This window comes from Azospirillum sp. B510 (assembly GCF_000010725.1).
GTDB classification, from domain to species: domain Bacteria; phylum Pseudomonadota; class Alphaproteobacteria; order Azospirillales; family Azospirillaceae; genus Azospirillum; species Azospirillum lipoferum_B.
Genome location: NC_013854.1, coordinates 1,199,731 through 1,315,073 on the forward strand (window position 1 = coordinate 1,199,731; position 115,343 = coordinate 1,315,073).

The 115,343-nt window shown below is 67.9% G+C and carries 95 protein-coding genes and 2 pseudogenes (2 of these 97 only partly in view); 58 read left to right on the forward strand and 39 right to left on the reverse strand.

All coding sequences use genetic code 11. From position 1 onward, the window contains the following. The 5 genes from AZL_RS05610 to AZL_RS05630 all read left to right on the forward strand — a co-directional run. Window positions 1–384, forward strand: partial view of an SRPBCC family protein gene (locus AZL_RS05610; RefSeq protein ID WP_247894289.1) — the end only. 393 nt of this gene lie to the left of the window's left edge; 384 of the gene's 777 nt are visible here — the last part of the coding sequence; the start codon falls outside the window, past its left edge; its stop codon occupies window positions 382–384. Continuing rightward, a complete protein-coding gene (locus tag AZL_RS05615; RefSeq protein ID WP_012973685.1) occupies window positions 381–1,496 on the forward strand; it encodes a zinc-dependent alcohol dehydrogenase in 1,116 nt (371 codons plus the stop codon). The genes AZL_RS05610 and AZL_RS05615 overlap by 4 nt, the downstream gene beginning before the upstream one ends. Before the next feature lie 186 nt (window positions 1,497–1,682). Beyond that, a complete protein-coding gene (locus AZL_RS05620) occupies window positions 1,683–2,402 on the forward strand; it encodes a DUF6683 family protein (protein ID WP_042442606.1) in 720 nt (239 codons plus the stop codon). Between the two features lie 795 nt (window positions 2,403–3,197). Continuing rightward, window positions 3,198–3,446 (forward strand): hypothetical protein, encoded by a 249-nt coding sequence (locus tag AZL_RS05625; RefSeq protein WP_148219215.1) that lies wholly within the window; start codon window positions 3,198–3,200, stop codon window positions 3,444–3,446. 126 nt (window positions 3,447–3,572) lie between these two features. Next, on the forward strand, window positions 3,573–3,917 hold the full coding sequence (locus AZL_RS05630; protein ID WP_247894290.1) for a hypothetical protein: 345 nt from the start codon (window positions 3,573–3,575) through the stop codon (window positions 3,915–3,917). Between the two features lie 55 nt (window positions 3,918–3,972). On the opposite strand, the gene AZL_RS05635 is transcribed toward AZL_RS05630, so the two are convergent. Then, window positions 3,973–5,664, reverse strand: coding sequence for a polysaccharide deacetylase family protein (locus AZL_RS05635; RefSeq protein ID WP_148219216.1), 1,692 nt, complete (start codon window positions 5,662–5,664; stop codon window positions 3,973–3,975). A 337-nt stretch (window positions 5,665–6,001) separates the two neighbouring features. Here AZL_RS05635 and AZL_RS05640 point away from each other — a divergent pair, with 337 nt between their 5' ends. After that, window positions 6,002–6,370, forward strand: coding sequence for a DUF2934 domain-containing protein (locus tag AZL_RS05640; RefSeq protein ID WP_042442610.1), 369 nt, complete (start codon window positions 6,002–6,004; stop codon window positions 6,368–6,370). A gap of 59 nt (window positions 6,371–6,429) precedes the next feature. Here the strand turns inward: AZL_RS05640 and AZL_RS05645 are convergent, their stop codons facing one another. Further along, window positions 6,430–7,698 (reverse strand): L,D-transpeptidase family protein, encoded by a 1,269-nt coding sequence (locus AZL_RS05645; RefSeq protein ID WP_042442611.1) that lies wholly within the window; start codon window positions 7,696–7,698, stop codon window positions 6,430–6,432. A 374-nt stretch (window positions 7,699–8,072) separates the two neighbouring features. Between AZL_RS05645 and AZL_RS05650 the strand changes: the two genes are divergently transcribed. Continuing rightward, window positions 8,073–8,702, forward strand: coding sequence for a DUF882 domain-containing protein (locus AZL_RS05650; RefSeq protein ID WP_012973691.1), 630 nt, complete (start codon window positions 8,073–8,075; stop codon window positions 8,700–8,702). A 188-nt stretch (window positions 8,703–8,890) separates the two neighbouring features. Here AZL_RS05650 and AZL_RS37600 read toward each other — a convergent pair whose 3' ends face one another. Beyond that, window positions 8,891–9,772, reverse strand: a complete 882-nt coding sequence (locus AZL_RS37600) for a helix-turn-helix domain-containing protein (protein WP_371304225.1) — start codon at window positions 9,770–9,772, stop codon at window positions 8,891–8,893. A 406-nt stretch (window positions 9,773–10,178) separates the two neighbouring features. Further along, on the reverse strand, window positions 10,179–10,889 hold the full coding sequence (locus AZL_RS05660; protein WP_012973693.1) for a hypothetical protein: 711 nt from the start codon (window positions 10,887–10,889) through the stop codon (window positions 10,179–10,181). Window positions 10,890–11,129: 240 nt separating this feature from the next. On the opposite strand from AZL_RS05660, the gene AZL_RS05665 reads away from it, so the two are divergent. The 7 genes from AZL_RS05665 (at window position 11,130) to AZL_RS05695 (ending at window position 18,958) form a co-directional block, all read left to right on the forward strand. Continuing rightward, window positions 11,130–12,599 carry a dynamin family protein gene (locus tag AZL_RS05665; protein ID WP_012973694.1) on the forward strand — a complete coding sequence of 490 codons (1,470 nt, stop codon included), beginning with the start codon at window positions 11,130–11,132 and terminating at the stop codon, window positions 12,597–12,599. A 143-nt stretch (window positions 12,600–12,742) separates the two neighbouring features. After that, window positions 12,743–13,192, forward strand: a complete 450-nt coding sequence (aroQ, locus tag AZL_RS05670; RefSeq protein WP_012973695.1) for a type II 3-dehydroquinate dehydratase — start codon at window positions 12,743–12,745, stop codon at window positions 13,190–13,192. A gap of 22 nt (window positions 13,193–13,214) precedes the next feature. After that, window positions 13,215–13,667 carry an acetyl-CoA carboxylase biotin carboxyl carrier protein gene (accB, locus tag AZL_RS05675; RefSeq protein WP_012973696.1) on the forward strand — a complete coding sequence of 151 codons (453 nt, stop codon included), beginning with the start codon at window positions 13,215–13,217 and terminating at the stop codon, window positions 13,665–13,667. A gap of 19 nt (window positions 13,668–13,686) precedes the next feature. After that, complete coding sequence (gene accC, locus AZL_RS05680; protein ID WP_012973697.1) at window positions 13,687–15,027, forward strand: acetyl-CoA carboxylase biotin carboxylase subunit; 1,341 nt, start codon at window positions 13,687–13,689, stop codon at window positions 15,025–15,027. Window positions 15,028–15,522: 495 nt separating this feature from the next. After that, window positions 15,523–18,012, forward strand: coding sequence for a methyl-accepting chemotaxis protein (locus tag AZL_RS37495; RefSeq protein ID WP_012973698.1), 2,490 nt, complete (start codon window positions 15,523–15,525; stop codon window positions 18,010–18,012). Window positions 18,013–18,176: 164 nt separating this feature from the next. Continuing rightward, a complete protein-coding gene (locus tag AZL_RS05690; RefSeq protein WP_042442612.1) occupies window positions 18,177–18,581 on the forward strand; it encodes a response regulator in 405 nt (134 codons plus the stop codon). Beyond that, window positions 18,578–18,958 (forward strand): hypothetical protein, encoded by a 381-nt coding sequence (locus tag AZL_RS05695; protein ID WP_042442613.1) that lies wholly within the window; start codon window positions 18,578–18,580, stop codon window positions 18,956–18,958. Before AZL_RS05690 ends, AZL_RS05695 begins: the two co-directional genes overlap by 4 nt. Before the next feature lie 70 nt (window positions 18,959–19,028). Here AZL_RS05695 and AZL_RS05700 read toward each other — a convergent pair whose 3' ends face one another. Together AZL_RS05700 and AZL_RS05705 are read right to left on the reverse strand one after the other, a co-directional pair. Next, window positions 19,029–19,676, reverse strand: coding sequence for a nitrogen fixation protein NifQ (locus AZL_RS05700; protein ID WP_042443578.1), 648 nt, complete (start codon window positions 19,674–19,676; stop codon window positions 19,029–19,031). Window positions 19,677–19,815: 139 nt separating this feature from the next. Further along, window positions 19,816–20,265, reverse strand: a complete 450-nt coding sequence (locus AZL_RS05705) for a CoxG family protein (RefSeq protein WP_012973701.1) — start codon at window positions 20,263–20,265, stop codon at window positions 19,816–19,818. A 91-nt stretch (window positions 20,266–20,356) separates the two neighbouring features. Between AZL_RS05705 and AZL_RS05710 the strand changes: the two genes are divergently transcribed. The 5 genes from AZL_RS05710 (at window position 20,357) to AZL_RS05730 (ending at window position 26,230) form a co-directional block, all read left to right on the forward strand. Next, window positions 20,357–20,776, forward strand: coding sequence for a secondary thiamine-phosphate synthase enzyme YjbQ (locus tag AZL_RS05710; RefSeq protein ID WP_012973702.1), 420 nt, complete (start codon window positions 20,357–20,359; stop codon window positions 20,774–20,776). Window positions 20,777–20,964: 188 nt separating this feature from the next. Beyond that, window positions 20,965–22,533, forward strand: coding sequence for a DegQ family serine endoprotease (locus AZL_RS05715; RefSeq protein ID WP_012973703.1), 1,569 nt, complete (start codon window positions 20,965–20,967; stop codon window positions 22,531–22,533). Window positions 22,534–22,763: 230 nt separating this feature from the next. Then, window positions 22,764–23,444, forward strand: coding sequence for a winged helix-turn-helix domain-containing protein (locus tag AZL_RS05720; RefSeq protein ID WP_012973704.1), 681 nt, complete (start codon window positions 22,764–22,766; stop codon window positions 23,442–23,444). A 29-nt stretch (window positions 23,445–23,473) separates the two neighbouring features. Beyond that, the gene (locus AZL_RS05725) at window positions 23,474–24,904 is read left to right on the forward strand and encodes a HAMP domain-containing sensor histidine kinase (RefSeq protein WP_012973705.1); all 1,431 of its coding nucleotides are present in this window, start codon (window positions 23,474–23,476) and stop codon (window positions 24,902–24,904) included. 231 nt (window positions 24,905–25,135) lie between these two features. Continuing rightward, window positions 25,136–26,230: an AI-2E family transporter gene (locus tag AZL_RS05730; protein WP_052293635.1), complete on the forward strand. Its 1,095-nt coding sequence runs from the start codon at window positions 25,136–25,138 to the stop codon at window positions 26,228–26,230. 25 nt (window positions 26,231–26,255) lie between these two features. Here AZL_RS05730 and AZL_RS05735 read toward each other — a convergent pair whose 3' ends face one another. From AZL_RS05735 to AZL_RS05745, 3 genes are all read right to left on the reverse strand, one after another. Then, complete coding sequence (locus AZL_RS05735) at window positions 26,256–27,812, reverse strand: MDR family MFS transporter (protein WP_012973707.1); 1,557 nt, start codon at window positions 27,810–27,812, stop codon at window positions 26,256–26,258. A 96-nt stretch (window positions 27,813–27,908) separates the two neighbouring features. After that, entirely contained in the window at window positions 27,909–29,666 is a 1,758-nt protein-coding gene (gene sppA / locus AZL_RS05740; protein ID WP_012973708.1) for a signal peptide peptidase SppA, read from the reverse strand. Between the two features lie 58 nt (window positions 29,667–29,724). Beyond that, entirely contained in the window at window positions 29,725–30,297 is a 573-nt protein-coding gene (locus AZL_RS05745; protein ID WP_012973709.1) for a peroxidase-related enzyme, read from the reverse strand. A 168-nt stretch (window positions 30,298–30,465) separates the two neighbouring features. Here AZL_RS05745 and AZL_RS05750 point away from each other — a divergent pair, with 168 nt between their 5' ends. Beyond that, complete coding sequence (locus AZL_RS05750) at window positions 30,466–31,533, forward strand: response regulator (RefSeq protein WP_012973710.1); 1,068 nt, start codon at window positions 30,466–30,468, stop codon at window positions 31,531–31,533. Between the two features lie 6 nt (window positions 31,534–31,539). Here AZL_RS05750 and AZL_RS05755 read toward each other — a convergent pair whose 3' ends face one another. From AZL_RS05755 to AZL_RS05765, 3 genes are all read right to left on the reverse strand, one after another. Beyond that, entirely contained in the window at window positions 31,540–31,836 is a 297-nt protein-coding gene (locus tag AZL_RS05755) for a type II toxin-antitoxin system RelE/ParE family toxin (RefSeq protein WP_012973711.1), read from the reverse strand. 9 nt (window positions 31,837–31,845) lie between these two features. Continuing rightward, window positions 31,846–31,989: a hypothetical protein gene (locus tag AZL_RS36875; RefSeq protein WP_247894291.1), complete on the reverse strand. Its 144-nt coding sequence runs from the start codon at window positions 31,987–31,989 to the stop codon at window positions 31,846–31,848. 237 nt (window positions 31,990–32,226) lie between these two features. Continuing rightward, entirely contained in the window at window positions 32,227–34,299 is a 2,073-nt protein-coding gene (locus AZL_RS05765) for a methyl-accepting chemotaxis protein (protein ID WP_012973713.1), read from the reverse strand. Window positions 34,300–34,615: 316 nt separating this feature from the next. Here AZL_RS05765 and AZL_RS05770 point away from each other — a divergent pair, with 316 nt between their 5' ends. From AZL_RS05770 to glpX, 3 genes are all read left to right on the forward strand, one after another. Continuing rightward, a complete protein-coding gene (locus AZL_RS05770; RefSeq protein WP_012973714.1) occupies window positions 34,616–35,890 on the forward strand; it encodes an LL-diaminopimelate aminotransferase in 1,275 nt (424 codons plus the stop codon). Beyond that, entirely contained in the window at window positions 35,890–37,194 is a 1,305-nt protein-coding gene (locus tag AZL_RS05775) for a homoserine dehydrogenase (protein WP_012973715.1), read from the forward strand. Before AZL_RS05770 ends, AZL_RS05775 begins: the two co-directional genes overlap by 1 nt. A 96-nt stretch (window positions 37,195–37,290) precedes the next feature. After that, on the forward strand, window positions 37,291–38,292 hold the full coding sequence (gene glpX / locus AZL_RS05780) for a class II fructose-bisphosphatase (RefSeq protein WP_012973716.1): 1,002 nt from the start codon (window positions 37,291–37,293) through the stop codon (window positions 38,290–38,292). Window positions 38,293–38,395: 103 nt separating this feature from the next. Here glpX and AZL_RS33290 read toward each other — a convergent pair whose 3' ends face one another. Then, window positions 38,396–40,399, reverse strand: a complete 2,004-nt coding sequence (locus AZL_RS33290) for a carboxylesterase family protein (protein WP_012973717.1) — start codon at window positions 40,397–40,399, stop codon at window positions 38,396–38,398. Between the two features lie 315 nt (window positions 40,400–40,714). Between AZL_RS33290 and AZL_RS34050 the strand changes: the two genes are divergently transcribed. Together AZL_RS34050 and AZL_RS05790 are read left to right on the forward strand one after the other, a co-directional pair. Further along, entirely contained in the window at window positions 40,715–40,927 is a 213-nt protein-coding gene (locus AZL_RS34050) for a DUF1127 domain-containing protein (RefSeq protein ID WP_158305964.1), read from the forward strand. Between the two features lie 297 nt (window positions 40,928–41,224). After that, window positions 41,225–42,436 carry an ATP-binding response regulator gene (locus tag AZL_RS05790; RefSeq protein WP_012973718.1) on the forward strand — a complete coding sequence of 404 codons (1,212 nt, stop codon included), beginning with the start codon at window positions 41,225–41,227 and terminating at the stop codon, window positions 42,434–42,436. 48 nt (window positions 42,437–42,484) lie between these two features. Here the strand turns inward: AZL_RS05790 and AZL_RS05795 are convergent, their stop codons facing one another. Continuing rightward, window positions 42,485–42,802 carry a hypothetical protein gene (locus AZL_RS05795; RefSeq protein ID WP_012973719.1) on the reverse strand — a complete coding sequence of 106 codons (318 nt, stop codon included), beginning with the start codon at window positions 42,800–42,802 and terminating at the stop codon, window positions 42,485–42,487. Between the two features lie 91 nt (window positions 42,803–42,893). Between AZL_RS05795 and AZL_RS36880 the strand changes: the two genes are divergently transcribed. From AZL_RS36880 to AZL_RS05805, 4 genes are all read left to right on the forward strand, one after another. Further along, window positions 42,894–43,013 carry a divalent-cation tolerance protein CutA gene (locus AZL_RS36880; protein ID WP_247894292.1) on the forward strand — a complete coding sequence of 40 codons (120 nt, stop codon included), beginning with the start codon at window positions 42,894–42,896 and terminating at the stop codon, window positions 43,011–43,013. Beyond that, on the forward strand, window positions 43,006–43,107 hold the full coding sequence (cutA, locus tag AZL_RS36885) for a divalent cation tolerance protein CutA (RefSeq protein ID WP_247894293.1): 102 nt from the start codon (window positions 43,006–43,008) through the stop codon (window positions 43,105–43,107). The genes AZL_RS36880 and cutA overlap by 8 nt, the downstream gene beginning before the upstream one ends. Before the next feature lie 150 nt (window positions 43,108–43,257). Beyond that, complete coding sequence (gene glp, locus AZL_RS05800) at window positions 43,258–44,514, forward strand: molybdopterin molybdotransferase MoeA (RefSeq protein WP_012973720.1); 1,257 nt, start codon at window positions 43,258–43,260, stop codon at window positions 44,512–44,514. Continuing rightward, window positions 44,511–45,416 (forward strand): LysR family transcriptional regulator, encoded by a 906-nt coding sequence (locus tag AZL_RS05805; protein WP_012973721.1) that lies wholly within the window; start codon window positions 44,511–44,513, stop codon window positions 45,414–45,416. The genes glp and AZL_RS05805 overlap by 4 nt, the downstream gene beginning before the upstream one ends. Window positions 45,417–45,426: 10 nt before the next feature. On the opposite strand, the gene AZL_RS05810 is transcribed toward AZL_RS05805, so the two are convergent. Together AZL_RS05810 and AZL_RS05815 are read right to left on the reverse strand one after the other, a co-directional pair. Continuing rightward, window positions 45,427–46,794, reverse strand: coding sequence for a PepSY-associated TM helix domain-containing protein (locus AZL_RS05810; RefSeq protein WP_012973722.1), 1,368 nt, complete (start codon window positions 46,792–46,794; stop codon window positions 45,427–45,429). Window positions 46,795–46,844: 50 nt separating this feature from the next. Continuing rightward, window positions 46,845–47,255 (reverse strand): hypothetical protein, encoded by a 411-nt coding sequence (locus AZL_RS05815; RefSeq protein ID WP_042442618.1) that lies wholly within the window; start codon window positions 47,253–47,255, stop codon window positions 46,845–46,847. 205 nt (window positions 47,256–47,460) lie between these two features. Between AZL_RS05815 and AZL_RS05820 the strand changes: the two genes are divergently transcribed. Then, window positions 47,461–52,674 carry an alpha-2-macroglobulin family protein gene (locus AZL_RS05820; RefSeq protein ID WP_012973723.1) on the forward strand — a complete coding sequence of 1,738 codons (5,214 nt, stop codon included), beginning with the start codon at window positions 47,461–47,463 and terminating at the stop codon, window positions 52,672–52,674. Window positions 52,675–52,743: 69 nt separating this feature from the next. Beyond that, window positions 52,744–54,780: a penicillin-binding protein 1C gene (gene pbpC, locus AZL_RS05825; protein ID WP_012973724.1), complete on the forward strand. Its 2,037-nt coding sequence runs from the start codon at window positions 52,744–52,746 to the stop codon at window positions 54,778–54,780. A 2-nt stretch (window positions 54,781–54,782) separates the two neighbouring features. Here pbpC and AZL_RS05830 read toward each other — a convergent pair whose 3' ends face one another. Then, window positions 54,783–54,992 (reverse strand): hypothetical protein, encoded by a 210-nt coding sequence (locus AZL_RS05830; protein ID WP_042442620.1) that lies wholly within the window; start codon window positions 54,990–54,992, stop codon window positions 54,783–54,785. Window positions 54,993–55,186: 194 nt separating this feature from the next. Between AZL_RS05830 and AZL_RS05835 the strand changes: the two genes are divergently transcribed. Together AZL_RS05835 and AZL_RS05840 are read left to right on the forward strand one after the other, a co-directional pair. Next, window positions 55,187–55,612, forward strand: a complete 426-nt coding sequence (locus AZL_RS05835) for a hypothetical protein (RefSeq protein ID WP_042442622.1) — start codon at window positions 55,187–55,189, stop codon at window positions 55,610–55,612. A gap of 71 nt (window positions 55,613–55,683) precedes the next feature. Further along, a complete protein-coding gene (locus tag AZL_RS05840) occupies window positions 55,684–57,192 on the forward strand; it encodes a multicopper oxidase family protein (RefSeq protein ID WP_012973726.1) in 1,509 nt (502 codons plus the stop codon). 28 nt (window positions 57,193–57,220) lie between these two features. Here the strand turns inward: AZL_RS05840 and AZL_RS05845 are convergent, their stop codons facing one another. The 4 genes from AZL_RS05845 to AZL_RS05860 form a co-directional block, all read right to left on the reverse strand. Continuing rightward, window positions 57,221–57,409 (reverse strand): SlyX family protein, encoded by a 189-nt coding sequence (locus AZL_RS05845; protein WP_371304226.1) that lies wholly within the window; start codon window positions 57,407–57,409, stop codon window positions 57,221–57,223. Between the two features lie 115 nt (window positions 57,410–57,524). Then, on the reverse strand, window positions 57,525–58,841 hold the full coding sequence (locus tag AZL_RS05850; protein ID WP_012973728.1) for an Nramp family divalent metal transporter: 1,317 nt from the start codon (window positions 58,839–58,841) through the stop codon (window positions 57,525–57,527). A gap of 126 nt (window positions 58,842–58,967) precedes the next feature. Continuing rightward, window positions 58,968–61,169, reverse strand: a complete 2,202-nt coding sequence (locus AZL_RS05855) for a helicase-related protein (RefSeq protein WP_012973729.1) — start codon at window positions 61,167–61,169, stop codon at window positions 58,968–58,970. Further along, window positions 61,166–61,981: a TrmH family RNA methyltransferase gene (locus tag AZL_RS05860; RefSeq protein WP_012973730.1), complete on the reverse strand. Its 816-nt coding sequence runs from the start codon at window positions 61,979–61,981 to the stop codon at window positions 61,166–61,168. The genes AZL_RS05855 and AZL_RS05860 overlap by 4 nt, the downstream gene beginning before the upstream one ends. A 305-nt stretch (window positions 61,982–62,286) precedes the next feature. Between AZL_RS05860 and AZL_RS05865 the strand changes: the two genes are divergently transcribed. Beyond that, the gene (locus AZL_RS05865; RefSeq protein WP_012973731.1) at window positions 62,287–63,291 is read left to right on the forward strand and encodes a patatin-like phospholipase family protein; all 1,005 of its coding nucleotides are present in this window, start codon (window positions 62,287–62,289) and stop codon (window positions 63,289–63,291) included. Window positions 63,292–63,295: 4 nt separating this feature from the next. On the opposite strand, the gene AZL_RS05870 is transcribed toward AZL_RS05865, so the two are convergent. Both AZL_RS05870 and AZL_RS05875 read right to left on the reverse strand, forming a co-directional pair. Continuing rightward, window positions 63,296–66,421 (reverse strand): efflux RND transporter permease subunit, encoded by a 3,126-nt coding sequence (locus AZL_RS05870; protein WP_012973732.1) that lies wholly within the window; start codon window positions 66,419–66,421, stop codon window positions 63,296–63,298. 15 nt (window positions 66,422–66,436) lie between these two features. Further along, window positions 66,437–67,675, reverse strand: coding sequence for an efflux RND transporter periplasmic adaptor subunit (locus AZL_RS05875; protein WP_012973733.1), 1,239 nt, complete (start codon window positions 67,673–67,675; stop codon window positions 66,437–66,439). A 346-nt stretch (window positions 67,676–68,021) separates the two neighbouring features. On the opposite strand from AZL_RS05875, the gene AZL_RS05880 reads away from it, so the two are divergent. After that, window positions 68,022–69,089: a lytic transglycosylase domain-containing protein gene (locus AZL_RS05880; protein WP_012973734.1), complete on the forward strand. Its 1,068-nt coding sequence runs from the start codon at window positions 68,022–68,024 to the stop codon at window positions 69,087–69,089. Between the two features lie 24 nt (window positions 69,090–69,113). Here the strand turns inward: AZL_RS05880 and AZL_RS05885 are convergent, their stop codons facing one another. Continuing rightward, window positions 69,114–69,737: a hypothetical protein gene (locus tag AZL_RS05885; protein ID WP_148219220.1), complete on the reverse strand. Its 624-nt coding sequence runs from the start codon at window positions 69,735–69,737 to the stop codon at window positions 69,114–69,116. Window positions 69,738–69,848: 111 nt separating this feature from the next. Between AZL_RS05885 and AZL_RS05890 the strand changes: the two genes are divergently transcribed. Then, the gene (locus tag AZL_RS05890) at window positions 69,849–70,754 is read left to right on the forward strand and encodes a LysR family transcriptional regulator (protein ID WP_148219221.1); all 906 of its coding nucleotides are present in this window, start codon (window positions 69,849–69,851) and stop codon (window positions 70,752–70,754) included. Between the two features lie 372 nt (window positions 70,755–71,126). Here the strand turns inward: AZL_RS05890 and AZL_RS05895 are convergent, their stop codons facing one another. From AZL_RS05895 to AZL_RS05905, 3 genes are all read right to left on the reverse strand, one after another. Beyond that, window positions 71,127–72,347 (reverse strand): glycosyltransferase family protein, encoded by a 1,221-nt coding sequence (locus tag AZL_RS05895; RefSeq protein WP_042442624.1) that lies wholly within the window; start codon window positions 72,345–72,347, stop codon window positions 71,127–71,129. Window positions 72,348–72,350: 3 nt separating this feature from the next. Then, the gene (locus AZL_RS05900; RefSeq protein ID WP_148219222.1) at window positions 72,351–73,910 is read right to left on the reverse strand and encodes a glycosyltransferase; all 1,560 of its coding nucleotides are present in this window, start codon (window positions 73,908–73,910) and stop codon (window positions 72,351–72,353) included. Window positions 73,911–74,167: 257 nt separating this feature from the next. After that, on the reverse strand, window positions 74,168–75,151 hold the full coding sequence (locus AZL_RS05905; RefSeq protein ID WP_042442626.1) for an MBL fold metallo-hydrolase: 984 nt from the start codon (window positions 75,149–75,151) through the stop codon (window positions 74,168–74,170). A gap of 154 nt (window positions 75,152–75,305) precedes the next feature. Between AZL_RS05905 and AZL_RS05910 the strand changes: the two genes are divergently transcribed. After that, the gene (locus tag AZL_RS05910; protein WP_042442628.1) at window positions 75,306–76,223 is read left to right on the forward strand and encodes a LysR family transcriptional regulator; all 918 of its coding nucleotides are present in this window, start codon (window positions 75,306–75,308) and stop codon (window positions 76,221–76,223) included. Window positions 76,224–76,583: 360 nt separating this feature from the next. Here the strand turns inward: AZL_RS05910 and AZL_RS35315 are convergent, their stop codons facing one another. Together AZL_RS35315 and AZL_RS05915 are read right to left on the reverse strand one after the other, a co-directional pair. After that, window positions 76,584–77,276, reverse strand: coding sequence for a hypothetical protein (locus AZL_RS35315; protein ID WP_012973741.1), 693 nt, complete (start codon window positions 77,274–77,276; stop codon window positions 76,584–76,586). A gap of 99 nt (window positions 77,277–77,375) precedes the next feature. After that, window positions 77,376–78,572 carry a LysR substrate-binding domain-containing protein gene (locus tag AZL_RS05915; RefSeq protein WP_247894294.1) on the reverse strand — a complete coding sequence of 399 codons (1,197 nt, stop codon included), beginning with the start codon at window positions 78,570–78,572 and terminating at the stop codon, window positions 77,376–77,378. Between AZL_RS05915 and AZL_RS05920 the strand changes: the two genes are divergently transcribed. After that, the gene (locus tag AZL_RS05920; RefSeq protein WP_012973743.1) at window positions 78,487–79,680 is read left to right on the forward strand and encodes an MFS transporter; all 1,194 of its coding nucleotides are present in this window, start codon (window positions 78,487–78,489) and stop codon (window positions 79,678–79,680) included. The genes AZL_RS05915 and AZL_RS05920 overlap by 86 nt on opposite strands. 17 nt (window positions 79,681–79,697) lie before the next feature. Next, window positions 79,698–80,870 carry a serine hydrolase domain-containing protein gene (locus tag AZL_RS05925; RefSeq protein WP_012973744.1) on the forward strand — a complete coding sequence of 391 codons (1,173 nt, stop codon included), beginning with the start codon at window positions 79,698–79,700 and terminating at the stop codon, window positions 80,868–80,870. 82 nt (window positions 80,871–80,952) lie between these two features. Here the strand turns inward: AZL_RS05925 and AZL_RS36890 are convergent. Beyond that, window positions 80,953–81,114 (reverse strand): annotated as a pseudogene (locus AZL_RS36890) (IS3 family transposase); the annotation flags it as partial. Between the two features lie 79 nt (window positions 81,115–81,193). After that, window positions 81,194–81,805 (reverse strand): TetR/AcrR family transcriptional regulator, encoded by a 612-nt coding sequence (locus AZL_RS05930; RefSeq protein WP_012973745.1) that lies wholly within the window; start codon window positions 81,803–81,805, stop codon window positions 81,194–81,196. 397 nt (window positions 81,806–82,202) lie between these two features. Between AZL_RS05930 and AZL_RS37605 the strand changes: the two genes are divergently transcribed. Together AZL_RS37605 and AZL_RS05935 are read left to right on the forward strand one after the other, a co-directional pair. After that, entirely contained in the window at window positions 82,203–82,562 is a 360-nt protein-coding gene (locus AZL_RS37605) for a DUF3313 family protein (RefSeq protein WP_086935339.1), read from the forward strand. A gap of 27 nt (window positions 82,563–82,589) precedes the next feature. Then, a complete protein-coding gene (locus tag AZL_RS05935) occupies window positions 82,590–83,882 on the forward strand; it encodes an IS701-like element ISAzs6 family transposase (RefSeq protein ID WP_012973655.1) in 1,293 nt (430 codons plus the stop codon). A 32-nt stretch (window positions 83,883–83,914) separates the two neighbouring features. Here the strand turns inward: AZL_RS05935 and AZL_RS34060 are convergent. After that, window positions 83,915–84,672, reverse strand: a protein-coding gene (locus AZL_RS34060; RefSeq protein WP_148219189.1) for an IS5-like element ISAzs9 family transposase whose coding sequence is annotated in 2 segments (ribosomal slippage) — window positions 83,915–84,345 and window positions 84,345–84,672 — 759 coding nt in all. Because the reading frame shifts where the segments join, the coding sequence is not laid out codon by codon here. Window positions 84,673–84,788: 116 nt separating this feature from the next. On the opposite strand from AZL_RS34060, the pseudogene AZL_RS36245 reads away from it, so the two are divergent. Next, window positions 84,789–85,112, forward strand: a pseudogene (locus tag AZL_RS36245) (DUF3313 domain-containing protein); the annotation flags it as partial. A 197-nt stretch (window positions 85,113–85,309) separates the two neighbouring features. Then, entirely contained in the window at window positions 85,310–85,837 is a 528-nt protein-coding gene (locus AZL_RS35320; protein ID WP_148219224.1) for a hypothetical protein, read from the forward strand. 659 nt (window positions 85,838–86,496) lie between these two features. Here the strand turns inward: AZL_RS35320 and AZL_RS05960 are convergent. Further along, a complete protein-coding gene (locus tag AZL_RS05960; protein ID WP_042442632.1) occupies window positions 86,497–86,772 on the reverse strand; it encodes a hypothetical protein in 276 nt (91 codons plus the stop codon). Continuing rightward, window positions 86,769–87,593: a hypothetical protein gene (locus tag AZL_RS05965; protein ID WP_162470991.1), complete on the reverse strand. Its 825-nt coding sequence runs from the start codon at window positions 87,591–87,593 to the stop codon at window positions 86,769–86,771. Before AZL_RS05965 ends, AZL_RS05960 begins: the two co-directional genes overlap by 4 nt. Here AZL_RS05965 and AZL_RS05970 point away from each other — a divergent pair. From AZL_RS05970 to AZL_RS33295, 6 genes are all read left to right on the forward strand, one after another. Next, a complete protein-coding gene (locus AZL_RS05970) occupies window positions 87,583–87,792 on the forward strand; it encodes a hypothetical protein (protein ID WP_247894296.1) in 210 nt (69 codons plus the stop codon). The genes AZL_RS05965 and AZL_RS05970 overlap by 11 nt on opposite strands. Beyond that, window positions 87,789–88,820 carry a fatty acid desaturase family protein gene (locus AZL_RS05975; RefSeq protein ID WP_012973751.1) on the forward strand — a complete coding sequence of 344 codons (1,032 nt, stop codon included), beginning with the start codon at window positions 87,789–87,791 and terminating at the stop codon, window positions 88,818–88,820. Before AZL_RS05970 ends, AZL_RS05975 begins: the two co-directional genes overlap by 4 nt. A 313-nt stretch (window positions 88,821–89,133) precedes the next feature. Continuing rightward, complete coding sequence (locus AZL_RS05980; RefSeq protein ID WP_012973752.1) at window positions 89,134–89,700, forward strand: hypothetical protein; 567 nt, start codon at window positions 89,134–89,136, stop codon at window positions 89,698–89,700. A gap of 79 nt (window positions 89,701–89,779) precedes the next feature. Beyond that, complete coding sequence (locus AZL_RS05985; protein ID WP_012973753.1) at window positions 89,780–90,208, forward strand: DUF2382 domain-containing protein; 429 nt, start codon at window positions 89,780–89,782, stop codon at window positions 90,206–90,208. Between the two features lie 34 nt (window positions 90,209–90,242). Next, window positions 90,243–90,983, forward strand: coding sequence for a YsnF/AvaK domain-containing protein (locus AZL_RS05990; RefSeq protein WP_012973754.1), 741 nt, complete (start codon window positions 90,243–90,245; stop codon window positions 90,981–90,983). Between the two features lie 648 nt (window positions 90,984–91,631). Beyond that, window positions 91,632–96,152 (forward strand): CheR family methyltransferase, encoded by a 4,521-nt coding sequence (locus AZL_RS33295; RefSeq protein ID WP_158305965.1) that lies wholly within the window; start codon window positions 91,632–91,634, stop codon window positions 96,150–96,152. 719 nt (window positions 96,153–96,871) lie between these two features. On the opposite strand, the gene AZL_RS06005 is transcribed toward AZL_RS33295, so the two are convergent. Together AZL_RS06005 and AZL_RS06010 are read right to left on the reverse strand one after the other, a co-directional pair. Then, window positions 96,872–97,168 carry a hypothetical protein gene (locus AZL_RS06005; protein ID WP_042442636.1) on the reverse strand — a complete coding sequence of 99 codons (297 nt, stop codon included), beginning with the start codon at window positions 97,166–97,168 and terminating at the stop codon, window positions 96,872–96,874. Between the two features lie 119 nt (window positions 97,169–97,287). Beyond that, window positions 97,288–97,470, reverse strand: a complete 183-nt coding sequence (locus AZL_RS06010; RefSeq protein ID WP_148219227.1) for a hypothetical protein — start codon at window positions 97,468–97,470, stop codon at window positions 97,288–97,290. A 162-nt stretch (window positions 97,471–97,632) separates the two neighbouring features. On the opposite strand from AZL_RS06010, the gene ybaL reads away from it, so the two are divergent. The 3 genes from ybaL (at window position 97,633) to AZL_RS06025 (ending at window position 100,856) form a co-directional block, all read left to right on the forward strand. Further along, window positions 97,633–99,468, forward strand: coding sequence for a YbaL family putative K(+) efflux transporter (gene ybaL / locus AZL_RS06015; RefSeq protein WP_012973756.1), 1,836 nt, complete (start codon window positions 97,633–97,635; stop codon window positions 99,466–99,468). Between the two features lie 200 nt (window positions 99,469–99,668). Continuing rightward, the gene (locus AZL_RS06020; RefSeq protein ID WP_148219228.1) at window positions 99,669–100,076 is read left to right on the forward strand and encodes a hypothetical protein; all 408 of its coding nucleotides are present in this window, start codon (window positions 99,669–99,671) and stop codon (window positions 100,074–100,076) included. Between the two features lie 258 nt (window positions 100,077–100,334). Continuing rightward, the gene (locus AZL_RS06025; RefSeq protein WP_247894297.1) at window positions 100,335–100,856 is read left to right on the forward strand and encodes an exopolysaccharide biosynthesis protein; all 522 of its coding nucleotides are present in this window, start codon (window positions 100,335–100,337) and stop codon (window positions 100,854–100,856) included. 126 nt (window positions 100,857–100,982) lie between these two features. On the opposite strand, the gene AZL_RS06030 is transcribed toward AZL_RS06025, so the two are convergent. Further along, window positions 100,983–102,623, reverse strand: a complete 1,641-nt coding sequence (locus AZL_RS06030) for an ISL3-like element ISAzs13 family transposase (protein ID WP_012973759.1) — start codon at window positions 102,621–102,623, stop codon at window positions 100,983–100,985. 74 nt (window positions 102,624–102,697) lie between these two features. Here AZL_RS06030 and AZL_RS06035 point away from each other — a divergent pair, with 74 nt between their 5' ends. The 6 genes from AZL_RS06035 (at window position 102,698) to AZL_RS34075 (ending at window position 113,216) form a co-directional block, all read left to right on the forward strand. Beyond that, window positions 102,698–102,958 (forward strand): hypothetical protein, encoded by a 261-nt coding sequence (locus AZL_RS06035; protein ID WP_197540151.1) that lies wholly within the window; start codon window positions 102,698–102,700, stop codon window positions 102,956–102,958. Window positions 102,959–103,066: 108 nt separating this feature from the next. Further along, window positions 103,067–105,235, forward strand: coding sequence for a ParB/RepB/Spo0J family partition protein (locus tag AZL_RS06040; RefSeq protein ID WP_012973761.1), 2,169 nt, complete (start codon window positions 103,067–103,069; stop codon window positions 105,233–105,235). 66 nt (window positions 105,236–105,301) lie between these two features. Further along, complete coding sequence (locus AZL_RS06045; protein WP_012973762.1) at window positions 105,302–109,675, forward strand: strawberry notch family protein; 4,374 nt, start codon at window positions 105,302–105,304, stop codon at window positions 109,673–109,675. Between the two features lie 12 nt (window positions 109,676–109,687). Continuing rightward, a complete protein-coding gene (locus AZL_RS06050) occupies window positions 109,688–110,716 on the forward strand; it encodes a DUF7146 domain-containing protein (protein ID WP_012973763.1) in 1,029 nt (342 codons plus the stop codon). A 312-nt stretch (window positions 110,717–111,028) separates the two neighbouring features. Then, a complete protein-coding gene (locus AZL_RS06055; RefSeq protein WP_012973764.1) occupies window positions 111,029–111,967 on the forward strand; it encodes a DUF2493 domain-containing protein in 939 nt (312 codons plus the stop codon). 307 nt (window positions 111,968–112,274) lie between these two features. Further along, entirely contained in the window at window positions 112,275–113,216 is a 942-nt protein-coding gene (locus AZL_RS34075) for a putative phage abortive infection protein (protein ID WP_148219229.1), read from the forward strand. Window positions 113,217–113,362: 146 nt separating this feature from the next. Here the strand turns inward: AZL_RS34075 and AZL_RS06060 are convergent, their stop codons facing one another. Both AZL_RS06060 and AZL_RS06065 read right to left on the reverse strand, forming a co-directional pair. Continuing rightward, the gene (locus tag AZL_RS06060) at window positions 113,363–114,184 is read right to left on the reverse strand and encodes an IS5-like element ISAli1 family transposase (RefSeq protein WP_012976163.1); all 822 of its coding nucleotides are present in this window, start codon (window positions 114,182–114,184) and stop codon (window positions 113,363–113,365) included. Window positions 114,185–114,537: 353 nt separating this feature from the next. Beyond that, window positions 114,538–115,343, reverse strand: the 3' portion of a protein-coding gene (locus AZL_RS06065) for an IS5-like element ISAzs10 family transposase (RefSeq protein WP_012973766.1). Its footprint extends 271 nt past the window's final position; only the last 806 of its 1,077 coding nucleotides appear in the window; the start codon falls outside the window, past its right edge; its stop codon occupies window positions 114,538–114,540.

The window sequence follows — 115,343 nt, forward strand, 5'->3', positions numbered from 1 at the left end:
GTTCTGTCCGCCAGCGAGAGCAGATGGATCGTCGGTTCCGGCGCGTTTGTGCGGTCCGAGCCTTTGAGCTGGCGTTGCGTGCTCGACCGCGTCGACCAGGACCGGCTGCTGACCTGGCACACGGCTGGTGAGACGGCGCTGCCGCACCGCGCCTCGCTGATGCTGGGCCCGGCGCCGGGCGACCGGGGGACGGAGGTGCGGCTGACGCTGGTCTACCGCGTGCCGGCCACCGAGGTGGCGGCGCGTCTGGGGGTCGCGCCGGACCGGCTGGCGGAGGAGGCGCTGCGCCGGTTGAAGCAGCGGGTGGAGACCGGTGAGTTGTCCACCACCGACCGGCAGCCGCGCGGAAACGGTTCCGGACCTTCCCGTGAGGTGACGGAATGAAGGCGCTTTGCTGGAACGGACCGAATGACCTGCGGGTGGAGCGCGTGCCCGATCCGGTGCTGGTCAATCCCCATGACGTGATCATCAAGGTGGCTCTGTCGTCGGTCTGCGGGTCGGACCTGGCTCTGATCGACGGCCATGTCCCGGCCATGCGGCCCGGTGACATCATCGGCCATGAATTCCTGGGCGTGATCGTGGAGAAAGGGCCGGAGGTCCGCCATCTGAACCGCGGCGACCGGGTCGTCACCATGTCCGTCATCGGCTGCGGCCGGTGCGGCCATTGCCGGCGGGGCGAAAGCGCGCTGTGCGACAACTCCAACCCGAACCCGGACCATGCCCGTGCCGCCCATGGTCATTGCGGCGCCGGCGTCTTCGGCTACAGCCATGCCTTCGGCGGCTATGCCGGCAGCCATGCCGACTATGTCCGCGTGCCCTATGCCGATTTCAATGCCGTCCGCGTGCCCGACGGGGTAAGCGACGAGCGGGCGGTCTTCCTCTCCGATGCCGTGCCGACCGGCTACATGGCCGCCGACATGGCCGGTATCCGTCCAGGCGACGTGGTGGCGGTGTGGGGCTGTGGCGGCGTCGGCCAGATGGCGATCCGCAGCGCCTATCTGCTGGGCGCCGAGCGGGTGATCGGCATCGACCGCTTTTCCGACCGGCTGCGCGCCGCCCAGATGAAGGCGGGGGCGGAGACGCTGGATCACAGCCGTGTCGATGTCTTCGACGCGCTCCAGGCGATGACCGGCGGACGCGGTCCCGATGTCTGCATCGACGCCGTCGGCATGGTGGCCGACAGGCCGGCGGTGCCGCGCCAGATGATCGAGAGCTGCCGCAAGGGCGGCACCCTGTCCATCGTCGGCATTCATGGCGGATCGATCGACAGCTTCCCGATGGGGGCGGCGATGCACAAGGGGCTGACCTTCCGCATGGGCCGGCAGAACGGCCAGCGCTACGCCGCGCGCCTGTTCGAGCATGTCCGCGACGGCGCGCTGGATCCCTCCTACCTGATGACGCACCGGCTGCCCCTGGACGACGGTCCGCGGGCCTATCGCATGTTCAAGGAGAAGGCCGACGGCTGCCTGCGTGTCGTCTTCGCCCCGACAGGCTGAGAGGAGGGGGAGCGCGATGGAGCTGGTCCATGCCCACCCCGCCGCCCGCGGCGTCGGCGAGCGGGTCGGAATGGGAGGTGGCCCGGTGGCGATACCCCCATTGCGGCTCTTTCCGGATGGAGCGGCATGTCGTCCGCTCTCCTTCGTCGCCAATTTGGACAGGAGTGCTGAATGAGGAGAGTGTCATTGGTCGTCGCCCTCGCGGTTTGCCTGGGTGCGGGCGGCGGCGGGAGCGGTGCGTCCGCCGAGCAGTTCATCAATGACGGCTGGTCGTGGAGCGTCCTCGTGCCGTCGATCGCCCAGACCGATATCCTCGGCACCCACCTTCGCGAACTCAGGAACCGCGACGAACAGCGCAACGCGCCGCCGCCCGATGTTTCACGGCTGGGCTACACGCCGTCGAAAGCGCGCCGCACCGCCAATCTCGCCGCATTCGTCGAAAAGACGCGGGCGGTCGATCCGGCCGGCGCGGCCGACCTCCAGAGGCTGTTCGCCCAGGGGGACGTGATCGAGAGGATCGCCGCGCTGATCGCGCCCTATGGCCTGCGGGTCGACAATCTCGCGGATGTCTACGCGCTGTGGTGGATCACCGCCTGGCAGGCGACGCGGGGCGACAATGACACGCTGGGCCGGGACATGTATGCCGCCGTTCGTGCCCAGGCCGCGCGTGCGCTGAACGCCGCCGGCGGTCCCGGCAAGGCGCCCGACGCCCAGAAGCAGGAGCTTGCCGAAGCGCTGCTGGTCCAGACGGCGCTGATCGAGGTCGCGGTCGAGCAGGCCAAGAGCGATCCCGCAAGGATGCGGCAGGTCCGTGCCGCGGTCCGCAAGGGGGCGCTGGGCATGGGGCTGGATATGGACCGGATGGAGATCACCGGTGGCGGCTTCGTTCCAGGCGGCGGCCCCTGACGGACGCGACGGGAATTCCCTCCGCGCGCCTGTCTCCCGCCCCGCCCCCACCGTCCGGCCGCTATGGGGGAGAGCGGAAAGCGAAGGGACGCCAGGGGGTTCGGCGTGGGGGCGCTCGAAGGTCATAGGGCGGCCGAGGGAGGCGCCCGCCACCCGCAACGATGGTGCAATGGCCATGGGAACAGTTGTCAACAGGGCATGTCAGGGTGTGAAATCAAGGAACCGCACCGAATGTGACAGATTTCGGTTGACACGCGGTCAGGGCTTCCAGAGCCGCTAAAGCGGCTTTCCCTTTTTAAATCAGGCGCTTGCTTCGAATGCCTGGTTTTTGGGCAAACACAGCGGGGTCCTTGAATCGCCTGGGGCGAATCGGGACTGCCCACGGCTTGCCCACACAGTTATCCACAGCCTCTGTGGAGACCGTGGGCTTGGCCCCCCGGTGATGCCTCCTGTCGTGCCCGCCGTCCGGCCCTGTGCTTTCGATGAGTGTGCTTTGGACGGAGGTGGTGAGACGGCTCTGCGCAAAGGGGTAATCGCTTTGGATTTTGGCCAGGCCGGAAAAAGCATCCTATAGTTCCTTCGATGGTTCTTCCGGCAATGGTCCTTCCGGTGGTTTGGCTGGGGATGACCCGACCGCCTGCAATCACGGACGACCGTACGGGTGCGGGGAAAGCAGTCAGAGCGGAGGCGCCAATGCGTAGCGTTGTGCGAAATGTCGCCGGCATGCCGCATCCGGCGGTCCGATCCGGGTGGCGGGATGCCGATACCGTTCCGGTCCCGGTTTCGGAGCGCCCGATGCGCGGAGCCCTGGCCCTGCTGCCGGCGGTTTTCGGCCCGCTTTTGGCGGCATCGGTGTTGGGGGCGCTGATCCTGCATCTCCTGGCCGGCCTGATGGCCCGCCTCCTCGCCGCCGATGCGTTGGGTGCCCTGTCGGTCATGGCCGGAATGGTCGTGGTCCTGGTCACCCTGCTGCCATTCGCCTTGCTGTCGCTCGGACGGGCGCGGCGGGCATGGGCCAGAGTGCGGGGCACCCTTCGGCGCTGAAGGGCGCTTGCGCAGGATTCCGTTGCTCCGCGATGAGTGCCCGCGTTTAATCGCGGGCGAGGGTGGCGTTCGCCCTTCCGCCCGGCGCTCCGTGGCGGTTTTCCGGGGCGCGGCCGGGGGCTTGGGATGGGGCTTTTCGATTTCCTGAAGGTTACGGTAACCGACAAGAAGGCGGCGGATCCGCCCGCCCGCCGTATGCCGATCAGCGTCATCCAGTGCGATGGAAAGAGCTTTCCCATCGTGTCGCTGACGGCCAAGGGTTTTGTCGCGCGCGGTTTCGACGGGTCCCTGGTCGTCGGTCAGAATGCCAAGGTGTCGGTTCGTGTCGACGATGCCGACGGCAAGTTCACCTTCAACGCGACCGTCTCGGTGGTGGAGATCAAGGGGGATACGGTTGGGGCGATCTGGTCGATCCTGCCGACCGATGTCGATGCGGTGATCCGCCAATACGCCCAGCGTCGGAAGAAGTAGGGCCCAGGGAGGCGGGGGCGCGGGAGGTCCGGCAGGCGGCGTTACCCAGGCGGCGTCACTGGCGCCCGGTCGCCGCCTCCGCCGCGTTGGCGGCGGGCATGCCGGCATTGACGATCTTCGGCAGAGCCAGCTGGCGCGCCCGCTCCAGCCATTCCGACAGGGTGATGAACTCGCAGCCCTTGGCCCGCAGCTCGGCGATCACGCGGGGCAGGGCCTGCGCCGTGCTGGCGTATGTGGAGTGCATCAGGAAGACGTTGCCCGGCATGCCGGCGATCTTGATCTGGTTGACGATCTTGTCGGCGTTGCGCACCTGCCAGTCGCGCGTGTCGATCGACCACAGGACGGAGCCCATATGCTCCTCCCGCGCGATGCTCAGCAACTCGTCGGAATAGCGGCCATAGGGCGGGCGGAACAGCACGGGGTTGGCGCCGAAGCTCCGGAGGATGCGGTTGGTCTCCGCGATCTCGTACCGGGCGCCGGCCGCATCCATCTTGCGCAGGTCGGAATGGGTCAGGCTGTGATTGCCGATCTCGTGACCGCTGGCGATGAAATCGTGAATCAGCTCGCCCTGGCGTTCGGCGATGCGGCCGACCGGGAAATAGGTCGCGCGCACACCCTCCTGATTGAGAATGTCCAGAATCTGCCGGGTGACCGTGCGATGCGGTCCGTCATCGAAGGTCAGGGCGCAGAGATTCCAGTTTTCCCGTTTGAGCGTCGCCGGCATCACGTCATAGCGGGAATCCGGCATCACCGAGCGCAGCCGGCCCTTGCGGCGGCTGTGCTGCTCGATGTCCGCCATGGTGCGGGCGTCCTCCTCGTTGTAGATCACCAGCCCATCGGCTGGCGGCACCGCGCCGGCCGCGGACGGCGGCGGCGGGACCAGCGGCGCGGCGAAGGCCGAGCCGATCGGCGCCAGGACGGAGGTGGTGGTCGTCGTCACCGTCTCCCGATCGCCGGCCGCCTGCTGCGCCGGCTTCGCGTCGGCCACGAACGGAGCGGGCGGCGGGGCCTTCGCATCGGTGGGCTTCGCCTCGGCAGTCTTCATCGCGGCCGGTTTGTCGGGAGCCGGCTTGTCGGAGGTCTGCTTTTCGGCGGATTGCTTGGGAGCGCTTTGCTTTTCCGGGGGCGTCTTTTCGGGAACCGCCTTCGCCTGGGCTGCCTGGGCCGTCTGGGCCGGCGCCGCGGTCGGAGCGGGGATGGGGAGGGGACGATCGACGACGAGGCAGCCGAAGCCCGAACCGACGATGTGGCGGCACAGCGCCCGCGCATCGGTATCCTTGGCGACCTGGGCGTAGAGGGCGACGCCCGCGGCCTCGTTCTTGCCATCCAGCGGCATGACCGACGGGGTCAGGCCGGTCGCCAGGTCGCGCCGCTGCTGTTGGAGGCTTTTCCAACTCCACCAGGCGTCGGCATCGCGGGAGAAGATGCCGAGCTGGAGGACCGGGCCGTCGGAAACGGGTGTCGGCGCCTGGGTGGGCGCCTGGGGAGGCGCCGGCGTGGACGCCTTGGTCTCCGTCTTCGCGGCGGGCGGCTTGGCGGCGGGCTGGCGTTTGGCGGCGGAGTCGGCCGCCTGGGAGGGCTGGGCGGAAGGCAGGGAGGACAGGCTGAGAACGCAGGCCAGCAGAGTGGCCTTCAGCACGCCGCCGCGCTTGCCCATCGCCGGAATGCGGCCGGGGTTCCGGGTATCATCGGCCGGCTTGGAGCGGAGGCTGTGGAAGGCGGCGTTCGGCCAGGAAATACGTAACATATCGGTCCCGTCGCTTGGCCCAGCCACTCTCTCGCGGACCGGCGGTTGATGGCGGTGCAATAACACCACGATAGGGCTAATTCAAACGACAAGCGGCGCATTTGTGACAGCTCCGACGCTTTTCGCGCCGGCGTTGCCATTGGGAAACGGTGGCCGAAATGGAGCGGCCCGACGGGTACGGAAAGGAAAAGCGGCGGTTGGCGTGAAAGCCGCCGGAACTCTCCGGGGAGTGGCGGGGTTGATTGGGCAGCCGCGACGCGGCCGGGCATGGCGTCAGCCGGCGCCAGCCGCCCCGTCATCCCCCTGGAAAGCGGCAGCCGCGAAGGAGACGACCTGTATGGCCGAGGATTTGGAAAGCCGCATCCGTCGGCGCGCGCATGAGATCTGGGAACGTGAAGGCCGGCCCGAGGGCCGGGCCGACGCCAATTGGGAGTTGGCCAGCGAAGAGATCGCGATCCAGGACAATTATCGCGACACTCTGAAACCCAATCCGGCGGGCGGCCCGGAAGCGACCGCGATGCGGACAGAGCCGGTCGAGCCAGTGCTGAGCATCGTCAACCAGGGTGAACAGCCGGGCCTCGCCGACCAGGGAGAGGAGATCGGGATCCCGATGCATGGCGACCGCGACGCCTGGCCGACGCCGGAGGACGCGGCCGCCACCGCCGTTCCAGCCAACCGCGGCAGGAGGACCAGGCGGCGGGCGTAGCCTGCCATCCCGATGCGCCGGCCGCCTGGAGAAACCGCCTGGAGAAACCTCCCCGGCCGTCAGGCGCGGGACTTGTCGGCGCCGGCCGGCGATGCCGCCGGCTCGGCGGGCGGCGCGGCGGCTGGAAGCGCACCGGGCGCCATCGGAGCCGCCGGAGCCGGCGACGGGGTCGACATCGCGGTCGGCGCATCATCCGCCCGGTCATAGATGTCGGGGTGCAGGCGGACGGCGCCGTCGGCCTCCACCGTCGCGATCCAATAGACGAACTGCACCGGCATCGGCGTCGGCAGCTTGACCCACTGGGGTTGCTGCTTGTCCAGCATGCGGTCGATCCGTTCGGGAGTCACGCTGCTGCCCTGGAGCAGAAGCTCGGCCAGCCGGCGCGGATCCTCCAGCCGGACACAGCCGGAGCTGATCGATCGCAATTCACGCGCGAAAAGCCGCGGCTCGTTGGTGCCATGGAGATAGATGTCGTAGGGATTGGTCAGGTTGAAGCGGAAGCGGCCCAGCGCGTTGTGGTTGCCCGGCTGCTGCACGATGCGGACCCGGCCGGGCGTGACGTCATGCCAGTCGACCGTTTCCGGCGCCACCTCCTGCCCGTCGAGATAGACGATGGCGTTCTGGATGCCGGGGGTGCCCTTCGCCCGCAGCATCGGCAGCTTGTCCTCCTTCAGAACGGTCGGCGGCACCGTCCAGGTCGGGTTGACTATGATGTGGGTGATGCGGTCGGTCAGCAACGGGGTCTCGCGCGACGGCCGGCCGACGATGGCGCGCATCGTCAGCTCCTCCTCCCCGCCGCGCACCAGGGTGGTGGTCTGGTCGGTCAGGTTGACCACCAGCACATTGTCCGGCGCCGTGTCGCGGAAGCTGCGCATGGCGACCGCGCTTTGCCGCATCAGCGCCGCCGCCTCCGCCGGCGTGCGGTCGAGCGCCGCGCGGGTGCCGGCGCCGACCAGCCCGTCGGGCTTCATCCGCTGAGCCAGCTGGAAGGCCTTCACCGCGTGGTCGATGTCGGCGGTGAACAGTTCCGCCACCTTGTCCGCCGGCAGCAGGCCAAGCTCTACCAGCCGCTGCGCCAGCCGGCCGACCCGCTCTCCGCTGCTGCCGAGCTTCATCAGCCCGCCGTCGCCGATCCGGGTGGAGGGCTGCACCGCCGCCTTGTCCAGCTCGCCGGCGGCGGCGTCCAGCTTGTCGGCCCACTGGGACACGGTGTCGCGGTAGGGCAGGGCGTCCGCCGGGCTTGCTCCCAGCAAAGCCAGCGCCGATGCGGCGGAAAACGCCAGCAGGGCCAGCTTGCGGGGCGTGGAGAGATCGGCGGAAGCGGTCATGGCGGAACCCTCTGTTACCGTGGGCCGGCGGGCCATCCGAAGGGATGCGCCGCGGCTCTCTGGATCAATTTATGCAAGGCAATAATGGATGGCGAGGTCTGCGGGGCGAAAATCGGACGATCAGTCTTGCGGTGTGATCTTCCTGCCGCCGTCCTATGACCCGCCTATGCAAGAAGGTCACAGTGCGGAATTTTTTGATTGCCTCTGCCGATGACCTTCCCTATACGGATATTCGTCCGGCGACGCTCCACATCAGACGGGACGCTCCGGATCAGCGTTGGACACAAAAGCCACCGCGGGCGCCCTTGCGACCCGCCAAACGCCGAACGGCCACAGCGTAGAACGGCCAAAACGTAAAACGACGAGGTTCGGGGATGCATTTGGGGGATGACGAGCGTGCCGCTCCGGCCATCGGGCGGCGCGGGTTCCTTGGTTTTGCCGCCGCGGCGGTATCCGCCCTTCCGGCCGCATCGGGGATTGCGACCGGTCTTGCCACCAGCGTGGTGACGGCTCCGGTCCTCCTGGGTGCGGGCACGGCGGAAGCCGCCCCGCTGGCGGGCGGCGTCCGTCGTATCAGCCTGCACAACATCAACACCCAGGAACGCTTTGACGGCGTCTATTGGGCCGACGGCCAGTACAAGCCGGAGGTGCTGCGCAAGCTGGATGTGCTTTTGCGCGACCATCGGGCCAAGCAGGTCTGCCGTTACGACCCGCGTCTGTTCGATCTGCTCGCCCGCGTGCATCAGAGCGTCGGCTCCGATGATCCGTTCGAGGTCATTTGCGGTTACCGGTCCCGGCGCACCAACGCGATGGCGCGGCGCCGGTCGCGCGGGGTGGCCAAGGAAAGCTATCACACCCGCGGCATGGCCATCGACATTCGTCTGCCGGATACCCAACTGCGCGCCATTTCCGAGACCGCGAAGGGGATGCAGTCGGGCGGTGTCGGCTATTACCCGCGCAGCGGTTTCGTCCATCTCGACGTCGGTCCGGTTCGCAGCTGGTAAGCCGGGCGGCCGGACCGTCCGCGACCGAGGCCAGTGTGACGCCACCAAATCCACGGTCCATCAGCCGATTACAACCAAAGGCTCCGCATCGATTGGTGCGGAGCCTTTCCTTGTCTGGCATGCGGTGATCGCATGCGGCGTCCGTAAGGCGGCGGCCTGCGGAGGTGGTGTGCGCTTGGTCCGCAGCCTCAGTTCCGGGAGGGCGGCTTTGTCGCGCGCAGGATGTCGGTCGGGTCCCACACGGCACCGTGACGGCGGCGGGCCTTGCCCTGGCCGGAATCATCGGTGGCCTTCGCCTGCTTGACCCGAACGCCGTCGCCGCGGGGCACCCGGTTGGATTTGCGGGCGCCATCGGAGTCCTGCGTGGCGATAACGATCTCGCCATTGGAAAGACCGCCGCTGCCGGAAGACGGCGTTGCGCTTGGCGTGGTGATGTCGAACGATGGGGGCGTGAGCGGGGAGGGGTTGTCCTCGCCGTCGTCACCGTCGGCGGATCCGTCGGGTGGATCCTTGATCTCCGGTGACAGGGCGGACAGCAGGGAAAGCATCTCGTCGGAAACATGGGACGGGGCGGCCCGCCACAGGCGCAGAAGCCGTGCCTCGCGCCGGCTGATCTGGCTGTTGTTGTCGTCCGGCTCCTCGAAACCACCGCGCGAACGGCGTGGCCCGGCATCATTGTATGTGTCGAAGAAGAAGCTGACCGGGACATCCAGAACCTGGCCAAGGCGATAAAGGGTGCCGGCGGATATGCGGTTGGAACCGCGTTCGTATTTCTGAACCTGTTGAAAGGTCAGGCCGATCGCCTCGCCCAGCTTTTCCTGGCTCATCCCCAGAAGGGTCCGCCGCATCCGTACGCGCTGCCCGACATGGGCATCCACAGACCAGGATTCCGGCGATCCGCGTCGTCCTCTTTTGCGTGCCGTCGGCTCACTCATGTCCATTGGTCTCCAGTGCCCAGTCTTCTGTCGCCTCTGTTTGCGAGAATGAAAAGATTGTTCACACATTCTTTGTCTGGGTTCAAGAGAAAACTTTTGAATATTGGTGACTGAATGCCATATTCCGATAGGCATCGCTGCTGTCGCAGCATTCGTGCCACGTCGCCTGTTACAGCTTTGTATTGTTTTGCGACCACCTGCGATCAAATGCGATAAGCTTTGTTTAAACCCTGTGACCACACCCTTGGGAAAATCCCTGATTCTTTCACCTCGCCCAATGGTTGGGCCGACAGCTTTTTGTTTACAGAAATTCATCGATCGAAACCGGCAGTGGCTTGCACCGCTGCAAATGGTGATCAAAAAATTTTTGGTTGCGGCAAATATTCAAACGGTGGGAAGCAATTTTATGATCCGCAGGCCGATACAGTCCGTCACGCCACATCGATCTCCGGCCAGATCGGCCGGTATCGTTGAGCGCACAAACATTAACGTATAATTAACTATATAAAGCACCTCTTCGCCGGCCTCGGGGGACGGTGAATCAGGGCCGCGAGGGGCGTGGCGCGTGACCGTCCGTACCGGCCTTGTCCTTGCTGCCGGCTTTCCCCTTGTCCCGTTTCGAAGCGGGGTTGCCGGGGCCGGACCGGGGCCGGACATCGGATGCGGCTGGGTCGGGCGACCAGGGGCCTTCGGTGATGGCGAAGCCCTCCACATGGTCGCGCAGCTTCTGCGCCTGGGACCGCGTGACGGTGTGGCCGAAGCGCGATTTCAAAAGGGCGGCCAATGCCCCGCAGCTCGGCCGGACATCGCCCGCGGACAGGGTCCGGTAGGTGACGAAGGCTTCGGCATAGAGGCGGACGCGGTCGGGCCGCCCGCGCAGTTGCGCCGCCTGGGCCGTGGTGCTTCCGGCCAGATATTCGCTCAGCAGCCGCGCCGCCTGGGGCAGGGTCAGGTCGGGCAGGGTGGTGGCTGGCCGCTCCGCTGGTTCGGGCCGACCGATGGCGTTCCGCCGCCGCCGCCGCTGTTGGCGTTCGCGATCCCCGGCGCGCAGTTTCTCCGCATAGGCGGGGTCGGACGCGCGCCGTTCGGTGCGCAGACGGTTGGAGCGCGCGGCGCGCTCGGCCGCGCGCGCCCGCAGCATCGGATCGCGCAACAGGAAGGCCAGCTCCTCCGCGGTCAGCCGATGGGTTTCATCCGCCGGGAAGCCGGCGGGGTGGGGGGTGGGGCTGTGTTTGTCGTCGGCGTCGTCCATCGGGCGGGCAACGCGCCGCGGCCCCGTCCTGTTCCCGCCGCTTCCCCATCACCCGCGCGACGGCGTGCGGGCCGGATCGCCGGCGCCGAAGATGAGGGCGATTTCATGCCGGATGCCGGCCCAGCCCGTGCTAGACAATCGCCGTCGGTCCGGGGCCGGCATCCGGCTTGCGCGCGCCTTGGCGCGCGCCCCGACGCCGCTCACTCCTCAAGCCCGTGCAACAGTGGAATTCACCCGCCCATGACCCCCCGGCAAGCCCTTCAGCAGCGCCTCGCGGCTTTGGATGCCCACCTGCGCGCGGAGAATCCCAACCTGTTGCCGGTCATTCCGACCTTCCGCGCCTTCGACCGCATCCTGGCCGGACTCGGGCTGATCGAGCGTCACGACTCGCTGACCACCCGCATCCCCTGGTGGCCGATGGTGGCCGTGCTCGGCACCTTCTCGGCCGGCAAATCGACCTTTCTCAACGGCTATCTGGGGGAGGTGCTTCAGAACACCGGCAACCAGGCGGTCGACGACAAGTTCACCGTCATCTGTCACGGGCCGGAGACCCGCAAGGAGGCGCTGCCCGGCACCGCGCTGAACGCCGATCCGCGCTTTCCCTTCTACCGCATCGCCGACGAGATCGAGAAGGTGGCGGCCGGCGAGGGCAAACGCATCGACAATTACCTGCAACTGAAGACGCTGGCCGGGCCGCGGACCAAGGGCAAGATTTTCATCGATTCGCCGGGCTTCGACGCCGACGACCAGCGCCGCTCCGTCCTGCGGCTGGTCGACCATATCGTCGAGCTGTCGGACCTCGTGCTCGTCTTCTTCGACGCCCGCCACCCCGAACCGGGGGCCATGCAGGACACGCTGCGGCATCTGGTCGCCAAGACGGTCAACCGCGCCGACGCCCGCAAGGTCTGCTACATCCTCAATCAGGTCGATACCACGGCGAAAGAGGACAATCTGGAGGCGGTGTTCGGCGCCTGGCAGCGCGCCATCGCCCAGGCCGGGCTGGTGTCGGGCCGCTTCTACGCCATCTACGACCAGCGTTCCGCCGTCGATATCGAGGATGACGGCCGCCGCGCCCGCTACGAGGCGCGCCGTGACCATGACCTCGCCGAAATCCAGACCCGCATCAGCGAGGTGGAGGTCGCCCGCGCCTACCGCATCATCGGCTCCATCGACAGCCTGACCAAGGAGCTGGAGGGGGAGGTCGTGCCGAAACTGCGCGAGGCGATGGCGGCATGGCGCAGCCGCGTACTGATCGGCGACGCGGTGTGGGGCGTTCTGCTGCTGGCGTCGCTGGGGGCTGTGATCCAGACGGTGGGCGGCGGTTTCGGCGCCTTCCTGGGCTGGCTGTGGGATGGTGTCGAGAGCGGGCTGCCGCTGCGTCCGGTCGGCGCCGCCCTGCTGCTCGGCGGCCTGTTCCTGGCCGGGCATTTCAAGATCCGGCAATTCTTCGCCCAGCGCGTCGCCTCGTCGCTCAGCGACCGGTTCGGCGACGTCGATCTGAACCTGCGTCAGGCCTTCCTGAAGAACACGCGGTTCTTCCGGTCGATCTTCGCCAAGCAGCCGGCTGGCTGGGGCGGACGGGCGCGCAAGGCGATCTTCGCCATCCGCGAGGCGACGGCGGTGCATGTCCAGCGCGTCAACGATCTCTACACCGATCCGGCCGGCCGGCGCGCCAGGGAGGCGGCCGCGGCCTCCGGCACGGCCAGGTGATCTCCTGTGGCTTTTCCGCCCTTTTCCGCTGATCGGGTGGGGTGGGTCGCGCTTTTCCGCATGGCAAGGCCCCGTTGCCATGGACAGAACGGTGCATCGTGCTATAAACGCGCGGTTTCGATCATGGAAAAGGGGCGCGGGCCGTGGCCATCGACGCGTCGATTCTGGTCCTCAACGGGCCTAACCTCAACATGCTGGGTGTGCGGGAGCCGCAAATCTACGGGTCGATGACCCTGGACGATCTGGAGGCCGCCTGCCACGAGCGCGCCGACACGCTGGGTCTGACCGTGGATTTCCGGCAGTCGAACCACGAGGGCGAGCTGGTTTCGTGGATTCAGCAGGCGCGCACGGAGAATGACGGCATCGTCATCAACGCCGGCGCCTACACCCACACCTCGGTGGCGATCATGGACAGTCTGATCCTGTCGGAGCTGCCGGTGATCGAGGTTCATCTGTCGAACATCTTCAAGCGCGAGCCGGTCCGTCATCACTCCTACATCTCGCCGGTGGCGAGGGGGATGATTTGCGGATTCGGGCCGCACGGGTATCTTCTGGCGCTGGACGCCATCGCGAACATCATCGACCGCGATTAAGGAAACGGGAACGACTGACATCATGGCGAGCTTCGACATCGACGGCGATCTGGTCCGCAAGCTGGCGGACCTCCTGCGTGAGACGGGCTTGAGCGAGATCGAGTTCGCCGAGGGCGAAAAGCGCATCCGCGTCACCCGCCCGACCGCCGCCCAGACGGTCGCCGTCCAGGCCGCCCCGGTCCTGGCGGCCGCCCCGGTGGTGGCCGCCCCGGCCGCTCCGGCGGGCAAGCCGGCGAGCCATCCGGGCGCCGTGACCTCGCCGATGGTCGGCACCGCCTATCTGGCGGCCGAGCCGGGCGGCACGCCCTTCGTCCGTCCGGGCGACGTGGTCAAGGCCGGCCAGACCGTGTTGATCATCGAGGCGATGAAGGTCATGAACCCGATCAAGGCGCCGCGTGGCGGCACCGTGGCCGAGGTGCTGGTGTCCGACGCCCAGCCGGTCGAATTCGGCGAAGTTCTCCTCATCATCGAGTAAGCGGGGCATTCCCTTGGCGATGTTCGAAAAGGTCCTGATCGCGAACCGTGGTGAGATCGCTCTGCGCATCCACCGCGCCTGCCGCGAGATGGGGATCCAGACCGTGGCGGTGCATTCCACCGCCGACGCCGACGCCATGCATGTCCGCCTCGCCGACGAGAGCGTGTGCATCGGCCCGGCGTCGGCGCGGGACAGCTATCTCAACATTCCGGCCATCCTGTCGGCGGCGGCGATCACCAATGTCGACGCCATCCATCCCGGCATCGGCTTCCTGTCGGAGAACGCCCAGTTCGCCGAGATGGTGGAGGAACACGGCTTCACCTTCATCGGCCCGACGCCGGAGCATATCCGGATCATGGGCGACAAGGTCACCGCCAAGAAGACGGTGATGGAGCAGGGGCTGCCGGTGGTGCCCGGCTCCGACGGCCCGGTCTCGACGCTGGAGGAGGCGGAGAAGGTCGCCCACGAGACCGGCTATCCGGTGCTGATCAAGGCGGCGGCCGGCGGCGGCGGCAAGGGCATGAAGGTCGCCCGCAACCCCGACCAGCTCAAGGAGGCCTACCAGTTCGCCCGGGCCGAGGCGCGCGCCGCCTTCGGCAACGACGAGGTCTATCTGGAGAAGTATCTCGGCCGTCCGCGGCACATCGAGATCCAGCTGCTGGGCGACACCCACGGCACCTGCGTGCATTTCGGCGAGCGCGACTGCTCGGTCCAGCGCCGGCACCAGAAGGTGATCGAGGAGGCGCCGAGCCCGGCGCTGAACACCGAGCAGCGCGCCTATATCGGCGAGCTGGCGGCGAAGACGGCGGCGGCCATCGGCTACCGCGGCGTCGGCACGATGGAGTTCCTCTATGAGGATGGGCAGTTCTATTTCATCGAGATGAACACCCGCCTTCAGGTCGAGCACACCATCACCGAGATGATCACCGGCATCGATCTGGTGCGCGAACAGATCCGCGTCGCCGCCGGCGCGCCGCTGGGCTACGGCCAGTCGGACATCCGCTTCGAGGGCCATGCCATCGAATGCCGGGTGAACGCGGAGAATCCGGAGACCTTCATCCCGTCGCCGGGCAAGATCGACGGCTATCACGCGCCGGGCGGCCTGGGGGTTCGCGTCGATTCGGCGCTCTATGACGGCTATCGCGTGCCGTCGCATTACGACAGCCTGATCGCCAAGCTGGTCGTCCATGGCACCACCCGCAACGAGTGCCTGATGCGCCTGCGCCGCTCCATCGAGGAGTATGTGATCGGCGGCATCCAGACGACGCTGCCGCTGCATGACCGCATCATCGCCGAGCAGGCCTTCATCGATGGCAATTACGACATCCACTGGCTGGAACAGTTGATGGCGAAGTCCTGACCCGATCAGGCCGCTTTCCGGGCGACAGCAAATAATGCGGCGAAGTGTCGCACCAACAAGACCCCTCACTCAAGTCGAGTGAGGGGTCTTTCTTTTATGATCATCTTCTTATGGGGATGATCATTGCGATTTCCCGGAACTGTCATTTTGAAAATCGCCGATTCTATGGTGAATTCCCGCTCGTGTTGGGGCGACGCGACGACCGGCCCGACCGGAGCCCGGCGCGCGTCGTGATCGGCGGCGTCGGCCGCCAAGTCCGTCCATAGGGGTTTCTCCCGAGGGAGGGATTTCAGAGACGCCGATGTACAGGACACCCCGCTTGCTCATTTGATCTGCATCAGTGCGCAAGGGTGTTTACCCAAGGTAGATGAAACGCAATTCCGCTATTTTGCCGAACCAGTGCCTCTTTTCGGCTGTGCGGCGCCTGTTGCCCCAAATCATGGTTGCGTAGCGATACGCCGCCGAAATCCTCCCTTGTCCGACGAGGTTCCGTCCATGCGTCTCAACGAACCGATCACCGACCGCGAAATCATCATGGAGGACGGTGTCCTGCTGGTGTCGCGCACAGACACGGGCGGGCGCATCACCTTCGTCAACAAGGCCTTCGTCGACATCAGCGGCTATTCCGAAGCCGAATTGATCGGGGCGCCGCACAATCTGATCCGCCATCCCCACATGCCGAAGGAGGCGTTCGCCGACCTTTGGACGACCATCAAGGACGGGCGGCCGTGGGAAGGGCTGGTGAAGAACCGGACGAAGTCGGGTGACTTCTACTGGGTGCGGGCCAATGTCACGCCGGTGATCGAGAATGGACAGGTGACCGGCTTCATCTCCATCCGCACCAAGCCGGTGCGCGGGCAGGTGGCAGCGGCGGAACGGCTCTACACCGATATCCGCGAAGGGCGCGCGCGCCATCTGATGGTGCGGGACGGGCAGGCGGTCGGCCGTGGCGCCGGATCGGCGTTGCGGCGCTGGACCGCGACGGTGACCGGACGTCTGGTCATGATCTTCGCCTTCATGATCCTGTCGATGCTGGTGGTCGGCGGCGTCACCCTGGGCGGCATGGCCGCCAGCAACGCGTCGTTGAAGGCGGTGTACGAGGATCGGACGGTGCCGGCGGTGCAGCTCGGCGGCATCCTCGACCATATGCGCGATCAGGTGCAGACGTTGCAGAGCCTGATCATCGACGCCCGCGGCGCCCGTGACGGCGGCGGCGGGAGGATGGCCGAGCGCCAGGCGCGCATCGCCGCCGACACCGCCGCCATCGACGCGTTGTGGACCGGATTCGCCGCCACCCATATGACGCCCGAGGAGACGGTGTTGGCCGGGCGCTTCGCCGAGCAGCGCGCCGCCTTCCAGGCGGGCGGGCTGAAGCCGGCGGTGGAACTGGCGCGCCAGGGCGATCCGCTGCGGCTGGAGGCGCTGGTCCGCGATCAGGTGGAGCCGCTGTTCCAGGCCGCCTTCCAGACCAGCGCCGACCTGCTGCAACTGCAATTGACCGTCGCCAGGGCCGACTATGACCGGGCGCTGGAGGATTTCCGCTGGCATCTGGTCTTCGCCGTCGGCGCCGGGCTCGTCGTTCTGGTGGCGGCCCTGTCCTGCGGTCTGATGCTGCTGCACACCGTGCGCCGTCCGCTCGCCGCCTTCGCCGCCGATTTCGACGCCATCGCCCGCAACGACCAGTCCCACATCATCGACCTGCCGGCGGCGGCGGAGTTCCATCCCATCGCCGGGCAGCTTCGCGGCCTGAAGGCCCGGCTCTGCTATGCCGTGCAGGAGCGCGTCGAGCGCGCCCGGCAGGCCGACGAGGAGCGGCGCGACGCACTGGAGGCGATGGCCGCCACGGTGGAACGCGAGGCCGGCCGCGCGGTGGAGGAGGTCGCCCAGCGGACCGGGGCCATGGCCGAGGATGCCGAAGGGATGTCCGGGTCGGCGGAGCGGGTCAGCATCAACGCCCAGACCGTGGCCTCGGCCGCCGGGCAGGCGCTGGCCAACGCCCAGACGGTCGCCGCCGCCAGCGAGCAGCTCGCTGCCTCCATCCGCGAGATCTCGTCCCAGGTCGCCCATTCCAGCGCAGTGACCCGCCGCGCGGTGGAGAATGGCCACAACACCCAGGCCACCATCCGCTCGCTGTCGGAGACCGTGGCGAAGGTGGGCGAGGTGGTGAACCTCATCCAGTCGATCGCCGGCCAGACCAACCTGCTGGCGCTGAACGCCACGATCGAGGCGGCGCGGGCGGGGGAGGCCGGCAAGGGTTTCGCCGTCGTCGCCAGCGAGGTCAAGAGCCTCGCCAACCAGACCGCGGCCTCGACCGAGGAGATCACCCGCCAGATCACCGCCATCCAGGCGGTGACCGACGAGGCGGTGTGGGCGGTGGAGGAGATCGGCCGGACGATCGCCGAGATCGACCACATCGCCGGTTCGATCGCCGCGGCGATGGAGGAGCAGGCGGCGGCGACCCAGGAGATCAGCCGCAACGTGGTGGAAACCTCCACCGCCGCGCAAGAGGTGTCGCACCGCATCGCCGCCGTCTCGGCGGAGGCCGACCGCACCGGCGCGCAGGCGGCCCACGTCAAGAACGGATCGGGCGATGTCGCCCGATCCATAGAGTCCCTGCGCAAGGTCCTGGTCCGCATCGTCCGCACCTCCACCGGCGACGCCGACCGGCGGCGCAAGCCGCGCTACCAGGTCGATGAGACGGGGACGCTGCTGGTCGGCGGCGACCGTCTGGCGGTGACCGTGCGCAACCTGTCCGTCGGTGGTGCCATGATCGACCCGGTGACGGCGACCGACGGCCGCTCGCTCGCCGGGGCCGTCGGTCATCTCCGGCTCGACCGTTTCGGCGCCGAGACCGAGATCGTGGTGAAGGCGGTCGAGCACAACCGCATCCATCTCGCCTTCGTCGCGGAGGCGATGGCCCGCGATTTCACCCGCGCCGTGGAGACCGCCACCAGGGATCGGCCGCCGATCGATGTCGCCGCCTGATCTTCGCCCGGTGGCGGGCGCGCGTCCCGTAGGCCCTGATGCGGACCGTTCGGAATTTTACAGAACCAAAATCAAATTCCAGCGTCCGGTAACCGAGCATCGGTTGCCCGTCGCCGGCCGGAGCGGTATCAGTGGAGCACGGGCTTCTGGTGGGAGAGGTGGGAATGGACACGCCGGTGATCGACTATTCCCAGCATCGGATTCTGGTGGTGGAGGATCAACCCTTCGTCCGCCGCACCATCGTTCAGATCCTGAGCCAGATCGGCTTCCGCGACGTGGCGGAGGCGGACAATGGCGAGACGGCGATGCAGGAATGCATCCGGGTCAATCCCGAACTGATCGTCTGCGATATCGACATGAAGCCGGTCTCCGGTCTCCAGTTCCTGGCCCGCCTGCGCGCCAGCGCCGACGCCGCCAACCCACGCGCGCCGGTGGTCTTCCTGACCAATCACACCGAATCGGAGATCGTGAAGCAGGCGATGGCGCTCGGCGTCAACGGCTTCGTGGTCAAGCCGCCCTCCTTCGCCGCGCTGAAGGAGCGGGTGGACAGGCTGCTGGGGGGGCGGTGAGGCCGCGCCTGCCGCTTTCCGTCCTGTTGCTCGCCAGCCTGCCGCTCGCCGCCTGTTCGGGTGAGCCGTCGGAAGGCGACATGCGCAAGCTGGTGGAGGCGCACACCCGCCGCGCGTTGGAGCGGCAGGGCAACGCCGCCTTCCGCGCCTTCGACAATTTCCGCAAGCAGGGCTGTGTCGAGGCAAAACCAAAAGCCGAGGCGAAGGGTGGCGGGCAGGAGGGCGGCAAGGATGCCGCCGGTTCCCATGACTGCTATTACTCCGCCACCTTCGTGCCGCATCCGGGACAGCCGCCGTTGACCGTCAACGGCAAGGGCCGCTTCCGCCGCACCGACAAGGGGTTGACCTTCGAGGATCTCGGCGCCCAGCCGCGTTAGAGCGCGATTGTTTCAGACCGACTCGTCCGGGATGTGAGGCGCGCGGAAATTCAATGGACACCAATGCCCTTTACCCATTGCGGGAGAGGCGGGAAAGGGCGGAGAGCGGGTCGCCGGCCTCGTCGCCGAAACAAACTTCGACGTCGTCGCAGACCTCGCAGTTGGGGGATTTGCACAGCAACAGCCCCTCCCGTTCGCAAAGCTGGCGGTAGAAGAACTTCTTCCACTTCATGTCGCCGGCATTCAACGCCACCAGCGCCGGAAAATGGCGACGGAACATGGTGTTGAGTTCGCCGCGGTCGTGGAAGCCCATGTCCTGCCACAGATGGTTCGGCTCCAGCGACCGGCGGGCCAGGATGGCGCCCAGCCAGCGCTCCTCGTCCGCGCCCCTGGCCCCATGTTCGACCAGGAAGGCGCGCAGGTCGGCCTCCTCGATGGCATCCTCACCGGTTTCCGCTTCGTCCGGCAGGGCAGCGATCAAGGCGGCGAACTGCGGGGCGTGGCGGATGGCAAGTTCGGCCAGTTCCACTCCGGACAGCGCCAGCGCCCGCGTCATCGTCCGCGCCGGATCGGCCGCCGCGAGCGCCAGGATGCGGCCGAAGATCATGCGGTCGGTCGCGGCATCCTCCGGCGGGCGGCCTTCCCGATCGGCGACGGGGCCGAGGGTGAGGGAAGGGGCAAGGGAAGGGGCAAGGGAAGGGGTAGTGGGCTCGACCATGTCCACTCGGCATCTCCACCGGCTATGTGCACCCGCGACGCCATCCATCCTGACCCAGGTTGCTGCGCTTGCGAAAGCCGCTGTTCCACCCGCGAGGCTGCGGCATTCTGCCGCATTGGCCGCCGCACCATGCGCCGGATCAGCCGTCGCGGTCGCCGACCTCCTCGGCGAAGCGCTCGAAGAAGGCGGCGAGCACCCGGTCGGTCTTGGCCTGCACCAGCTTCACCGCCAGCCGGCCGACGGCTCCGCCCAGCGCCACCGACAGGCTGTAGGTCAGCAGGGTACGTCCTTCCTCCTCCACCAGCACCACCAGCGCCTCGCCCTTCACCGCGCCGGCCAACCCGCCATCGCCCTGGGCGACCAGCCGGTAGCGATGGGGGCCGTCCTCCGGCTCCAGCCGCAGCCGGCCGGAAAAGCGGGCCTTCATCGGCCCCAGGGTGGTGCGCACCCGTGCCGCATAGTCGGTGGCGGACAGCCGCTCCATCTCCTCCAGCACGGGGATGCAGCGCATCAGGACCGCCGGGTCGCAGAGCGCCGCGAACACGCGGTCGCGCGGTCCGGGGACGCTGTGGGTGCCGGTGATGTCCATGCGCCGTCCTCTTCCCTGGCGGTTCGGGTACCCTGATCTGGTATGTCTCGCTCCCGGAACCAAGCCGTTGCAACCGAAGGAGACCGCCGCGATGCGACAAGCGACCACGACGCTGACCGTTCCCACCCGTGGCGCCGGGCTGTTCGAGGTGACCGCCCAGGTGCGGCGCTGGGTGGCGGAGCAGGCGGTGGAGACCGGGCTGCTGACCGTGTTCTGCCGGCACACCTCCGCCTCGCTGACCATTCAGGAGAATGCCGATCCCGATGTGCAGGCCGACCTGCTGCGATTCTTCCGCCGTCTGGTGGCGGAGGATCCGTCGCACTACGCCCACACCACCGAGGGACCGGACGATATGCCCGCCCATATCCGCTCCGCCCTGACCGGGGTCAGCCTGTCGATTCCGGTGGTGGCGGGCGAGCCGGCGCTGGGCAGTTGGCAGGGCATCTACCTGTTCGAACACCGCGCCCGTCCACACCGGCGGGAGGTCGTGCTGCACCTGATCGGGGACTGAGACCCGGAGTCCACCCCTCCCGTGTCCGCGGGTCCGGCGACCGCCTGAAATTTCTTTCATCCGGTCGCAAGGCGGCGGTGAAGGGCGCGTTCCTATGTTCAGGACAACAGCGGTGAGGTGATGCGGCGGCCCGGACGTCCTCCATCGCCTCCCGACAGTCGGAATCGCCTGATTGGAGTGCTGCCGTCATGACCACCCTTCCCCCCGCCAATTCCCCGCGTTCCAGCCGCCTGCGCCGGACCGTCGCCGCCCTGCTGCTGGGAACCACGGTGCTGGCGGGGCCGGCGCTGGCCGGCTGGGCGGCGTCGCAGGCGCAGCAGAGCGGCGCCACGCCGCCCGCCGTCGCGATGGCGCAGGACGCGCCGGCCAGCTTCGCCGACCTCGCCGCCAAGGTCAGCCCTGCCGTCGTCAACATCGCCGCCACCCAGGAGGCCAAGGCCGAACCCCGGGCCCAGCGCGGCCCGGCCGTCCCCGGCTTCCCGCCCGGCTCGCCGTTCGAGGAGTTCTTCCGCCAGTTCCAGGATCAGATGGGCCGCAACGGCGGCGACCAGGGCGACCAGGGCGACCAGGAGCCGCATGGCAAGACCGGGGCGCTCGGTTCCGGCTTCATCATCGATCCGGCCGGCTATGTCGTGACCAACAACCATGTCATCGACGGCGCCAGCGAGATCACCGTCACCCTGCAGGACGGCACCGCCATGCCGGCCAAGGTGATCGGCCGCGACGCCAAGACCGACCTCGCCCTGCTGAAGGTGAAGTCCGACAAGCCGCTGCCCGCCGTCGACTGGGCGGACAGCGACAAGACGCGCGTCGGCGACTGGGTGATGGCGGTCGGCAACCCGTTCGGGCTGGGCGGCACCGTGACCAAAGGCATCGTCTCGGCCCGCGGCCGCGACATCCACAGCGGTCCCTATGACGATTACTTCCAGCTCGACGCCGCCATCAACCGCGGCAATTCCGGCGGCCCGACCTTCGATCTCAGCGGTCGGGTGATCGGCATCAACACCGCCATCTATTCGCCCAACGGCGGCTCGGTCGGCATCGGCTTCGCCATCCCCTCCAACCTCGCCAAGGAGGTGGTGGCCCAGTTGAAGGACAGCGGCAAGGTCGAGCGCGGCTGGCTCGGCGTCAAGATCCAGGAGGTGACCCCGGACATCGCCGACAGCGTCGGCCTGCCCGGCGCCAAGGGCGCCCTGGTGGCCGAGGTCACCGCCGACAGCCCGGCCCAGCGCGCCGGCCTGCATCAGGGCGACGTGGTGCTGAGCTATGCCGGCAAGCCGGTCACCACGCTGCGCGACCTGACCCGCAACGTCGCGGAGACCAAGGCCGGCGACACGGTGGACCTGAAGATCCTGCGCGACGGCCGGGAGAAGACCGTGGCGGTGCGCATCGACCGGCTGACCGATCAGCAGCAGATGGCGTCGGCCGACGGCGACACCGGCAAGGGCTCCGCCGGGCGTGAGGAGGTGGCGCCGGTGAAGGGGCTGAAGCTCGCGCCGCTGGACCCGGCGGCGCGCAAGCGGCTGGGCATCGGCGAGGAGGTCCAGGGCGTGGTGGTGACCGGACTGGCCGCCAATGTCGATGTTCCGATCCGTCCCGGCGACGTCATCGAGCGGATCGGCGACACCGAGGTCAAGAGCCCGGCCGATGTGCGCCGTCAGGTGACCGAGGCCGAGAAGGCGGGGCAGAAGGCGCTGTTGATGCTGATCAACCGGCAGGGCAACGAATCCTTCGTCGCGCTGAAGCTGAAGGCGTGACGCGAGGTTCGGCCTGCTGTTGACGCGCCCTCTCCCGTCCCGGGAGAGGGAGGGGACCCGCCGAAGGCGGGGAGGGTGAGGGGTAGACCAAGAGTCCCGAACCGCATGGTTCCTTGGATCCCCCTCACCCTTCCCACGCTCCGCTTGGGCCCCTTCCCTCTCCCGGGGCGGGAGAGGGATTTGTTCGCTCGTGCTTGGCCGGACTGTTTTGGGAGGCTACACTCGTGCTCATGAAGATTCTCGTCATCGAAGATGATCGTCAGGCCGCCAGCTACCTCGCCAAGGGGCTGAAGGAGGCCGGCCATGTGGTCGACGTCGCCAACGACGGGAAGGAAGGCCTGTTCCTGGCCGGGGCCGAGCATTACGACGTGATGATCGTCGACCGCATGCTGCCCGGCCGCGACGGCCTCTCCCTGGTTCAGGTGCTGCGGGCGGCCGGCAACGACACGCCGGTGCTGTTCCTGTCGGCGCTGGGCAGCGTCGACGACCGGGTGAAGGGGCTGAAGGCCGGCGGCGACGATTACCTGACCAAGCCCTTCGCCTTCTCCGAACTGCTGGCCCGCATCGAGGTGCTGGTGCGTCGGCGCGGCGCCGCACAGCCGCAGACCCGTCTGGCGGTCGGCGACCTGGAGCTGGACCTGCTGTCGCGCAGCGTCAAGCGTTGCGGCAAGGCCATCGATCTGCTGCCGCGCGAATTCTCGCTGCTGGAATATCTGATGCGCAACGCCGGCAGCGTGGTGACCCGCACCATGATGCTGGAGAATGTCTGGGATTATCACTTCGATCCCCAGACCAACGTGATCGACGTGCACATCGCCCGTCTGCGCCAGAAGATCGACAAGGATTTTCCCACCCCGCTGATCCACACCGTGCGCGGCGCCGGCTACAGCCTGCGCGCCGGCGAGGGCTGAGGATCGGGCGTCATGATGAAGCATGATTTATGAAGACCGAGCGCGCGGCCGGCGGCCTGCACGGCTTCACCGCCGCCGGCCTTCGGCTGGCGCGCACCACGGCCTTCCGGCTGGCGCTGCTCTATCTGGGGATGTTCGTCCTGTCGGTCGGGCTGATCCTGGGCGTGGTCTACCGGACCACGGCCGGCTTCCTCGAACAGGAGATCGGCGAGACCATCGCGCTGGAGGTCGCCAGCCTCCAGGACCATTACCATAATTACGGCTTGCCGGGCCTCGTCGATGTGGTGCGGACCCGCAGCTCGGTGCCCAACAACAACTCGATCTATCTGCTGACCACGGCGGCCGGGGTGATCCTGGCCGGCAACTTGTCGGGCTGGCCGGCGGCGGTGCCCAGCGCCAGCGGCTGGACCCATTTCAAGGTCGCCGACTATGGCGGGGCGAACGACCGCCCCTCCACCGCCCAGGCGGTGACCTTCACGCTGCCGGGACAATTCCGCCTGCTGGTCGGCCGCGACATGAGCGAGATCGACCAGCTGCGCACCCGCATGTTCCGTTCGCTGGGCTGGATCCTGGGGGCGACCGCCCTGCTGGGGCTGGGCGGCGGGCTGTTGATGAGCCGGGGCGCCATGCGGCGGATCGAGGCGATCAACCGCACCACCCGCCGGATCATGGGCGGCGACCTGAGCGGCCGGGTGCCGCGATTCGGCGGTGGCGACGAGATGGACCGGCTTGCCGGCAACCTCAACGCCATGCTCGACCGCATCGAACGGCTGATGACCGGCATGCGGCAGGTGACCGACAGCGTCGCCCACGACCTGCGCACGCCGCTGACCCGGCTGCGCTCCCGCATCGAGCTGGCGCTGCTGCACGAGACCGAGGACCCGGAGGTCTACCGCTCCGTCCTGCAGGACACCATCGTCGAGGCCGACCGGCTGCTGGCCACCTTCACCGCCCTGCTGTCGATCGCCGAGGCGGAGTCGGGCGCCAAGCGCCAGGATTTCGTGCCGGTGGAGCTGGCCGAGGTGGTGGAGCTCGCCGCCGACCTCTATGAGCCGGTCGCGGAGGAGCGCGGGCAGCGCCTGCTGGTCGACATCCGCGCCAAGCCGGCCGTCCACGGCAACGGTCAGCTGCTGGCCCAGGCTGTGTCGAACCTGCTGGACAACGCGATCAAATACACGCCGGACGGCGGCACCATCACGCTGGTGCTGGAGGGGCCGGCTCCCGGCCGGGCCGCTTGCATCGAGGTGGCCGACAGCGGCCCCGGCATCCCGGCCGAGATGCGCGACAAGGTGTTGCAGCGCTTCGTCAGGCTCGACACCGCGCGGGCATCGCCCGGCAACGGGCTGGGGCTCAGTCTGGTCGATGCGGTGGCGACGCTGCATGGCGCCCGGCTGGAATTGGGCGACAACGCTCCGGGCCTGAGGATCAGCCTGCTGTTTCCCCCGGAGGCCCGGCGCTAAGCCCCGGCGGCAAAAAAGAAGCCCGCCGGATGGCGGGCTCTTCGAGTGACATCAGCGAGAATGACTCCTTGGCGTCACGACTGATATGGGGCGGTTCGGGACGCCTTCCATACCCATCTTCGGACTACCGCCGATGGACTAGCCGGCCGACGATCGGCAACGTCAGGGGGGTTCGCGCGTTCCTCTCCGAGGGGGCCGTCGGTCCGACGGCGCGTGCGGGAGATTGGAGAAATGGCGACACCCAGCCGGCCGGCGGCTTACCGGGCCACCCCGCCGGGTGGCGGCACAACGCTGGAGCCGCCGCCCGATGGCGTGGCGCGGGCGCGGGGCGAACTGGCCGTCTTCACCTGGAAGGTGCTGATCGTCGCCGGGGTGGCGGCGCTGGGGGTCTTCCTGTGGAGGGTGTCGGGCACGCTGCTGCTGATCTTCACCGGCGTGCTGCTCGCCATCCTGCTCCAGCGGCTGACCGGACTGGTCCAGCGGGCGGCCGGGCTCGGTCATGGCTGGTCGCTGGCCATCGTGCTGGTGACGCTGGCCCTGCTGGTCGGTGGCGGCGTCTGGCTGATGGGCACCTCGATGGCGGCGCAGCTTGGCCAGTTGCAGGAACAGGTCGCCAAGGCGATGGACATGCTGCCCGACGGCTGGCGCCAGCGAATCCTGGAGCAGGGCAGGGATTGGCCCTGGATGAACCAGCTGGGCTCCGTCGCCTCCGGCCTCGTCTATGTCGTCGGTGACGCGGTGGTGGTGATGTTCGCGGCCCTCTATCTGGCGGCGTCGCCGGGGGTCTATCAGCGCGGCGTGGTCCTGCTGGTGCCGCCGGCCGGGCAGACGCGCGCCTGCGAGGTGATGGCGGTGGCCGGCGACAGCCTGTGGAAATGGCTCATCGGGCAGTTCGTCGCCATGGCGGCGGTGGGCGTGATGATCGCGGCCGGGCTCTGGCTGCTCGGCATCCCGTCGGCGCTGGCGCTGGGCATGGTGGCCGGGCTGCTGGAGTTCATCCCGCTGCTCGGCCCCGTGCTGGCGGCGGTACCGGCGCTGATGATCGGCTTCGCCCAGTCGCCGCAGGATGCGCTGTGGGTCGCCGGGCTCTATCTGGTCATCCAGCAGGTGGAGGGGAACCTGATCACGCCGCTGTTGCAGAAGCGGGTCGTCGACCTGCCGCCGGTGATCACCATCGGGGCGATCGCCGCCGGCGGGGTCCTGTTCGGCGTCATGGGCATGTTCCTGGCGACGCCGATCGCGGTGGTCGCGCTGGTCCTGGTCAATCTGCTCTATATCGAGGACAGGCTGGGGCAGCCCCGGCATTTCCCCGGCGGCAAGTCCTGATCGGCCATCCGGTCCGCTCCGCCGGTCAGCCCTCCGCCACCGGGTCGGTTCCCGCGCGGCCGGGGCTGGCCGAGCGCAGCGGCAGCTCCTTCAGGAACAGCGTCATCGCGAAGGAGACGACCGCCAGCGCCGCGGCCAGCAGGAACAGGGTGGCGAAGCCATGCTCCAGCGTCGCCACCACCCCGCCGCGGGCGGCCGGCGGCAGGCTCGCCAGGGCGGCGGCGCCATGCTCCAGCACTGCGCGGCCGGACAGGCCGGCGCCCGCCAGCCGCTCCGACACCACCGCGTTGAAGACGGCGCCGAACACGGCGACCCCGACCGAGCCGCCGAGCGAGCGGAAGAAGCCGACCGACGCGGTGGCGGCGCCCAGGTCGCGCTGATCCACCGCGTTCTGGACCGCGACGGTCATCACCGGCATCACCAGCCCAAGCCCCATGCCGAGCGGCACCAGGATCAGCGTCGACCACAGCCCATCCCCCGCCAGCGCCGGCAGGGCGCCGAGCAGGGCGTACATCACCCCAGACAGGGCCAGACCGGCCAAAGGGAACGCCTTGTAGCGCCCTGTCTTGGCGATCAACCGCCCGCCGCCGACCGACCCGATGGTCATGCCCAGCACCAGCGGCAGCAGCAGCAGGCCCGACACCGTGGCGCTGGTGCCCCGGACCAGCTGGAGATGGAGCGGCAGATAGACGATGCCGGCGAACAGCACCATCGCCGACACCGCCACCACCGGCGTCGCCACCGCCACCACCGGACGGCGGAACAGGTGCAACGGCAGGATCGGCTCCTCGATCCGGCGCTCGTGCCACAGGAAGACCGCCAGCATGACGAGGCCCGCCGCCAGCAGGCCGAGGGTCGCCGGGCCGCTCCAGCCCATGGCGTCGCCGCGGGTGGCGACGACCAGCAGGCTGGTCACCGCCCCGGTGAGCAGGGCCGCCCCGGCCAGATCGATGCGCGGCCTCGCCCGGCCGGCGGGCAGGCGCGACAGGGTGCGGCGGGTCATGGCGAGCGCCGCGACGCCGAGCGGCAGGTTGATCAGGAAGATCCAATGCCAGCCGATGGTCTCGGTGAAGATGCCGCCCAGCAGCGGCCCGGCGACGCTGGCCAGGGCGAAGACGCCGCCGATCATGCCCTGATAGCGCCCACGCTCGCGCGGGGCGACCACATCGCCGATGATGGTGAAGGCCAGCGCCATCAGCCCGCCGCCGCCCAGCCCCTGCAAGCCGCGGAACAGGATCAGCTGCGTCATGCTCTGCGCCGCGGCGCACAGCGCCGAGCCGACGAGGAACAGCAGGATCGCCGTTTGCAGCACGCGCTTGCGGCCATAGAGGTCGGACAGCTTGCCGTAGATCGGCGTCGTGGTGGTGGAGGTCAGCAGATAGGCGGTGACCACCCAGGGCAGCATGTCCAGCCCGCCGAACTGGCTCGCCATCGTCGGCAGGGCGGTGGCGACGATGGTCTGGTCCATCGCCGCCATCAGCATCGCCAGCGCCACGCCACTGAACACCCGCAGGATTTCCTGGTGGGTGAAGACGTGCGCCGCGGCATCGGTCGGCGACGGGTGGGCGGCGGTGTGTGTCATGGTCGGGCGTCTCGGACGTGAAGGTCTCTGAACGGGAAGACCCCCCTCCTCCCCGTCGGGAGGAGGGGGATGATCAAGGGGTGGTTTCCTGCGACGTCACCGGTCCAGCGTCATCGCCGGCATGCGCGCCTGCACGCCTTCCCCGGCACCTTGGGTGGCGGCGAGCAGCGGGCGCAGTTCCGCCAGCAGCGGGCGCAGTTCCGCCGCCGTGGCCAGCGCGCCGACCAGATTGCCCTTGCCGGCCAGCAGATCCAGCAACTCGTCGGTCACCGATTTCGGCGGCGGGTAGGGGGCCAGCGTCACCGGGGCGTCGGGGGCCAGGCCGGCGGCGGTGCGGGCCAGGATCAGCGCCTGTTCCTGGCCGCCGAGATCGTCGATCAGGCCGAGGTCGCGGGCCTGGGCGCCGGTCCAGACACGGCCCTTGGCGATGCCGCGCGCCTGGTCCGGCGTCATCCGCCGCGCTTCGGCCACCCGTTGCAGGAAATTGGCGTAGGTGTCGTCGATGATGGCGGTCAGCCGTTCGGATTCGCTGTCGCCGAACGGGCGCAGCGGCGACCACATGCCGGCGTTGCGGGCGCTCCGCACCCCGTCCCAATGGACGCCCAGCTTGTCCGACAGCCCGCCGATGGCGAATTTGCCGGCGACGACGCCGATGGAGCCGGTGAGGGTGGCGGGGGAGGCGACGATGCGGTCGGCGGCCAGCGCGATCCAATAGCCGCCCGACGCGGCGGCGTCGCCCATGCTGGCGATCACCGGCTTGCCGCTCTGCCGCGCCCGGACCAGCGCCCGCCGGATCGCCTCGGAGGCGGAGACGGCGCCGCCGCCGCTGTCGATGCGGAACAGGATGGCGCGCACGTCGGGATCGTCGGCCGCCTCCTCGATGGCCTGGACGATGGTATCGGAGCCGGCGGACAGGCCGCCCGTCGCCGGCTTGCCGCTCTCGCCGCCGGTGATGGTGCCGACGGCGTTGATCAGGGCGATGGTCGGCCCGTTGCCGTTGGGGTTGCCGGCGACCGCCAGATAGTCGCCCGGCGCCACCGTCTCCGCCCCGTCGCCGGCCCGTTTCAGCGCCTCGTCGCGCGCCTCGTCGGCATAGCCGAGCTTGTCGACGAATTTCTGGTCCAGCGCCTCGCGGCTCAGCAGCGGCGCCTTGTCCATCGCCGCCCGCACCGTGGCGGGGGCGAGGCGCCGGCTCTTGGCGATGCCGTCGACCAGCTGGTTGGACAGGTCGGCGACCAGCCCCTCCATCATCTCGCGGTTGGCCGGGGTCATGCCGGCGGTGGTGAAGGTCTCGGCGAAGCTCTTGTATTCCTCGCGCTGGGCGAAGCTCGGCTGAACGCCCAGCCGGTCGAGGGCCTCGCGGGCGAAGGGCAGCTCCATCGACAGGCCGGTGATGCCGAGCGTGCCCATCGGTTGCAGCCACACCTCGTCGAAGGCGCTGGCCAGCAGGTAGGCGCGGTTGCCCGGACCCGCCCCGCCATACTCCTCGGCGAAGGCGACGGCGAAGCGGCCGGAGGAGCGGAAGCGCTCGATGGCGCCGCGCAGCTCCTGGGTCTGGGCGAAGCCGACGGCGTCGTCGCCGAAGCGGGCCAGCACGCCCTTCACCCGCGGGTCGCGCCGGCCGGCGTCCAGCGCATCCAGCACCTGACGCAGCGTGGTCCGCTGTTCGAACAGGCTGTCGATCCGGCCGCCGTCGCTCTCGGCCAGCGGCCCGGTCAGGTCGAGTTCCAGCACCACGGCGTCGGGCAGGGCCGGTTCGTGACGGACCGCCAGCACCACCACCGTCACCGCGCCGCCCACCAGCAGCAGCCCGATCAGCGCGAACAGACGGACGAAGAAACGGACGATCGCCATGATTCCTACCCTGTGTGGCCTCGACTGCGCCGGTGGCGAGGCCGGGAGCCTCCGGCCTTCAGCGGTCCTGGCTGTGGTACTCGCGGTTGGGGATCATGTCCACCGCGGTCGCCAGACGGTTGGACATGTTGTAGAAACCGGCCGTGTCGGCGATGTCGAAGATGTCCTCGGCGCTGAAACCGACGGCGCGCAGCGCCTCGCGGTCGGGCTCGCCCACCGACATCGGCTCCCTGGTCAGTTTCCAGGCGAAATCGAGCATGGCGCGCTGGCGCGGCTCCAGCGGGGCGACGCGGTAATTGGCCACCAGCATCTCGCCCAGCTCGGGATCGCCGGACAGCTTGCGCACCGCCTGCCCATGGGCGACCAGGCAGTAATAGCAATGGTTGGCGGAGGAGACGACGACGGCGATCATCTCGCGCTCCAGCTTGCTGAGGCCGCTCTCGCCCTGCATCAGCTCGTTGTAGAGCAGGGCGAAGTTGCGCAGCTTGCGTGGCCGCAGGCTGTAGGCTTGAAGCACGTTGGGCACGAAGCCCAGCTTCTCCGTGCATTTGTCGAACAGGGCCCGCATGTCGGCGTCGAGATCGGGCGTTTCCGGCAGGGGCAGGGCCATGACGTGATCGGGTTGCGGCATCGGGTGGTTCCTCCGTTTTATGGTTGTCGCGCCTCGCGGCCCGCGCAGGTTAGCCGCGCCGGGGGACGCTTGTCTCCCGTTCCGCTTGCCGCTCGCCAATCGGGTGCGGCTGTGTCAGAAAGAGGGGGTGAATGCGCGGATATGCCGCGTTCGGCGTGGCGGAGCGGGATGACCCGGCCGAAGCTCGATCTTCTCTCGGTCCTGGTGGTGGAGGACAGCGCCTTCATCCGCGCCGTCCTGGCCGCGACGCTGCGCGCCATCGGCATCGGCCGGGTCGAGGGGGTGGCGAGCGGCGCCGACGCCATCCGCTGGCTGGAGGAGCGCCGCGCCGCCCTGCCGCCGGGCACCGCTCCGGTCGATCTGATCCTGTCCGATCTGGTGATGCCGGAGGTGAACGGGCTGATGCTTCTGCGCTGGATCCGGTCCAGCCCGCGCAGTCCCGACAAGTTCCTGCCGGTGCTGATGCTGTCGGGAGCCGCCGACCGCCAGTATGTCGAGCAGGCGCGTGATCTCGGCGCCACCGACTTCATCGCCAAGCCCTTCTCCGCCCACACCATCGCCAGCCGGCTGCTGTTCGCCATCGCCCGGCCGCGCCGCCACGTGCTGGCCAAGGGGTATTTCGGCCCCGACCGCCGCCGTGCCGACAGGCCGGTCGCCATGGATTGCCGGATGACCGCGCCGTCGGAGATCCTGGTGGTGCACAGCGCGTCGAAGGCGCGCGGCATTGACCGTTTCCCGGTTATTTATTTCGACCTGCCGAACCGGCTGGGCGCCAAGGCCGGGCTCGCCCCGCGCGATCCGGTGCCGACCCTGCCGCCCGAGGTGCTGGCCGCCGCGGAGGAGGAGATCCAGAGCCGGGCCGGCGATTACGCCGTGTGGATCGGCTCGGAGGTGGAGGAGATGGGCCGCCGCATCGACCGCCTGCGGTTCGAGCCGGACTCGGTGCCCGCCTTGATGGCGCAGCTCAACCGCTCCGCCCACGAGATGCGGGGGCAGGGCGGCATCTTCGGCTATCCGCTGATCACCCACATCGCCAAATCGCTGTACGAGGCGACCCGAACCGGCCTGTCCTCCGTGACCGCCGATGAGCATCTGCTGTTCAAGGCCCATGTCGATGCGATCCGGGCGGTGATGAGCGGCCGCGTCAGCGGCGATGGCGGCGTCACCGGCCGGCAACTGCTCGCCTCGCTGGAAGTGGCGAAGCGGAAATACGCGAAGGCGGACGGGGCGGGGTGAGGAGGGTCAGTCCCGCATGAGCTGTGGCAGGTCCCTTGCGCCGTGGACGACGCGGATGACGATTACGCGATCCGGCTCTTCAACCTTGTACACAATCAGATAGGGGGAGACGGCAAAGCTGCGCAAGCCGGCGCCGAACTCCGGCCTGACCCGGCCCAAGGTCGGAATGGCGGCGATCTTCCGACAATGATCCCGGATGTCCAGGACCATGCGGATGGCCGCCATCGGGTTGTCCTGGGCGATGTAGTCGCCGATGCTTTCAAGATCGGCCTGTGCGGCGGCGGTGAACTCCAGCCGTGCCATGGCAGGTGATCACCCCTGCTCGGATTGACCGGTCTTGTCGTGTTTGGAAATGGCGTATTTGGAGATCAGGCGCTCGAACAGCAGTTCGCCGTCCGTCGTCCGGCCGGCGGCCGCATCCTCAAGCCCCGTGGCGATGTCCTCCTGAAGGGACATCCGCCGCTCATCCTCGCTTTCCTCGACGGGCTCTATGGTTACGCGGAAGCGGGTTCCGGCAGCGGGGGGGCTGGGAAGAGCGGCTATGATCGTCCGAGGCAGCTCTTCCACCTGAACGGTGGCCGTCACCCTGGAAGGGGATGCCGGGTTGGTCGGCGAAACAGGCATCGCGAGGGGGCTCCGCGTCGGAAACGAGCCGCATCAGGATACATGTCCGCCGCAATGGTGAGAAGCGGCTCACGCCGCCCGGATCTTCGCGATGAAGTCGGCGACGTCGCGGCGCAGCCCGTCGGCGTTGTGTTTCAGCGCGTCGGCCATCGACAGCACCTCCTTCGCCATCGCGCCGGCGCGGCTGGCCTGGGTGCCGACCAGGGTGGCGCTGTGCGAGACCTGTCCGGTGCCGTCGGCGGCCTGACGGACGTTGCGGCCGATCTCCGCGGTGGCGGCGTTCTGCTCCTCGACCGCGGCGGCGACGGCGGAGATGTTCTCCTCGATCCGGGTCACGGTGCCGCCGATCCCGCCGATGGCGGTGACGGTCTGGCTGGTCGCCGACTGGATTTCCGACACCTTGGCGGTGATGTCCTCGGTCGCCCTGGCGGTCTGGTTGGCGAGCTGCTTCACCTCCTGCGCCACCACGGCGAATCCCTTGCCGGCCTCGCCGGCCCGCGCCGCCTCGATGGTGGCGTTCAACGCCAGAAGATTGGTCTGGCCGGCGATGTCGGTGATCATCCGCACGATCTCGCCCACCTGCCGGGCGGCGTCGTCGAGGGCGGCGATGACGTCGGCGGCGCGCCTGACGTCGCCGACCGCCTTTTCCGCCATCTCGGTCGAGCCGGCCATCTGGCGGCCGATCTCGGCGATGGAGGCGGTCAGCTCCTCCGCCGCGGCGGCGACGGCCTGGACATTGTCGGATGCCCCCTCCGACGCGTGGGCGACCGACAGCACATGGTGCTCGGTGTCGGAGGCGATGACGCTCATCTGCTCGGCATTGCCGCGCAGGCCGTCGGCGGCGCCGGCCAGCTCCTCGGCCATCCGTTCGATATGGCGGTCGAACTCCGCCACCAGCCGTTCCAGCCGCTCGGCCTCGCGCAGGCGCTCCCGCTGCTGCCGCTGCTGCTCGGCGGAGAGGCGGTCGGCCTCGGCGAGGCTCAGGCGGAACTGGTCGAGGCTGCGGGCCATGGCGCCCAGCTCGTCGGCCCGGCCGGCGCCGTCGATGGTCAGCGCGCGCTCGCCCGATTCCAGCCGGGCCATGTCGCCGTTCAGCCGCGCGATGGGCCGGGTGATGTTGCGGGCGACCAGCAGGGCGATCGCCGTCATCGTCGTCAGCAGGACCACCAGACCGGCGGCCATCCAGGTCAGCCGGGTCATCGACTCCCGGACGTCCTGGTTGGCCAGCGTGATGAGGTCGCCGGCCACGCGGGTCTCGACGCCGCGCAGCATGTCGATGGTGACGGTGATGGTGTCGAACCATGTGCCGGCATCGACGCCCTGGCCGCCGCCGCCATAGGCCGACGCGATGCCGATCCGCCGCATCCGCTCCACCTCGGCGATGGCCGGTCCGGCGAGGGTCTGGTCGTAGAAGCGGGCCTGCTCCGCCGTCAGCATCGCCTTGAGCCCGATCGTCAGCGCCTTGTATTCGCCCGACAGCTCGATGAAGCGTTCATGGGCGTCGGCGGGGAAGCGGTCCTTGCGGAAGGCGGCGCCGCCGATGGCGCGCTGCTGGCCCAGCCGCTCCTTCGCCTCGGACAGGGCGATCATGGCCTCGGCGGCGCGCAGCTGGTCGCTGTCGTCGGACAGGATGCGCGCCTGTCCGGCGGCGTCCAGCAGCTTGCGGATCATGACGGTATAGCTCTTGACCACCTCCATCGACGATTGCGACAGCCCGTCGACGCCGGAGCGCAAAGCCGCCAGCTGCGACAACGCGTCGCGGGCCTCGCCCATCGCGCCGGCGACCCGGGGGTCGCGGATGCGGGTGTCGGCGAATTGCCGCGACAGGTCCGTCAGCCTGGCGTCGGCCGCCGTCCGCACATTCGTCATGCGGCGGCGGTCCTCGTCCAGCTTGGCGCTGAGGAAGATGGAGGAGGACCCGCGCTCCTTCTGCAACTCGTGCACCAGACTGGTCATGTCGACCGACAGGCGGGTGACGGCGGCGAGATCGGCGGCCCGGCGGCTGGCTTCGAGCTGTTCCCACACCAGCAGGGACGACAGGACCACGACACCCGCCATCGGGACCGAGAGGGCGAGCACGAGCTTGCGCGTGAAGCGCATGTTGCCGAGCAGGCGGTCGGCAGCCTTGAGAAGCGAGGTCATGTCATCTCTCCACCAGAACAGGGCAAATTAATACCTAAGAGTCGCCGTCAGGCACCTAAGGACCGTTCCGAGCTGCGAGGGTATGAAAGCTAATCGGTTAAGACACAGTTAGGTTTAACCGCGATTTTGTTGAGGGGATCGCTCGGCCGGCCGGCCGGGAGAGCCGCGCCGGCCAGTCGGGGGAGCAAGCGTGGCCGCTGTGGTCCGGAGCGCGAAATTTGCCTCGCTTCCGTCGCGTCGGGGCGGTAGAACGTCAGTCCCGGTCCGCAGGTCTCTTGGGTTCGTGGCGTGACCGGAGCGGTCTTCCGGAGCGTCCATGTCCAACACCGAATTCCATCGCATCAAGCGCCTGCCGCCCTACGTCTTCGCCGAAGTCAACGCGATGAAGGCGCGAGCCCGAGCTAATGGCGCCGACATCATCGACCTCGGCATGGGCAACCCCGACCAGGCGACCCCGCAGCACATCGTCGACAAGCTGGTCGAGGCCGTGCGCGATCCGAAGACGCACCGCTACTCGAACTCCCGCGGCATCCCCGGCCTGCGCAAGGCCCATGCCGCCTATTACAAGCGCCGCTTCAACGTCGATGTCGATCCGGAGACGGAGTGCATCGTCACCATCGGTTCCAAGGAGGGGCTGGCCAACCTTGCCCAGGCGATCACCAGCCCGGGCGACATCATCCTGGTGCCGAACCCGTCCTATCCGATCCATCCCTTCGGCTTCATCCTGGCCGGCGCCTCGGTGCGCCACCTGCCGGTTGGCATGGAGAACGGGGCGTCGACCGATATCGACAGCTTCATGATCATGCTGGAGCGCGCCGTGCGCCACAGCGTGCCGAAGCCGCTGGCGCTGGTGCTGAACTACCCGTCGAACCCGACGGCGGAGGTGGTCGGTCTCGACTTCTACCGCCCGATCGTCGAGTTCTGCCGCAAGCACGGCATCTACATCCTGTCCGATCTCGCCTATGCCGAGATCTTCTTCGACGACGAGCCGCCGCCCTCGATCCTGGAGATCCCGGAGGCGCGCGAGATCGCGGTGGAATTCACCTCGATGTCGAAGACCTATTCGATGGCCGGCTGGCGCATCGGCTTCGCCACCGGCAACAAGACGCTGATCACGGCGCTGGCCCGCATCAAGTCCTACCTCGACTATGGCGCCTTCACGCCGATCCAGGTCGCCGCCGCCGCCGCGCTGAACGGTCCGCAGGACTGCGTCCAGCAGGTGCGCGACATGTACAAACAGCGCCGCGACGTGATGATCGAGGGTCTGGCCGCCGCCGGCTGGGAGGTTCCCAGCCCGAAGGCGTCGATGTTCGCCTGGGCGCCGATCCCGCCGCAATTCGCCCATCTCGGCTCGCTGGAATTCTCCAAGCTGCTGTTGCAGCAGGCCGAGGTCGCGGTGGCGCCGGGCATCGGCTTCGGCGAATACGGCGACGGCCATGTCCGCCTGGCGATGGTGGAGAATATCCACCGCATCCGTCAGGCGACCCGCAACATCAAGGAGTTCTTCCGCTCCAACGCCGGTGGCGTCGCGGCGAGCAAGGACCCGGCGGCCCGCGCCGCCCTTCTGGAATCCGAGAAAGCGAAAGCCTGATGCCGAACGCCCAGCAAGCCCCCCTGAAAATCGCCGTCGCCGGCCTCGGTACGGTCGGCGCCGGCGTCCTGAAGCTGCTGGACACCCAAGCCTCGCTGATCGAACGGCGCTGCGGCCGCCGGATCGAGGTGGTCGCGGTCAGCGCCCGCTCCAAGGGCAAGGACCGCGGCGTCGATCTGTCGGCGGTCCAATGGTTCGACGATCCGGTCGCCATGGCGGCCCAGTCCGGCGCCGATCTGGTGGTCGAGCTGATCGGCGGCTCGGAAGGGCCGGCGCGTGACACCGTCGCCACCGCGATCGAGACCGGCAAGCATGTGGTCACCGCCAACAAGGCCCTGCTGGCCGTCCATGGCACCGGGATCGCCCGGAAGGCGGAAGCCGGCGGCCTGACCGTCGCCTTCGAGGCGGCGGTGGCCGGCGGCATCCCGATCATCAAGGGGCTGCGCGAGGGGCTGGCCGCCAACGGCGTGTCGGAGATCCACGGCATCCTCAACGGCACCTGCAACTACATCCTGACGGAGATGCGGACCACCGGCCGCGACTTCGCCGATGTGCTGGCCGACGCCCAGGCGCTGGGCTATGCCGAGGCCGATCCCAGCTTCGACGTCGACGGCATCGACGCCGCGCACAAGCTGGCGATCCTGGCCTCCGTCGCCTTCGGCACGGCGGTCGATTTCGCCTCCGTCTTCATCGAGGGCATCCGGCAGGTCTCGGCGGTCGATTTCGACTATGCCGACCAGCTCGGCTTCCGCATCAAGCTGCTGGGCATCGCCCGGCGCACCGATGCCGGGATCGAGCAGCGCGTGCATCCCTGCATGGTGCCGAAGACCGCCCCCATCGCCTCGGTGGACGGCGTCTTCAACGCCGTGGTGGCCCAGGCCGACTTCGCCGACCGGGTGCTGTTCGTCGGCCGTGGCGCCGGCGCCGGCCCGACCGCGTCGGCGGTGGTCGCCGACCTGATCGACATCGCCCGCGGGCGCTCGACGCCGACCTTCGGTGTTCCGGCCGGGCTTCTGGGCGCCTCCACCCCCTCGCCGATGGAAGCGCGCCGCGGGGCGTACTACGTCCGCCTGATGGTGAAGGACCGCCCCGGTGTGATAGCGGATATCGCGGCGGCGATGCGCGACCAGGGCGTCTCGATGGAGCAGTTCCTACAGCGCGGCCGTTCGCCGGACGAAGGCGTTCCGGTGGTCCTGACCACCCATGACACCGACGAGGCGTCCATGCGGCGCGCCCTTGCGACCATCGCCGCCAGCGACACGGTTCTGGAGCCGCCGCGGATGATCCGCATCGAGCAGTTCTGAGCCGACCCGTTTCCGAACAGGACAGTCCTGACCTGCCCCGTTTCCCACCTAACCAAACACAGCCTGATACGACCGAAGAGTCGGGGGGAGCACACGATGTCTACGCCGTCTACGCATGTCGATCTGTCCCATATGGACCGCAACCTCGCGCTGGAGGCCGTCCGCGTGACCGAGGCCGCCGCCCTGTCGGCCTCGCTGCTGATGGGCCGCGGCGACGAGAAGCTGGCCGACCAGGCCGCCGTCGATGCCATGCGGCAGGCGCTCAACACCCTCTACATCGACGGCACCGTCGTCATCGGCGAGGGTGAGCGCGACGAGGCCCCGATGCTCTACATCGGCGAGAAGGTCGGCGCCGGCATCGGCTCCGGCCCGAAGGTCGACATCGCCCTCGACCCGCTGGAAGGCACCACCATCTGCGCCACCGGCGGCCCGAACTCGCTGGCCGTCATCGCCATGGCGGAGGAGGGCGGCTTCCTGAACGCCCCCGACGTCTACATGGACAAGATCGCGGTCGGCGCCGGCCTGCCGGACAACGTCGTCGACCTGGACGAGACCCCGGCCAACAACCTGAAGGCGCTGGCCGCCGCCAAGGGCACCGAGGTGCAGGAGCTGCTGGTCTGCATCCTGAACCGTCCGCGCCATGCCGAGCTGATCGCCCGCGTCCGTGAAGCCGGCGCCCGCATCATGCTGATCAACGACGGCGACGTTTCGGGCGTCATCGCCACCAGCCAGGCCGGCACCGGCGTCGACATGTATGTCGGCTCCGGCGGCGCGCCGGAAGGCGTTCTGGCGGCCGCCGCCCTGCGCTGCATCGGCGGCCAGTTCCAGGGCCGCCTGTTGTTCCGCAACGACGACGAGAAGGCCCGCGCCGCCAAGTGGGGCGTCACCGATCTCGACAAGAAGTACAGCCTGCACGAGCTGGCGCGCGGCAACGTCATGTTCGCCGCCACCGGCGTGACCGACGGCGCCATGCTGAAGGGTGTCCGCCGGATTCCCGGCGGCGCCTACACCCATTCGGTGATCATGCGCTCCAAGTCGGGCACGGTCCGCTACATCGAGGCGCACCACAACCTGTCGCGCAAGCCGAGCGTGAAGTAAGCTTTAAGCTTCTCCAGGGAAGGGGCGCGCGGGAGAGTTTCCCGCGCGCCCTTTCTTTTACTCCTCACCGTCTGTCATCGATGTCGGACGATGCAATTCCGGGTCAGTGCTTCCTGGTCTTCGTCTCTTCTATGCCGATCGCAGCCTGCGGATAGACCCCGACCTTGTTCCACAGGGAGCAATTGGCGGCGGTGTTCAAATCCGAAACCGGCATCCTTCTCTTGACGGCCTCGACGCTGACATTGAAGACGTTCAGCACCTTGCCGGTCTTCTTTTTGGGATCCTGATTGTAGGGTTCCAGACCTTGCACGGCGGTCGGATTCTTGGCGAAATCGGTCCACACCGTGGTCATCGCCGTCTCCAGCTTCCGGTCGTCGGGCGCCGGGGTCATGCCCGGCAGCGCGTCCAGGGTGCCGAAGACGTAGGGCAGTTCGTTACCATGGCACACGTTGCCGCTGCCGGGCAAGCAGGCCTCGACATAGTCCGTCGGGGACGTCCTGTAGATGTCGAACACCGGCGGCTGGGAGAACCAATAGCCATAGATCGGCGTGTTCGGACTGAATATGGCGGTGGTCAGGGCGGCCTGGTCGGCCATCGACAGGTTGGCGCAATGGAAGGCGAAATCGTTGATCAGGGAATAGGTGGTCTGGGCGGTCGAGTTGGTGACCGTGTTTTTGCCGTAATAGGACGGCGGCGGCGGTGGCGCCGGCGGGAAATAGGGGGTCTGGCCGGCGGTGTTCTTGTAGGTGATGATCTGCTGCCGGATCTCCTTGCTCCGGATCACATTGGCCAGCACCAGCTCATACTCGAGTTTGTCGAAATGGCCACCGGGTATGCTGGAGGCGATCTTCGCGGCGAAAAGCGCGCCCTCATTGGCGTTGGTGCCGAACATGAAGGGCTTCACCGGCATGCCCTGCGCATAGCCGGCCAGCGGCTGGGCGACGACCTGCGTCCCGTCCACATTCGGTGCCCAGGTCAGCGAATCGTTCAGCACGCTTGTGTCGGGCACCTGGTTCCTGCCATCCGGCACCTGGATATTCCGGAAGCCGTTCTGGGCCGCCTGGATCTTTTCGGGCGATACCGACTGCAACCACTCCATGTTGCCGTCGCAACTGGCGTTGTTGTCGAAGCGTTGGCACAGCGAGGTGATGAAGTTCCCGCCCTGCGCCTGGGCCTGTTCCAGCGTGCGGTAGAGCGAGCCGACCGGATTGCTTTCCATGATCGCCGCCCGGAACAGCGAAGAGCTGGCCGGCGACGAGAACAGGTGGATACCGGTCGACATGGCGCCGGCGCTTTCGCCGAACAGGGTGATCTTCTGCGGATCGCCACCGAACCTGGCGATGTTCCGCTGGACCCAGGTCATCGCATTGCGCTGGTCGATCAGGCCGAAATTGCCGTTGATGTCGATCGGGGGGCGTGGGGTCTGGTTGTTCTTGGCCGGGCCGGGTTCGACCTTGGCCGCCATGAAGCCGAAGGCGCCCAGCCGATAGTTCAGCGTGACGACGATGACGCCCTTGCGGGCGAGTGCCGCGCCGTCATAGACCGGCATGCCGCCGGATCCGGCGACGAAGGCGCCGCCATGGATGAACACCATCACCGGCAGATCGGGCGACGGGCTGTTCAGCTTGTCGGAGGGCGCCCAGATGTTCAGATACAGGCAGTCCTCGTCCGTCGGCGGCTGGTCCCAACTCTCCAGCTTCTGCATGCACTGGCTTTGGATGTTCACCGCCGCGACGGCCGGGGACGGCGGCCAGGACGCCGGCTCGCTCGGGCGCCAGCGGTTGGGTGGGGTCGGCGGTGCCGCCGTATAGGGAATGCCGAGGAACGAGACGAGAGGCGCGCTTTTCGAGGTCTCTTTTTTCGAGGTGTCGCTGTTCGGCACCGTGGCGCCGCACAACGCGATCGCCGTTTTGCTCTCATCGGTCCAAACCGCGTTCGGGGCTGACGCCGGGCATTGGGCCGACGACGGCAAGACCGGGTTGGGTGGGGCTTTCTTGTAGAGGGGCGGCGGCTCAATCGGCGTTATACAGGCCGAGGTCAGCAGCGGCAGCGCGAGGATCCCGGCGGAGACCAGGAGCTTCAGCGCCCGGGACGGGGCGGCATCCATGTCGGTTCCTTTTTTGAGGTTGTGAACCCCCTACAATCTTCTTGCGCGAGAATGCCGGAACAACAAATAAGTTGTGACGAACAAAGTCACATTCATGCTATTTGAAATAGATTTCATGTGGATGCATTTTTGGGCGCCACCGCCCGGTGCCGCCAAGGAGGGCAGCCGCCCCGCCCCCCCTTCATTCGCATACCGGCTTTCCATCGCATAGGCGCAGGGCTGACGCCGTCCCATCGCAGGGGGTGGGTCATTGATTTCATGGTCGCGAAAGGCAAAATGGCGCCATGTAATCAAGATCGAAATCGGGAGATCGTCATGGCCTACTCTTCTACAAATGCCACGTCCGGCGAAATGTTCGCAACCGGAACAAAGGAAAGCACCTTCATGCTGCGCGTCGTTCACTGGGTGCGCGACCGGGTTGAACTTCACCGTGCGGAAAGTGAGCTGCGTCAAATGTCCGATGCCGAACTGTCGGACATTGGCCTGACCCGTGGCGAGATCCACAACGCGGTGCGTCGCGGTTTCTGAGCCCCTGGAGATCAAAGGGGCCGCCTATCGAAGGGCTTGCCCCGGCCGCTCCAGCCGCGGCCTCTCTTTTGCCCGACTGCGGAAAGCCCCGGATGATTGCCGGGGCTTTCGCATATGTGCCGACATTAACCTTTTCTTTACGGACCCTGCCCATGCGGCGCATATGCCTGGGAGGGGTTGCGCGTTGCAGCATAGTTATGGTTAATGAACTTTAACATTAACCCCGGTTCTGTTTGAAAATGGAAACGGGGTGCCTTCGGGACCCCCGCCATTCCCTGTGAGAGCCGTGGTCGAAGCATGAGACTCATTCATCGCCTTCAGTCGCTGGAAGCGGAGCGCGATGCCGCCCGGGAGGAAGCCGAGCGCGCCAATCTCGCCAAGTCGAAATTCCTCGCCGCGGCCAGCCATGACCTGCGCCAGCCGCTCCAGGCCCTGTTCTTCCTGTCGGCGGCGCTGGCGCGCCATGTCGGCGACCACAGCGGGCGCGACCTGCTGTCCCGGCTCGACCAGGGGCTGGACACCATGAAGGGGCTGCTGGACGGATTGCTGGAGGTGTCGCGGCTGGAGGCCGGGGTGGTGACGCCGGTGCTGGACGTCTTCGAGGTCGGCGAGCTCACCGATGCGCTGGATGCCGCCTATGGCGAGCAGGCGACCGCCAAGGGGCTGATCTGGCGGGTGGAGAGCTGCGAGGCGGTGTTGCGCAGCGACCGCGGCCTGTTGATGCGGTTGCTGCGCAATCTGGTCGACAACGCGCTGCGCTACACCGAAGCCGGCGCCATCCGCGTCCGTTGCCGCCTGGATGCCGGGCCGGATGGTGAGCGGCTGGCCATCGAGGTGCAGGACACCGGCATCGGCATTCCGCCCGAACATCTCGACCGCATTTTCGAGGAATTCCATCAGGTCGGCAATCCGGAGCGCGACCGGCTGCGCGGGCTGGGGTTGGGGCTCGCCATCGTGCGGCGGCTGTCGCAACTGCTCGATCATCCGGTGGAGGTGCGGTCGGTGCAGGGGCAGGGCTCCGCCTTCCGTGTCCTGGTGCCGCTCGCGCCGGCCCGCTTCCTGGCGGGCCGGGCGGGAGGGGCGGACAGGCCGCCGGCCATCGACCGGCCGCGGCTGGCCGTGCTGGTCGATGACGACGCGGTGGTGCTGCTGGGGTTGCAGACGGTGTTGACCGAATGGGGATTCCGCGTCGCCGCCGCCGACAGCGCCGACCGGGCGATGGACCGGCTGGAGGCGCTGGACCGGGTGCCCGACATCGTCATCGCCGATTACCGGCTGCGCGAGGGGCGGGTCGGCACCGAGGTGATCCGCCGGGTCCGCGAGCGTTATGGCGCGGAGGTGCCCGCCCTGATCCTGACCGGCGAGACCGGCGCCCAGACATTGGCCGACGCCTCGGCCCATGGCGTCGCGATCCTGCACAAGCCGGTGACCCCGCGCCAGCTCCAGGCCGAAGTGGATCGCCAACTGCGGATCACCCGCGACACCGATATGGCGCAAGCGGCGCAATAGACCGGCCCGTCCGCCGGTCCACCCCACCGACCCGATTCAGCGTGATCCTCAGATCAGCGCGCCCTGGCGCGCGTCCTCCTCCGACTCGCCGGCCGGCAGGCTGTCGCCATTGCCATGCCCGGTCATCATCGTCCGTCCGCTTTCCGTCAGGCGGCAGACCAGCCAATCCGGCTTCAGCGGATTCTCGAACCAGCGTTCCGCCCAGCCGGCCTTCAGGCAGGCCTCGACCGTCGCCTTCTTCACGCGCTGCCCGCGTTCGTCGAACAGCGGCAGCTTGCCGCCCGGCTGGTCCAGACCGCGGCGCAGCCACGCCCCCTGGACGTCGGACGGGGCGCTGCGGGAGGAGGAGCGGCGGGACTTGGCCATCGGGGGGCGACTCTTGCGGGGGCTGTGGCAAACTGCGGGCATCCTACGCGAAAGCGCGATACAGATGCAGCGAAAAGGAGGGGGCTTCCCCATGCCGGAAATCCGCGGCGACGATCTCGTCCTCGCCCACATCACCGCCGGCTCGAAGCGGGAGGCGCTGCGCATCGGCCGCCTTCTGGTGGAGGAGCGGCTGGCCGCCCGCCTTGCGTGACCCGCACAGCTACGACACGCCCCGCGTGGTCGAGCTGGCGCTGGGGCGCGGCAACCCGGCCTATCTGGATTGGCTGCGGGCGGAGACGGCCTGAGCGGCTGCCGGAGGAATGAAATTCGGCGAACGGGGGCTTGACGCCGATCAAAGTCCCGCGTTGCAGTTGGGCCTAGAAGGACACCGACCGGCCGGGCCTGTCGGATGCGCGTCATATCCGCATCGAACCAGCGCCTTGCCGGCCTACCGCATGAAGGACATCGAGATCATGGACGATTGCTCCGCACACGGCCCCATCCCCCTGTCGCTCGACGAGGCGGTCGCGCGCGTCGCCGAGGGGTATGGCGCGGTGACCGGGACGGAGGAGGTGCCGCTGCGCCAGGCGCTGGGCCGCGTGCTGGCGGAGGAGGTGGTCGCTCCGGTCAATGTGCCGCCGGCCGACGTCTCCGCCATGGATGGCTGGGCCTTCGCCGCCGCCGCCGGTGAGGGGTTCCGGCGGCTGGACATCGTCGGGCGGGTGCCGGCCGGCTCCACCTTCGACCGGGTGGTCGCCGCCGGTCAGGCGGTGCGCATCTTCACCGGCGCGCCGATTCCGGCTGGCATCGACACCGTGGCGATGCAGGAGGATTGCCGGACCGACGGCGACGTCGTCCTCGTCCCTTCCTCGCTGAAGCGCGGAACCAACGTCCGTCCGGCGGGGGAGGACATGACCGCCGGTGCCGTGGTGCTGCATCCGGGCCAGCGGCTGCGCGCCCAGGAGGTCGGGCTGGCCGCGGCGGTCGGCCGCTCCGCCCTGACCGTGCGCAAGCGGCTGACGGTGGTGCTGTTCTCCACCGGCGACGAGCTGCGGGAGCCGGGGACGCCGAAGCCCGACCACGCCATCTATGACGCCAACCGCTACACGCTGGCGGCCCAGCTCGACGCGCTGGGGGTGGAGGTGCGCGACCTCGGCATCCTGCCCGACCGGCCCGACGCCACCCGCGCCGCCCTGGCCGAGGCGGCGGGCACCGCCGATCTGATCGTCACCAGCGGCGGCGTCTCGGTCGGCGAGGAGGACCATGTCAAGGCGGCGGTCAACGCGCTGGGCTCCATCGACCTGTGGACGCTGGCGATCAAGCCGGGCAAGCCGCTGGCGCTGGGCCGGGTCGGCGACACGCCCTTCCTCGGGCTGCCCGGCAACCCGGTGTCGGCGATGGTGACCTTCCTGCTAGTCGGCCGTCCGCTGGTGTTGCGCCTGTCGGGGGCGAGCGGCATCGCGACGCCGCGCAGTCTGGTGGTCGCCGATTTCACCTTCACCAAGAAGCCGGGGCGGCGCGAATTCCTGCGCGCCCGGCTGGAGCGCGGGGCCGACGGCCGCCCGCTGGCGGTGAAGTTTCCCAGCAACAGCTCCGGCGTGCTGACCTCGATGGTCGAGGCCGACGGGCTGGTCGACATGCCGGCGGAGGCGACGGCGGTGCGGCCGGGCGATCTGGTCGATTTCCTGCCCTTCACCGGGCTGTTCGCGTGACGCTGGAGCAACTGCGCATCTTTGCCACCGTGGCGGAGATGCTGCATTTCACCCGCGCCGCCGAGGCGCTGCGCCTGTCGCAGCCGGCGGTCAGCGCCGCCATCGCCGCGCTGGAGGCGGAGCATGGCCTGCGCCTGTTCGACCGCATCGGCCGGCGGGTGGAGCTGACCGCCGCCGGCCGGCTGCTGCATGGGCAGGCCCGCGCCATCCTGGCCAAGGTCGAGGAGGCCGGGACGATGCTGTTCGAGCTGTCCGGCCTGTCGCGCGGCCTGCTGCGGCTGGCGGCGAGCCAGACGGTGGGCAGCCACTGGCTGCCGCCGCGGCTGCTGCGCTTCGCCGCGGCCCATCCCGGCATCCGGGTCGACCTGTCGATCGGCAACACCGAACAGGTGGCCGAGGCGGTGCGCGATGGCCGGGCCGAGCTGGGCATCGTCGAGGGGGCGGTGAGCGATTCGGCGCTGATCGGCGAGCCGATCGAGGGCGACCGGCTGCGGCTGGTGGTCGGCGCCGGGCATCCCTGGGCCCGCCTGGGGCGCGTCGGACCGGACGACATCGCGGCCGGTCGCTGGATTCTGCGCGAACCCGGTTCCGGCACCCGCGCGCTGTTCGAGGCGGCGGTGGACCGGATGGGGCTGGATCCGGGCGGGCTGGAGGTGGCGATGACCCTGCCCGGCGGTGCTGTGATCCGCGCGGCCCTGCTGGCCGGTGTCGGGGCCAGCGTGCTGTCCGACCTGATCGTCGCCGAGGATCTGGCCGCCGGGCGGATCGTCGCGCTGGAGGGGCTGGAACTGCCGGCCCGGCCCTTCCATCTGCTGCGCCACCGCGACCGCCACCGCAGCCTTGCCGAGCGGGCGTTCGTCGGCGGCGCCCTGGAAGCCGGCGCCTTTCCGGCTTCCCCCTGACGGGCGAGGGTCAGGCCGTCCGAAGCGCGCGGGCGCCCTGGCTGGCGGCCTCGAAGACGGCGAAGACGATCATCGAAATCCCCACCATCGGGAAGAACAGGCCACCGGCGATGGCGATGACGATCAGCCCCTTCGGCACGCCGACCCCGGCCGGCAGGCGCGGCGCGCCCAGCGTGCCGGCCGGGCGGCGCTTCCACCACATCACGAGGCCCGACACCACCAGCCCGACCATCGCCGTCAGGGCGGCGAGCAGCACCAGCTGGTTCGCCAGCCCGAAGGCCTGGCCCATATGGATGCTGATCCCCCATTCCGCCAGCCGGCCGAACAGGCCCAGATCCTTCAGCCGCATGTCGAACAGCACTTGGCCGCTGTACTGGTCGAGATGGACCACCCGTTCCCTGGTGATGTCGTCGGGATAGACGGATGCCGTGAAGACGCCGTCCGGCTTGGTCGGGATGACGACGGCATAGCCGGGGGCCATGCCCAGCCCCTCCACCGTCCGCACCACGTCGTCGAGCTTCGCCGGAACGCCGGCCGAGGCGGTGGAGAGCGGCGTCGGCTGGTTTTCGACGATCCAGGGGGCATGGTCGATGGTGTCCTTCAGCGGCACGGCGGACACCGGGTATTTGTCCCAATAGCCGTCCGGCATGCCCATGCCGACCGCGTAGGCGGCGCGGTAGAATGTCTTGCCCCAGTAGCCCGACCAGGGCAGGCCGGTCATCGCCAGGAAGACGATGAACAGGCTGACGAAGACGCCGGTCACGGCATGCAGGTCGCGCCAGAACATCCGCTTGCCCGGCCGCCCGCGCACGGTGAGGACACCACCCTTCTGGCCACCCTTCTGATCACGGGGCCACCACAGATAGATGCCGGAGGCGGCCATCAGAACCATCCAGCCGGCGACGCCCTCGACGACGCGCTCGGCGAACCAGCCGGCATATTGCAGGCTGTGCAGCTTGCGCACCACATACATGGAGGGTGATCCGGCGGCGCCGCCGTCCCACAGGCTGCCCAGCACCCGGCCGCTGTAGGGATCGACGAAGATCGTGTCCTTCAGACCGTCGTCCCCGACGATCTTCACCTCGGCGGCGCGGTCGGCGGCGGCGGGTGGGGTATAGCCCTTGAGCGTGCCGGGATGGGCCTCCAGCGCCTTGGCGACCAGGGCGGACGGCGCCAGCCGTTCCGCCGCTTGGGGGGCGACGATGCGGAGGTCGCGATGCAGCCCGTCGTTGATCTCATCCTTGAACAGATAGATCGCCCCCGTCACCGCCAGCAGGATGACGATGGGGGCGCAGATCAGGCCGGCGAAGAAATGCCAGCGCCAAAGCGCGCGGTAAAGCGCGGAGCCGATGGCTCCGCCTTGCGGAATTTGCGTCATGTCGGGTCCATTCGGTCGTCGCGATGCGGCTCGCCCGGCGGGCGGGCGGTTCAGAGCGTCGGATGGCGACCGGATGGCGGGGCTTGCGATTGGAAGGGCTTCCGGGGCTTGGGATGGTGGGGTTCGTCCGGCCGGGCCTGTTCCGGCGGCAGCGGCCGCCCCGCCGGCAGGACGAGCATCGCCAGCGCCGGCAGCAGGGCGACATATTGGCCGAGCCATGTGCAGGGCAGTTGCAGCGGGGCGATGTCGGACTTTTCGGGGGCCTTGCCGTCCGGCAGGGGCATCCCGTCCTGGCCGACCGGCAGATAGACGATTTCGCCGCCGGTGCAGATCGCGACATAGCCGTCGCGGTCGGCGGCGCCGGCATAGGGTGCGGCGAGGCGGACGAACAGGCTGAGGCCGAGCGCGAGTGCAAGCGCCAGCCCCCACCGTTCATGCAGCCCGCGGCACCATGCCAGCATCGTTTCGTGATCGTTTCGCAGCCCCCGATTGCCAGATCGTTACCCGATCCACCGCGTACGGACAAGTGCCGGTGGAGGTGCGGCGATGGAGGGATGTCCGGGACCGATACGGCCGAACGGGGGATCGGCGCTTCCGCCTATCGCAACCGCCTGATTATCAGGGCTATAACCGGAACGCTCCCGCTCACGGTGATAAGGCGACATCATGGTTCGGCTGCTGACGCTGCTCTGGGTCCTCGTGGTGATGGCGTTCGCGGCCGCTCCGGTGCGGGCCGACTACACGCCGCCGGGGGCGCTGGCCGACGCCACCGCCTACGCCAATGGCCTGCTGCTGAAATCGCCGCCGCAGCCCAAGCCGCAGGTGATCGCCGATCTGCTCAAGCAGGCGCGCGCCGCCCGCGACCGCAAGGACATGGCCGGCGCCATCCAGGCCTACGAGAAGACCATCACCCAGGGCGGCGGCTCGCCGTCGGTCTGGCTGGAGCTGAGCGCCGCCTGGCAGGCCGCCACCCCGCCCAACAAGGACCGCGCCCTGCAAAGCGCCGTCATGGCCGGGCAGTTCAACCCGAAGGACGAGGAGCGCGTCGCCATCCTCTGGCGCATCGCCACCCTGATGGACGAGGCGTTCGGCAAGCCGGACGAGGCGGTGAAGGCGTTGAAGGCGATTCGCGACCTGGCGCCGAAGCTGGAGGCGGCGACGCTGGATGTCCAGGCGCCGAAGCTGGAGGAACGCATCGTCGCCATGCGCCGCAAGGCCGGGCTGGCGCTGACCAATGTCGCCGTCAATGCCGAGGGCAGCAGCCCGCGCGTCTGTTTCCAGTTCAATGACCGCCTGAGCGGCAAGGAGGGGGTTCGTTTCGACGATTACATCCGCATCGAACCGCCGACCAAGATCGCCATCGAGGCGCGCGATGCCAACCTGTGCCTGAGCGGCGTCACCCATGGCGCCGGCTACACCGTCACCCTGCGCCAGGGGCTGCCCGGCGAGGACGGAGTGAACCTGAAGGCCGACGAGACCCAGCGCGTGCGCGTGCCCGACCGGCCCGCGATGGCGGCCTTCCGCGGCTCCGCCTACATCCTGCCGCGCAAGGGCGCCGACGGCATCCCGGTGGTCAGCGTCAACACCGACCGGCTGGACATCTCGGTCTATCGCATCGCCGACCGCGCGCTGGTGTCCAACAAGTATGAAGGCAACATCTTCAACGAGCTGACCAGCTATTCCGCCGACCGGCTGGCCCAGGAGAATGGCGAGCTGGTGTGGTCCGGCTCGCTGGAGGTGAAGGGGGAGCGCAACCGCGACACCACCGCCGCCATCCCGTTCCGCCAGGCGGTGGGTGACGATCCCAAGGCCGGCCTCTATGTCGTCACCGCCCGTCCGCACGACGTCGAGGAGGCCGACCGCTGGGAAGGTCTGGCGACCCAGTGGGTCCTGTTGTCCGATATCGGCCTGACCAGCTTCCGCGGCGCCGACGGGCTGACCGTCTTCGCCCGTTCCTTCGGCACCGCCAAGCCGCTGCCGGGGGTCGACGTGGCGCTGATCGCCCGCAACAATTCCGAACTGGCCCGCGCCAGGACCGACGAGTTCGGCCGCGCCCGCTTCGCCCCCGGCCTGCTGAAGACCGGCGGCAACGCGCCCGAGATGGCGATGGCCTATCTCGGCGGCGACTTCGCCATGCAGGATTTGACCGGCGCCGCCTTCGACCTCAGCGACCGCGGGGTCGGCGGGCGTCCGGCGCCGGGGCCGATGGACGCCTTCGTCTATGCCGACCGCGGCGTCTACCGCCAGGGCGAGACGGTGAACCTGTCGATCCTGCTGCGCGACGACAAGACCGAGGCGGTGAATGATTTCCCGCTGACGGTGAAGGTTCTGCGGCCCAGCGGCACCGAATATTACAGCGCCGCCCTGAAGGGCCGGGAGGCCGGCGGCTTCTTCCTGCCGCTGACCCTGACCCGCACCGCGCCGCTCGGCGGCTGGGAGGTGCAGGTCTACAGCGATCCGAAGGGCGAGCCGATCGGCCGCGGCTCCTTCCAGGTCGAGGATTTCGTGCCGGTCAAGCTGGCGCTCGACCTCACCGCCAGCGCGCCGATCCTGGTGCCGGGCCAGCCCTTCGAGGTGACGGCGCAGGGCCGCTTCCTCTACGGCCCGCCGGCCGCCGGGCTCGACGGCACCGCCGAGGTGGCGCTGAAGACCGACCCGATGCCCTATCCGGCCTTCAAGGACTATCGCTTCGGCCGGGTGCAGGACAATCCGACCGAGCGGCTCGACCCGCTCGAATTTCCGACCACCGACGATCAGGGCGTGTCGCATGTCGCCGTGACCCTGCCGGAGGTGCCGGACACCAGCAAGCCGCTGCGCGCCGACATCCGCGTCACCCTGTCCGAACCGGGCGGGCGTCCGGTCAACAAATCGCTGTCGGTCCCGGTGCGGCCGAAGACCCACGCCCTGGGCCTGCGTCCGCGCTTCTCCGACGGGCGCGTCGGGGACGGCGCCGAAGCCGCCTTCGACCTCGTCGCCGTGGCGCCGGACGGCAGCGCCGTCGCCAAGCCCGGCATCAAGTGGGAACTGGTCGAGGAGCGGGTCTCCTTCGTCTGGTTCCGCCGCGACGGTCGCTACAGCTACAACGCCACCGTGCGCGACGTGCCGCTGGCGTCGGGAACCGTCGATGTCGGCGCCGACAAGCCGGCGGTGGTGGCGCTGGGCAAGCGGGATTTCGGCCGCTACCGGCTGGAGGTGACCGACAAGGCGGCGGGTGTCGCCAGCTCCTACCGCTTCTATTCCGGCTGGGCGAGCGGCGACGAGACCGCCGACATCCCCGACAAGCTCCAGCTTTCCACCGACAAGCAGTCCTACAAGCCGGGCGAGACCGCGCGGGTCCGCGTCGCTCCGCCGTTTGCCGGCGAACTGCTGGTGACGGTGGCGACCGACCGCATCTTCGATGTGCGCACCATTTCGGTTCCGGCCGACGGGGCGACGGTGGAGATTCCTGTCGATGCCGCCTGGGGACCCGGCGCCTATGTCACCGCCACCGCCTACCGTCCGCCGGTCAAGGGGCGTGAGCGCCAGCCGGTGCGGGCGATGGGCGTCGCCTGGGTCGGCGTCGATCCGTCGGTGCGCACGCTGGCCGTCACGCTGGACGCGCCGCAGGTGATCCGTCCGCGCGGCCGGCTGGAGGTCGGGGTGAAGGTCGCCGCCGCCGATGGCGGGGCGATGGAGGACACCTATGTCACGCTGGCCGCGGTCGATGAGGGCATCCTGCGCCTGACCGACTTCGCCAGCCCGCAGCCGGAGAAGCATTATTTCGGCAAGCGCCGGCTCGGGCTCGACATCCGCGACGATTACGGCCGGCTGATCGACCCGCTCGACGGTCCCTATGGCGCCATGCGCCAGGGCGGCGATTCCAGCGGCGCCGGCCTGCCGGTGGTGCCCTTCACCGTGGTCTCGCTGTTCCAGGGACCGGTCAAGGTCGGCGCCGACGGCACCGCCCGCATCGGTTTCGACGTGCCGGACTTCAACGGCGAGCTGCGGCTGATGGCGGTGGCCTACAGCCGTGGCCGGGTCGGCTCCGCCGCCGGGCCGGTGACGGTGCGCGACCCGCTGGTCGCCGACGCCATCCTGCCACGCTTCCTGGCACCCGGCGACGACAGCCGGGTCACGCTGTCGCTGCACAATGTCGAGGCGGCGGCCGGCACCTATGACGTCGCGGTCACCGCCCGGGACGCGGTGTCGGTCGAGGGCGGCACCCTGTCGGTTCCGCTGGCGAAGGGCGAGCGCAAGACGCTGGTGGTGCCGCTGAAGGGGGTCGCCGCCGGCATCGGCCATGTCGCCGTCGCGGTGAAGGGGCCGGAAAACCTGGCGCTGACCCACGAGTACGGCATCACGGTGCGGCCGGCCCGCGCGGTGGAGACCCAGTTCGTCACCCGCCAGATCGCGCCCGGCGAGAGCGTGCGTTTCGATGGCGCCGAGCTGGCGACCTATCTGCCGGGCACTACCAGCTGGTCGGCCAGCTTCACCACGGCGCCGCCCTTCGATGTCGGCGGCATCCTGCGGGCGCTCGACCGCTACCCGTTCGGCTGCCTGGAGCAGACGGTCAGCCGCGCCCTGCCGCTGCTGGTGGTGCGCGACGTCGAGCTGGCGCTGGGCAAGGACCGCAAGCCGGATGACGGGCTGGAGAGCCGTGTCCAGCAGGCGGTCTCCCGCACGCTGGACAAGCAGCGCTTCGACGGCGCCTTCGGCCTGTGGGGCGCCCATGACGAGGCCGACGGCTGGCTGACCGCCTACGCCACCGAGTTCCTGGTCCGTGCCAAGCAGAAGGGCGAGGCGGTGCCGGACAAGCCGCTGACCGACGCGCTCGGCTGGCTGCGCCAGCGCGCCATCGCCAGCGCCTCGGATCCGGGGGATCTGGCGGTGCGCGCCTATGCCCTGCACACGCTGGCGCTGGCCGGGGTGTCGCTGCCGGGGCCGGCGCGCTACCTGTACGACACCGCGCTGGAGAAGCTGCCGACGCCGCTCGCCAAGGGGCAGCTCGGCGCGGCGCTGGCCCGCATGGGCGACCAGGAGCGGGCGGCGGGCGCCTTCGACAGCGCGGTCGGCCATCTGGCGCGCGAGGAATGGCATGTCGATTACGGCTCCACCGTCCGCGACGCCGCGGCTCTGGTGGCGCTGATGACCGAGGTCAACATGGCCGGCAGCCGCATCCCGGCGCTGATCGACCGCCTGCCGGCCTCGGCCACCGCCGCCAACCGCACCAACACCCAGGAGAAGGCGTGGTCGGTGCTGGCCGCCGACGCGCTGCTGCGTGGGGCGCCGGCCAAGGTCGAGGTGACGCTGGGCGGGGCCAGGAAGGACGGCGCGCGGGTCGACCTGACCCCGACGCCGGCCCAGCTCCAGGCCGGCATCCCGGTCGCCAATTCCGGCAAGGCGGCGGTGTGGCAGGCGGTGTCGCTGTCCGGCGTGCCGGTGGCGCCGCAGCCGGCGGCGCGCGAGGGGCTGCGCATCAAGCGCAACTTCTTCACCCGCAAGGGCGAGGTGCTGAATCTCGACACCATCAAGCAGAACGACGTCTTCGTCGTCGTGCTGGAGGGCGAGGCCAACACCAAGCTGTTCCATCAGGGCATGGTCACCCACGCGCTGCCGGCGGGCTGGGAGATCGAGAACGCCAAGCTCGGCGGCGGCACGCCGGAGGAGATGCCCTGGCTGGGCGACCTCAGCTTCACCCGGACGACCGAGGCGCGCGACGACCGCTATGTCGCCGCGGTGGACCTGACGGAGGACCAGCAGAGCTTCAAGCTGGCCTTCATCGTCCGCGCCATCACCCCCGGCACCTATGAACTGCCGGGCGCCACGGTGGAGGACATGTACAAGCCGCGCTTCTTCGCCCGCCAGACCACCGGGCGGATCACGGTCCGTCCGGCGGAGTGACGATTATTGGGCTGGGGGTGGGGGTGTCAGCTCTGGGCAAGGCGGCCCTGGTTCCGGCGGGCGGGCGTCGTGGCGGCGGGCGTCGCCGCCCTGGCGGCGACGGCGCTGCTGCTCGACCGGCTGTTCCCGCCGCCGCTGGAGCGGCTGTCCGACCTGTCGGTGACCGTCACCGACCGCAAGGGCAAGCCGTTGCGCGTCTTCACCAACGCGGCGGGGGCGTGGCGTCTGCCGGCGACGGTCGACGACGTGTCGCCGCTGTTCGTCGAGCTGCTGATGGCCTATGAGGACCGGCGGTTCGAGAGCCATGCCGGCGTCGATCCGCTGGCGGTGCTGCGGGCGGCGGCGCAGAATCTGGGGGCGGGGCGGGTGGTCTCCGGCGCCTCCACCATCACCATGCAGGTCGCCCGCCTGCTGGAGCCGCGCCCGCGCAGCCTCACCGCCAAGCTGATCGAGGCCGCCCGCGCGGCGCAGTTGGAATGGCGCTACGGCAAGCGCGACATCCTCGGCATGTATCTGACGCTCGCCCCCTATGGCGGCAACATCGAGGGCATCCGTGCGGCGTCGCTGATGCTGCTGGGCAAGGCGCCGGTGGAGCTGGACGCGGCGGAGGCGGCGCTGCTGGTCTCGCTGCCGCAATCGCCCTCCCGTCTGCGGCCCGACCGCTATCCGGAGCGGGCGCGGGCGGCGCGCGACAAGGTGCTGGACCGGGTGGCGGAAGCCGGCGCCCTGCCGCCCAAGGCGGTGGCGGAGGCCAAGACGCTGCCGGTGCCCTCGGCCCGTCTGCCGCTGCCGGCCTCGGCCCCGCATCTGGCCGACCGGCTGCGCGGCGCCAACCCCGGCCGGGCGGAGCTCGCCACCACCATCGACGGCACCCTGCAACAGGCGGTCGAGGCGCTGGCGCGGCGGGCGGCGGAGACGCTGAACCCGCAGGCGGGGCTGGCGGTGCTGGTGGTCGACAACCGCGACCGCTCGGTCCTGGCCTATCTCGGCAGTCCCGACGCGCTGGACGAGACCCGGCAGGGGCCGATCGACATGGTGCGGGCGGTGCGCTCGCCGGGATCGGCGCTGAAGCCCTTCATCTATGGGCTGGGCTTCGACGACGGCATCATCCACCCGCTGACCCAGATCGCCGACGTCTCCACCCGCTTCGGCGACTGGGCGCCGCGCAATTTCGACCGCAGCTTCACCGGCGACCTGACGGTGATGGAGGCGCTGCAACGCTCGCTGAATGTGCCGGCGGTGCTGGTGCTCGACCGGGTCGGACCGCTGCGCTTCACCGAGGCGTTGCGCAAGGCCGGTGTCCGGCTGGTGCTGCCGGGCGGAACGACGCTGCCGGGGCTGCCGGTGGCGCTGGGCGGGGCGTCGATCAGTCTATGGGACATGACGACGCTTTACAGCGGCCTGGCGCGGGACGGGCAGGTGGCGCCGCTGCGCACCATGCCGGACCAGCCGGGCGGGGCGGAGCAGCGGCTGCTGTCCGCCACGGCGGCCCAGCAGGTGCGGGCGATCCTGGAAGGCTCGCCGCCGCCGCCGGGGGTGGTGCAGGCGCAGGAACTGCGCGGCAGCGGGCCGGTGGCGCTGAAGACCGGCACCAGCTATGGCTTCCGCGACGCCTGGGCCTTCGGCGTGACCGGACGCTATACGGTGGGGGTGTGGGTCGGACGGCCGGACGGCACGCCGAGCCCCGACCATTACGGACGCAACACCGCCGCTCCGCTGCTGTTCGACGTGTTCGACCGGCTGCCGGCCGAGCGCGGCCGACCCGCCGGGCCGGTGCGCAACGAGGCGCCGCCGGATTTGCTGCGCCGCCTGCGGCCGGGCGAGGTGGAATTGGCGGGGCCGCGCCAGACCGACCGCCTGCGGCTGACCTTCCCGGTCAGCGACATGGTGCTGGAGGCGCTGGGCCCGGATGGCAAGGGGGAGCCGATGACCCTGAGCGCCAGCGGCGGGCGGCGACCGCTGTCCTGGCTGATCGACGGGCGCCGAATCGCCCAGTCGCCCATCGCGCGCGAGGTGGTGTGGCGGCCGGACGGTCCGGGGCTGGTGCGGGTCACCGTGCTGGACGCCGACGGCCGCAGCGACAGCGCGACCGTGGAAATACGCTGAGCTTAAAAGGCGCGGCGCAGGCCGAAGGGGGCGTCGCCGCGCTGGCTCCACACCTTGGAGCGGACCCGCATCTGCTTCTGGCAATCGACCGAGCAATAGAGCGGTGCCGGCCCCCGCGTCGACGGGCGGACGAAGGGACGGCCGCAGCAGGCGCAATGCAGTTGGCGGGTCGCGCTGTGCGGGGTGTTGGCCGGGCGGGTGGAGGCGGACATGTCGGCAGTGGTGGGCTGTTTCGGGTGAGCGCCAATATAGGGACGGTCTGTTGCAGTTCCATGTTCGGGAAAACGCCTAGAGCCGAATGGATAGGGGCCCTGTCCGGCGGTCGCTATCCGGTGATCGCTGGCGGTTGACCGGCTTCGCCCGAGGGCCTATCTCAAGGGGCTGACCACTTGCGGGAATGGTGCCGATGGGTGTCGCCGACTGGATGCGGAGGCTGGCCGCGGTCGCGGGGACCATGATCCTCGTGCTGCTCGTCCTGTCGCTGTGGTCGGGCGCCGCCGAAGCCGCCTGCCCGCATGGGCGGGCGGGGTTCCAGGAACAGTCGCCGCTCCCTTCGCCGTTCACAAGGGCCGTCGCCGGTTCGATGCGGCATGCGTCGCATGTGGCAGGCGGCGGTCAGACCGGCCAGGGCCGGCAGGCGCCGGGTCGGCCGCATCCCGCGACCCAGCCCTGCTGTGCCGGCATGGCCTGCGCCGCCATGGCGGTCGGACTGCCGAATGCGGAAATGATGGTGCCGGTGTGGTCGGCGGGGCCGCGCCTTGGCTGGGCCGCCGGGCCTCTGCGCGAGGGGCTGGGGCTGCGGCCCGATCCGCCGCCACCGCGCCTGGGATGATGTTCCGCGCCGCCGAGCTTTCGCGGCATCGTTCTCCATCCCCCATGCACCCGATCATTCGGAGTCCATCCATGACTCTCGCGCTTTCGCGCCGCCGTCTGCTGTCGACGGCGGCGGCCGGCGGCTGTGCCGCCCTGCTGCCCGCTTTTCCCCGGTCCCTTCTTGCCGCCGCTCCCGTGGGCGAGGCCGTCCGTCTGACGGTCGACCGCCGTACGCTTGAGGTGAATGGCAAGGCGGCCGGCGTATTCGGCATCCGCCAGCCCGACGGCACCCATGGGCTGACGCTGGAGCCCGGCCGGCGCTTCCTGGTCGATCTCTCCAACCGGGCGGGGGAGGACACCATCATCCATTGGCACGGCCAGACCCCGCCTTATGTCCAGGATGGAGTCGTCGACGGGAACAGGCCGGCGATCCGCGACGGCGAGACCGTCCGCTATGACTTCACGCCGCGCACAGGCACCCATTGGATGCATTCCCACCACGGCATGCAGGAACAGCTGCTGATGGCGGCGCCGCTGGTTGTCCGCGCCGAGGAGGAGCTCCGCGCCGACGAGCAGGAGGTGACCATGCTGCTGCATGATTTCACCTTCCGCGATCCGACCGAGATCCTGTCCTCTCTCGGCGCCCCATCCGGCGGGATGAGCCATGACGGGATGAACCATGACGGGATGAACCAGGGCGCCATGGATCACGCCTCGATGGATCATGGAGCGATGAACCACGGCTCCGGGCATGACATGGCCGGCATGTCCGGCGCCATGGCGATGGATATGAACGATGTCGAGTATGACGCCTATCTCGCCAACGACCGCACGCTTGCCGACCCGGAGGTTGTGCGGGTGGAGCGGGGCGGACGCGTCCGGCTGCGCATCATCAACGGCGCCACCTCGACCGCCTTCCATCTCGACCTCGGGCTGTTGAGCGGCGATGTGATCGCGGTGGACGGCAACCCGGTGCGTCCGGTGGCCGGCAGCCGTTTCGCCATCAGCATGGGGCAGCGGCTGGACATCCGCCTGACGCTGCCGGCCGAGGGTGGCGCCTTTCCGGTCCTGGCCCTGCGCGAAGGGGCGGCGCAGCGCACCGGCATCCTCCTCGCCACGCCCGGCGCGGCGGTGGACAGGATCGCGCCGGCCGGGCAGGCGGCGACCGATCCGCTCGACCTGTCGCTGGAACGGCAACTGGTCGCGGTGACGCCGCTGGCGACGCGGGCCGCCGACCTGACGCGCCGGATGCGATTGACCGGGTCGATGGCGCCCTATGTCTGGAGCCTGGACGGGCGGACCTTCGGCGCGCACCAGCCGCTTGTGGTCCGCCAGGGCCAGCGGGTGGAGCTGACCTTCGAGAACGCTTCGATGATGGCGCATCCCATGCACCTGCACGGCCATCATTTCCAGGTCGTCGCCATCGACGGCCGTCCGCTGGTGGGGGCGGTGCGCGACACCGTCCTGGTGCCGATGATGGGCAGCGTGACGGTCGCCTTCGACGCCGACAATCCCGGCCGCTGGCCGCTGCATTGCCACAACCTGTTGCACATGGCGACGGGGATGATGACGGAGGTGGTTTACGAAGGGGTGGGGTGAGGAAAGGTCGGCTTCGCCGCCTCCCCCCTCAATAATGCGGCGGCGGCCGGTCGTCCTGCGGCGAGGCGATGGCGTATTCGGTCGCCTCCAGCCGGTCGCGCATGCGCTGGAGCCGGACGGTCAGAAGGTCGATGGTCCGGCCCTGGGCGAAGATGACTTCCGACATCTCCTCCGCCATCCGCTCGTGATGGGCGAGGCGGCTTTCCAGATCGGCCAAACGTTGCTCGATGGCACAGTGTTCGGGGGCGGGATCCATACGGCACCGGTCAAAGGGAAGGGGAACGGGCCGCAGGATGGACCATTCCCCGCTCCGGGTCGAGGCGCGTTTCGGTTCACGCCATCGCGCTGCTGCCAGCCAGCCAGCCGGACAGGCCGGTCAGCACCAGGACGGTCAGGCTCGCCAGCCGCAGGGTCAGCGGCCCCATCGCCAGCCCGCCCATCAGCTTGTCATTGCGCAGCAGCACCAGCATCGGGATCAGGATGAAAGGCAGGGTCAGCGCCAGAACCACCTGACTCAACACCAGCAGCCCGTCGACCGCGCCGTCGCCGGCGCTGCCCAGCACCGCCAGCGCCGGGATCAGCGAGGCGCCGCGGGTGATCAGCGCCCGGGTGACCGGGCTCAGGCGCAGGTTCAGGAAGCCTTCCGTCACCATCTGCCCGGCCATGGTGCCGGTGGTGGTGGAACTCTGCCCGGCGGCCAGCAGGGCGATGGCAAAGACCAGGGCGGCGGCGGTGCCGATGCTGCCGCTCAGCAGGGCATGGGCATCCTCGATGCCGGGGGTGGCGCCGCCCTGGGCGACCCCCTGGAACGCCACGGCGGCGACCGCCAGGATGGCGCCGTTGACCAGACCGGCCAGCGCCAGCGCGGCCGACAGGTCGATGGTCAGCCAGCGGGCGGCCTGCCGGCGTTCCGCCTCCGTCCTCACCCCGGCCAGCCGCGAGCGGACCAGACCGGAGTGCAGGAACAGGTTGTGCGGCATGACGGTGGCGCCGATGATGCCCAGCGACAGGTACAGCATCTGCGGATCGCGGGCCAGCTCGACGCTCGGCATCAGCCCGGCCAGCAGGGCGGCGGGATCGGGGCGGGCGATCGCCAGCTCCCAGGCGAAGCAGACCACCACCACGCTCATCAGCGCGCCGACCACCAGTTCCGGCGCCCGGCCCCTGGCGCCGGGCAGGGCCAGGATGCCGAAGGTCAGCAGGGCGGAGACCACCACGCCGGCCATGACCGGGATGCCGAACAGCAGCTTCAGCGCGATGGCGCTGCCCAGCAGCTCGGCCAGATCGGTGGCGATCATCGCCAGCTCCGACACCAGCCAGACCGCCATCGCCACCGGACGCGGGAAGCGCTGGCGGATCAGCCGGGCCAGATCGGTGCCGGTTGCCAGCGTCAGCCGCACGATCAGCCCTTGCAGGAAGATGCCGGCCAGGCTGGCGATCAGCACCGCCGACAGCAGAGCGAAGCCGAAACTGGAGCCCGCCGCGATGTCGGTCGCCCAGTTGCCCGGATCCATGTAGCCGACCGCCACCACGAAGCCGGGGCCGAGCATGGTCCAGAACCGGCGCCCGGCCATGGTGGTTACGGAGGGCGCCGGGGAGGCCGCGGTGACGGCGACGCTGTCGGCGATGGTGGGGGATGCGGTCTTCACGCCGGTTGCTCCTGAACGGTGCGATCGCGGCCAGAGGCTTGGCCGCGGATGCAACGATGTCAGGGCCGGACGATAGTGTCCAATCGATGGCTTCGAAGATTGCGATAGGTTTGGACTATTGATTCGTCAGCGGCGGCGCGGGCCGAAGCGTTTGCGCGGGGCGCCGCGGAAGCCGGCGGCCGGCGGCGGTTCGCGGCGGCGGGCGCGCGACGCCAACGCTTCGGACAGGCGTTGGCCGATGGCGTCGCGGGCGCCGCGCACGCGCTCGCGGTCGGGCAGGGCGTCGGGGAATTTGCGCGCGGCCCAGAAATAGAGGTCGCAGGCGCGCGACGCCGCCTCCAGCACATCGGCGGCCAGCCCGTCGAAGCGTGCCGGGATCAGCCGGGCGAGCGGCAGCACTTCCCCGGCCTCCACCGCGTCGAGGATGGCGGCGAAGACCTTGGCGTCCTCCGCCTCCTCAAGATCGGCGGGGGCCAGCAGCAGCTCGAGCTTGGCCGACAGGGCCAGCCGGCGGGCGTCCAGCATCGGCGCCGCCCGGCGCAGGGCCGACAGGTCGGCCAGCCGGAAGGGGGAGCCGGCGGTGTCGGCACTGCCGAAGCACTCCACCAGCAATCGGGTCTCGTCGCTGTCGATGTGGCTGGCGAGGCGGGCCAGCATGGCGCGGGTCGGGCGGACGGGCAGCGGGGCGTCGGCGCGCAGGCTGCGGTCGGGCGCCTCCAGCAGCCGTTTCAGCGCGGCGGGAGCGCCACGGGCGATGACGCCGAAATGCCCCTCCTCGAACTGGCCGAAGCGGCCGGCGCGGCCGGCGATCTGCTTCACCTCCGTCGCGGTCAGCGGGCGGACGGCGCTGCCGTCGAACTTCTCCAGGGCGGTGAACAGCACGCGGCGGCAGGGCAGGTTCAGCCCCATGCCGATGGCGTCGGTCGCCACCACCACATCCGCCTCGCCGGACAGGAAGCGCGCTGCCTCGCGCCGCCGCACCGCCGGGGCCAGCGCGCCATAGATGGCGGCGACCGACAGGCCCTGGGCCAGCAGCGTGTCGCGGACGCTGTGGACCTCGCGGCGGGAGAAGGCGATCAGGGCGTCGCCACGCTCGACCTCCGCCCATTCCAGCCGGCGGTCGAGCATCGACAGCGGCGTCTTGCGCGCCAGCTCCACCACCTCCAGCGGCTCGCCGAGATGGGCGGCGGCGCGTTCGACCAGCGGGCGGACCTCCGGCGCGCCGAGGATATAGACGGTCTCCGCCGGCACCCCCATCAGGGCGGCGGTCCAGGCCCAGCCGCGCGCCGGGTCGGCCAGCATCTGGATTTCGTCGATCACCGCCACCTCGACCGGGCGGTCGGGGTCCATCACCTCGATGGTCGAGGCGGTGTGGCGGGCGCCGGGGGTGCGGATCTCCTCCTCGCCGGTGATCAGCGTGGTCGGCGTGCCCTCGGCGTTCAGCCGCTCCATCACCTCCAGCGCCAGCAGGCGCAGCGGCGCCAGATAGACGCCGTCGCGGGCCTCGCGCAATGCGGTGATGGCGCGGTGGGTCTTGCCGGAATTGGTCGGGCCGATCACCAGCACCAGCCGGCGGTTCATGCCGCGCGCCACCGGGAACAGCCGTTCGAAGCGGGAGAAGTCGAAATGGCGGTCGACATAGGCGCGGCCGCGCGCCTCGGCCCGCTCGCGCCGCCACTGGTCATACTCGCGGTCCCAGCGCTCGAGCAGCTCGTCGGCGTCCGTGCGGTTGCGGGCGGCCTTGCCCAGCCGCTCGGCGAGGTTGGCGAAGCCCCAGTCGGGATCGCCGCCGGCCCGCTCCGCCAGATCGCGCAGCCGGGCGGCGACGCGGGACAGCGCCCCGTCCAACGCGGCGCACAGGGCCGGATCATGGTCGAGCCGGGCCGACAGCTCGGCATCGGACAGGTCCGACAGCTCCAGCGCGTCGAAGCCGCGGGAGGCTTGCAGGCGGATCGCCGGCGACAGGCCGGGCCAGGGCAGCTCGTCGCCACGGACGGCGCGGACGCGGGTGCGGTCCTCGCAGGACAACAGGGCGGTGTGGCCGCCGGCCAGCGCCCGGCGTCCCTGGGCCAGCAGGGCGTCGCGGCGGTGGGCGCGGTCGATGCGGCCGGCGATCTCCAGCAGGATGGCCTCGCGCCGCTCCGCCGGGACCAGCAGGTCGCGCTTGCCCTTGGGCAGCGGCAGGCCGAGCGGCACCAGCCCGCGCGCCTCGGCGTCCCGCATCCGCAGCACGCCGGCCGCTCCCAGCGTCGTCACCTCCGGATGGGCGGTGGCGAGGTCGTGGACCAGATGGGGGTCGGCGGCGGAGCTGTCGAGGTCTTCGGTCATGCTGGTGTGGCCTGTCCGGCGGCGACGTGGTGCAGCACGATGCCGCTGGTGGTCGCCACGTTGAGGGAATCGAAGCCGCCGGCCATCGGGATGCGGACGCTGCGGGCGCGGGCCAGCAGGGCGGGCGGCAGTCCCGGCCCCTCCGACCCGAACAGCAGGGCGGCGCGGCGGGGCGGTGTCAGGGCGGCCAGGGTCTCGGCGCCGGCCGGGCTCAAGGCCACCGCCTCGAAGCGGAAGCGGTCGAGCAGGGCGAGCGGATCCTCCCCGGCGTCGAGCCGCGCCGTCGGCACCAGCAGCGTCGCCCCCACCGAAACGCGGATCGCCTTGCGGTAGAGCGGATCGCAGCAGCCGGGATCGAGGATCACCGCGTCGGCGCCGAAGGCGGCGGCGTTGCGGAAGATGCCACCCATATTGTCATGGTTGCCGATGCCGAACAGCATCACCACGCGGGCGACCGGGCCGCAGGCGTCGAGCAGATCGGCGGCGCTGGGGATGGAGATCCTCTCCCCCACCGCCAGGATGCCGCGATGCAGGGGAAAGCCGGCGATGCGGTCCAGCACCGGCTGGGTGGCGGTATAGACCGGCGTGCCGGGCGGAAGGGCCGCCAGCATCGGCTCCAGCGCCGTCACCCGCTTTTCGGCGACCAGCAGCGAGCGGGCAAGGGTGCGGCTGGACTGGACGAGGCTGCGCACCACCACCGCCCCCTCGGCGATGAACAGCCCGTCGCGGCCGACCAGATCGCGTTCCCGCACGTCGCGGTAGGGCTCGATGCGCGGGTCTTCCGGGTCGGTGATCGGGATGATGGTGGGCATCGGATTTGGCAAGGGGCGCGCGCTCGGTGTCGGGGATGTGGGCCTAGTTAGTGCATTTGGCGGCGGCTTTCCAACGCCATGACCGGAGGTCGGCGGAGTTTCTTCCCCATCCGGTTGGAATAACCCCTTGCCGATGGACAAGCGCCTCCTCATGTTGCGGTGCAGCATGACGAGTTGGAGGCCTGCTGGCCATGACCATGATCCGAAGGCTGTGGAACCGCTTGCGTGGTCGGGTGGGGGGCAGGCGGCCCGCGCCGCCCCTTCTTCTTCCGGCCGAACCGCTGGAGTTGCCGGGACCCGGCCCCATGCAGGCTCTGCCGCCGCCCAAGCCGACTCTGGCGCTGGCGTTGCAGGGCGGCGGCGCCCATGGCGCCTTCACCTGGGGCGTGCTCGACCGGCTGCTGGAGGAGGATATCCAGTTGGTCGGGGTCAGCGGCGCCAGCGCCGGGGCGATGAACGCGGCGATGCTGGCGCAGGGCTGGGCGCGGGGCGGCCGCCTGGGCGCGTTGGGGGGAGCGCGGGAGGGCGCGCGGGCCGAACTGGCGACTTTCTGGGAGCGGGTGAGCGCCGCCGGCCGGCTGGGGCCGATCCGTCCGAGCGTGACCGACCGTCTGCTCGGCCGCTGGAACGTCGATCAGGCGCCCGGCAGCCATCTGGTGGATTGGGCGCGGCGCTGGGTCAGCCCCTATCGGACGCAATCGGCCGACTTCCATCCGCTGCGCGGGCTGCTGACCGAGATGGTCGAGCCGGAGCTGATCCGGCGCAGCGGGCTGCGGCTGTTCGTCAGCGCCACCATGGTGCGCAGCGGCGCCCTGCGGCTGTTCGACGAGACGGAGGTCGGGGTCGATCATCTGCTGGCCTCCGCCTGCCTGCCGAACCTGTTCCGCGCGGTGCGGATCGACGGTGAGGATTATTGGGATGGCGGTTATCTCGCCAATCCGCCGCTGTCGCCGCTGGCGGCGGCCTGTCCCGGCGCCGATCTGCTGGTGGTGGCGATCAATCCCTTCACCTGCGCCGCCACGCCGGAGGAACCGGCCGACATCGCCGCCCGCCTGAACCAGATCACCTTCAATGCCGCCCTGTTGCAGGAGATGCGCTGCCTGTCCGCCCGCGCCGACGGCCCGCGCCTGCATCTGATCGGCGCCGACGACCATCTTCAGGATCTGGGGCTCTATTCCAAGCTGATGACCGACTGGAGCTTCCTGAACTGGTTGCGCGACGCCGGGCGCGAGGCGGCGGAGCGCTGGGTGGAGGACAATCTGCGGGCGGTCGGGAGCGAGAGCACCGCGCGGTCGCCGGCGCTGGCGTGAGCGCTCACTCCGCCGCGTGCCGGTGGGCGTCGGGGTCGGCATGGGCGAACCAGCGCTTCATCCGGCGCGACAGCCCGTCCAGATAGGTCAGCGCCACCGGCACCACCAGCAGAGTCAGGATGGTGGAGGACAGGAGCCCGCCGATCACCGCATGGGCCATCGGGGCGCGCTGCTGCGCCCCCTCGCCGATGCCGAGCGCCAGCGGGATCATGCCGAAGATCATCGCCGCGGTGGTCATCACGATGGGGCGCAGGCGGATGATGCCGGCCTCGACCAGCGCGTCATGCAGGCCGGCGCCGCGCCCGCGCGCCTGGTTGGCGAAATCGACCAGCAGGATGGCGTTCTTGGTCACCAGACCCATCAACATGATGAAGCCGATGGCGCTGAAGATGTTCAGCGTCGAGCCCGCCACCAGCAGCCCCAGGAACACGCCGACCAGCGACAGAGGCAGCGAGGCCATGATGGCGAGCGGTTGCAGGAAGCTGCCGAACTGCGAGGCGAGGATCAGGTAGATCAGGATGACGGCGAGCGCCAGCGCCTGCGCCGCGTAGCCGCTGGTCTCGGCGATGTCCTTGGTGGAGCCGCCGAAGACGATGCGGTAGCCGGGCGGCAGCTCGATCCTGGCGAGCGCCGTTTGCAGGTCGCGCCCGGCGTCGCCGGCGGCGCGGCCCTGGACATTGGCCTGGACATTCACCTCGCGCTGAAGGTCGCGCCGGTTGATCTGCGAGGCGCCGAGCGTCGTCGTCACCGCCGCCACCTGGGACAGCGGGATCATGCGCGGCGTCCCGTTGGCGTCCACCCCGCCGGAGAAATGGATGCGGTCGAGGTCGGCGCGGCCGGCGCGGTCGCCCTCCGGCAACCGGACCAGCACGTCGTAGCTCTCGCCGTCCGGCGCCTTCCAGCTCGACACCGTGTCGCCGGCGAACAGCGGGCGCAGCGTGTCGGCGACCTTGGCGGTGCCGATGCCGAGATCGCTGGCGAGATCGCGCTCCAGCCGGACGGCCAGCGTCGGCTTGGCCGCCTTCAGCGTGCTGTCGACGTCGACGAAGCCGGGGATGGCGCGCATGGCGGCGATCACCGTCCGCGACAGCCGGTCCAGCTCGGCGATGTCGCGGCCCTGGACCGAGACCTGGATCTGCTTCTGCACGCCGCCGACGCCGGGAATGGCGATGCCGATGGTGACGCCGGGGATCGCCGACAGGCGCTGGCGCAGCAGCGGGGCGAGGTCGTTGGGCGAGCGCCGGCGCTGGTCGATCGGGGTGTAGCGCAGATAGAGGCTGCCCCGGTTGTGGCCGATCGACACGCCGGTGTTGACGGTGGCGTAGGTGTAGGCGATTTCCGGAAACTCGCGGATCGCCGCCTCGACCTGCCTCGTCTTGGCGGTGGTGGCGGCGAGGGAGGAGCCGACCGGGGTCTCCACCTCGACGATCTGTTCGCCGAGATCGGCGGCGGGGACGAACTCCACGCCGATGCGCGGCACCAGCAGGAAGCTGCCGAAGAAGATCGCCAGCGCCGCGACCACCACCAGCCAGCGCCGGCGCAGGCCCCAGCGCAGCAGCCGGCCGTAGCCGTGGGACAGCGCGTCGAAGCCGCGCCCGAACCAGGCGGCGAAGCGGCCGAAGATGGACCGGCCATGCTTGCCGTGCGCCGCCGGGTCGTACCACAGGCTCGACAGCATCGGGTCCAGCGTGAAGGAGACGAACAGCGAGATCAGCACCGCCGCCGACACGGTGATGCCGAATTGCAGGAAGAAGCGGCCGATGATGCCGCCCATGAAGGCGACGGGCAAGAACACCGCGACGATGGTCAGCGTGGTCGCCAGCACCGCCAGCCCGATCTCCGCCGTGCCGTCGAGCGCCGCCTGCCGGTGGCCCTGGCCACGGGCGAGATGGCGCATGATGTTCTCGCGCACGACGATGGCGTCGTCGATCAGGATGCCGATGGCGAGCGAAAGCGCCATCAGCGTCATCATGTTCAAGGTGAAGCCCATCGCCGCCAGCATGCCGAAGGTGCCGAGCACGGCGACCGGCAGGGTCAGCGCGGTGATGACCGTGCTGCGCCAGGATCCGAGGAAGAGCATGACGATCAGGATGGTCAGGATGCCGCCCTCGACCAGCGTCTCCTGCACGTTGCTCAGCGAGTTGGTGATGCCGCGCGAGCTGTCGCGCACCACCGCCAGCGTCACGTCGGGCGGCAGCGAGCCGTTGGTCCGCAGATCCCCGATCGCCTGATGCAGGCCGCGCGCGACCTCCACCGTGTTGGCGCCCTGGACCTTCACCACATCGACCGCCAACGCCGGAGCGCCGTTCAGCAGGGCCGCCGAATCCTGCTCCTCCTGCCCGTCGATCACCTCGGCCACCTGGGACAGGCGCACCGGACTGTTGCCGCGCCGGGCGACGATCAGGTCCAGCAGGTCGCGCGGGTTGCGCACCCGCCCCTCCACCTGCACCACGCGTTCCCGCCCCTGGCCGGTGACGGTGCCGGCGGGCACGTCCTGGTTCTCGTTCGTGACGGTGGCGATCACCTCGTCGACGCCGACGTTGAGTGCTTCCAGTTTTTCGGGCTTAAGGCGGACCAGGATCTGGCGCTTCACCCCGCCGGCGATGGTGGCCTTGCCGACGCCGCGGACATTCTGCAAGCGCTTCAGGATGATCTGGTCGGTGAGCGTGGTGAGGTCGCGCAAGGACCGCAGGTCGGAGGTGACGGCGATGGACAGGATCGGCTGGTCGTCCGGGTTGAAGCGGGTGATCTGCGGATCCTTCACCTCGTCGCGGAAGCCGGCGCGGATCGCCGAGACCTTCTCGCGCACGTCTTGCAACGCCTGGACCGAGGAGGTCTTCAGCTCGAACTCGGCGATGACGACCGACTGGCCCTCGTAGGAGCGCGAGGTCAGCGTCTTGATGCCGGCGATGGTGTTGACCGCATCCTCGACCGGGCGGGTGACGTCGGTCTCCACCGTCTCCGGGCTGGCGCCGGGATAGCTGGTGCTGACCACCACCACCGGGAAATCGATGTCGGGAAACAGATCGACGCCGAGCCGGTTGTAGGAGAAGAGGCCGAGCACCATCAGCGCCACCATCATCATGGTGGCGAAGACCGGATTGTCGACGCTGATGCGGGTGATCGGCATGGCGGCGATCCCCGGTCAGCGGCCGGCGCCGGGGCCGGGGGCCGTGCCGGCGATGGTGACGGCGCGGCCGGCGCCCAGGCCGGGCAGGTTGCCGGTGACGACAGGGGTGCCCGGCGCCAGCCCCTCCACCTGCACCAGGTCGCCGCGCGCCCATGAGGCCAGCCGGGTGACCGGCCGGCGCGTGGTCCGCCCGTCGGCGATCACCAGGACGAAGTCGCCCTGATCGTCATGGCGGACGGCGACCGGCGGCACGGCGATGGCGTCCGCCGCCTGCGCCACCAGCACCTCGCCGCCGGCGAACATGCCGCCGCGGAGCGCGCCGTCCCTGTTGTCGATGGTGACATAGACGGGGATGGCGCGCGATCCCGCCCGCGCCATCGGGTTGATGCGGGCGATGCGGCCGGCGAACGATCGCTCGCCGAATCCCTCGACCCGCAGGCTGGCGGTCTGGCCGACGGCGAGCCGGGCCACCTGCTCCGCCGGGACGGTCGCCTCGACCTCGACCCGCGACAGGTCGACGATGGTGAACATCGCCGCGTTCACCGCCAGATTTTCCCCCGGATTGACGGCCCGGACGGCGACCATGCCGTCGATCGGGCTGACGACCACCGCGTCGCGCAGGGCCTTGCGCGCCAGCTCCACCTGGGCGGTCAGCGCATCGACCTGGGCGCGCTGGAAGCCGAAGCCGCTTTCGGCCTGATCCAGGCTGGTGTCGGAAACGATGTTGCTGCGGTTCAGGGTGCGGTTCTTGGCGAGCGTCCGTTCGGCGAGAACCAGCTGGGCGCGGGCGCCTTCCAGATTGGCCTGCTTCTCGTTCAGGCGGGCGGTCAGCTCGATGGTGTCGAAGCGGGCCAGCACCTCGCCCCGGCGCACCGCCTGTCCCTCGCGCACCAGCACCTCGGCCAGCCGGGCCGCGACCTCCGCCTTCACCGCCGATTGCTCCATCGGCGAGACGGAGCCGCTGAGCCGCACCGTCTCGGTCAATGGGCGCGGCGCGACCGCCGTCACCTCCAGCGCCGTCAGCTCCACCGGCCGCTCCGTCGCCGCGGCGGATGGGGGAGGGGAGGGGGCCGCCGGACCATGACCCCGCCAAAGCCAGAGCCCGCCGCCGGCCAGCAGCAGGACCAGCGGCAGCGCCAGCAGCCGGCCGGTCCGTCGCGGGCGCCGGGGCTTGTCGTCCTGTGGCGATGGCTGCGGCGATGATCGCAAGGGGGGCTGCACCGCCTGCGGGAGGGCTCTTTGTGGGGCGGTCATGGGCGTCGATCCGGTTCGTCCCGCCCTGTACGACCGTGGCGGCTTCGGTTGAGGGCGTGGCCGTCGCCCTCCATTAGGGGTGGCGCGGATGTTCCGTCAAGGTTCCCGTCGCCGCACCTCGGCCCCAGGGTGGCTTTGTCCGAAAGGGCTGTGAAGTTAGGCGTAGCCGCATTCGCCTAAAATCTTAATTGTCGACGATTTCGCAAGGGATGAATGGGGCGGAATTGGGGCGTCTTCGGGACAGGATCCAAGAAACCGTCGTGATGTCGCTTGACAGGCGTGGCCTATACATTGAAAAGCGATCCATCTCTTGTCCCGCCTGCGTCAACAGCTCGGAAATCCCCTCGTGGCCAAACGGAACCTCGCGACGATCAACGCCGCCGGAGCGATGCTGTGCCTGGCTCTCGGTCTGGCCGGCTGCGCCTCCGAAGCGCCACAGGTGCAGACGGCTTCGCCGGCCGAGGCCGCCTATGTCCCGGACCCGAACGATCCGCTGTCGCGCTGGGTTCCGCACATCCGCGAGGCCTCCCAGCGTTACGACATGCCGGAGAAATGGATCCGCGCGGTGATGATGCGTGAGAGCAACGGGCGGGCGACGACCAACAACGGCAAGGTGCTGACCAGCTCGGCCGGGGCCATCGGCCTGATGCAGGTGATGCCCGGCACTTATGAGCTGATGCGCACGCAATATGGCCTCGGCCCCAACCCGGCCGATCCGCACGACAACATCATGGCGGGCACCGCCTATCTGCGCGAGATGTACGACCTGTTCGGCGCGCCCGGATTCCTCGCCGCCTATAATTGCGGCCCGGCCTGCTATGCCCAGCATCTGGCCGGCAAGCAGCGGCTGCCGCGCGAGACGAAGCTGTATCTGGCGGCCCTGACCCCGGTGCTGCGCGGCGCCGCCCCGAGCCAGCCGTCGCAGACGGCTGGCGCCTCCGCCATCGAGATCGCCGTGGTGCCGGACGACGCGCCGAAGCCGCGCGGCGGTCAGGCCCCGACCTCAAATCAGGCCGCTCCCGCCCCGGCAATTCCCGCCCCGGTGGTGGTGGCGTCGGCGGAAACGCCGCCCTCCAAGGCGGTGGAGCCGCGCCGGATGGAGCCCAGGCCGTCCGCCGCGCCGGAGCCGTCCGCCGCCGTCGTCGCAGCGGCCGCTCCCGTCGTGATTCCGGGCATCGCGCCGTCGCCCAATCCCAAGCCGGTCCAGGTCGCCAGCCTGGAACCGCCGCAGCCGGCGGTTCAGCGCATCAACCCGCAATTCACCGCCCAGGTGGCCGAAGCCCTGCTGCCCAATCCGGGCGCGGCGAAGGGTGAGCGGGTGGTCATGCGGTTCGTGTCGCAGCGGGCCGACGGCTGCGGCAGTGTGACCGGCCGTGACCGCATCTGCGTCTCGCTGGCCGGCGCCGGGTCGTAACCCGCGGTGCCGGCCGCCGCGCCTTCATCCGTTGGTGGTCTGGCCACTGGCGCTCCGGATGCCGGACCGGCTGAGCGGAAAATGCCGCAGCATCAGCGGGCGCACGGCAAACAGGGCGACGAGCACGCCGATGGCCATGGCGCCGGTATAGGCGGCCATGTAATGCTGGTAGTTCAGCAGAGGGGCGACCACCCGCGCGGCGCCGATGAGGCCGGCGAACAGCCAGGATGTGGTGCTGACCGCTCCCAGAACCAGGCATAGCGACAGCATGACCGGCGGCAAGGCCCGCCTTTCGCCCGACAGCGCCGGGAAGGCGATGTTGTGCAGCAGCAGGCCGTTGCCGGTGAGAACGAACACCACCGTCAGCTTGGCCAGAATCTTCGGGCTGCCCGTCAGCGCCTGAACCGACAGGCCCGGTCCAAGGGCGATCAGGCCCAGCCCGCTCAGCCACAGGATCGCGAGAAGCCAGGCGATCTGTTTCGCATCCTCGCCCAGGTCGCGCCGCCCGGCGAAGTAATCGCCGCGCAGCATCGCCCAATCGCCCCGGATGACCGTCACGAACGAGAAGGCGAAGGCGACCAGATGGGCGAACAGGAAAATCTGACGCCCGATCAGAAGTCCGACATCGAAAAGCATGGTGGCTTGCATCTGCTGGGTATCCCGATGGCAAAAAATCCTGCTCGCGCGAACCATAGCCCAGCGGGAGGGTCAAACAAATTTCATTGATTTCAATAAGCTCTTCGATATTTTTGAATGACTATGGATGCGATAACCGTCGAGCAGCTCCGGGTTTTCGTTACGATCGCGGAACAAGGCAGTTTCGCGGCGGCGGCGCGCCATTTGAACCGGACACAGTCGGCGGTGACCTACACCGTCCAGAAGCTGGAGGGGCAAACCGGCGTCCCTCTGTTCGACCGTGACCAGTACCGTCCGTCCCTGACCGAAGCCGGGCGTTCGCTTCTTCCCCATGCCCGCAAGGTGATCGGCGACATCGCCGATTACCGCCTGCACGCGGACCGGCTCCGGCAGGGGTTGGAGGCCGATCTGCGCATCGTCGTCAGCCAGTTCGTGTCGCCGGACCTCTATGTCGATGTCCTGAAGCGGTTCGAACTGACCTTTCCCAGCGTGCGGCTTGATTTGGCCACCATCACGGTGCAGAGCACGGCGGCGCTCGATCAGGGGCAGGCCGACCTGTCGCTGATGCCCGAATTCTTCCCGATGGGAAACAGCTATGTCCGGCGGCATTGCGGGGTGTCGAAGATCATCGTCGTCGCCGCGGCCGTCCATCCGCTCGTCCAGGTCGCGGTGCCGCTGACGAACGACATCATGTCCCGCCACATGCAGATCATGCTCGTCTCCCGCGAGGCGTCGTCCCTGAAGCAGAACCATGCGCAGCATGCCGACAATTGCTGGCGGGTCGATGATCTGGAAACCAAGCGGCGGCTCATCCTTGGCGGTGTCGGCTGGGGAAGCATGCCGGACCATCTGGTCGCCGGCGCTTTGCGCGACGGCACGATGGCCGTGCTGGAACCGGCGGAATGGGACGGGTCCGACCGTTTGCCGCAACTGCCCATCGTGGCCGCCCATCGCCGCGACCGCCCCCCGGGGCCCGCCGGTCAGTGGCTGTTCGAGGAGTTCAGCAGAGGCGGCGAGCCGATCGAATGACGGGCGCCGGCCCTCCGGCGCAGGGCCGGCTTTCCTGGGGCGAACGGGTCTCGATGCCGTGCCGATTTGATCTTGATCACTGACTGGTGACATATCAGCGGCTATAAGCGAATGATGGACCGCTCGGAACGCACATCCAGCCCATACCCTCCCTGCGCCTGTTGCGGTGAAGAGGTTCTGCTCGGCGAGCCCATGTATTGGACGCCGGAGAGGCCGGGCCATGTCTGGCATGACCTGTGCGCGCAACGGGAAGGACTTCTGCCCGCAAGTCCCAAGCCTTCCCGCGGCAAGCGGCGCGGCACCAAGTCCGGCCCCAAGTCTCAGGTCATCGAATCGCTGTTCTGACGCGGGGGAAATGCCGGGTGGGGACGGTCATTCCCGCAGGCGGGAGATGATCCTCGGCAGAATGGCGGTCAGGGCCAGGGCGTCGAAGGCCCAGTCCAGATGGGCTTGGCGCAGCAGCGCGCGGCGATCGGCATCGTCGGCCAGCGCCGTGAGGACCCGCAAGGTGTCGGCTTCGTCGGTGAAGGTGAGGTCGGCCTCCTGCGGGCCGAAGAGCCGGGCGCTGTCGCCGTGCCGCCAGCCGACCAGCAGTCCATTCCGCTTGAGGATCTCCAGGGGTCTGGGAAAGATCGCGGTGTCATAGGCGAGGCTGCCGAAATCCAGGCAGGCGGCGGCGGTGCCATAGGCGTTCCGCAATGCCGCCGACACCGGCCCGGCCTGGATGCCGAGGCGGTCCCAGCCATTGCCCCGGAGGAGGAAGGTCTCGCCGAAGGCCCGGCGCAGGGCGCTGGCGAAACGGCGGCGGTTCTCCACCGCGAAGGCGATGGTGAAGGCCCGGTTGAAGGCGAGGGTCCAGGCGGGATCCGTCGAGCGTTCCGTCAATCCGCAGAGATCCATCGCCTGGAGCCGGTGCAGGTCCGGCCTGTCCCTCATGATGCCGGCCACCGTACCGGCGGCGGCGGCGACCGCCGGGTCGGACGGCGCTGCGGCGACATGGTCGGGCCAGCCCTGTCCCAGATAGAGGAAGCGATCGTTGATCGCCCCCTCGCCGGTGTCGCCATCGGCGTCGCCGGTCATGGCGGCGTAGGGATGGCGGACCAGTCCGGGGGCGTCCTGGGACATCCAGCGCTTGTAAAGATCGGATGTCCCGTCCGCCGCCCGCGCCAGATAGATCCAGCGATGGAGGCCGAGCGGCTCGTGGAAGACGCGCGACAGCCCCATCCGGGCCGCCTGCGCCGCCGCCGCCGGACACATGCACCACATGGAGACGCCATGCCGCTCCATCCAGCGGTCGGTCTCCCCGACCTCCTCCACCGTGTGGGCGCCGATCTCCTCCACCGGGTGATTCAGGCAGATATGGACGACGGCCGGCCTTCGCCCGAAGGTCGCGATGTAGGCCAGCAGCATCTCGACCGTGTCGCGCGGAATCTCGAACAGGTTCAGCACGAACAGGGCATCGATGGGACGGTCGATGACCTCCTGCGAGATGTCGGGCAGCGCCAGCACCGAGTCGTGGCCGAGATCGACCAGGGCCGCCTGGATCGACCACAGGATCTCCGATGTGCCACGACCGCAGAGAAGGAAGCGCAAGGCTCAGCTCCGCCGCCGGTGGAGGTCGATCGCCTCGTCCATATAGCCTTCGAGTCGGCCCGGGCTGTCCTCCTGTTCGAGGGCGGCGAAGCGGCCGCGCGCCTCCTCGCGGCTTCGCGACAGCAGGGCGGGGTCGCTGGAAAGAGCGAGCGCTCGCTCGATGAAGGCGTCGCCGTCGGCGACCAGGAAGCCCGGCCCCGCGACGCTCGCCACGTCGCCGCCGGCGAAGGACAGGATCGGCAGGCCGGCGGCCAGGGCCTGGGCGGCACCCGCGCCGCCGCCGGTGCGGTGCGGATTGAGGAACAGGTCGCAGAGTGGCAGAAGGGCGCCGATCCGCCCGACATGGCCAAGACAGCGCAGGCGTGCCGCATGCCGCGACGCGGCGACGCGGGCGGGCAGGGCCTCCACGGGCCCGGCGAACAGGATCTCGCCGCGCGGAACCGCGTCGAGCAGCCGTTCCAGCAAGGCGACGAAAGCGGCATCGACCTCGGCGTCCAGCCTGTTGCCGACGACCACGCAGAGGAAGGCATCCTCGGCCGCGCCAAAATCCGACCGGCCGGCCGTCCCGCCATCCTCCGCGCGCAGCGACAGTCCGAGCCGGAAGGGGCGCCAGGACCGTGCCAGCCGGCCATCGCCCGGCGGTTCCGTCCGGCCGCCGAAGTCGAGCACGATGTCGGCGAGCGAGACGGTCTGGCCGCTCGTCGTCGGCATGCATAGCAGCGGTCGCGCCGATGCCAGAAGATCGGCCAGGATCACCGATCCGCCAAAGGCGATCACAAGGTCGGGGTCGAAGTCTTCCACCGCCGACAGGAAGCCGCCCAGCTTGTCGGCGGTGAGGCCGGGCGCGGTGGAGGACAGGAAATCGAGGGTCTCGTCACCGTACCGGATCGTCTGTTCGCCGGACAGCCTCTCCTCCACCGCCGCGGCGAAAGGCGGGATGAAGGGGCTGTGGTAGCGGTCCGGCATCATGTTGGTGTTCAGTGTCAGGACCGTCCGCCCCAGGTCGTGCTGCAACCGCACCAGCTGGGTCAGCAGATCACGCGATGGCTGGTGCTGGTCGGACAGGAACTGGTTGGTGACCACCACCACCCGGCCGGTCGCAGGCATCCCCGCCGGCCGCGCGGCCGGCGCCAGCCCGAGCCGTCGGGAAATCTCGGTCAGGAAGCGCTCGTAGAAGGGGAACAGCCGGTCCGTGACGAAGTCCGGCACGGATGCCGGGTCCATCCGCATCAGGAACAGCTGGCGCTGCATGCTCCAATAGATCTGGTTGATGCCGTCCAGCGGCGCGAGATCGAGCACATTGTCCAACATGTCGAGAATGCGGAGATAGCGGCGCAGGTCGCCGGACACCGAGGCCAGCGCCGATTCCCGCAGAACCGGGTCGAGATCGGCCGTCGCCGCATCGAGCCGCGCCATCGCCGCGCTGTCGGTTCCGATGCCGGCCGCCCTTGCGGCCTCGCAACCCTCGGAGATCGCGCGCAACGCCTCTCCGGTTCCGGCCGGCCCGCGCAAGCGGGCGATCAGGGTGTCCAGAATGGCGGCGCGGGTATCCGGGATGGTCATCTGCTGCTCCATGGCGAACGCGCACCCGCGCGATGCGCCCTTTGCGATCGGCCGGGCCGGTCCGTCTCCGCAGCCGTCCCCAGCCGGATCTCCCCGGCCGGATCACCGCGATCATCATATTCCATTGATATGACCAGGACAAAGTCCAAGATGGCCGATCCTGGCTCCGTCCGGAGCCATGGGGGTTGATTCCAAAGGAAAATCACCTCGGTCCGGGGCAAAGCCAGGGGCGGCGGCCCGCCCCGCCCCCAGCCGCATCACTCGCGGTTGCGATATTCCACCGGCACCCAGCGATAGCCGTCGCCGTCGCGCCGCAGACGGCCGAGGCCGGGGAAGCCGAGATGGGCGGCGGCGGTCAACTGGCCGCTGTCGGCCTCCTGGGCGAAGCGCTTCAGGCGCTGGGAGCGCGCGGCGCCCTGGTCGATGTCGAAGGCGACGGTGGCTTCCGGATGCGGGAACTGCACCGGGCCGACATGGATGATGTCGCCCCAGAACTCGATGCTCTCGCCACGGCTCGCCACCCGGTAGAAGGCGTGGCCGGGCGTGTGGCCGGGGGTGGGGATCGCCGTGACGCCGGGAAGGATTTCGGATTGTTCGGTGAAGGGCTTCACCTTGCCGGCCTTGAGGTAGAGGCCGACCGTGGCGAGCGCCTCGTCATGAAGGCGGGGCTTCACCCCCTTGGCGACGGTGTCGCCGCCGAGGAAGAAATCGAGGTCGGCCTGGCCGACATGAACCGTGGCGTTCGGGAACGCCATCCGCCCATCCAGCGCCAGCCCGCCGGAATGGTCGGTGTGGATGTGGGTGAGCAGGATGTCGGTCACCTGATCAGGGCGATAGCCGGCCGCGGCCAGGCTGACCGGAAGCTTGCCGCCATAGGGGCCGAACAGCTGGCCGGCGCCGGTATCGACCAGCAGCAGGCGCGGTCCCATGTCGATCAGGAAGGCGTTGATGGAGGTCTCCAGCGGGTCGCGCTCGAACCGCTCGGCCAGCAGCGCATCGATGCGCTCCGGCGGCAAGCCCTGGACCAGCGGCTTGATGCCGAGCGGCAGGGTGCCGTCGCTGAGTGCCGTGACGCGGAGGTCGCCGACGGTGAAGCGGTAGAGCCCGGCCGCCGATGGCTGGGGTGTCGATTGGGGGGCGGGCTGGGGGGCGGTTTGGTCGGTGGCCTTATCGGCGGCATGGCCGGCCGGGATGGCGGCGAACAGCAGGCCGGCGGCCAGCAGCAGCGCATGTGGGGTCATCTTGCCTGTCCTTGGACGGTCTGGGGAACGGGTCCGGCGGCGGCGTTCGTTCCGCCGCCGCGCAGATCCACCAACTAGCACCGGGCGGCAGGCTTGATTACCCGCCAGGCTTGGGCAACATTGTGCCGATTTACGATCCAATCAGCGGGTGCGGATGCAGGACCTGAACGACACGATCGCCTTCGTCAAGGTGGTGGAGGAGGGCAGCTTCACGAAGGCCGCCCAGCGGTTGCGGCTGCCCAAGACGACGCTGAGCCGCAAGGTGCGCGATCTCGAACGGCGGCTGGGCATCCGGCTTCTGCACCGGACCACCCGCCGCATCGGGCTGACCGAAGCGGGGACCGTGTATTTCGAGCATTGCCGCCGCATCGCCGGAGAGCTGGAACAGGCGGAAAGCGCGGTCGCCCAGCTTCGCGACTCGCCGCGCGGCTGGCTTCGGATCACCACCCCGCCATCCTTCGGCATGAAGGTCATAGCGCCGCTTCTGCCTGAATTCCGGGCCCGCTACCCCGATGTCCGCATCGATCTGGTGCTCAGCCACGAGAATCTGGATCTGGTGGCGCGGGAGATCGATCTGGCGATCCGGATGGGGGCGTTGCAGGACTCCACCATGGCGGCCCGCAAGCTGGGCGTCCTGCGCCGCCATGTCTACGCCGCCCCGTCCTATTGTTCCACCTATGGGATGCCGGGCCATCCGGATGAGCTTGTCCGGCACCTGACGCTGGCGAACATGACCGCCCGGCGTCCTTCCGGCTTCGGGTGGCGCCTGTTCCGCACCGATGGCGGCCTCGAGGAGATGGTCGATGCGGCCATAGACCCGGTGATGGCGGCCGACGATCCGGAAATGCTGATCCCCACCCTGCTCGCCGGGGGCGGGCTGGCCCTCGCCACCGACTTCGCCATGCGGTCCTATCGGGCGGACGGGCAGGTGGAGCGGGTGCTCGACGGTTGGAAGGGATCGGATGTCGATCTGCACGCGGTCTTTCCCGGCGGGCGCATTCAGCCGCCGAAGCTGCGGTCCTTTCTGGACTTCCTGGCGGGGCGCATAGAGCTGGAGGATTGTGCCGGCTGAGCTGATGGTGTGGACGGGGCGCCCGGCGCATCGCCGGACTTCGGTGCCTTGATCGGTGCCTTGATCAGGGCATCGGTCGCCGAAGATGCCGTCAGGCGACAAAATAATAAGCCGCAAGCGTATAAGTTTATTTCAAGATATTGGGATATATTTTGGCGTAATCTCTATAAAATTTTTAAGTAATTACAAAGAATATAGTTAGAATGGAGCCTGTAACGGTAAGTGAGGTTGGGTTCCGGAGGAAAACCCGTGCCTGCTGCCTGAACCGTGCGACCCGTCTGACATTCACGCCCTGCCGGCTTCCAATCGGTCCAGCCGGCAGGAACGCCGTGCAGATGGTCGAGGCGAAAAAGCATTTCGTCATCTGACCCTCTGGTAAATGCCAGTGAAGGTGACGTTGGCCCCGCCGCATGCACCCGGCTCACTGAGGTCCGCCACAACCAGAAATGTTCCCAGAATATCCATACGGACATTGCAGTCGTCGTCGGCAAATCGCAGCGTGCTGTTCACCGGCATGGCTTGCCCACGGAGGGTGCCTATATGTTCAGGCTCGTTTCTCCCCGGCCAATAGGCATCGCCGATAATAGCCAGCGCGCCAGATTCTCCCGAGGCAATACGGATCTGGTTGCCTTCGGGGTCGGTTTCCCAGCGACCGAGAAAATTTGTCGGATCACTGGATGCCGACGGGGTATAGGGCCTTAGCACATCCTGCCTTACATAGCCGGCCCCGCTGTTCCAATCGTTGGTTTTGCCGGGAGGCACATAGACGCAGACCCAACCATCCGCCAATGCGGGGGCCGCTATGAGTGGGGTATTGGCCGCCGCCACCCCGCTGGAGCCGCTTTGATGACAACCTGGTCCGGCGTCAGGACACCCGTTGAAGTCCCGCGACAAGGGGGTGTTGGTGTCCACCGTGACAAGCACCATCGAGGCCGGCTCATAGACCTTGGCGAAGTTGCCATTGCGACACATCGGGGTTGCGGCTGTGGCGGCACCTCCAGATAAAGCCCCGGCCCACAGGGCAACAGCTGCCAACGATTGCTTCAGCCTCATGATGAAAAATTCCCTTCCCAGCGAGAAATCAAAAATCCTTGGGACTGATCGACCGGAGCCAAAAATTTCCGCCATCCATGGCCATGAGGCGGCTCTGGATCAACCGGTTCCGAATAATGGCATTTTCATCAACGATACTCGGGCCAGTTTTTTACCAGCTCGACGAACAGATATATTCGTGCCGCCAGGTTTGGACAGCTTTGCGGTTTGGCAACCACCCAATGGTTGCGGATCGCGCAGCAGGTTTTCGGCCATGAAGGAGACGAAGGCCGACAGTTTCGGCGACGGGTGGCGGCTCGCCGGCCACAGGATATGGAACGCGCCGACATCGCGGATGAAGTCGTCGAGCACGCTGACCAGCGTGCCGCGTGAAAGCTGGGCGCGCGCGGCGAACTGCGGCAGGCAGGCAAGGCCGAAGCCCTCCTCGGCCAGACAGATCTGGGGTTCCAGCGTGCTCGCAACCAGCGTGACCGGCAGAGCCATATCGATGTCCACCCCGTCGCGCGCCAGCGGCCAGCGCTCCAGCTTGCCCGTCGAGGGGTATTTGTGGTGGAGGCAGGCGTGGGCGGTGAGGTCTTCCGGCACCTTCGGCACACCATGCGCCGCGAAATACTCCGGCGACCCGACGATGCGGTGGGAGAAGGCGCCGACACGGCGCATCATCAACCGGCTGTCGCGCGCTTCGCCGGTGCGGATCACCGCGTCGAAGCCTTCGTCGATCACATCCACCAACCGGTCGGTGAAATCGAGGTCGAGCTCGATCTCGGGATAGGCGCGCATGAAGGCCATCACCGCCGGCATCATCAGCATCCCGATCAGCGGCAGGCTGACGCGGAGCTTGCCGCGCGGCGCCGCGCGGGTCTGCGACAATTCGAGTTCCGCCGCCTCGATCTCGCAGAAGATGCGGCGACAGCGGTCACGGAAAAGCTCGCCCTCGGGCGTCAGGGTCAGCGACCGGGTCGAGCGGTGAAACAGGCGGATGCCAAGCCGTTCCTCCAACCGGGCCACCGCCTTGCCCACGGCGGAGGCCGAAATGCCGAGCTTGATCGCCGCGGCGGCGAAGCTGCCGGCCTCGGCCGTCTGAACGAAGGCGTTGAGCGCGCCGAGGTGTTCCATGGGCAGCCTTCCCATATTAGGGATCTCCATGTCCGGTATAAGCGGAATTCTAGGCTGATTATTCCGGGCCGGCGATAGCCCTAATCTCACGGGCATGACAGAGACAAGCTCCCCGGCCGCAACGGCCCCGGCTCCCTTCCCATGGTCCAACCTGTTGGCGCTCGCGATGGCTGGGTTCATCACCATCCTGACCGAAGCGCTTCCGGCGGGTCTGTTGCCGCAGATCGGCGCGAGCCTCGGCGTTTCCGAGGCGCTCGCCGGGCAGCTCGTCACGCTCTACGCCGCCGGTTCGCTCGCGGCGGCCATCCCGCTGACGACCGCGACGCAAGGGATGCGGCGGCGGCCGCTGCTTCTCATCGCCATCTTCGGGTTCGCGGTGGCGAACACGGCGACGGCCCTGTCGGGCAGCTATGGGCTGACGCTCGTCGCCCGGCTCATGGCCGGGGGTTCCGCGGGTCTCCTGTGGGCGCTGATCGCCGGCTATGCCGCGCGGATGGTGCCGGAAGGATCGAAGGGACGCGCCATCGCCGTCGCGATGATCGGCACGCCGCTGGCGCTGTCGCTCGGCATTCCGGCAGGAACATATTCGGGCGCGGTGATCGGGTGGCGGGCGTCGTTCGGAATCATGAGCGGCCTCAGCCTGATCCTGATCGCCTGGGTGGCGATGAAAGTCCCCGACTTCGCGGGGCAGGCCGAGGACAAGCGACGTCCGCTCGGCCATGTCTTCGTCCTGCCGGGAATCCGCCCGGTGCTGTTCGTCACGCTGACCTTCGTGCTCGCGCACAACATCCTCTACACCTACATCGCCCCATTGCTGAGCGGTGGCGGCGGGACCGTCAGGACCGACCTCGCTCTGCTCGTCTTCGGACTGGCCGCGCTGGCCGGGATCTGGATCGTCGGACTCCTGATCGACCATCACCTGCGCCCGCTCACCCTGATCAGCATCGCGCTGTTCGGCCTCGCGGTTCTCGCGCTCGGTATCGCCGGTCATGCGCCTGAGGTGGCCTTGAGTGCCACGGGACTCTGGGGCCTCGCCTTCGGCGGCGTCGCCACGCTGTTTCAGACCGCCCTCGCCAAGGCCGCCGGAGACATGCACGACCTCGCCCAGTGCATGCTCGTCACCGCCTGGAACGCGGCCATCGCCGGCGGCGGCCTGATCGGCGGATTGCTGCTCGATCACGTCGGCGCCGGTGCCTTCGCACCCGTCGCCCTTCTGCTGCTGGCCGCGGCCTATGTCGCCGTCCACGGCGCCTGCCGGCACGGATTTCCCCATTCCTTCGTCCCTTGACCCGAACCGGAGCCCCCATGTTTGAACGTCCGCTTCAGGCCTTCTCCACGCTCTCCAAGCGCCTTGATGCCGTCATCGACGGCGCGATCGCCGCCGAACGCATTGTCGGCGCCGTTGTCCTGCTGCGCTGGAACGGAGAGCCGATCTACACCCGTGCCGCCGGCATGGCCGATCGCGAGGCCGGCGCCCCGATGCGCGAGGACGCGCTGTTCCGCCTCGCCTCGGTCTCCAAGCTCTTCGTCGCGGCGGCGGCCATGGCCCTGGTCGGTCAAGGCAAGCTCGATCTCGATCGGCCGATCACCGAATGGCTTCCCGATTTCGAGCCGCGCTTCGAGGGAGAGCCCGTCGTCCTCTCGCTTCGGCACCTCCTCACCCACACGTCCGGTCTCGGCTACGGCTTTCTCGAGCCGGAGGATGGGCCACTGCATCGGGCCGGCGTTTCCGACGGCATGGACCGAACCGGGATCACGCTCGCCGAGAATCTGCGCCGGCTCGCCGGGGTGCCATTGCTGTTCCGGCCGGGCACGCGGTTTTGCTATTCGCTCGCCCTCGATGTCGTGGGCGCCTTGATCGAGGCCGCGACGGGCCTGACGCTGTCGCAGGCGGTGCGAGCGCTGGTGACCGAACCGCTCGGGTTGAACGACACCGGCTTCCCGGTTGCGGACCCGAGCCGGCTGGCCGCGGCTTACGCCGACGACACCCCGCATCCGCGCCGGATGCGTCAGCCCGACCTGGTGCCGTTTCTTCCCGGTCTCCCCGGCTTCAGCATGGACCCGTCACGCGCATTCGACGAGCAGGCCTTTCCATCCGGCGGCGTCGGCATGATCGGCAGTGCCGGCGACACGATGGCCCTGCTCGAAGCGCTGCGGTCGGGCGGCGCGCCGCTGATGCCGTCGGCACAGGCGGCGGACATGGGGCGGGATCAGATCGCCGGCATCGATATGGAGGGCTCGCCCGGCTGGGGCCATGGCCTCGGTTTCTCGGTCTTGCGCGATGCGAAGGCGGCCGGCGTGACCGAAACTCCCGGCGCGTGGCGCTGGGGCGGCGCCTATGGCCATAGTTGGTTCGTCGATTCCGGCAAGAACCTGACACTGGTCGCCTTCACCAACACCGCGCTCGAAGGCATGTCGAATGGCGGCCGCTTTTCCGCCGATCTGAGCCGTGCCCTTTATGCCGCGATCGGACCATGAGGCGGAGTGATCCTCCAAAAATTGAGCTGGTCACTTTTTCCGGACGGATTGGCGGCGGGGATGAGCTTGGTCCAGGTTCGCGTCATGCCGCCGATCTGATTGGGTTCCGCGTGCCTTTGTCGGCCTCTGCCGGAGTTCTGCCGCCGAGCGCCGAGCGCGGGCGGTCGGCGTTGCCGTGATCGACCCACCGGCCGATCACGGCGCTCGCCCCGCTGCCTGTTTCGAAGGCGTGGGGATGGATGCAATAATCTTCTGGGAAAAACTGGGCACGCCTATAGCCAAATTCGGGGCCGTCCGGCGCGTCATCGCCTGTCCAGGCCCGACTACGCGTCGTCGGCTGTCGCGGGCGGAGCGAACAAGCGCAAGAGCATCGTCAGGAGCAGCTTGCCGCTCTTCTCCTTATCGAGCTCGGGGTCGCGGATGGCGATGGATTGAGAACCATCGATCACGCCGATGACGATCGCCGCGGCCAATTCCGGATCCAGGTTCGCGTCGACCCGCCCCTCTTCCTGACCCTTGCGCAAAAACGCCGCCACCACGGCCCGCCCTTGGCGCGTGCTGTCCTGAACGATCTTGGCCATAGTGGGGTTGTGTCTAGCTTCCGCCAGCATGTCCAATAACAATGCGTTATTCATTCTGCCTTTGGTCAGCAACGCATCCTCGATTCCCTGCACGAACGTTCCAAAGGGGTCCGCGCTCTCCATCACGCGCTCGGTGTGCGCCATGGCATCGTCGAGACGGGCCCGGATGATCGCCGCTATCATCGCCTCCTTACTATCAAAGTAATGGAAGAGATGTCCGGGGCTGATATTTGCCTCCGCACAAATCGCGGAGGTGGTGGCGCCATGAAATCCGCTGCGTGTGAAGCACCTCCCGGCGGCCTCCAGGATTTCCTGACGCTTCTCCTCGTGCTTGGCTGGGTCGACCTTGCGCATCGCATTTTTCCTAATACCAGATGCGACACTCTATGAAATCGAAATGACGCCGACAATCCTCTGGCCACGCTCCGCTCTCGGCCGCCCTGGCTGATCGAAATACCCAGCGTGAAGCCTGCGCGCCCTGATCCCCCCCACAGCCCCAGATGATGCGTTCCGTGGTCCACATGGCCGCGTTGACGCGCGGATTTCATCCCGCCGTGATCACCGGCTCCGTCTGGTCGCCACCGGGAGGCTGTCCCGTGAGCGTCTCGGTCTTATTAATAGACTAATTAGTCTATTAATGTTGACCCCTCGGCGCCGTTGGAGTTACATGGATGAGCGATCGGTCTGAAATCTGGAGGAACATCGCCTCCACGCGATCGTGCGTGGTTCATACAGAAGGTGAGGGAGTCCCATGGTAAGACCATCGAAGATATCGCTTGCCCTTCTCTTCGTGACAGGCGGGTTGGCGGGATGCGCTTCACAACCCGTTCGCTACCAAGGGCTCGCATCCACAGAGCAACTTACGGCCAACCCGCAAGACAAGGGCGGGCACCTGCCCTTCGTCTATGTCGCGAACAACACCGACTGGTCCAAATACGGCGCTTTTTTGCTCGAGCCCGTATTGATCTATTCAGGTCCCGACGGCCAATTCGGAGACGTCTCCGACGAGGATAAGCGAGCATTGGCGAGCTATATCCAGGAGCAATTCGCTCGAGCCCTAGTACTACAGCCGGTCGCGAAAGACGGAATATGCGGCCGGGCGGCCTGTTGAGCTTGGAACCGACTGGAGGGTCCGAGCATGACCGAGATGACGGAAGCGGCGGAATGGTCCGATGCCCTGGAAGGGCTGGTCGGCGGATTGAGGTCCTTCTACAGCGCGGCCGGTCGCCAACGGGCTCTGCGTTACGTGAGAGGTCTTTTGGCGCCGCTGGATCGCAAGAATGGCTGGCAGTTGGCCGAAGCCGCCGGGGATTGCTCGCCGGCGGCGATGCAGGATTTCCTGGCCCGGACCCGTTGGGATGCCGACGCCGTCCGCGACGACCTCCAGGCCTATGTCATCGAACGGTTGAGCGACGATGAGGCCGTGCTGGTCCTCGATGAAACCGGCTTCGTCAAGAAGGGCACCCGCTCGGTCGGGGTGAAGCGGCAGTATTCCGGCACCGCCGGACGTATCGAAAACTGCCAGATCGGCGTCTTCCTCGGCTACGCCAGCCGACGCGGCCGGGTGCTGGTCGACCGCGCTCTCTATCTGCCCGAGGACTGGGCTGGCAACGACGAACGCCGACGGATGGCCGGCGTCCCCAACGCCGTCGGCTTCGCCACCAAGCCGAAACTGGGGCGGGCGATGCTGGAGCGCGCCGTGGCAGCCGGCCTGCCCTGCCGCTGGGTGACCGCCGACTCCGTCTACGGCGGGGACTACGCGCTGCGGCTATGGCTGGAGCGCCAACCGCTGGGCTACGTGCTGGCGATCACCAGCAAACAGCGCGCGCCCATGGGCTTCGATACGGTCAAGGAGCGGACGACCGGCTTCACCGCCACCGACTGGCAGCGGTTGAGTGCTGGCGACGGAGCCAAGGGGCCACGCCTCTACGACTGGGCGCACAAAACCTACGCTTCCCTGCGCGAGGGCTGGTGCCGCGGTCTGCTGGTGCGCCGCTCCATCGCCGAGCCGGACAAACTCACCTACTATCTGACCTTCGCCCCGGAAGGCACGCCGGTCGCCACATTGGTCCGGGTCGCCGGGTCGCGCTGGACCATCGAGTCCTGCTTCGAGGCGGCGAAGGGCGAGGTCGGGCTCGACCAGTACGAGGTGCGCTCGTGGACCGGCTGGCACCGCCACGTCACCTTGGCCATGCTGGCCCTGGCCTTTCTCACCGTCGTGCGCACGGCGGCCATCGGGGGGAGAGGATCAACTCGACCTGTCCGCCGATCTTCTGCCCTTGACCGTGCCCGAGATCCGCGCCCTCCTGGTCGCCTTGATCGGCCGGCCCCCCGCGCCACCCACCGCCATTATCGATTGGTCCATCTGGCGAAGACGCCACCAACAGCGAGCACGGCGCTCCCATTGGAAACGACGCACCCAAACCGATAAGGACCGGCTGTAGTACTAGGGCCTGTTGACATTCATCGTGTTACCAAGACGGTAGCGACGAGGTTAATGGCAGCGGCGAAGCTTGTATCAGTTTTGTCGTATCGTGTGGCGATGCGTCGGAATTCTTTGATTTTGCAGAAGAAGTTCTCGACCAGATGGCGCCATTTGTACATCTCGGCGTCGTGGGGAATCGGGGGAGATCGGTTGGCCTTGGACGGAATGACGGCGACCGCGCCTCGCTCGGCGATCAAGATACGGATGGCGTTGCTGTCGAAGGCTTTGTCAGCCAGCAAGGCGGAGAATTCGATGCCGTCCAGCACCGGTTCGACGCCGACGCTGTCATGTCGCTGGCCCGGCAGCAGGATGAAGCGCCCAAGGTTCCCCAACGCATCGACGACGGCCAGGATCTTGGTCGTCAGCCCGCCACGAGAGCGACCGATGGCCTGAGCCTGAGTCCCCCCCTTGCGCCGGTACCGTGCTGATGCACCCGGACAATCGTGCCATCAATGATCGCGTACTCGAAGTCCGCGTCGCTCGATAAAGCGGCGAAGACCTCGTCGAAGACACCGGCCTTGGCCCATCGGCGATAGCGCTGGAACACCGAGTTCCAATTGCCGAACGCTGCGGGCAAGTCCCGCCAGGGCGCTCCAACGCGGACGATCCACAGGACCGCCTCCAAAAACAGGCGATTGTCCGCTGCCGAGCGGCCAGGGTCACCCACTTTGCCGGGAAGAAGCGGCGCTATCCGCTCCCACTGATCATCTCGCAATACAATCCGATCCAAGGCCACCTCCCTTTTGGTAGCCTTGAATCAAATTTCTGTGACCACAGGAAGCCCCTTCTCAACGCGAATGTCAACAGGCCCTAAAAGCCAATTTCGCGGCGGCGGCCAATCCCAGCCCGAGCACCCTGCGCGTCCGGGTCACGCTGACCGGCGTCGAGACCAACCTGCCCATTCTTGGAACGGTGTCGAAATTGGTACCGGTTGGCGCGGTGGTGAATACCGTGCAGACTGTCCGCGACAAGCAGGGAATGCTATCTGGTTCGGTGAGTTACGCGGTCGAAATCCATGACAGCATGTCCAACCGCCTTCTTCGGGCCTATGTAAGCAAGCAATACCCCTGGGCTGAAAACGTCTTCGCCAGTTTCGGCACGCTTGATGCCGCCCGTGCGGGAATCCGCGTGGGCGCGGACGATCTGATCGTTCAACTTGGCCGTACTCCGAGGTAGACGGCGCTTTTGCGATTATCGTCCGATCGAATGCAAGCCCGGAAGGTGAGGGCGAATCCACGGATTCAGAACGGCGCCGTGTACGCGGGGAGATCACGCTTGGAAAACAGAAATTCGGCGTGCTGGAAGACGGTGCACCGGGAAATAAGGATAATGGAGAGTGGCGTTGAACAAACGCCGGAAGCGTATCTGAACGTTTGGGCAGAGCTGTCGGAGATTTCAACGAACAAGAGGGAATCGGCACCGCGGCGGCCGATCATCAACGTTTATCCCGCGGACGGCGAAAAACGCAGACCGTTGCTCGCACCATCGGAGCCCGTCGCTTCAAGGCGATGGGCTCCGATGGTGAGCGGCTGACTTTTATTCCAGATGGTCATGGAGATGTGGCGATGGTTCGCGAAACGCCACGAACCACATCATTTCATTCCCACTCGATTGTTCAAAATCACCATAACAGATTGAAATTGTTGAGAAATGCACAGAAGGCACTCTGCGATGTCCGACGACGAGGCCGTCAAAAAGCTATGCTTTTGATTCCAAAGGAAAAACTCCAAGAAAAATATTTTTTGCGGCTTCGACGGCTATCGGGGCCGATCGAGCAGTTCACCATACCAGCCGCAGCGGCGCGCACGACCGACTCGGCGGTGGAAAGTACCGTCACAGGGTTCATGGCTCAGAACACTCTGCGACACGACTCGCCGCAGCAGAGTCGCTTGAGACGGTGACCGCGCCGCGCTGCGCAGCGAGCGCCTCGGCCGCCTGTTCGACGGACGGCGTTCTGGTGTCGAACCGGCTCGTAACCGGCAGCAGGTACACGCTATGTCCAGTCCGGACCACTTTCCCCTGCTTGGTCATGCGGGATTGAGCTACCGCGGTGCGATGGCCGAGGTGAGGCAAGCATTCAGCCGGGACAGGCGCCTTCGGGTCGAGCGGCCCGGTCAACGAGGCGATGGACAGGCTGGTCAGCACAGCGAAGATGCCGGTCGCGGAGATCGAGTGCCCGGACACCGGGTTCACATGAGGGCGGTGGCAAGGAACAGCTCGACGGACGCCGGACGGCCCGCGGGCGCGGTGGTCGGTCCGATGTGAACCGTTCAGCTCGGGCGAGGACTGACGGCGCGCAGGTAACGGGTCAACTGTGCACCGCCCCGCAACGCAGCCCGGCCGATCGGCGGAGTGAATGCCGGAGCCTGGGGATGAAAGGTTGCCGGGGTCCAACGGCGCTCCGCAGCCGCCCATCTCAAGCGCTCCCGCAGAACATCGGCACCCTGCGGCAGGACACCACCGGCAGACAGGGGGAACTCCGATGGAAAATCGTCGGGTCGTACGGTGGCTGTATGCGGGCTGTCCATTTCACTGCTCCCTCATCATGCACAATCAAAATCTAAAGGACTGATTCGTTTTCTTTTCCGCCTCGCCGTACCTGCCTGTCCGTAGAGTCGAGAAGTCGAAGCAGATGTTCAGGGATCGGTTCCGCGAGTACCGGCGCAAACATGTCGCGCAGGCGTTGACGGATCGCATGGTCCTGGCGAAGCTTCAAGGCGACGTCCGGATTCCGGGCAAGGTGATCTTCGGCAAGACGGGCGCCGGCCGCATCCAGCCTGCCGCCGATATAATCCTCGAGGAAATCCTGAGTAACCTCCAGCATCCGCTTAGTCATCCGCCATCTCTCTGCGTTTGGGAAATCAATCCCAAGGGCATTCTGCCGAGGTGGTCGAGCGCGTCGCGCAGGGTCTGCCTGACTTCGGCCACCGGCATCCGCGTGATGATCGCTGCTTCCTGATCGGAAAACTCCTCGATGGCCATCAGGAAGACGACCGCCTTCTGTACAAGGCTGAGCGCGCGAAACGCCAATTGCAGTCCGGGATCACGGCCATCCGCGATCTCGACCCCAGCCGGTGGCCCCCTTGCGGGGGAGATTGCGACTTTCGGCTGCTGCTTCCCGGTGGCTTCCCGGACGATCAGGTCATGCAGAAAGGTAAACAGCCGGAACCGTGCACCGTCATGGGGTACACTGGAAGAATTCTTTCGGATGGACCGTAGAAAATCTTTCACGATTTTATCAGCCAACTCCCGATCGCCGATCAAAGCGCGAGCATAAGCGCGAAGATCGGGAATCGATTGTTCCAGTAGGGACTCCGGAGACATTTTTTTCCTCCATGGCAACGGATCGCGGTTGTCTCCGATCCGAATGCAATCGAAATCGTTATTCTTTATGATAACTCTTTCTTTATCTCTCTGTGGCAAACCATTCCGGCCTATTGAATCATCTTCAAAAAATAAAAAATGAGCATCCGTTCCCGGCAATGATACCTTTTGAGAGATCGTAATCAATCGCCCTGCCTGCCATATCAGAACTACGCCTCTCCGCCCGAACATTCCTGCATGGACGGTCAGGCGCTTTCGAGGGAGCGCTCCGATGTTTACGCGGACCAGCCGCAGAGTGGTGACTTTCGCCCAACCCTTCACCTTGAGCGGCATCGATGGGGTTCAGCCCGCCGGTTCCTACACGGTCGAAACCGATGAGGAACTGGTCGACGGCCTCTCATTCCCGGTCTACCGACGTCTATCGACGATCATCGTGATTCCGGGACGGCCCGGCGAGATCGTCAGCAGCCAATCGGTCGCCGTCGATCCCGATGAGTTGGCGGAAGCCGAGCGGCGCGACGCCACCGGATGAGCGCCGCCTCCGACCGTCCAGGCGGACCGCCGGTCGGTTCCATCGGCGGTGAGCGGATACGGGCCGCGCTGCGGGCCTATCAGCACCCCAGCCTGCCCGAAAGCCTCGGCCAAATCGCGACGTCGTTCCTGCCGTTCCTGGCCTGCTGGTGGCTGATGTACCTCAGCCTTGGCGTCCACTATGGCCTGACGCTGCTATTGGCGATTCCAGCGGCCGGTTTCCTGATCCGCATCTTCATCATTCAGCACGATTGCGGCCACGGCGCCTTCTTCCGGTCCCACCGGGCCAACCACATCGTCGGAGCCGTCTGCGGCGTGCTGACCCTGACACCCTATGCGAACTGGCGGCGGCAGCATGCCGGCCACCATGCCCACTGGAACAATCTCGACCAGCGGCTGAGCGGCGCGGACATCTATTCAAGCTGCCTGACGCTGGAGGAATACCTCGCGCTGGACCGTCGCAGCCGCTTTTTCCATCGCCTGCTGCGCCAACCGGCTCTCGCCCTGTTGCTGCTGCCGCCGCTGGTCTTTCTGGTGCTCTACCGCATTCCCTTCGACACGCCGAAGGGCTGGCATCGGGAACGCTGGTCGGTCCATGGCACCAACCTCGCGATCGCGGCCCTCTTCGTCGGGCTCGGCAATCTGTTGGGCTTTCGCAACGTGCTTCTGGTCCAGTTGCCGATCTCCATCCTCGGTGCGATCGCCGGGGTCTGGCTGTTCTCGGTGCAGCACCGGTTCGAGCAGGCGCTGTGGGCGCGGCAGAGGGATTGGACCTTCATCGACGCCGCCTTGCGGGGAAGCTCGTACCTGCGGCTGCCCCGGCTCCTGCAATGGTTCACCGGGAACATCGGCTTCCATCACGTCCATCACCTGAATCCGCGAATCCCCAACTACCGGCTGGAAGCCTGTCATCGGCAGATTCCAGCGCTGACTGCGATCCCCGCCCTGACCCTGGGTTCGGCCATCCGCAGCCGGCACCTCTGGCTGTGGGACGAGGCGCGAGGCCGGCTGGTCGGTTTTCCGCGTTGAGCCGTCTTGGCCGAATTGCTCATTTCATCTTGGTCGCAGCGGACCGTCTTGAATTGAATAGAGATCAATCCGCGTCATAGATTGTTTGGAGCCGCCATCCGCCGGAATTGCATAATTCGCAATAAAGATAAACAGAAGCAAAGCGATGAAAGAATTAGAAAGTTCGCGTAATTTGTTTTTTGCAGAGCGCCCGGTATTGTAATTTTGCAGTGCAGCACGATATGTGGTCAAGCCGATCCGGCAGGACGGTTTGGGTTGAGCGAAGAACTCCCCAAAGCGAGCCGGACGAAACAATCGCTACAAGGAAATCATCATGGCTGACGGCAACCCTCCGGCCCACCGTATCCACAGTGCGGCGGACGAGGCGGCGGAAACCACGGGCGCTTCCGCTCCCCACATCCGAAGCGCCGGCGACGAAACGGCGGGCAAGCGGGAAGCGTCGGCCGCACAGCGCTCCCCACAGCCCGACAGCGAAACCGATCGGGCCGCCAGGGATTTCGCCAAGCGGGCAACCGGCTGGGCGGCGCAGCAGCGCAACCGGGTTCCCGACCCCGAGCGGAACGCGGGCGGTCGGGGAGACGGGATGCCGACGGGCGGACAAAATCTCGCCCTTGCCCAACAGTTCGGCGGCGCGATGACCAGTGCCTACGGCGCCGTCTACACCGAGTTGATCCAGCAGATGCAACGCGCTGCCGCCCGTCAGACGGAGATGCTGGGCGACCTGAGCCAGATCCGCGGTCCCGGCGAAGCCTTCGCGATCGGACAGCGGTATATGATGCAGGGAATGATGGATCTGCTCGGCAGCAACATGCGGTTGGCCCAGTCCTCCTTCGACGCGGTCAAGACCGCCGGCCGGGCCACGGGACAGCGCGATACCTGACGTCGGCCACTCCCGGACGGGCTGCGCCGCGGCCCTTCGGGAAGGCGGACGATACGACGCATAGACGGGAGAGCGACCGATGGTCATGGTGCAGAACGATCCGGTCCGGATCGAACGCGAAGCCGTGCCGATAATCGAGGAATCTGCGACCGTCGGCAAACAGTCGCATGTCACCGAGACGGTCCAGGCCCGCACGGTTATCCACGAACGCGAACAGCCGATCGACGTTCAATTGTCGTCTTCGGCGATCACGATCGAACGGGTGCCGGTCAACCGTTTCATCGACGACCCGATCCCCGACCGCCAGGACGGCGATACCACGATCATCTCGGTCATCGAAGAGGTGGCCGTGGTGGAGATGCGGCTGAAACTGGTGGAGGAGGTGCGGATCACCCGCCGCACCGAAACCCGACGACTGCACGACACCGTCACCGTCCGCAGACAGGACGTGACCATCGAACGGCGGACTCCGGACGACCGATCCGGAAACGACCTCACAGACCGCTGACATCCGCGGCCCTCAATTCAAATGGAGACAGACCATGAGTAAGATGATCGTAGGCTTGTACAAGGAGCCGAACGCAGCGAAGACCGCTTTCCAGGCCCTCGTGGCGGCCGGTTGCCGGGACGAGGATCTCGAGACCTTCAACGAGGCCGCCGGCAGCGAACGCGCCATCGAGGAATTGCTGGAGCACGGCTTCGACAAGGACATGGCGCAACGCTACGCCTCCGCCGTCCAGCAGGGGCACACCCTGCTGATGGCCGACATCGCCGACAAGGATGCGGATGCCGCCCAGGCGATCCTGGAAGACAACGGCGCCATGGACCTGGCCGACGCCGGACGCCAAGCCGAGAAGCGGGCCGGAAAGGACAATAACGGCAAGGCCCAACATAAGGCGACCGAAGAGACCGTCATCCCGGTGATCGAGGAGGAGGTCGAGATCGGCAAGCGCCAGACCACCGGCAGCGTCCGGGTTTCCAGCGAAGTCACCGAAACCCCGGTTCGCAAGACCGTCCACCTTCGTGACGAGACGGTGGGAGTCGAACAGCGCAAGGCCGACCGCGCGCCGAGCAAGGCCGAAGCCGATGCCGCCTTCACCGGGAAGACCGTCGAGATGACGGCCACCAGCGAGACGGCGAAGGTCGCCAAGGAGGCCCGGGTGGTGGGCGAAGTCGTTCTGGAGAAGTCCGCCAGCGAGCGGGAGGAAACGGTCGAGACCACGGCACGCCGCACCGACGTGAAGGTCGAACGCGCCGGCGGCAAGCCGCAGGCGAAACGTTGATCCACCGGCGGCCGCCCTGTCCAAATCGCAGGGCGACCGCCACCCCTGCTCCAGCGAGAGCAATGGCGTCGATCCGGAATGTCGATGGCTTCAACCAAACGGATTCCATTCAGAAATGAACAGCAAGTCCAGACCGTCAATGCCAAAGCGCGTTGAAAATATAGCGCGAATTCATTCGCATGCATATAATAAGGCCAGAATCAATCGACCATTAAACATATTGTATACTCCGATCAACAATAATCGTATTTGTATTAATTTAAGAGACTAGATATTGAATTTTTTATCTTCTTTTGTCATACGCCTAAAAGCACTCTTTGTTTTTCGGATAGCCCTGTATAAACAGCTAATGCTGATCTTAGGTCGATCTGCTTCGAACCGGATCGATCGACGTATGACAAACCAGGAAGCCGTATGCCCCGCACTACGCTGTCATGCTCCGCCGATCCGACAACGGTTCCATTCTTCTGGATGGTCGAAGCCCATGGTATGACCAAGCGGCATCGGTGAAGCGTTTGAAGGCGGGCGTCGCTCGTCCGACCAGAGGATGACATGCAAGACCCCCATGACCGCGACCGCGCAACCGCCGCACGTTCCGGTTCTGCTGGGGGGCCGGCAAGGCGGCATGGTCGCAGCCCGGCCGCATTGGTGGCGGTTGGGGCCTCGGCAGGCGGACTGAAGGCGATCACCGCGCTGCTGAACGGACTGCCGACGGACAGCAGGCTGGCCGTGGTGGTGATCCAGCACCGGACACCTCACAACGAGTCGCTGCTGATCGACCTGCTGTCGCAAAGCACCGCCCTGCCGATCGCCACCGCCGAATCCGGAATGGTCATCGAGGCCGGGCATATCTACATCGCTCCCGCAGGCCGCATCCTCACCCTGAGCCAGGGCGCCTTCGCCATCGCGGAGTCGCCGGAAGGGCGGGTTGCGCTGCCCATCGACGCCTTCTTCAGTTCCCTTGGCATCGCCAGCCAACAGAATGCCATCTGTGTGGTGTTGTCGGGAACCGGGGCCGACGGGTCGATCGGCCTGAAGGTGGTCAAGGAGTGCGGTGGGCTGGTGGTGGCCCAGGATCCGACCACCGCCGAATTCGACAGCATGCCGTGCAAGGCGATCGCGACCGGTTTGGTCGATTACGTGCTGGCGCCGGACCGCATGGCCGAGGCGATCGCCGCCTATGTCCGGCAGCCCTATGTCGGGGAGATCGAAGAGAACGCCTTCCCGCCGGACAGCGAGGCGCTCGACCATATTCTCGGCCTGATGGAGGCTCAGAGCCATCGCGACTACCGCGCCTACAAGACGCGGACGCTGATGCGCCGCATCGAGCGGCGCATGGGAATCCACCAGATCGGCAGTCTGCGGGACTACAGCGAATTCCTTGGAACCCACCCCGCCGAACTGGAGCAACTGTCCCGCGACATCCTGATCAGCGTGACGCGCTTCTTCCGAGATCCCGACGCCTTTGCACTGCTCGACGAAACGGTCCTGACCCCCATGGTGCGCGACCGGGAGCCGGGGCGACCGATCCGGGTGTGGGTCCCGGGCTGCGCCACCGGCGAAGAGGCCTATTCCATCGCGATGCTTCTGCTGGAGGCCTGCGCGGCGGCGAACAAGAGCTGCGACATCAAGGTGTTCGGTTCCGACGTCGACAAGCATGCGCTGGAGGTCGCCCGGGCGGGAACCTATCCGGAAACCATCGCGGCCGATGTTTCACCCCAGCGGCTTTCCCGATTCTTCACCAGGGTCGACGGCGACTACAAGGTGACCAGGACGCTGCGGGAAGCGGTTTCCTTCGCGCTCCAGAACATGATCAGCGATCCGCCCTTCTCCAACCTGGATCTGATCAGTTGCCGGAACGTCCTGATCTATATCGATCCGTCGGTGCAGCAGTCGATCTTGGAGCTGTTCCATTTCGGACTGGCGGAGGGCGGCACCCTGTTCCTGGGGTCGGCGGAAGGCGTCAATTCCCGCGGCGATCTCTTCACGCCGCTGTCAAAGAAATGGCGGCTGTTCCGCAAGCTCGGCCACGGCCGCAGAACCGGGATGGCGTTGCAGACCACGGTCGGCGCCCGATGCGGTCCGGTCCTGGCGTCACCGGTCGCCGCCCGGGTCAGCCCGGCGGAAATCACCCGGCAGGCTCTGTTGCTCGCCTATGCGCCTGCCGCGGTCCTGATCGACCTGCAACACCGGCTGCTCTACCTCTACGGCCCGACCGGCGACTTCCTCGACCTGCCGACCGGCGAGTTGCCGCAGGATCTGATGGCGATGATGCGGGGCGACCTGCGCATCAAGGTGCGGGCCGCCCTGGAACAGGCGGTGGCGTCGGGTCAGCGGGTGAACGTCGGCGGCATCCGGCAGAAGCGCTCCGGCGCGCTCGTCCTCGTCACGGTCACCGTCACGCCGGTCAGCCACCCGCGCACATCGGAGCGGTTATTGCTGGTCACCTTCGCCCGCGGACCGGGTGCGACCGCCGCGCCGGCTGCCGTGACGGAGCCGGAAGAGCTGTCCGAACAGGCCGATCTGTCGGTTGCCGAGGCCATGGAACATGAGCTGAGGGTAACGCGCGAGGAGCTGAGCGCCACCATCCAGGAGTTGGAGGCATCGAACGAGGCCCTGCGCGCAGCCAACGAGGAAATCCTATCGGTCAACGAGGAGCTTCAGTCGTCCGGCGAGGAGATGGAGACCTCCAAGGAGGAACTGCAGTCCCTGAACGAGGAGCTGAGCACCGTCAACAGCCAGCTTCAGGAGAAGGTCGACGAGTTGGAAGCCATCACCAACGACCTGACCAATCTGCTGACCAGCACCGACATCGCCACCCTGTTCCTGTCGCCGGACCTGCGGGTCAAGCGGTTCACCGCCCCGGCCACCCGCCTGTTCTCCCTGATCCCGACAGATATCGGGCGGCCGATCACCGACGTCGCCCGTCACTTCGCCGATCCCGCGCTGCTGGACGACCTGCAGGCGGTCCTGGCCTCGCTGACCCCGCGGGAACGCGAGGTGGAAACCGCGGACGGGGCGACACTGCTGCGTCATGTCCATCCCTACCGGACCCAGGACAACCGGATCGAAGGGACGGTCATCACCTTCAGCGACGTCACGCCGATGAAACGGGTCGCCGCGACGCTGAGCCGGCGGGTGCGTCAGCAACGGCTGATCGCCGATCTGGGCCGCCGGGCACTGGAGGGCGAGGAGCCCGGCCTTCTGCTGCATTCCGCCGCCGGCCTGATCGCGGACACCTTCGGCGCCGATCGCGTCGGCATCTTCGGCCCTTCCAAGGACGCCAAGGGGCTGGTGTTGCTTGAGGGAACCGGCTGGACCCAGCCCGACGGCGTCCCGCGGGAAATCCCGATCGATCCGTCGACGCTGCTCGGTCAGGTGTTCTGGTCGAAGCAGCCGCTGATCGTCGGAGATTTCGCCGCCGACCGGCGGACCCCCGGCGTTCCGTCCTCCCCCGAAGCCGGGATCGCCAGCGGCGTCGGCGTCGCCTTCGGCGGTCACGAGGCGAAGACGACCGCCGTCCTGGCCCTTTACAGCCGCCAGCCCTGGCTGTTCACCGACGACGACATCGAATTCGTCCAGGCCGTCGCCAACATCCTTGGTCTGGCGATGGAACGCAGCGCCATACAGGATGCGGTCCGGGCGGCGCGGGACTTCGCCGAGGCGATCGTCGATACCGTGCGCGAGCCTCTGCTGGTTCTGAACCACGGTCTGGAGGTGATCGCGGCCAGCCAGTCCTTCTACCGCATGTTCGCGACCTCGGCCGACGCAACCCTCGGTCATCGGCTGAGCGAAATTGCAGGTGCCGCCCTCCACGACGAGACGCTGAGTGCCCGCCTCGCGGAGGTCGCGGCACAGGGAACCTCGCTGGAATCGCTGGAACTGATCGCCAATCCCGATGGGGCCGACCCGCGCTCGCTGCTGCTCTACGCCCGCCCGCTCAACCGATCCGAACACCTGATCCTGCTCGGGATCGAGGACGTCACGGAACGCAATCAGTCGCGGCAGGCGCTTGCCGCGGCCAAGGCGATGGCGGAGCAGGCGAGTGCCGGGAAAACCCGCTTCCTTGCCGCCGCCAGCCACGACCTGCGCCAGCCGGTGCAGGCCGCGGTCCTGTTCCAGCACCTGCTGTCCACGCAGGATCTGCCGCCGGCGAGCGCGCGGGTCGCCAATAGCCTGGGAAACACCCTGACCGCCCTCCAGAGCATGCTGGACGAAATCCTGCATATATCCCGGCTGGACGCCGGGGTGGTCAATGTCAACCCGAAGACCTTTCTGCTCAGTACGCTTCTGAACCAGCTGGTGGAGGAGTTCTCGCCGCTGGCCGGTGCCGCCGGGCTGAAACTGAAGTCGGTCCGAACCAGCCTTACGGTTCACAGCGATCCCAAGCTGCTGAGCCGGATCTTGCAGAACCTACTGGCCAATGCCGTCAAGTACACCGATGCCGGGCGCATCCTGATCGGGTGCCGGCGGTCGGCGGACACCGTCCGCATCCAGGTCTGGGACACCGGCCGGGGGATTCCCGAGGGTCAACTCGCTGCGATCTTCGAGGAATTCCACCAGATCGGCAATCTCGAGCGGGATCGCCGGCAGGGGCTTGGCCTCGGGTTGTCGATCGTAGACCGCTTGGCGACACTGCTCCAACATCCGATCGCTGTACGCTCGAAGCCCGGCAGCGGATCGGTGTTCGAGGTCGCCGTTCCCCTCGCCGGGGACGCGGCACGGGTGGAACAGCCCTTTTCCACCACCATCCTGAATGGCGGGAACCGGGACATCCTGGTGATCGACGACGATCCGGTGGTGCTGGACAGCCTGTGTCAATATCTCGATCAATACGGTTTCAAGACGACGCCGGCCTCGGACCGCGTCGAGGCGTTGGAACGGTTTTCCGGACAATCGCCCCCACGCCTGATCATCGCCGACTACCGGCTGCGCAACGACGAGACAGGCGCCGACGTCATCAGGCGCCTGCGGAAGGAATTCGGGGCGGCGGTGCCGGGGATTATCCTCACCGGGGACACCTCGCCGGATCGGATCCGGGAAGCCAGCCGAAGCGGCTTCATGCTGTTGCACAAGCCGATCTCTCCGGCCGAGATATCCCTGGCGATCAGCAATGCGTTGACCGACGAAGACAGCCGGCGAGAGATCACCGCACCGGGACTCGGGTGATACCGGGCCAAGACGGGATCTGCGGGAGAGTTGCGTCCTGGGTGCGGTGGAACCGGCCGCTTCGCGATTCCGGGTTCGAGGAGGCCGCCATCATTCCTGCCAGGGAGATCGACCCAGTGCTTCGCATTTTCGAGGCACATCGGTCCATATGTCGGAATCGCCACGCTTCAAAAAGCTTTTCGACCCCATCTGTTCTTCAGGAGAGACAGGATCGTCTCTTCGCCGGCGGAAGAAGCGGAGTGCGGACGCATTCCCACCTCGATCCGCTGGACATTGGGAGCACGACGATGCGCCTTCAAATGCCCGTATCCCCCTGGATCTCGTCCCCTTGGAGTACTGCCAGGGCATACTTCGTCCCGCCGTTGGTGATCCCGGTCGCCGTCGCAGTGACGGTCGTGCTCTTCGTGCTGCTCCATTGACCTGTAAGCTGAGCCGGATAGGAACTTCGAGAGGGAAATCTTCGACCGGTGCGTTGCCCACGCCACGCTCCGCCCAGATGATTTCAGGATGGAGGACCGTCTGGAAGCCCATGTCGTCAGGGGTGGCACGGTGCAATCCCACCGCATCACCGTGACCTGCGCACCGACCCATACCGTACGAAGCTATCGCTCGGCACTGCCCTCCGCCTGGAGTACTCAGTTCAGGAAGGATTTGGCGGACGGGGTGTTCGACTGATCCGCCGATCGGGTCGCGCGGTGCTTCCCGAAGCGGAACTCGCGTCACGGCCGGCGCTCCAGCGTGCCCTGACGGCGGCCGGCACCGTCCCGGATGACCAGTTGGTTCCCGCCGGAACTGAATTCGACGCTGCCGACTTCGCGTCCGGTGTTGTCGCGCAATACGTGGCTTCCCTTCACGTCCGCCTCGATACGGCCGATTGGCCTGCCGCCGCCGTCGCGGACGATACCCGCGGCATCGACGTGGCTGCCGGGATCGAAGAGATGCGTGGGGTTGCGCTCATCGGCAGCCGCGGAGACGGAGGCAGCAGAAAGAAGAAGGGCGATGACGACGGGTTTCATGAGGTCTCCGAGAGGGGCACCGTCCGGGGCGATGCTTCCCCTGATGTGGCTCTGCACCCGACGCTTTGCGAGCATGCTCGTACCGGTTCCGCAACACCGCCGTTCGCCGAACGAATCGGTCAGTTCTGATTGGCGTGGAGGCGTCCCCCGCGCCGGTTCAGGATCGCAGCCAGTTGCGCGGCCTGCGGGAAGGACAGGCCGCGCCTGACCGCCTCAGCGGTCAGTTCCCCGTTCACCACGGCGGTATCGACAACCATCCAGCCATCGTAGTCGAAGCGGGTTCCGTATTCGATTTCCATCATGCAGTGGACATGGGTATGCGCCGGGCCATGGCGAGGGCGCAGAAGAACATTCGCCCTCATCGTCATCGCACGTCCGTGCGGACCATTCGCCAAACGACCGCCCATCCGATTGAGCCGGTTCCACTGCCGGCTTCTCCCGTCCGGAACCCGACAAGGAATTGCATGCCACATCAGACGACTCTTATCGCACCGATCGTCATCGGCCTGGTGCTTGCCTTCCTGGGCGGGCTTGCGGCCAGCAAGCTCCGGCTGCCTCCCCTGGTCGGCTATCTGCTGGCCGGCGTCGCGGTCGGACCGTTCACGCCCGGCCTCGTCGCCGACGAGGGGCTTTCCGCCCAACTGGCGGAGATCGGCATCATCCTCCTGATGTTCGGAGTGGGGCTGCACTTCTCGATCAAGGATCTCCTGGCCGTCCGTACCATCGCGATTCCCGGCGCCCTGGTTCAGATCGTGACGGCGACGGCTCTCGGCATCGGCGTCGCCCATTTCTGGGGCTGGCCGTTCGGAGCGGGGCTGGTGTTCGGACTGGCGCTGTCGGTCGCCAGCACGGTGGTGCTGCTGCGCGCGCTGGAGGAACGCAACATCCTCGACTCGCCGAACGGCCGGATCGCCGTCGGCTGGCTCATCGTCGAGGATCTCGCCATGGTGCTGGCGCTGGTGCTGTTGCCGGCACTGGCCGGGGTATTCGGCGGAGGCACGGGCAGCACAGCGGGCGAGATCGACGGCGGTGCCCTGGCCGTGACCCTGGCGCTGACGCTGGGCAAGGTCGGATTGTTCCTTGCCCTTGTTCTGGTGGTCGGCACGCGGGCGATCCCGTGGCTTCTGGCCAAGGTGGCCCGGACCGGCTCCCGCGAGCTGTTCACGCTGGCGGTGCTGGCGACCGCGCTCGGCATCGCCTACGGATCGGCCGAGCTTTTCGGCGTCTCCTTTGCGCTCGGGGCTTTCTTCGCCGGCGTCGTCCTGAGCGAAAGCGACTTCAGCCATCAGGCCGCGGCCGACGCCCTGCCGTTCCAGGATGCCTTCGCGGTGCTGTTCTTCATTTCGGTCGGCATGCTATTCGACCCGACGATCCTGATCCGCGAGCCACTTGCCGTGTTCACCGTCGTCCTGGTCATCGTCCTCGGCAAATCCTTGGCGGCGTTTTGGATCGTCCTGGCGTTCGGCCATCCAGCATCGACCGCGCTCACGGTCTCGGCCAGTCTGGCGCAGATCGGCGAGTTCTCCTTCATCCTGGCCGGGCTCGGTGGCACGCTCGGGCTTCTGCCGCCGGAGGGACGCGATCTGATCCTTGCCGGCGCGCTGTTGTCGATCACCCTGAACCCGCTGGTGTTCGCCGGCCTCGACTGGCTCTCCGACTGGCTGCGCCTGCGGCCGGGAATTCTCGGCCGTCTTGAGCGCCGGCGTGACGACAGCCTGTCGGCCCTGCCGCCGGCCGACGAGAGCCTGCGGGGTCATGCCGTCATCGTCGGTTACGGGCGGGTGGGCAGCGTTGTCGGCAAGGGCCTGAAGAGTCAGAAGCTGCCGATCATGGTCATCGACCAGAACCGCCGGCGGGTCGAGGCGCTGCGCGAGCGCGGCGTGCCGGCGGTCTATGGGGACGCGACGACGCCCGGTGTTCTGGAAGCCGCCGGCATCGGGCGGGCGCGACTGCTGGTGATCGCCACACCCGAAGGCTATCGGACACGACAGGTCCTCGATCTTGCCCGCCGGATCAACCCCGGCCTCGATACGGCTGTACAGACCCACAGCGAGGCCGAGGTTGCCCATCTGGAACGGCAGGGCGTGGGCGTGGCGATCATGGGGGAGCGCGAGCTTGCCTTCGGGCTGATGGAGTATGCACTGCGCAGTCTGGGCATTCCGGACAACAGGGCGCGGTGCGTGGTTCAGAGTGTTCGGCTCGCGGGCGACGGCGGGGTCTATGAGCGGCGGCACGGCAAGCCGCTGTACGGTGCACCGGAACTGCGGCAGCACGATGACGAAACCTCACCGTCCGACTAATGCCTATGACCGCTGGACGGAGAATTTGCCTGGGCTTGGTGTCATCCAGCCCCTTTATGCCTGTCCATCGTGGTCATAACGAACGCGGTTCTTCGTGACGTGAAAATTTTAATCGCAGGATAACTCATCGGTATGAAGGCGATGAATTTTCATACTTCCATCGTATATTATGTATGGCCAGATATTTCCTGGAGCGGAACATGCCGTTGCGCGACGAATACACTCTCCATCAATCCGATCTGAGCGCATTCCTGTTCGCTCCGCTCTGGGAAGAGAAGAACGGCACGCCGCTCAGTGTGCTCTCCGCCCTGGCGCGGCTGGACATCGATCCCTGGGCCGAGGCGGCCCGTCTGGCGGTATTGCCGAAGGACGTCGCGGCGTCGGCGCTTGCTATCATCCTCCGCCGGCTTCCCATGGAGCAATCGGCGATGCCGGATACCGGTGCGGCAGCTGAACGCGCGGTGACGTTGCTGCCGGCCGGCGGTTCGGAGACGACGGTCGAGGGGACCGTGGCGCCGCGTCGTGGCAGGCCTACTCTCGGTCAATGGGTTGCGGCGGTGACGGCCTTGGCCCTCTCGGCCTGGATACTGACGGCGTTGTTGTCTTGAATTTTCGATCCTAACGCCGCGTGGAGGGTGCCGGAGCACGGTCGGTTTCCCGAACCGAACGGCGGTATGGCCTTGCGCCATCGCAGTCGACCAGGTGACCGCTTATGGTATCGTCCGCTCTCGTGATCGCCTCTCCCAAGCCCGTCATTATCTCATATCGGACCGCCCGTTTCGATGTGCGATGCCATGGTCACACGCATGCCTACATCCGTGGTGTTGGACGGGATCCTCGGGGACGCTCCCGCGGAGCAGGTCACGTTGGATTGGCTGACCGGACGGCCCGGCGATCGGTCTTTCGGGATCATCCTCCTTCTTCTAGCGCTGCTCGGCGCACTTCCGGGCGTATCGGTGCTGGCTGGCGTGCTGCTCATGATCGTGGCGTTCCAGATGATGATGGATCGGTCCGGCCCCATGTTTCCCCGCCGCATCTCCGGCCGCTACACCGGAACCCGACGGTTCGCGGCGATGATCAGCCGGACGGTTCCGGTGTTGCGATACCTGGAACAGTTCATTCGCCCGCGCTGGGCTACCCCGTTCACCGCAACCAAGCGAATGGTGGGAGGTGTCGTCCTGCTGCTCGGTGCGAGCCTCCTCGTCCCCGTCCCGCTGAGCAATCTGCCCCCTGCCATTCTGATCGTCCTGATCGCCTTCGCCTACCTGGAGGAGGACGGTGCGCTGCTGTGCACGGCACTGGGTGGAGCCTTCCTACTGTCGGCGATCGCCGTCGGGGCTGCCTGGGAAGCGACAGGCGTCGCCGGCTGGCGTCCAGGCTTTCCGTAGAAGCCTTCGCTTCCGTAGAATGCCGGGACGCCAGCCGGGGCCGGCCGCTTTCACCGGTTGTAAAGGCCGGATGAAGTTTGGCCCATCCGCATTTTCGGTGCAGGGCAGCAGCCTGGGCGTGGGCATTCAGGCGGCCTCGAGCATGCGATGGCGCAGCAAGTCGAAACCGCCGCGGCCGTTCATCATGCGCTTGATCGTCTTCAGCCGGCTGATCTGCCCCTCCACTGGCCCAGTGCTCCACGGCAGGGACAGAGCCGCCCGGACCGCAGCAAGATCGCGCTTCAAGCCATTGGCAAAGCCCGCCAAGGGGGTGCCCTCCGCCGTCAGCAGCCAGTTGTCCAGTTCTCCGGCTCGTTGTCCTCGGACCATCGCCCGAAAGGCACGGGTCACGGTGATGGTTCGTCCTAGTTCTGGTGATCGGGCGATCAGGGCCGAGACGAAGGCCTGTTCGGTCGGATCGATCTCCTGCTCGTCGGCGATTACCAACCATGCTGCCCGGCGGCGCGACGGCACCGGCCATGATGTCGATGCCATGGACGCGGCGCTTCGTACGGCCTGTCGCAGAAGCCTTGCCCAGTCCCGGACTATGCTGCGCTGACCGGTGAAGCCGCGGGACCTGATCTCCCGCCAGAGCTGAGCGGCGTTGTGGCAGCCGTCATCCCAGCGTTGCTGCAGGTGATCGAGGAACGGATCAAGCCGGCTCCCCTTGGCCGGCTGGCGCCATGCCGGCGGCTGCCCGGATCGCAGCCACACCCGCACCGTCTTGCGGTCGAGGTGGAGCGTTTCAGCGATGCGCGTTTGCGACCACCCGCGGGCTTTCAGCGCGACGACTTCTTCGTAGCGGGCATGGCGAGCGGCATGAATGGCAGCGCTCCGCAGCTCCCGCCGGGTTGGTGGACTGGACTCCTCATCCGACCGCGGCGACCGCGGCTCCTGCACGGTTTCTCCTACTGGCCCGGCTTCTCCCACGGGAGAGACAGCCAGCCTGGCGGCGGCCCGAAGGTCGCGGTGATGGCCGGTGAGGACCTCGCGCAGCGCATCGGTGAGATTGTGCAGAAGATGCCAGCGGTCGGCGACCTGGACGGCGGCGGGAGCACCCTGGCGGACGCCATCGGCGTAAGCACCGGCACGGTCACGGGCGACGATCTCGACGCCAGGACGGGCTTTCAGCCATGTGGCAACGGTGTCGGCTTGGCGGTCTGGCAGAAGGTCGATGGGATGATTTCGCTCGAGATCGACGACGATGGTGCCGTAGCGCTTGCCCCGGCGCCAAGCCCAATCATCGATTCCGATGATGCGGGCTTCGCAGACCGGCGGCACCGGCTCCGCCCGGATCAAACGCAGCAGCGTGTCGCCGCTGACCGGCATGGCGAGCCGGGTGGACAGCCGGGCGCCGGGATCCCCGCCCGCGCTCAACGCAATGGTGCGCTGCGCCTCGGCAAGCCGCCGGGTGCGCCTGACCCGAGGCGCCGCCACGGTGGGCAGGCGTTCGGCGAAGATACGGCGGGAACAGTCCGCCGTCGCACAGCGGAAGCGACGGACCTGCAGACGGAGTTCGCCGATCCGGCCCTGCCAGGGCAGGTCGCCCAGATGTCGGAAGTACCGGCTGTGGACGCGCACGGAGGGGCGACGGCACAGCGGACAGCTCGCCTTTGCAGTCCGCACGTGAGCGGTTACGGCGACACGATCCGCCTCGGTGGAAACCTGATCGACGGCAAGGCCGGCCGGGAGCAACGAAAGCAGGAATTTGGACAAGGGTGCTGGCACTCTGAAAGGAAAATCATTCTCTTTATGTGCTCATTTCGCCTCCCATCCGCATCGGGGATGCACCGAGAATGCGGATGGACCAGTATTCATCCGGCGCTGACAGCCCGTTCCATTTCGACTCGGCGTGGCGCCAGTTGCGCGACGACGAGCCCAGCGCCTGGGCCGACGCCGTCGCGGTGGACCGTGCGATCCGCACCGGCTTCCGGGGGCTCCGCGGCACGCTCTACCTGCACCGGTCGGCGGCGCCGCTCGACGCAGCGGACCTGTCGGACGGGACCGATCCAGAGCAGCTCGACCTCTGGCCCAACGAGTGTGAGGGGATGTGCGGGGTCTGACCATCGTCCGTCCCAGGGCACATAGAGGAAAAGGAGGGAGGGGATCGGGGTGACGGGTGAGAAGGTCGAGAGACAGGCTCCCGGCTGCCCGTCGCGGAGAAGACCACCATGGCGACGTCCAAGATCGTTCTCAGCCCGTCGCGCGACATCCCCTTCAACAAACTGGTGCTGTCCCAGGCCAACGTCCGCAAACTCAAGGCCGGCGTCTCCATCGAGGACCTCGCCGAGGACATCGCGCGGCGCACCCTGCTGCACGGCCTCGCCGTCCGCCCGGTGCTCGACGCCGAGGGCACCGAGACCGGCGTCTTCGAGGTGCCGGTCGGCGGGCGCCGCTTCCGGGCGCTGGAACTGCTGGTCAAGCAAAAGCGCATGAGCAGGACCCAGCCGGTGCCCTGCGTCGTGCGCAGCGGCGGCCTCGCCGAGGAGGACTCGCTGGCGGAGAACCTGCAGCGCGAGCCGCTGCACCCGCTCGACCAGTTCCGCGCCTTCCACACCCTGCGCGAGGCGGGCCTCGGCGAGGAGGAGATCGCCGCCCGCTTCTTCGTCGCCCCCGGCGTGGTGAAGCAGCGCCTCAAGCTGGCCGCCGTCGCGCCGGCGCTGCTCGACGCTTATGCCGAGGAGCGGATGACGCTGGAGCAGCTGATGGCCTTCACCGTCACCGACGACCGGGCGCGCCAGGAGCAGGTGTGGGAGACACTGTCCAAATCCTACAGCCGCGAGCCTTATCAGATCCGTCGTCTGCTCACCGAGGGGGCGGTGCGGGCCTCGGACAAGCGGGCGCTGTTCGTCGGCGTGGAGGCCTACGAGGCGGCCGGCGGGGTGGTGATGCGCGACCTGTTCCAGCACGACGACGGCGGCTGGCTGCAGGACCCGGCGCTGCTCGACCGGCTGGTCGCCGAGAAGCTGGAGGCCGAGGCCGCCATCATCCGCGCCGAGGGCTGGAAATGGGTGGAGGTGGCGCTGGGCTTTCCCTATGGGCACAGCCGGAGCCTGCGCCGTCTGGCCGGCGAGCCGGTGCCGCTGACCGAGGCCGAACAGGCCACCTACGACGCGCTGCACGCCGAGTACGAGCAACTGGAGGCCACCGATCCGGCCGACCTGGAGGCGCTGGAAGCCTCGGCGCAGCGGCTCAACGCCATCGACGTCGCGCTGCGGGAACTGGAGGAGCGGCCGCTGGTCTTCGAGTCGGCCGAGGTGGCGCGGGCGGGGGTGTTCGTCAGCGTCGATGCCGAGGGCCGGCTTCAGGTCGACCGCGGCTATGTCCGTCCGGAGGACGAGGCGCCGGTCGAGCCGGTGCCGGTGGCCGGCAGCGACGACGCCCCGGCAGACGAACCGGCGGGCGGTGCGGGCGGTGCCACCAGTCCCGTTGCGGCCCAGCCCGCCGCCATCAGCGGCGGCAGCCGGGTGTCGGCGCCGGTCCCGATCCCCGCCACCGGATCGGACGGTGCGGACGAGGAGGACGCCATCCGCCCGCTGCCCGACCGTTTGCAGACCGAGCTGAGCGTCCACCGCACTCTGGCGCTGCGCGACGCGCTCGCCCGGGAGCCGGACACCGCCTTCCTGGCGGCGCTCCACGCGCTGTGCCTGCGCCTGTTCTATCACCGGGGCAGCGGCACCTGCCTCGACCTGGAGGTGAAGAGCGCGACCTTCAGCGTGCAGCCGCCGGACCTCGCCGCCAGCGCCGCGGCGACGGCGATCGACGCCCGCCAGCGCCTGTGGGCCGAGCAGTTGCCGCGGGAGCCGGACGAGCTGTGGACGGTGCTGCTGGGGTTCGACGGCGACAGCCGGGCGGCGCTGTTCGCCCACTGCGTCTCTCTGGGCGTCAACGCCGTGCATGAGTCCTGGAACCGGGCGCCGCAGCGTGCCGCCCACGCCGACGTGCTGGCCGGGGCGCTCGGGCTGGACATGGTGGCCGCGGGCTGGACGGCGACGGTGGACAGCTATCTCGACCGGGTGCCGAAGGTGCGCATCCTCGAAGCGGTGCGGGAGGCGCGGGGCGCCGAGGCGGCCCGGCTGATCGACCATCTGCGCAAAGGCGACATGGCGAAGGAGGCTGAGCGGCTGCTCGCCGGCAGCGGCTGGCTGCCGGAGCCGTTGCGCGCCCGGCCGGAGGAAGCCCCGACGGCCGGGGATGGAGACGTGGCCGGTCATGGGGACGCGGTTGACAGCGGCGACAGCGTCGGCGGTGCGGGCACCGATGCTCTGCCCGCTTTCCTGACCGGCGCCTGTGGTCCGGAGGATGAGGGGGGGGAGGAGGCGTCGGCGGAGGCGGCCTGATCACGGTGTGGCGGAGCGGCGCTCGGCCGCTCCGCCTTCTTCCCTTCCTTCATCCGGAGGTTCGCCATGACCATGATCGCCGATGCCCGCGGCTTCTCCGCGGACGCCCGTGCCTCCGCGCGCGGGACCGCGGGCGCCGCCCTGTTCGCCGTCGCCGAGCGGCTGCTGCCCGACCTCGAACGCGGGCGCGCCATCGACACCACCGCGTTGCGCACCGCGATGACGGCGGCCTTCGGCGGCACCGACGCCGAGGGCGCCTGGACTTGGAAGCTGGCCTACGATGCCGGCGAGGCCGCGCAGCTTCTGTTCCTCCGTCGCTTCGGCGCCGCCATGCGCCTCCGGGCCGGTGACCCGGAGGCTTTCGCGGCGCTGCTGGCGCGAGTGACGGCGCTGCTGCCGTCCCAGACCCGCCGCTCCGAGGAGAGTCAGGCCCGCCAGCAGTTCTCGACCCCGCTGCCGCTGGCTGCGGCGGTTGCCGCGGCCGCGGCGCTGACCCCGGCCGACCGTGTGCTGGAGCCCTCCGCCGGCACCGGCCTGCTGGCCATCTTCGCCGAGTTGGCCGGGGCCTCGCTCGCCCTCAACGAGCTGGCGGACTGCCGGGCCGGCCTGCTGGAGCGGCTGTTTCCCGGCGTGCCGGTGACCCGGTTCGACGCCGCCAGCCTGCACGATCACCTCGACCCGGCGGTGGTGCCGACGGTGGTGCTGATGAACCCGCCTTTCTCGGCCCTGGCCGCGGTGGACGGCCGGGTGGCCGACGCCGCGTTCCGGCACATCGCCGCGGCCCTGGCCCGGCTGGCCGAGGGCGGGCGCCTCGTCGCCGTCACCGGGGCTGGGCTGTCCCCGGATCATCCGGCGTGGCGGGACACCTTCGTCCGCGTGCAGGAGCGCGGCCGGGTTCTTTTCTCGGCGGCGATCGACGGCCGGGTCTATGCCCGCCACGGCACCACCGTCGACACCCGCCTCACTGTCATCGACCGCATCCCGGCCGAGGACCCGACCGTCATCCCTGTCTCCTTGGGCACCGCCCCCGACGTCGCGACGCTGCTCGGCTGGGTCCGACAGGCCGTTCCGTGCCGTGCACCGATGGCAGCGTCCACAGCACCGCTCCAGTCGATGATGGCTCGGCCTGCGGCGGGACGAAAGGCGCGCCGGGCAATGCCCAGCCCCAGGACCATGGCGCCGATGGAGCCGACGGCGGTCGAGCTGGTCTACGAGACGCGCGACTGGACGCCGACCGCCGACACCCGGCTGAGCGCGGGGATTTACGAACCCTACGCGCTGCAATCGATCACCATTCCCGGCGCCCGGCCGCACCCGACGCCGCTGGTCCAGTCCGCCGCCATGGCGTCAGTCGCGCCGCCCAAACCGCGCTACCGTCCGCATCTGCCCGCCGCCCTGGTCACCGGCGGCATCCTCTCCGACGCCCAATTGGAGAGCGTCATCCTCGCCGGCGAGGCGCACGCCGGTCACCTCGCCGGCTCCTGGATCGTGGACGAGACCTTCGACACCGTCTCGGCCGCGCCGGAGGGGGCCGAGGGGACGGTGCGCTTCCGCCGCGGCTGGTTCCTCGGCGACGGCACCGGCGCCGGCAAGGGCCGGCAGGTCGCCGGCATCCTGCTCGACAACTGGCTGAAGGGGCGCCAGCGCGCGCTCTGGGTCTCGAAGTCCGACACCCTGATCGAGGACGCCCAGCGCGATTGGTCGGCGCTGGGCCAAGAGCGGCTGCTGGTGACGCCGCTGTCGCGCTTCCGGCCCGGTGTGCCGATCGCGCTGGAACGCGGCATCCTCTTCACCACCTACGCCACGTTACGTGGCGAAGGCGGCGAGGACGCCGTGCCGCGCGTGCAGCAGATCATCGACTGGCTCGGCCGCGACTTCGACGGCGTCATCGTTTTCGACGAGTCGCACGCCCTGCGCAACGCCGGCGGCACCGCCGGCTTCGGCCGCGAGGGCAGTGCTGCCATCCCCTCCCAACAGGGCCGCGCCGGGCTGCGCCTCCAGCACGCCCTGCCGGACGCCCGCGTCCTCTACGTCTCCGCCACCGGCGCCACCACCGTGCACAATCTGGCCTACGCCCAGCGCCTCGGTCTGTGGGGCGGCGCCGACTTCCCCTTCGCCACCTGGGCCGAATTCGTCCAGGCCATCGAAGCCGGCGGGGTCGCCGCCATGGAGGTGCTGGCCCGCGACCTCAAGGCGCTCGGCCTCTACGCCGCCCGCTCGCTCTCCTTCGACGGTGTCGCCTACGAAATGGTCGAGCACCGGCTGACGCCGGGACAGATCGTCCTCTACGACGCCTACGCCGCCGCCTTCCAGATCATCCACGCCAACCTCGACGCCGCGCTGGAGGCCGCCAACGTCACCGGAAGCGGCGGCACCCTGAACCGCGCCGCCAAGGCCGCCGCCCGCTCCGCCTTCGAGAGCGCCAAGCAGCGCTTCTTCAATCACCTGATCACCGCGATGAAGATGCCGACCCTGCTGCGCGCCATTGAGCGCGACCTCGCCGCCGGCCACGCGGTGGTGGTGCAGCTTGTCTCCACCGGCGAGGCGCTGATGGAGCGCCGGCTGGCCGATCTGCCCACCGAGGAATGGGGCGATATCCGTATCGACGTCACGCCGCGCGAGTACGTGCTCGACTATCTGGCCCACTCCTTCCCGGTGCACCTGCACGAGCCCTTCACCGACGGTGACGGCGCCCTGTCGTCGCGGCCGGTGTGGCGGGACGGCCAGCCGGTGCTGTGCCGCGAGGCGGTCGAGCGGCGCGACCGCATGATCGAGCGGCTGGCGGCGCTCGACCCGGTGCCGGGGGCGCTCGACCAGATCATCCAGCGCTTCGGCACCGAGATGGTCGCCGAGGTCACCGGCCGCAGTCGGCGCATCGTGCGCAAGCGCGACCCCGGCGGGCTGGAGCGGCTGGCGGTGGAGAACCGCCCCGGCTCGGCCAACCTCGCTGAGACCCAGGCCTTCCTCGACGACGAGAAGCGCATCCTGGTCTTCTCCGACGCCGGCGGCACCGGCCGCAGCTACCACGCCGACCTCGGGGCGAAGAACCGGCGGCTGCGGGTGCATTACCTGCTGGAGGCCGGCTGGAAAGCCGACAGCGCCATCCAGGGGCTGGGGCGGTCCAACCGCACCAACCAGGCGCAGCCGCCGCTGTTCCGCCCGATCGCCACCAACGTGCGGGCGGAGAAGCGCTTCCTCTCGACCATCGCCCGCCGGCTCGACACGCTGGGAGCCATCACCCGCGGCCAGCGCCAGACCGGCGGTCAGGGCCTGTTCCGCGCCGACGACAACCTGGAATCCGTCTACGCCCGCGCCGCCCTGCGCCAGCTCTACGGCCTGCTGCACGCCGGCAAGGTCGATGGCTGCTCGCTGGCCGACTTCGAGGCGGCGACCGGGCTGGCACTGACCGACCGCGACGGTGGCCTGCGCGACGAGCTGCCGCCGATCACCACCTTCCTCAACCGGCTGCTGGCCCTGACCATCGGCCTGCAGAACACGCTGTTCACCGTGTTCGAGCAACTGCTCACCGCCAGGATCGAGGGCGCCATCGCGTCGGGCACCTACGACCGCGGCGTCGAGACGCTGGTGGCGGACAGCTTCACCGTCACCGGGCGGCGGACGCTCCACACCCACGCGGCGACCGGGGCGGAGACCCGGATGTTCACCCTGGCCCGGCGCGACCGCAACCAGCCGATGGGTGCAGAGGACGCGCTGGAACGCGGTGCCGGACCGCAGGCCCGGTTGCTGGTGAACACGCGCTCGGGACGGGCGGCGGTGGCGGTGCCGGCGGCGAGCCTGATGCTGGACGACGGCACGGTGGAGCGCCGGGTGCGGCTGCTACGGCCGATGGAGCGGGTCACGGTGACATTGGCCGAGCTTGCTCAGAGCCAGTGGCGCCCGACCGAACCACCGGCCTTCTCGGCCGCCTGGGAGGCGGAGGTGGCCACGGTGCCGGAGTTCTCGACCAGCACGCTCCACCTCGTGACCGGGCTGCTGCTACCGGTGTGGCGGCGCCTGCCGGACACGAACCTGCGGGTGGTGCGGTTGCAGACCGACGCGGGCGAGCGGATCATCGGCCGCGTGGTGGCGCCGGACGTTCTGCCCGAGGTCGAGCGGAACTTCGGCGTTGGGGCCGGGGCAGCGGTTCCCGTGCCGTCGGTCGAGGAGGCCTGGGGACTGCTGCAAGGCGAACGGGTGGCCCTGCATCTGGCCGACGGGCTGTGGCTGCGCCGGGTGACGGTGGCGCGCGCGCATCGCGTTGAGCTGTTCGGCTTCACCGGCGGGATGGTGGACCGGCTGAAGGCGCTGGGGCTGACGGGGGAGATTATCGCCTGGAGCCTGCGGCTGTTCGTGCCGGTGGGCGAGCGGGGAGTGGCGGTGTTCGCGGCGCTGCTCGCACGGCACCCGCTGCTGCGCGTCGTCGATCGGACAATGGCGTGAGCGGCCGGCACCATGTCCGCGGCGTCGGAGATGGCGCAACGCCTCGCGCGGGAGGCCGAGGCGGTGTGCCGGCGTTACCTGCCGGCTGGCCGGCGGGAAGGATGTTACTGGCGGATCGGCGACGTTCAGGGCACGCCGGGGGGCAGCCTTTACGTCCACCTGTACGGTATCGCCGCCGGCAAATGGGCCGACGCGGCCACCGGCGAGCACGGCGACCTGCTCGATCTCATCGGGGCGAACCGGGGGCTCGACCGCCTGCGCGACGTTCTGGCCGAGGCCCGGGCGTTTCTCGGCCAACCGAGGATCTGCCCTGGCCCCGGCGCTCGTGAGGCGCCGGTATCGGCGGGAACACCGGTGGCCGCCCGCCGGCTGTTCGCCCGGTCCCTGCCGGTCGCCGGCACGTTGGCCGAGGCGTATCTGCGCAACCGCGGACTTCCGGACATCCGGACTTCCGGCCCCCTGCGCTTCCAGCCACGCTGCTGGTACTGGGATGCCGGGGACCGGTTCGTCGCCGGCCCGGCGCTGGTGGCGGCGGTCACCGACCTGGACGGCCGGATCACCGGGGTGCAGCGGCTCTGGCTCGACCCGGTCGGCGCGGGCAAGGCGGCGATGCCATCACCGCGCCGGGCGCTGGGGCGCCTGCTCGGCAACGGCGTCCGCTTCGGCGTGGCGCGCGATGCGCTGGCGGCGGGGGAAGGCATCGAGACCATGCTGGCGCTGCGGCTCGCCCTGCCGGTCCTGCCCGCGGTGGCCGCGCTCTCGGCCGGGCACCTCGCCGCTCTGCGGCTGCCGTCGGCGCTGCGGCGTGTCTACATCGCCCTCGACAACGACGCGGCCGGGCAGCGGGCTGTGGACCGGTTGGGCGACCGTGCCGACGCGGCCGGCGTCGAGGTCCGGGTGCTGGCGCCGCAGGCCAAGGACTTCAACGACGACCTGCGGGACCACGGTCCGGCGATGCTTCGGGCGCATCTGCGGGCGCAGCTCGCGCCGGAGGACGCAGCAGGGGGCTGGGAGACCGCCGATCCGGGGGGCAACGGATAGGCAGGCGGGAAGCGGGCCAGTGTCGGGCGGGGCGCAGGTTGGAGCCGGGCAGACCCTCCGGTCCGGGAGAGGCCGCGGCCACGGCCTTCCAGCGGGCGATCGGGCGGCAGCCGCGGCAGGACCGCAACGGCGGCGGTCAACTTTCTTCCCCGGCCGGCCAAGCCGGCCTTCCTCGCGAAACAAGAAAGCCGCCCGCCGCCGTCCTCCGCTCGCGCTGCGGCCCAAGGGTGCGGACCCGCCCCGCCCGCCGCAAAGGGATCGCCACGAAGGCCGCGATGGGCGCGGCCGGTCCCAGCCGAAGGACGACCCGCCATGGCCACCGACCGCGACAGCGCCGAGTTCGAGCCCCATCACGCCGCCTCCGCAACCGATCACGCGCTGGTCGAACTCCAGCTCTACGGCCACCGGCCCTTCCAGGACGATCCCGACCCCCGGCCCCTGCCCGACGAGATCGCCATCCGCGCCGCCCTGGCCGACGTTTTCGACGCCCTGGTTTCCACCCTGACCGACACCCGGCTGGAGCCCGACCTAGCCGACCTGCTGTGGTCCACCGTCAACCTGTTCCACCGCGCTGCCGACCGGGTGCAACGTGAGCTCGACGACAACGAGGACGCCCAGAAGCGCAGCCAGCGCGAGCAGGACGGCTCGGAGGTCCGCTCGGTCGAGCTGGAACGGCTGCTGGCCGAGGGGCTGACGCTGATCGAGCGCCGCACCGCCATGGAAATCTTCCGCGACCACGCCGCCGAGCTGTTCGAGGCCCACACCGGTTCCGCCTGGCGGCCGCGCGCCGGCTCGCTGGTCAGCCGCCGCACCCTGACGGCGTCGCTGATCGACAGCCGCGACTTCCTCGCCGCCAAGCGGCGGGCCGAGACCGAGCCGCTGCTGCCGGCCGGTCCCCGCATCGCCTTCACCGGCGGGGTGGAATGCAACGACCATCACCGCATCTGGGCGGTGCTCGACAAGGTCCGCGCCAAGCACCCCGACATGGTGCTGCTGCACGGCGGCAGCCCGAAGGGCGCCGAACGCATCGCCGCCTGCTGGGCCGAGCACCGCAAGGTAGCGCAGGTGCTGTTCCGGCCCGACTGGGCGCGCCATGCCAAGGCGGCGCCCTTCAAGCGCAACGACCGGCTGCTGGAGGCGCTGCCGATCGGGGTCGTCGCCTTCCCTGGCTCGGGCATCGTTCAGAACATGGCCGACAAGGCACGGGCGATGGGCATCCCGGTGTGGCGCTTCGGTAACGGTGAGGTGTGAGCGTCCGCCCATCCGGCGATCCGTTTTCACGGATCGCCGGCTTTCTGCAAATCAGGGAACGCGACGGCAGCTTCTGCTTTGCGCCAGGAGCGGACATCTGCGCCGGAGTGGGGGATGAGGCTACGCCACAGCGGAGGGACTGCACATGAGTAGGGCTGCGCAAAGCTGACATCACCGCATCTTTCGCACACATGTTGACCGCCGGTTGATTAACTGCATTTGCGTGCAAATTTCTTCGTGGACAATGCGCCATGTTTCCTCTTAATTTCGTTCAATAAGGAAATTAACGATCCTGGGTGCCACGAAAGTGTCATGCTTCTATGAAAAATTCGATGTATTGAGATCGTATGTCCTTGAGCTTCTCAAGGGCTTTGTGCTGAACGGCGATGACAAGACGCAGTACGGCCAGCTTGGCGATTATGTAGGCGGGGTATGGGGAACGATAATTTCAGTTGCCACATTAATTGTGGTCTGGAGAACCTGGATATCAACGCGCAGAGCATCGCATCTTCAAAGCATAATGATGATGCTTACAGAAATGCTTAAGACGCATGATGCAATAGTAGAAAGTGGAGAATTTACATTCTGGGACCGCCGCGGCGCGCCTTCGCTTTTCCTACGCGAATTTGCGGCAATCTATAGGCAAACCCGAAAGGCTGTGCCTTCAGACGATATTTGGCCGGTGGAGTATCGTATCGATATCGCTTACACGTTTGCTTTTTACGGGCTTAATACCCAGGCACGTCACTCTTTGGCGCGATATGGAGATCAAAATTTGAAGGTTGTACAGGATTCTGTTTCAATCCTACGTCATAAAGCCGCTTCGAAGGGGAAGCGCCTTTTCAATGGGCATCAGGCAGGAATGTCACATTATTTCAGAAATCTGTTTGGAATGTACAATCTGATCGACAAAGCAAATATACCCCATGATGATAAAATTTATCTTTCCAAGATCATCCGGACAAAACTCTCGAATTACGACCAAGCTATTCTTGCTCTAAATGTTATATCTCATTTGGGGCGCGCTTGGGAGACGGATGGATTTATTAGAAAATACAAACCATTTTCCAACATACCTGAGCGATTTTTTGGGTTTGATGAGCGGTTTAATATTAAAGAGCGATTCCCGATTGTGGCTTTTGAGTGGGAGCAGATGAGTGTTGAGAGAGTTCGCTATAAGCGATTATCTATTATGCGTTGGACCTTGCATCTCGAAACGCGACCAAAGAAAAACAATGGCGCACCTTAATCATAATTTTTCCTCGATGAACATTCCACTTATTATTAAGCCCGCCACCAGTCTTCGCCTGTAGGCACGATCCACGCCTGTTCACTAAAGCGCTAAGAACTGGTCGAGAAGCTTGAGAGTCCGACTCGGAATCGGCAAAGCTGTGTCTATGTTCGAGCCACCCGTCTTGAGAGCAGTTTGACGCTGGCGATGAAGACCCATGCGACGGCACTCTCGACGGTGGCCTCGAAGTCCTTGGCGAGGCGGCGATTGCGGTTAAGCCAAGCGATTGTACGCTCAACGACCCACCGCCGAGGCAGCAGTTCAAAGCCTTTGGCGGCGTCGGACCGCTTGACGATCTCCAGAGTCCATGTCCCGATCTGAGCCAAAGCGGTTTCCAGCTTGGGTCCAGCGTAGCCGCCGTCCGCGAAGACGTGGCGAAGCCAGGGGAAGAGCGTGCGAACGGAGGCGAGGAGCGCCGGGGCGCCATCACGGTCCTGGATGTCGGCGGCATGAACGATGGCGGCGACCAGCAAGCCATTGGTGTCGGTCAACACATGCCGCTTGCGCCCCTTGATGCACTTGCCCGCGTCGTAGCCACGGGGGCCACCTGCTTCCGTCGTCTTGACCGACTGGCTGTCGATCACCCCCGCTGTCGGGCTGGCCTCCCGTCCCATGCTTTCCCGAACCATCGCCACCAAGGCGTGATTGATCGTCTCCCAGGTCCCATCGTCGCGCCAGCGGTAGAAATAGCGCTGGACCGTCGTCATCGGCGGGAAATCCTTCGGCAGTTGCCGCCACTGGCACCCGGAGGTCGCCAGAAAGAGGATGCCGTTCACGATCTCGCGCACGTTGACCGTTCGCGGCCGTCCCAAGCGTCGAGCCGCCGGGAGGAGTGGTTCGAGCACCGCCCACTCCGCGTCCGTCGTGTCGCTTGAATACCTCAATCCTTTTCGCTGATACTGCGCTCGGGTGATTTCAGTCCACATTGTCTTGTCATTCGTCATGCTTCGCAACATCGATCGAATCACAAGAGACTGAAATCACTCAATTCTTTTCGGGTCAGGCTCTAAGTGCAATCTTGTTGAGTGAGTCAGTTATTTGATCTTATGACGTAAAGGGTGCGATTTTGGTTAACGTCCAACAACCGCTGTGACAACCGACGTTTGAGATCCGCAGCGAGACCGCCTTAGCAGGACGCGGAAAAAGGCTCGTGCATGGCGTCCTTGCCTCTGCGGAGGCTCGAAATTTGGGCCTTTTGCACCCGCTTTGGTCGAAATCAGCGGGTGCACCCCCGGCCTGGAGCGCCCAAGGCCGCCTTTTGGGCGGACTCCGGGCGTGATTATGCCGCCGCCAGTAGCTTTGGCAGGCGGATCAGGTTGTAGGCGGCGGCGGTCAGGGTGAACATCCAGCCGACACGGGCCGTGCCGCGATGGCGGGTCTTGCGTAGCCCGGCCCCTTTGATCCAGCCGAACACCTCCTCGATGCGCTTGCGGATTCGTAGGCTGACTGCATAGCCGGGGTGGCGGGTGGTTCGGCCGTCGATGGCCGAGCGGCGGTTGCGGGTGTTCTGGGCGACGTGCGGGGCGGCGCCCAACTCGCGCATGTTCGCCACGAAATCCTTGGTGTCGTAGGCCTTGTCGGCGCCCACCGTGATGCGGTGGCGGCCGGGGATGGCCTCGACCATGGACACCGCCGCCTCGCGCTCGGCCAAGCCGGTCGCCGCGGTGAGCCGGACATTGACCACCAGGGCGTTCCGGTTCTCCATCAACGCATGACCCATGAAGGCCAGCTTCGCCGGCTGCCCGTTGCCCTTGCGGTACAGCCGCGCCTCGGGGTCGCTGGTCGAGGCATGGGTCTCGTTGGACCGCTTCTCGCCGTGAAAGTCGCGTTCGCCGTTGCGTCCCGGCCCCGGCGGCTCACCGCTGCCATCTTTGGGCCGGAAGCTCTTCACGCTGGCCCAGGCTTCGATCAGCGTCCCGTCCACCGAGAAGTGCTCGTCCGACAGCAGCGCTTTCACCTTCGGCTGGCCCAGCACGGTGGCCAGGAACTTGGCCGCCACATCCCCGGCCAGCAGACGCTCCCGGTTCTTGGTGAACACCGTCACGTCCCACACCGGAGCGTCCATCGACAAGCCGACGAACCAGC

Coding starts and splice junctions, on each gene's coding strand:
- AZL_RS05615 (WP_012973685.1), top strand. CDS start 381: ATGAAGGCGCTTTGCTGGAACGGACCGAATGACCTGCGGGTGGAGCGC.
- AZL_RS05625 (WP_148219215.1), top strand. CDS start 3,198: ATGCGCGGAGCCCTGGCCCTGCTGCCGGCGGTTTTCGGCCCGCTTTTG.
- AZL_RS05630 (WP_247894290.1), top strand. CDS start 3,573: ATGGGGCTTTTCGATTTCCTGAAGGTTACGGTAACCGACAAGAAGGCG.
- AZL_RS05635 (WP_148219216.1), bottom strand. CDS start 5,664: ATGTTACGTATTTCCTGGCCGAACGCCGCCTTCCACAGCCTCCGCTCC.
- AZL_RS05640 (WP_042442610.1), top strand. CDS start 6,002: ATGGCCGAGGATTTGGAAAGCCGCATCCGTCGGCGCGCGCATGAGATC.
- AZL_RS05645 (WP_042442611.1), bottom strand. CDS start 7,698: ATGACCGCTTCCGCCGATCTCTCCACGCCCCGCAAGCTGGCCCTGCTG.
- AZL_RS05650 (WP_012973691.1), top strand. CDS start 8,073: ATGCATTTGGGGGATGACGAGCGTGCCGCTCCGGCCATCGGGCGGCGC.
- AZL_RS37600 (WP_371304225.1), bottom strand. CDS start 9,772: ATGCCTATCGGAATATGGCATTCAGTCACCAATATTCAAAAGTTTTCT.
- AZL_RS05660 (WP_012973693.1), bottom strand. CDS start 10,889: ATGGACGACGCCGACGACAAACACAGCCCCACCCCCCACCCCGCCGGC.
- AZL_RS05665 (WP_012973694.1), top strand. CDS start 11,130: ATGACCCCCCGGCAAGCCCTTCAGCAGCGCCTCGCGGCTTTGGATGCC.
- accB (WP_012973696.1), top strand. CDS start 13,215: ATGGCGAGCTTCGACATCGACGGCGATCTGGTCCGCAAGCTGGCGGAC.
- accC (WP_012973697.1), top strand. CDS start 13,687: ATGTTCGAAAAGGTCCTGATCGCGAACCGTGGTGAGATCGCTCTGCGC.
- AZL_RS37495 (WP_012973698.1), top strand. CDS start 15,523: ATGCGTCTCAACGAACCGATCACCGACCGCGAAATCATCATGGAGGAC.
- AZL_RS05690 (WP_042442612.1), top strand. CDS start 18,177: ATGGACACGCCGGTGATCGACTATTCCCAGCATCGGATTCTGGTGGTG.
- AZL_RS05700 (WP_042443578.1), bottom strand. CDS start 19,676: ATGGTCGAGCCCACTACCCCTTCCCTTGCCCCTTCCCTTGCCCCTTCC.
- AZL_RS05705 (WP_012973701.1), bottom strand. CDS start 20,265: ATGGACATCACCGGCACCCACAGCGTCCCCGGACCGCGCGACCGCGTG.
- AZL_RS05710 (WP_012973702.1), top strand. CDS start 20,357: ATGCGACAAGCGACCACGACGCTGACCGTTCCCACCCGTGGCGCCGGG.
- AZL_RS05715 (WP_012973703.1), top strand. CDS start 20,965: ATGACCACCCTTCCCCCCGCCAATTCCCCGCGTTCCAGCCGCCTGCGC.
- AZL_RS05720 (WP_012973704.1), top strand. CDS start 22,764: ATGAAGATTCTCGTCATCGAAGATGATCGTCAGGCCGCCAGCTACCTC.
- AZL_RS05725 (WP_012973705.1), top strand. CDS start 23,474: ATGAAGACCGAGCGCGCGGCCGGCGGCCTGCACGGCTTCACCGCCGCC.
- AZL_RS05730 (WP_052293635.1), top strand. CDS start 25,136: ATGGCGACACCCAGCCGGCCGGCGGCTTACCGGGCCACCCCGCCGGGT.
- AZL_RS05735 (WP_012973707.1), bottom strand. CDS start 27,812: ATGACACACACCGCCGCCCACCCGTCGCCGACCGATGCCGCGGCGCAC.
- sppA (WP_012973708.1), bottom strand. CDS start 29,666: ATGGCGATCGTCCGTTTCTTCGTCCGTCTGTTCGCGCTGATCGGGCTG.
- AZL_RS05745 (WP_012973709.1), bottom strand. CDS start 30,297: ATGCCGCAACCCGATCACGTCATGGCCCTGCCCCTGCCGGAAACGCCC.
- AZL_RS05750 (WP_012973710.1), top strand. CDS start 30,466: ATGACCCGGCCGAAGCTCGATCTTCTCTCGGTCCTGGTGGTGGAGGAC.
- AZL_RS05755 (WP_012973711.1), bottom strand. CDS start 31,836: ATGGCACGGCTGGAGTTCACCGCCGCCGCACAGGCCGATCTTGAAAGC.
- AZL_RS36875 (WP_247894291.1), bottom strand. CDS start 31,989: ATGTCCCTTCAGGAGGACATCGCCACGGGGCTTGAGGATGCGGCCGCC.
- AZL_RS05765 (WP_012973713.1), bottom strand. CDS start 34,299: ATGACCTCGCTTCTCAAGGCTGCCGACCGCCTGCTCGGCAACATGCGC.
- AZL_RS05770 (WP_012973714.1), top strand. CDS start 34,616: ATGTCCAACACCGAATTCCATCGCATCAAGCGCCTGCCGCCCTACGTC.
- AZL_RS05775 (WP_012973715.1), top strand. CDS start 35,890: ATGCCGAACGCCCAGCAAGCCCCCCTGAAAATCGCCGTCGCCGGCCTC.
- glpX (WP_012973716.1), top strand. CDS start 37,291: ATGTCTACGCCGTCTACGCATGTCGATCTGTCCCATATGGACCGCAAC.
- AZL_RS33290 (WP_012973717.1), bottom strand. CDS start 40,399: ATGGATGCCGCCCCGTCCCGGGCGCTGAAGCTCCTGGTCTCCGCCGGG.
- AZL_RS34050 (WP_158305964.1), top strand. CDS start 40,715: ATGGCCTACTCTTCTACAAATGCCACGTCCGGCGAAATGTTCGCAACC.
- AZL_RS05790 (WP_012973718.1), top strand. CDS start 41,225: ATGAGACTCATTCATCGCCTTCAGTCGCTGGAAGCGGAGCGCGATGCC.
- AZL_RS05795 (WP_012973719.1), bottom strand. CDS start 42,802: ATGGCCAAGTCCCGCCGCTCCTCCTCCCGCAGCGCCCCGTCCGACGTC.
- AZL_RS36880 (WP_247894292.1), top strand. CDS start 42,894: ATGCCGGAAATCCGCGGCGACGATCTCGTCCTCGCCCACATCACCGCC.
- glp (WP_012973720.1), top strand. CDS start 43,258: ATGAAGGACATCGAGATCATGGACGATTGCTCCGCACACGGCCCCATC.
- AZL_RS05810 (WP_012973722.1), bottom strand. CDS start 46,794: ATGACGCAAATTCCGCAAGGCGGAGCCATCGGCTCCGCGCTTTACCGC.
- AZL_RS05815 (WP_042442618.1), bottom strand. CDS start 47,255: ATGCTGGCATGGTGCCGCGGGCTGCATGAACGGTGGGGGCTGGCGCTT.
- AZL_RS05820 (WP_012973723.1), top strand. CDS start 47,461: ATGGTTCGGCTGCTGACGCTGCTCTGGGTCCTCGTGGTGATGGCGTTC.
- AZL_RS05830 (WP_042442620.1), bottom strand. CDS start 54,992: ATGTCCGCCTCCACCCGCCCGGCCAACACCCCGCACAGCGCGACCCGC.
- AZL_RS05835 (WP_042442622.1), top strand. CDS start 55,187: ATGGGTGTCGCCGACTGGATGCGGAGGCTGGCCGCGGTCGCGGGGACC.
- AZL_RS05840 (WP_012973726.1), top strand. CDS start 55,684: ATGACTCTCGCGCTTTCGCGCCGCCGTCTGCTGTCGACGGCGGCGGCC.
- AZL_RS05855 (WP_012973729.1), bottom strand. CDS start 61,169: ATGACCGAAGACCTCGACAGCTCCGCCGCCGACCCCCATCTGGTCCAC.
- AZL_RS05860 (WP_012973730.1), bottom strand. CDS start 61,981: ATGCCCACCATCATCCCGATCACCGACCCGGAAGACCCGCGCATCGAG.
- AZL_RS05865 (WP_012973731.1), top strand. CDS start 62,287: ATGCAGGCTCTGCCGCCGCCCAAGCCGACTCTGGCGCTGGCGTTGCAG.
- AZL_RS05870 (WP_012973732.1), bottom strand. CDS start 66,421: ATGCCGATCACCCGCATCAGCGTCGACAATCCGGTCTTCGCCACCATG.
- AZL_RS05875 (WP_012973733.1), bottom strand. CDS start 67,675: ATGACCGCCCCACAAAGAGCCCTCCCGCAGGCGGTGCAGCCCCCCTTG.
- AZL_RS05885 (WP_148219220.1), bottom strand. CDS start 69,737: ATGCAAGCCACCATGCTTTTCGATGTCGGACTTCTGATCGGGCGTCAG.
- AZL_RS05890 (WP_148219221.1), top strand. CDS start 69,849: ATGGATGCGATAACCGTCGAGCAGCTCCGGGTTTTCGTTACGATCGCG.
- AZL_RS05900 (WP_148219222.1), bottom strand. CDS start 73,910: ATGACCATCCCGGATACCCGCGCCGCCATTCTGGACACCCTGATCGCC.
- AZL_RS05905 (WP_042442626.1), bottom strand. CDS start 75,151: ATGACCCCACATGCGCTGCTGCTGGCCGCCGGCCTGCTGTTCGCCGCC.
- AZL_RS05910 (WP_042442628.1), top strand. CDS start 75,306: ATGCAGGACCTGAACGACACGATCGCCTTCGTCAAGGTGGTGGAGGAG.
- AZL_RS35315 (WP_012973741.1), bottom strand. CDS start 77,276: ATGAGGCTGAAGCAATCGTTGGCAGCTGTTGCCCTGTGGGCCGGGGCT.
- AZL_RS05920 (WP_012973743.1), top strand. CDS start 78,487: ATGACAGAGACAAGCTCCCCGGCCGCAACGGCCCCGGCTCCCTTCCCA.
- AZL_RS05915 (WP_247894294.1), bottom strand. CDS start 78,572: ATGAACCCAGCCATCGCGAGCGCCAACAGGTTGGACCATGGGAAGGGA.
- AZL_RS05925 (WP_012973744.1), top strand. CDS start 79,698: ATGTTTGAACGTCCGCTTCAGGCCTTCTCCACGCTCTCCAAGCGCCTT.
- AZL_RS05930 (WP_012973745.1), bottom strand. CDS start 81,805: ATGCGCAAGGTCGACCCAGCCAAGCACGAGGAGAAGCGTCAGGAAATC.
- AZL_RS37605 (WP_086935339.1), top strand. CDS start 82,203: ATGGTAAGACCATCGAAGATATCGCTTGCCCTTCTCTTCGTGACAGGC.
- AZL_RS05935 (WP_012973655.1), top strand. CDS start 82,590: ATGACCGAGATGACGGAAGCGGCGGAATGGTCCGATGCCCTGGAAGGG.
- AZL_RS05960 (WP_042442632.1), bottom strand. CDS start 86,772: ATGACTAAGCGGATGCTGGAGGTTACTCAGGATTTCCTCGAGGATTAT.
- AZL_RS05965 (WP_162470991.1), bottom strand. CDS start 87,593: ATGCCGCTCAAGGTGAAGGGTTGGGCGAAAGTCACCACTCTGCGGCTG.
- AZL_RS05975 (WP_012973751.1), top strand. CDS start 87,789: ATGAGCGCCGCCTCCGACCGTCCAGGCGGACCGCCGGTCGGTTCCATC.
- AZL_RS05980 (WP_012973752.1), top strand. CDS start 89,134: ATGGCTGACGGCAACCCTCCGGCCCACCGTATCCACAGTGCGGCGGAC.
- AZL_RS05985 (WP_012973753.1), top strand. CDS start 89,780: ATGGTCATGGTGCAGAACGATCCGGTCCGGATCGAACGCGAAGCCGTG.
- AZL_RS05990 (WP_012973754.1), top strand. CDS start 90,243: ATGAGTAAGATGATCGTAGGCTTGTACAAGGAGCCGAACGCAGCGAAG.
- AZL_RS06005 (WP_042442636.1), bottom strand. CDS start 97,168: ATGAAACCCGTCGTCATCGCCCTTCTTCTTTCTGCTGCCTCCGTCTCC.
- AZL_RS06010 (WP_148219227.1), bottom strand. CDS start 97,470: ATGATGGAAATCGAATACGGAACCCGCTTCGACTACGATGGCTGGATG.
- ybaL (WP_012973756.1), top strand. CDS start 97,633: ATGCCACATCAGACGACTCTTATCGCACCGATCGTCATCGGCCTGGTG.
- AZL_RS06020 (WP_148219228.1), top strand. CDS start 99,669: ATGCCGTTGCGCGACGAATACACTCTCCATCAATCCGATCTGAGCGCA.
- AZL_RS06035 (WP_197540151.1), top strand. CDS start 102,698: ATGGACCAGTATTCATCCGGCGCTGACAGCCCGTTCCATTTCGACTCG.
- AZL_RS06040 (WP_012973761.1), top strand. CDS start 103,067: ATGGCGACGTCCAAGATCGTTCTCAGCCCGTCGCGCGACATCCCCTTC.
- AZL_RS06045 (WP_012973762.1), top strand. CDS start 105,302: ATGACCATGATCGCCGATGCCCGCGGCTTCTCCGCGGACGCCCGTGCC.
- AZL_RS06050 (WP_012973763.1), top strand. CDS start 109,688: ATGTCCGCGGCGTCGGAGATGGCGCAACGCCTCGCGCGGGAGGCCGAG.
- AZL_RS06055 (WP_012973764.1), top strand. CDS start 111,029: ATGGCCACCGACCGCGACAGCGCCGAGTTCGAGCCCCATCACGCCGCC.
- AZL_RS06060 (WP_012976163.1), bottom strand. CDS start 114,184: ATGTGGACTGAAATCACCCGAGCGCAGTATCAGCGAAAAGGATTGAGG.